This window comes from bacterium, assembly GCA_017744355.1.
Classification (GTDB): Bacteria; Cyanobacteriota; Sericytochromatia; order S15B-MN24; family UBA4093; genus JAGIBK01.
Genome location: JAGIBK010000003.1, coordinates 284686 through 397562 on the forward strand (window position 1 = coordinate 284686; position 112877 = coordinate 397562).

Sequence of the window (112877 nt, forward strand, 5' to 3'; positions counted from 1 at the left end):
GGCCTCGACTACGCCATCCTCGACGTGGGGGGCGTGGGCTACCAGGTCTTCTTGAGCGCCCGGGTGCTCTCGCGGCTGCCGGCCATCGGGCAGCCCTTCACCTGCTTCACCCACCTGGTCCACCGCGAGGACGCCATGCTCCTCTACGGCTTCGCCTCGCTCGAAGAGCGCGAGCTGTTCCTCATGCTGACCTCGGTCAGCGGGGTGGGGACCAAGACCGGGCTGGGGATCCTCTCGGCCATGGACGCGCCCGAGGTGGTCTCGGCGATCGCGATGGGCGACGCCAAGCGGCTCGCCAAGGCGCCCGGGGTCGGCAAGAAGACCGCCGAGCGCATCATCCTCGACCTCAAGGAGAAGCTGACCGCCAAGCGCTCGGCCTACCGGGACATGGCCCCGCTGCCCGGGGGGGCCTCCTACGCGCCGGTCGCCGACGCGTTCGCCGAAGCGGAGCTTGCGCTCTTGAGCCTCGGCTTCGACCCCGACGAGATCGCAGGCACCCTCTCGCGGATCCCCGCGGGCACCTCGGTCGAAGAGGCCATCCGGCAGGCCATCCAGGCCCTCTCCGGTCCCTAGCCGCCTACGACGCCTGGCGGCGCCGGCGCATGACCGTCATGACCAGCCCGATGACCAGCAAGGTGGTCGCCGGGACGAAGGGGTCGCGGTAATAACCCAGACGGTAGAGGATCGCGTAGGCGATCGCGGGCAAAAGCAGCCAGCTCGCCGTATCGAGCAGGGGCCGGCTCTCGAGCCGGGCGAAAAAGGCAGCGTTCCGGCGCATCACCAGGGCGCGCAGCAGCGCCGTCAAGCCGACTGCCGTCAGCAGAACCCCCATCCGCACCAGCGACTCGCTCACCCTCTCCTCCGCTCTTATCACCTGACGACCCTACACCCAGCCATCCTACCATCCGGCGGGTGATGGGGCCGCCAAGGCGCCCGGGGGGCCATTCTCCCGGGAGGATGATACAATTGTTCGAGTAGCATCCCGCCAGGAGGTTCCCGTGGCCATCGTTCCATCTCTCGGCTCCAAAGGCCTTCCCGATCGGCCCAAGCCCGACGCCATCGAGCGCGCCGTCCTCGACCCGGCCCCCGCCGTCGAAGAGACCCCGCTCGAGACCTCGCTGCGCCCCCAGTCCCTCGAGGACTACACGGGGCAGGCGGGCCTCAAGGAGAGCCTGCGGATCGCCATCGACGCGGCCAAGCACCGCAGCGAGCCCCTCGACCACCTCTTGTTCTATGGGCCGCCCGGCCTGGGCAAGACCTCCATCAGCCTGATCATCGCCAAGGAAATGGGGGTCAACATCCGGATCACCTCGGCGCCCGCCCTTGAGCGCCCCCGCGACATCGCGGGCCTCTTGGTCAGCCTCCAACCGGGCGATATCCTGTTCATCGACGAGATCCACCGCCTCAACCGCTTGGCCGAAGAGATCCTCTACCCGGCCATGGAGGACTTCAGCCTCGACATCACCATCGGCAAGGGCCAGACGGCGCGCATCAAGCGCTTGCCCCTCAAGCGCTTCACCCTGATCGGGGCGACCACCCGCGCAGGGGCGCTCAGCGCTCCCTTGCGCGATCGCTTCGGCCTGATCCAGCGCCTCGAGTTCTACCGCCCCGACGAGCTCGCCGGCATCCTCAGCCGCGCGGCCGCCATCCTCAAGGTCGATCTGACCCCCGAAGGCTCCGAGGTCATCGCCCGGCGCAGCCGCGGCACCCCGCGCATCGCCAACCGGCTGCTCAAGCGGGTGCGCGACTACGCCCAGGTCAAGGCGGGCGGCACCGTGAGCGGCCAGATCGCCGCCGAGGCCCTCGACAAGCTTCGGATCGATCCCCTGGGGCTCGATCCCACCGACCGGCACCTGCTCGAACTCATCATCACCGGGTTCAATGGCGGCCCGGTCGGCATCGAGACGCTCGCGACCGCCATCAGCGAGGACGCCACCACCATCGAGGACGTCTACGAGCCCTACCTCCTGCAATCCGGCCTCTTGAGCCGCACCCCCCGCGGCCGCATGGCCACCCCGCTCGCATACAAGCATCTGGGCCTCAAGGCGCCCCGCGAGTCGCAGGGCCTGTTCGCCGATCTGGGGGATTAGCGCCCGTGAGTTTTGCACGATGCCTCCGATCGGCACCAGCAGCGGCCCCAGCCTCCGATCGCGCGCTCGAAAGCGTGGTATCCTTAGTCTTGAGCTAACGGGCAGCCGCAACGGGGCGGGGCCCACTTCCTGAGGTCCGGCCGCGAGCCGGCTGCAGAAAGGGTAAGACAAATGGCAAAACAGCTGGCCTTCTTCAAGGGCAAGATCGTTCCCATCGAAGAAGCGAACATCAGCATCCTGACCCACGCCTTCAACTACGGCACGGGCTGCTTCGAGGGGATCCGCGGCTACTGGAACCCCGAGAAGGAGGAGATGTTCGCCCTCTTCCTCGAGGAACACTACCGCCGGATGTTCCGCTCGGCCAAGATCCTCTTCATGGAGGTCCCCTATACCCTGACCGAGCTGGTCGAGATCACGATGGACCTGATCCGTCAGTGCGACTACCGGCAGGACATCTACATCCGCCCGACCCTCTACAAGGAGGATCCGGTGATGGGGGTCCGCCTGCACAACCTCACGGACGCCCTCTGCATCTACGTGATCCCCATGGGCACCTACGTGGACGTGGACCGTGGCCTCAAGTGCGGCGTCAGCTCGTGGCGCCGGATCGACGACAACGCGATCCCCGCCCGCGCCAAGGTCGTCGGCGGCTACATCAACTCGGCCCTCGCCAAGACCGAGGCCTACCACCGCGGCTTCGACGAGGCGATCTTCCTGAACGCCGACGGTCACGTCTGCGAGGGCTCGGCTGAGAACCTGTTCATCGTCCGCGAGGGGATGCTCGTCACCCCCGGCCAGTACGACAACATCCTCGAAGGCGTGACCCGCCGCGCGATCATGGAGATCGCCGAGAAGGAGCTGGGCCTCACCACCGACTGCCGTCCCATCGACCGCACCGAGCTGATGATCGCCGACGAGATGATGCTCTGCGGCACCGGCGCCCAGGTCGCCTGGGTCGAGAGCGTGGACAACCGCTCGATCGGCGACGGCACCATGGGCCCCATCACCCACAAGATCCGCGAGATCTACTACGACGCCGTCCGCGGCAACCTGCCCGAGTACCGCCACTGGGTCAAGCCCGTCTACGGCTCCCAGGCCCCCAGCGTGGCCTCCGACAAGGCTGCGGCGAGCCGCCCGTAGTCTCCCGCCAATCCAAGCGCCCGCCGGATCGATCCGGCGGGCGCTTTTACTTGAAATATCCTGAATTCTTAACCTAAAATTAGCCATCTCCTCGCAAGATCCCGGATCCGGTTCCCGATAAGTAATTCAAGGCAATTAACACCGCGTTAATGACACGGGTCTCGAATGGGAAGGGAAAGGTGAGTCAGGTGAACGCACGCCGCTTGCTCAACATCATCACCACGCTGCTGGCCGTCTCGGCGGTCGTCGGATGCGGGCGCGTCCCCACCCAGCCCTTCGAAGGCGACGGCAGCGGCACCGGTGGCTTCGGCCAGATCTCGCAGGTCCCCACCGGCGAAATCCGCGGTCGCGTCGTCAACGCCCAGAGCAACCTCGGCATCGCCGGCGTCACCGTGACCCTGATGGGCTCGGCCATCGGCAGCAACCGCAGCACCGTCACCGACGGCGCGGGCGAGTTCACCCTCACCCAGGTGCCCGCCACCAAGCAGAAGCTCAGCCTGAGCAAGCCTGGCTACACCTACCTGGCCTCGAACGGCGACGTGATCGTCGACGTGATGGCCGGCACCAGCGTCACCGCCCCTCAGATCCTGATGAGCGAAGGGATCGACCTGCTGCCCAACGCCTTCGTCGGTGCCTTCAACGGCGTCAAGCGTCCCAAGTACCTGGCCATCGACACCACCCGCAACTTCATCTACGCCGCCAGCCTCACCAAGGAAGACCCCATCTTCGGCTGGAACACCCCCATCGAGCGTGACCAGATCCAGCGCTTCGACCTCAACGGCGGCCTGCTCAAGTCGTTCGGCACCACCTACAACTTCCTGATCAACGGCGACAAGCACATCTTCCAGCCCGAAGGGATGACCACCGACCAGGGCGGCAACCTCCTGCTCACCGACCCCAAGGGCTTCACCGGTCCCGACAACCCCGTCAAGCGCTACGACCTCAACGGCAAGATCATCGCCCCGGTCCAGGGTTCCTTCAACGACGTGGGCAAGCCCCTCGACATCGCGGTCCTCCCCAAGCGCGGCGGTTTCGCGGTGGTCAACACCCTCGGCCAGATCCTGATCTACAACTCGGCCCTCAAGCTCGAGAAGAAGATCGCCGTCGGCCCCACCCTCAAGGCCATCACCGCCGACAAGGACGACAACCTCTACGCGGTGGACGCCGGCCAGGGCTACGTCATCAAGAAGTTCGACCTCAAGTCGGCCACCCCCGAGCAGCCCGTCTTCTACACCGGCAGCATCGGCGGCCGCGGCGCCAACCAGTACAACAAGCCCAGCGACATCGCGGTCGACAACCGCAACGGCGACATCTACGTGGTCGACCAGGGCAACAACCGCGTGGTCCGACTGAGCAGCCAGGGCACCTACCTCTCGGAGTTCGGCGGGATGGGCGGCGCGGCTGACGTCAACCGCAACATCGCCCAGTTCAACGAGCCCACCGGCATCGTCGTCGACAACAACGGCTACCTCTACGTCAGCGACCACAAGAACGACCGCATCATGAAGTTCGCCCCCTCGCCCCTCCGCCAGGTCGGCCAGAGCTTCTAACCCAATCCCCAAAACCCAGGCCCCGGCCCCTCGAATCGAGGGGCCGGGGCTTTTCGTTTCCAATCTCCAGCCTGCCGAAATTACCCGACGAGTTTGCACAAAAACCCTTGACCCAACCCTCGTTCGATCGTATAGTGGACCCACAAAGTTAAGAGAAGGTTGTGAAGCGTTGAAGCGTCTTAACCAAAAACCAACCTCTTAACCTACTTCCCTCGGGGCCCCGCCCCCTCTTAGGAGAAACGCTGCGTGAAGACCAAAGCCTTTGCCTGGTTGTCGTCCACCGTCGTCCTCGCCGGCATCCTCGCCGGTTGCGGCATCAACTCGGGCGTCGGGATCAACAGTGGCGCGACCGTCAGCAAGACCACCAAGATCTTCGCGGACGGCAACGGCGTGGCCCGTCGCTTCGGCTACAAGTTCGTCGGCGGCCACCTGGGCATGCCCGGCATCGGCCTTCCCAACCGCGCGCTTCTCCCCGCGAGCGTCGACCTCCGCACCACCGGCAAGGTGAGCCCCGTGTACGACCAGGGCCAGCTCGGCGCCTGCACCGCGTTCGCGATGGGCAAGGGCCTCCGCGAGACCCTGACCAACATGTCCGGCGCCCCCTCGCAGTCCCTCAGCGCGATGTACCTGTACTACAAGGAGCGCGAGCGGATGGGCACCATCAACGAGGACTCCGGCGCGATGATGGTCGACGGCATGGAGGTCCTCAAGGCCAACGGCAACGCCCTCGACAGCACCATGCCCTACGTCGTCTCCAAGTTCAAGGAGGCGCCCAGCGCCAAGGCTGAGGCCGAAGCCGCCGCCTTCAAGATCGAGGACTTCACCCTCCTCAACGGCCTCGACCAGCTCAAGGCCGAGCTCGCTAAGGGCAACCCGGGCGTCTTCGGTTACACCGTCTACAAGAGCTTCATGACCCCCGCTGTGGCCAAGACCGGCATGATGCCGATGCCCAAGCCCGGCGAGCAGATCCTCGGCGGCCACGCGGTCTTCATCGTCGGCTACGACGACGCCAAGCAGGTTCTCATCATCAAGAACAGCTGGGGCGGCGGCTGGGGCGACAAGGGCTACTTCTACATGCCCTACGCCTACGTGACGGCCGACAAGGTCGACGAGATCTACGTCGCCAAGGCCAGCAACCGCTAAGCCTTCCCCTTCCGAAACGCGCCCCCCGGACGATGGTCCGGGGGGCGCGTCCCTTTACGGGTGGATGAGAGGCTCGGTAGGGCACGGATGCCCTCTCAAAGGCAGCGCTAGCGCAGGGCCGGAAGCGCGGGCAATGGGCGCAGGATGGCGGCGGGGGCGAGCCCCTCTTTCAAGGCGAGCAAGGCGCCGGCCGCCTCTAGATACGAGCCGACCTCAAGGACTCCCGAGAGGCCCAGGGCGACGGGATCCGCCTGGGAGGCGACGCGGTTGTCGCGCACGGCAACGATCGGCAGGCCGAGGCGATGGGCCGCGAGCACCGGGATGCCGCCGCAGGCCCCCCACGGCGCGACCACGGCGTCCACCTGGGCGAACAGGAGATCCGTCGCCTCGCGCTCCGCAAGGGGCACCAGGCGCGGGGCGCGGCGCAGGCCCTCCAGGATGCAGGGCAGGAAGGTGAAGCCGACCGACTCGGCGGCCACCCGCGGGTCCACCCGCATGGGCCGGTCCGGCGACTCGTAAGGGGCATGAGCACACGGCACCCCCAACCCACGGGTCACCACATGCGAGAGGACGGCCTCCAGCCCCCCGATGGGGTCCGGGCCGCCGCCCGCAAGATAGGCCTCGGTCTCGGCCTCAGGAAGCTCCGGCATGCGCGTCACCAGGGCGATCGCCTCGGCGCCTTGCGCGAGCAGGGCTTTCGCCCCTTCGAGCAGTACCTGGGGGTTCTCGACCTCGCCCGAGCTCGCGCCCTGCTCGCCGAGCACGATCCGCGAGCGCACCGGCTCAGAGGTGGGCAGCCAGCCCACCATGGGCACGCCCTGGACCGCCCGGCAGGCATCCGCCGCCGTCAGCAGGTGCAGGAGCCCCTCCGGGTCCTGGTCGACGATGGTGCGATCGATCAAGAGGCCCACGCGGTTGGAGCGCACCGGCCGCAGGGCCCCCTCGCCCAGGCAGAAGCGATCGAGCATCCCGCCCTCCACGTACCAGACGTTGGGCCGGGCCGCAAAGAGGCTCGCCGCGTTGACGACGTTGGGGTGGGTGACGAGGCGATCGCAGGCCGCCGCAAGCAGGTTGGCTGCGGGCGTCGCGTCGCCGGCGTACCCGCCGACCTCGGCGCCGAGGCCGGTGGGAACGATCATCAAAGCAGTGAAAGGACGGATCATGCCTGGGCTGCGACCTCTACGAGCAGGCGCTCGGCCTCGACGGCGACAATCGCCCAGCGAAGGGGCTCGGCCCCGAGGGCCTGGGCAATTTCGCGCTCCAGGCGGTGCGGGTCGAGAAGGCCGGCAGAGCGCTCGAGCCAGAGCGCGTGGTGACGGATCATGGGGGGCTCCGATCGGGGAAAGGCTTGAGGGCTAGGACTTGGCGCGTGCGGCGCGGGCGGGCTTGGCCGGCCCCTCGATGCCCAGGTAACGATTGATGGCCGTGCGCAGGCGCAGGGCCGCCTGGGTGTGAAGCTGGCAGACGCGGGACTCGGTGACCCCCAGGACCTGGCCGATCTCCTTGAGGGTCAGGCCCTCGTGGTAATACAGGGCCAAGAGCTGCTTCTCGCGAGGGGGCAGGGCATCGATGGCCATGGCCAGCTGCTCGCGGAACTCGCGGTCCTCCAGCTGGGCGCTAGGACCCGGCCGGTCGTCCATCATGGTGTCGACCCAGCTGAGGCTCTGGCCGTCCTCGCTGACCTGGACCAGCTCGTCGAGCGACAGGAAGGGCGAGGTCGCAGCCGACATCATGCCTGCGAGCTCGTCGGTCGAGATCCCCATGGACTGGGCAATCTCGGCCTCGCTCGCATGGCGGCCGAGGGAGGCTTCCAGCTGGCTAATGGCCGCCGAGAGCTCGCGGCCGCGGGCGCGGACCGAGCGCGGCACCCAGTCCTGGCTGCGCAGTTCGTCGATGATGGCCCCCCGGACCCGGGTCATGGCGAAGGTTTCGAACTTGACGCCCCGCTCGGGCGAGAAGCGCTCGATGGCGTGGATCAGGCCGATGACGCCGTATCCGTACAGGTCGTCGTGGTCGATGGTCGCAGGCAGGGTGACGGCAAGGCGGCCCACCACGTAACGAACCAAGGGGGCGTACTGGAGGATCAGCTGCTCGCGGCTCTCTCGGTCACCCTCGGTCGTGAATTTCTTCCAGAGCTCAGCCGTGCCGGTGGCCGCCATTCAACCTCCTAAGGAACGCAGGGCATCCGCCCCATCATACCCGCGCGCGCTACTCCTCGCGCATGGTCTGCTGGACGACTCGGGCGGCCTGGGCGAAGTCCATGGGCACGAAGTTCTCGGCCTGCGGCTTGAGATCCAGGGGCTCCACGCCCCCCTTGGTCTCGGGCAAGACCACGTCGAACGCGCTACCCTTGGGGGCCTTCTGCGCCGGAACGGTCGCCGCCCCCAGATAGTTGAGGCCGTACCCGATGAAGCCGCCCACCATGCCGCCCACCAGCCCGCGGACCATCGCCGTCTCCTCGGAGACCCCCGACAGGAGGGCCACCCCGAAGATCACGAAGGCGCTGAGAACCCCGAGCACCAAGCCCCAGTTCCGATCGGTCATCGCTCCAGCCACTCGCGATCGAGGCGGGCCTTGCGGGCCATCTCACGCTGGATCGAGAAGACGTAGCGCACCAGGCGGCTGCGAAGGCCCTCGTCCAGCTTGCCGAAGTCGACCCCCATCAGGACGCGGGGACCCTTGCGGGTCTGCACGCTCGAAGCGCGGACGACGGCGCCGACCACGAGGACCTCGCCCTCCTGGGGCAGCTCGAAGGTGATGCGGAGCCGGGTGTTGCGCGGCAGATCGACCGGCATCAAGAGCGAACAGCCGCCGCCCGAGAGATCCTGAACGTAAGCGGTGACCGGCGCGCCGTAATCATCGGGCTCGATGCCCTCGGGCAACTGCTCGCGCTGGCGGGCCTTGGCCTCTTCGGTCTGCTCGGGCTCCACCGTGCACGGCAGCGAGGCCGGCACCCGGACGAACTCCCGGCGTTGCACGCGGCGCACGTCATGCTCGGGCGGCAAGCCGAGCGTCAGACCTTCCGAGTTGACCACGATCACCGGGCACTTGAGGGTGTAGACCGCATCGGGCAGGGTGAGCGAGACCGTGAGGTGATCCACCTCGACGGGAATCTTGAGACCGTGCCGCTGGGGCAGAGCCGTCTCGAAGGTACGATTGCCCATCCGCAGCACGACGGCCTGGCACGGCACGGTGCGGGCGCCGACAGGGACGAGCATCTGGAGGGTCTGACCCGGTTGAATCGGTAGCTTCATCTCACTGATCCCTTAGAGGGCAATGACGCCGAGCGAGCGCACTTCGGTTTGAGGCGGCACTACCTCATTGTAAGCGAGCACCGACAGGTTGGGGAACTTCCGCTCGATCAATCTCCTGAAAACCAGTCGCACCTTTGAGGAGCAGAGCACCACCGGCACGTGACCCTGGGCCATCAAACGCTCGACCAGCTCGCTCATGTTGCGGATGAGACGGCTCGCCGTGCCGGGCTCCAGGGCGACGAACGCCCCTTGCTCGGTGACCTGGATAGAGTTGCCCAGGAGCTGCTCGAGGTTGGGATCGAGCGTCACCACCGACAGGGCGCCGTCGTGGCCGAGGGAGGCCTTGCAGATGGAGCGCGCGAGCGCTGCGCGGGCATGCTCGGTGAGCATGTCCAGGTCCTTGGTGATGCGAGCGTTGGTGGCGAGGCTTTCGAGCACCGGCAAGAGGTCGCGGACTGACACCCGGTCCTTGAGGAGGTTCTGGAGGATCCGCTGGATGTCGCCGACGCCCAAGAGGTCGGGCACCAGCTCGGTGACCACTGCGGGCGAGTCCTGCTTGATGTTATCCAGCAGGCCCTGCACGTCCTGGCGGGTGAGGATCTCGGGGGCGTGGGCCTTGATCACCTCGGTCAGGTGGGTGGCCACCACGCTCGACGCGTCGAAGACGGTGTAGCCCGCAAGCTCCGCGCGCTCCTTGAGGTCCTCGGTGATCCAGACCGCCGGCAAACCGAAGACCGGCTCGACCGTGGGGATCCCGTCGAGCTGCTCGACGGCCATCCCGGCGTTCATGGCCATGTAGTGGTCGATCTGGATCTCGCTGCGAGCGATCTCGATGCCGCGCAGGTTGATGCGGTACTCCTTGGGCTTGAGCTGGAGGTTGTCGCGCACGCGGATGGGCGGCAGCACCAGGCCCAGCTTGATCGCCGTCTGGCGGCGGATCATGGTGATGCGATCCAGCAAATCGCCCCCCTGGGCCGCGTCCACCAAGGGGATCAGGCGGTAGCCGATCTCGAGCTCCATGGGGTCGACCTTGAGGAGGTTCATGACGTTCTCGGGGCCCTTGGGGGTCACGGCGGCCTCGGCCTCGTTCGCCTTGGCCGTCTCGGCCGCACGCTCGGCCTCCTGCTCGTTGCGCCGCAGGACGTAGGCCAACGCGCCGATCCCGCCGCCCACCATGAGGAAGGGCAGGAAGGGCAGGCCGGGGACCACCGACATGACCACCAGCATCGCCGAGACGATCATCAGGGGCTTGGGGTTGGCCAGGACCTGGTTGGCGATGTTCTGGCCCAGGTTCACGTCGGCGGCCGCGCGCGAGACCAGGATGCCCGTGCCGGTCGAGATGAGCAGGGCGGGGATCGCCGAGACCAGGCCGTCGCCGATGGTCAACAGGGTAAAGAGCTGCAGCGCCTGCATGATGTCGCGGTGCTGCTGGAAGACCCCGATCAGGATGCCGCCGACGATGTTGACGCCGGTGATGATGAGGCCCGCGATCGCATCGCCCTTGGTGAACTTGGTGGCACCGTCCATGGTCCCGTAGAAGTCGGCCTCGCGCTGGAGGGCCTTGCGGCGCTCCTTGGCCTGGTCCTCGTTGATGAGGCCGGCGTTGAGGTCGGCGTCGACCGCCATTTGCTTACCCGGCATGGCGTCCAGGGTGAAGCGGGCGGCCACTTCCGAGATGCGGCCCGAACCGTTGGTGATGACCATGAACTGGATGACGGTCAGGATCAAGAAGATGATGATCCCGACCACGTAGTTGCCCTGGACGACGAAGTTACCGAAGGCCTCGACCACGTGCCCCGCCTCGCCGTGCAGGAGGATCAGGCGCGAGGTCGAGACGTTCAGCGCGAGCCGGAAGAGCGTCAGGACCAGCAGCAGCGACGGGAAGGTGTTGAACTGGACGGGCTCCAGGACATAGAGTGAGATGAGCAGCATCAAGAGGCTGCCCGTGATGTTCAGGACCAGGAAGATGTCCAGCAGCGCGCTCGGCAGCGGGATGATGAGCATCCCCACGATCACCACCATGATGATCGCGAGCACGAGATCGCTCTGCTGGATGATTCGGTTGAGGCCGGAGGCCGGGGACTTTATCGCTGCACCGGTTGCCATGATTGCATCTTACGCGCGAGAGCGTTTCCTTAAACGCACAGGCTGCCACGCTCGCCCCCATTGTACAACCAACCGGACCGGCAGGACGGCTTTTCCGTCCGAAAGTAGGGACTAAAGTCCCAAGCATGGGACGTATGGCCCCTCCTATAGTGAAGGGGCCCATCGTTCCTTCGTTACAAGGAGAAGCCATGCGCTTTACGCTTCGCGTCCGCATCCTTTCGGGATTCCTCGTCATGATTGCTCTGATCGCGGGGCTCGGGGTGGGCTCGATCCTCTCCGTCCAGCGCGTGCAGGGCTTGCTCGCCGCGACCTACCAAAAGGACCTGACGGGCCTCAACGAGAGCGCCGAGACCCTCGCCCAGCTCCACAACCTGCGGGTAGGGGCCCACCGCTACGTCGGCGCTCCCACCCCGGAGCGCGGAGCGCGGATCGCTTCGACCCTCGACGGCGATCTCACCGACTTCAAGAAGATGCTCGTTTCGCTCGAGCAGCTGGACGCGGTCAAAGAGGGGCAGGTCTCGCTGAGCACCTTCAACACCGAGACCGAGGCCTTCATCGGCATCGTTCGGCAGGCCATGGTCCAGAAGCAGACCCGTGGCGCCGCCGAAGCCGCCTGGCTCCTGGAGCGCGACGGGCGCGATCGCTTCCTCAAAGCCGAAGAAGCCATCCAGCAGCTCCACGACCGGATCCAGGCCGATGCCAAGGCACGCTACGAGGCCTCGGTGCAGGATGCCCAGCGATCGCTCGCCCTGACCCTCGGCTTCATCGTGGTGGCCCTCGGCGCAGCACTCGCGATGGCCTGGGTGCTCGCGCGCTCCATCGTGAACCCCATCCAGCGCATGCAGATCGCCGCCCAGGCGATCGCCCGCGGCGAGCTGGACCAGGACGTGCGCGAGGCGCGCCAGGACGAGCTCGGCGACATGGCGCAGAGCTTCCAGGAAATGACCGGCTACCTCAAGGAGGTCGCCCACGTGGCGAGTGCCATGAGCGACGGGGACCTCAGCCGGAGCCTCACCCCCAAGAGCGAGCGTGACCGGCTCGGCACCGCCGTCGCCCACATGATCGAGAGCCTGCGCGACATGGTCCAGCGGGTGCGCGCCGCTTCGGACGCGGTGGAGGCCGAAGCCCACCAGATCGCAGGCTCCAGCACCGAGCTGTCGGCCTCGGTCGCCCTCCAGGCCTCGAGCGCCGAGGAGACCTCGGCGGCCATGGAGGAGATGGCCGCCAACCTCCAGTCGGTGGATGCGACCGTCCAGACCATGGACCGCAAGGTGAGCCTGGTGCGAGCCGAGTCGGACGCGCTGGGCGCCGCCGTCACCCAGACCTCGAGCTCCATCTCGGAGCTCGCCGCGAGCATCCAGCAGGTGGCGGGCAACGTTTCGAACGCCAACCGGGTGGCCGGGGAAGCCTCCGAGGCGGCGAACGCCGGTGAGACGGCGGTCTCCCAGACCGTCGCCGGCATGAAGGCGATCGCCGAGACCATGGGCGGCATCCGCAAGACCATCCAGGTGCTCGATCAACGCTCAAGCGAGATCGGTGCTATCATCGAGGTGATCGACGACATCGCCGAGCAGACCAACCTCCTGGCCCTCAACGCGGCCATCGAGGCGGCCCGTGCCGGCGAAGCGGGCCGCGGCTTCGCGGTCGTCGCCGACGAAGTCCGCAAGCTCGCCGAGCGCTCGGCCCGCGCCACCAAGGAGATCGGGGATCTCATCAAGGGGATCCAAGCCGAGACCGCCCAGGCGGTCCACGTGACCCAGGAAGGCGCCACCAAGGTCGAAGAGGGCTCTAAGCTCGCAAGCCACACCGGCGAGGCCCTCGGCCGCATCCGCACGGCAGCCGTGCAGGTCACCCAGTTGCTCGGCGAGGTCGTCGCCGCCACCGACGAGCAGGCCCGAGCCGGCAGTCAGATCGTGGCGGCCACCGAGCAGATGGCCACCATCAACGACCACGTCACCGGCGCGGTGGCCGAGATGGAGCAGCTGGCCAAGAGCGTCTCCTACGCCACCGCCGAGCAGCGCCAGGGCTCCGAGCAGGTCGTGCTCGCGGTCGACAGCCTCAACCGCAGCTCGCGCGAGGCCGCCGGCGCCACCGAGCAGGTCGCCCGCACGGCCGACGACCTCACCGAGCAGGCACGGCGCCTGCAAGAGGCCGTGGCCTTCTTCAAGCTCACCGCCTCGGCTCGCCCGACCGCACCCGGCGCCGAGCGGCCCCTGGCCCTCTCGGCCTCGCGCCCCTCACGATAAGGAGCCCCCATGACCCTTCCCTCGTCTCTTCTCCCCGGCCTCGCGATCTTCTCGGCCCTCTTCCCCGCTGCCGCTCCGGCCGCCGAGGCCAAGCCCGAGGCCTCGGTCTCGGGGGTCGTCTTCGCCGACTACAGCGCCCCCACCTCGGGGGGCCTGGCGGGCTTCAACCTGACGCGGGCCTTCCTCACGGGCAAGGTCCGCTTCGACAACGTCTGGTCGGGCGTCATCACCCTCAACCCTTACTCCGAGCCCCAGCCCAACGGCGGTGTCGCTCCCCACGACGTCCTGCTCCAGAACGCCTACCTCCAGGCGGACGGCCTCTACCCCGGCGGTAGCCTGCAGCTGGGCATGGTGACCCTGCCCTGGACCGAGTACGAGTACGCCTTCTGGGGCTACCGCATGCTGGGAACCGTCCCGCTCGCGGGCGGCATCGGCAAGGGGGCCACCTACGTCGGCACCTGGGACAAGGGGCTCAAGGCCATGGGCGAGAACGGCCCCCTCAGCTACGCCCTGGCTGTCTCCAACGGAGAGGGCTTCCGCGCCAACGAGGCGGACGGCTTCAAGGCCTGGCAGGGGCGCGTGAGCCTCACGGCCCCCATCGGCCTGGAGCTGACGGCGCTCGGCGAGCGGAGCCCGAGCGCCAGCAAGGCCGTCAGCGATCGCGCCTCGGTCCTCTTGGGCTTCAAGAGCGACACCTTCCGCTGCGCCCTCCAGGGCACCCGCCTCTGGGACCAGGTGAGCGAGACGGCCCCCTTGAGCATGGGCCACGTGCTCAGCGCCTTCGAGGTCGCCACCCTGCCCATCCCGGGGGTGCCGGGCGTCGAGCTGCTCTTGCGCGGCGACTACATCGAGCCCAGCCAGACGACTCCCGGCGACGAGCGCCTGGAGGCCATCGCGGGCCTCTCCTTCAAGCCCACCAAGGGCGTCACCCTCGCGCTCGACAACCAGAATATCACCCGCTACGGCGCGACGACCACCAACACCAACGTGGTCGCCCTGCACACCAGTCTGACGTTCTAGCCCTTCACGCGCGAAGCCCCGGCGACCGAAAGATCGCCGGGGCTTCGCGCGTGAAAGGGACTAGGAAGAGCCCACCAAGGTGGTCAGGGCCGTCGGGATGGAGCCGAGGGGCAGGACCCGGTCCACCACCCCGGCCTCGAAGACGGTACGGGGCATGCCGTAGACCACGCTGGTCGCCTCGTCCTGGGACCAGATCTCGCCGCCGCGCCCCTTGATGGCGGTCGCGCCCGCGGTGCCGTCGTTGCCCATGCCGGTCATGATGACCGCGAGGGCCTTGGGGCCGACCACCTGCGCGATCGAGGCGAAGAGGACATCCACCGAGGGCTTGTGCCAGGTCTTGGTCGTCGAGGCGTCCATGGTGCGGCAGACCAGGTGGCTGCCCTCCCGCTTCAGGACCAGGTGGGTCCCCGCCGGAGCGATCAGAGCCTTCTTGGGCTCGACCACCTCACCGTCCATCGCCTCGCGGATGGTCATCGGGCAGATGCGGTTGAGGCGCTCGGCCAGGGGCTTGGTGAAGCCGGGGGGCATGTGCTGCACCACCACGATCCCCACCGGAAAGTCCCCGGGCAGGGCGCTGAACAGGGACTGAAGGGCGGGCGGGCCACCCGTCGAGATCCCGATCCCGATCACCTCGGGCACCCGGGAGCCCGCCGGGCGCACCGACGGAGTGGGAGCCACGGGGGCCTGCGGCTTGGCGGCAGCCGGTGCCGGGGCCTGGTGACCGAGCGTGGCCGCATGGACGGAAGCCGTCCCGTGGAGGCCCGTCAGGCGCCGCTTGGAGCGGCGCGAGTGCGCCGCCGCGCGGACCTTCTCGCGCAGCTCGCGCTCCACCCCCAGCACGTCGATCATGGACGACTCGGGCTTGGGCACGAAGTCGAAGGCCCCCAGCGAGAGGGCCGTCAGGGTGGCCGTCGCCCCGTTCTGGGTCAGGGTGCTCATCATGATGACGGGCAGCGGGGTCTCATCCATGATCTTCTTGAGGGCGGTCAGGCCGTCCATGACCGGCATCTCGATGTCCATGGTCACGACGTCCGGCTGCAGCGTCCGGATCGCCTCCAGGCCCTGGGCGCCGTCCCCCACGCTACCCACAATCTCGATCTCGGGATCGGCGGTGAGCATGCGGGCGATCGCCCGGCGCATGAAGGCCGAGTCGTCGACGATCAAAACGCGGATGGAATCGGTCATAGCGCTGCTTTCTGCACCTCGGACGCCGGCTTGTAGTAAACCATGGCGCGATGGACGGGATCGGGCAAGAACGAGGTCCCGAGGGTCAACAGCGACTCGGAGTGGCCCAAGAGCAGGTACCCGCCGGGATTGAGGGCCTGGAAGAACAGATCCACCAGGCGGCGCTGAGTCGGCTGGTCAAAGTAGATCAGCAGGTTGCGGCACAGGATCACGTCAAAGCCCTTGTAACCAGGCCACTTGGCCATCTCCAGCAGGTTCCCCTGCCGGAAGGCCACCGACTTGCGCAGCCGTTCTTGGATCCGGTAGCGATCGCCTTCCTGCTTGAACCAGCGCTCGAGCTGAGCCTGGTCGGTGGCCCGGAAGGCCGCCTTGGGGTAGAGGCCTTCCTTGGCCTGCTCCACCACCGGCCCATCGATGTCCACCCCGTGGATCTCGACGTTCCAGCCCACCAGATTGGCGGGCCCCTGCTCCAGGAGCATGGCGAGGGTGTAGGGCTCGGCTCCGGTCGAGCAGGGCGCGCTCAAGAGCTTGAGGTGACGCCGGGTGGCGTTGCGCCGCTGCAACTCGGGGATCAGGTGGTTGCGCAGGATCTCGAGCTGGTGCATCTCGCGGAAGAAGTAGGTCTCGTTGATCGTCACCAGCGGGATCACCGCCGTCCAGGCCTTGCCCGCCCCGAAGGCCATCTCACGCATGAGCTGGTCGCCGAGCGCCGAGAGGCTGGGACAGTTGATCTCGCGCATCACCCCTTCGAGCTTGGGGACAAGCGCCTGGAGCTTGGGTTCTTCGAGCCGCAGGCCCGCGTGCGCTTGGATCAGGTCACGCAGGCGCAGCAGATCGCCATGGGTCTTGGGGTCCAGCATGGGGTGTCCTATCCGGCGCCGAGGGTCGCGAGCTCGGCGCTCTCGCTCTCATCGATGAGGGTCGCCACGTCCAGAATCAGGGCCACGCGCCCGTCGCCCAGGATGGTCGCACCGGCGACCCCGCGGATATCGCCCAGGTAGTTGCCCATGCTCTTGACCACGATGTCCTGCTCGCCTTCGAGCCGATCGACGATCAGGCCGAGCTGCTTCTTGTCGCCGCCCACCACGACCACCGGCAGGTGGCGCGCCTCCTGGGCGTCCGACCCGAAGCCGAAGGCCTCCTGCAGGCGGAAGAGCGGCAGCACCTCGTTGCGGACCTGGGTCACGGGCTTGCCGTTGATGGTCTTGATGGCCGAGGGCGCGAGGCGGATGCTCTCGCGGACGCTCTCGAGCGGGATGGCGAAGGTTTCGCCGCCCGCACGCACCAGGAGGGCCTTGGTGATGGCGAGGGTCAAGGGCAGCTTGATGATGAACTTGGAGCCTTCGCCCTTGGTCGTCACCACGTGGATCGAGCCCTTGAGCTTGCGGATGTTCTGGTTGACCACGTCCATGCCCACCCCGCGGCCCGAGACGTCGGTGACCTTCTCGGCGGTGCTGAAGCCGGGGGCGAAGATGAACTGGACGGCGTCGTGGTCGCTGTAGACCGTGTCGGGGTTCGCGAGGCCCAGGTCCCGGGCTTTTTTCAAGATTTTGGCCGGGTCGATGCCGCCGCCGTCGTCCTCCAGCACGATCACGATGTGGTTGCCCTCGTGATGAGCCGAGAGCTTGATGGTGCCCACCCGGGACTTGCCCGCCGCCTCGCGCTTCTCGGGGCTCTCGACCCCGTGGTCGATGGCGTTGCGCAGGAGGTGGACCAAGGGATCCTCCAGCTCCTCGCTGACGGTCTTGTCGATCTCGGTCTCCTGGCCGCTCATCTCGAGCTTGGCTTCCTTGCCCAGGTTGCGGGCCAGGTCTCGAATCAAGCGCGGGAAGCGCGAGAAGACGCGCTCGACCGGCACCATCCGGGTCCGGATGACCGTCATCTGCAGATCGCCCACCAGGCGCCCGAGCTGCCCGAGGCTCTCGGCCAGCTGCTGGACGGTCACGTCGCGGTCGTAGCGACCCTCGAGGATACCGCCGAGCTGCGAGAGGCGGGTGTTGCCGATGACGATCTCGCCGACCACGTTCATGAGGTCGTCCAGGCGCTCCACGTCCACGCGGATGCTCTGGCTGTGGCCGCCGGCGGCACCACCCGCCTTGGCCGCCTGACGAGCGGCAGGCTTCGGGGCCTCGCTCGCCTGGGGCACCGCAGCCGCAGCTTCTTGCGGAGCGGCCTTCGGAGCGGCAGGCTTGGCAGGAGCGGCTGCCTCGGGGGGATTGGCCGGGTCGTAGACCAGGCGTAGCTCATCCGGGCCCATGGGCACCAGGATCGAGAGGATCATGGGATCCGCCGAGGACTGGACCAGGGCGTGCCCCTTGAGAGGGAAGGGCTCGCTGCTGCCCTGGGCCGGAGGGGCCGGATCCGAGTGGAGCGCGACCACCTCGGAGATGGCGGCGAGCTTCTGGAAGATGTCGTGGTCGATGCTCTCCTCGACCCAGCGGCAACCTTCGAGATCGAGCTTCACCTCGTAGAGGTAGCGCTTCTCGCGGATGGCGCGCTTGGCGGCCTCCATCGCCTTGGCGTCGAGGGACGCCTCGAGCTCGGGGGCCAGCTGGAAGGGCAAGAGGGTCTCGGCGTCGTCGCTCGTCTGGATGTTCTCGCGGGCCTCGAGCAGGTCCTTGAGGCGCTGGATGGTGGGCGCGGTGTCGGTCCTGGTCTCACGGCTCTCGCCGCTCATCTCGACCATGAGGGTGCCGAGCACGTCCACCGCCTCGAAGAGGCCTTCGAGCAGCTCAAGGTCGGCACCGATCTTGCCTTCGCGCATGCGCCCCAGCAGGTTCTCGAGCTGGTGGGTGAGCGACTGGATGGTCTTGAGGCCGAGCATACCGGCGGCCCCCTTGACCGAGTGCGCCGCCCGGAACATCTCGTTGATCAGGGCAAGATCGAGCGGAGCCTCGAGGTTGTCCTCCAAAACCAGCAGGTTCTGCTCCAGGGTCTGGAGGTGGGCCCTCCCCTCTTCCAGGAAGAGCTTGAAATCCTCGTCGCTAAATTCGAAACTCATGGCGCTACTCCTCGCTCACCGCCCCCCTTACTTCTTGAGCGCTCCCTCGACGGCCGCGAGCACGCGATCCTTCTGGAAGGGCTTCACGATGAAGTCCTTGGCGCCGGCCTTGACCGCATCGACGATCATGTCCTGCTGACCGACGGCCGAGCACATGATGATCCGGGCGGCGGGGTGCTGGGAGACGATCTCGCGCACGGCGGTGATCCCGTCCATCTCGGGCATGGTGATGTCCATGGTCACGATATCCGGCTGGAGGGTGGCGTACTGGGTCACCGCCTCGGCACCGTTGGCGGCCTCTCCGACCACTTCCCAACCCTTCTCGTCGAAGAGCTTGGCGAGGGTCCGACGCATGAAGGGGGCGTCATCGACGATCAGAATGCGGATGCTCATTGCTTCACTACTCTCCTTGACGAATGCCGACGGTCACGAGGATCTTGCCCGAGCTGAGCTCGAGGGGAACGGCCATCGCGCGGATCCGGTGCCAGGTCGCGCTCATGTCCTTGCCGACCAGCATGGTGGGCGGGGTGATGTCCGAGGTGATCCCCAGATCGTTGAGGTGGAAGCGGGCATTGCCCGAGATCATGTTGGCGAGCTCTTGCAGCGCCGAGATCGACATCTCGTCCAGGGCCGCCACCGGCTCCATCATCATGGTGGAGGCGATGGCCAGGGCGGTGGTCATGTCCATGCCGTAGTTGACCTGGCCCTGCACGTCGCCCGTGATGCCCACGGTGACGTTGACCTCTTGCAAGCCGATAGAGGGGGCCGTCTGGAAGATCGGCGTGCCCTTGCCGGGCACCTCGCCGATCACTTCGCCCAGGACGCGCTCCGCAGCCTGGACGAACGCCCGAACGTAATCCAGGCTGGCGGGGCTCCTTTGATCGTTAACCATAGGTTCAGGCTTCCTCTCTCAGTGGCGGAAGGGTAGGGTCGGCGGAAGGGACGACGGTGGACTGGGACGCTCCGGGGCCCTGAGCCACCAGGAGCTCGAGGGCGCGCTCGAACTGATTCGCCGAGAGTCGCGCGTCCTCGAAGGTCCGGCTCATGATGGCGAAGCAGGCTTCGAGATCGCCGCTCAGGCGGACTTGGTGCAGCAGGACGCTGAACCGGCGCCAGTCGCCGTTGAAGGTGTGGACGCAGATCCCGTAGGCCTCGATCAGATCGAGGGTCGGGAAGGCTGCCTCGTGCCGCTGGACCTCCTCGAGGGTGATCCGGTGATCCAGCTGGAGGATCTCCGCGAGCGCCAGCAGGCAGGTGGTGCGATCGGGGTGGGGGGCCGCGTCGAGAAGCCAGGCGTCGAGGGTCTGGGGATCGTCGTGGAGCCAGTCGAAGGCACGCTTGAGACGGAAGTAGCGGTAGAGCAAGGGGGGTTCAGGGCAGCGCTCCCGCAGGTGCAGGATCTTGAGGCGCCCGAGCTTCTCCTCGGAGTCGCCGGCGCTCGCGAGCACCGCCTCGAGCCAGTAGATGTCGTCAGCGCTCTCGATGAACTGCTCGGCCAGGGCCTCCACGTCGCTCACGCTCAGCTTGAGCTCCTTGAAGAGGCTGACGGCGGTCTCGTAGCGCTTGAGGCGGGCACGGTCGGTCAAAGTGTTGGAAAGATGCTCCGCACGCTCGAAGGTCAGATCCCCGAGCCCCAGCCGGAACCAGAGCTCGCCAACCAGGCCCAGCACCTGGCTGCGCTCCTCGGACTCGACCCGCTTGAGCACCAGCCGATCCACGTCGTCGACGCTCAGGCCCGTGCCCTGGAACGCACGTACCGCCGTCAGGTAACGGCCCAGCGCGCCGATCTCGGGGGCCCACTCCCGCAGCTGCATGAGGGCCACGCGATCGACCGAACGACCCAACTCCGTCATGCCCTTGAGGGCGCGCTCCAGCCATTCCAGCTCGGCCTGGGAGTCGGCGAACGAGAGGTGGAAGGTATCCAGGTCGCCGACCTGGACCTCGTACTCCTCGAAGAGGCTGAGGGTCTTGGAGAGGCGACGGACGGTGATGCGATCGTGCACCCCCTCGACCAGCCCTCGGATGTCGTCATAGCGAGCAATTCGCTTGACCCTCAGCGCCACCAGGTCCAAAAGTGCCGCGGTGGCGGCCAGGGCCTCCTCATCGGTGACCCGTTCGAGCAACAGCTCGTCGAAGAAGGCATCTACCGGTCCCAGGGCGTCGTAGGCCTGCGCGCAGGCCACGAAGGCCGCGATGGCAGGGGTCCCCTCGACGCCCCCCAGGCGCTCCAGCGCCTTGAGGAGGTTGCGGATCGGCACCGGGCGGTTGAGCTGCTGGTAGGCGGCGGCGACCGTGCGCAGGGCCTCCACGTTCACCCGGCCCACGTCCTTGCCAAGCACCCCCAAGAGCGCATCGAGGTCGTCCAGGCCCTTGGGCTGGGTCAGCTCGAAGACGCCGTACAGGGTCGAGGCGGGGATCCCGAGTTCGAGCCACGCGATCAGGCGCTCAGGGTCGTAGGGAAAGCCCTCGAGCCCCAGCAGCGCGATCAGCTCGACGCAGATGTTGAAAGCGGCCTCGTCCGGAAGATGGGGTTCGAGCGGAGACACGTCGGGATCCGAGCCCGCCCGCTCGCCGAAGTTGGCGCGGATGATCGGAATCAGCGCCTTCACGCGATCGGCCGGATCGGCCTCCACGGCGAGCGTGGAGCCCTCCTTCGCAAGTCCGCCGCGCCGCCGCATGACAGCGGCGAACGAGGCGGTGATCCGATCGAACCAACCCATCATCGACATGGCAACTAGGCGGGCGTCTGCGCCAGGGCGGCGATCTCTTCCATGCTCAGCAGGCGCTGCAGGTCGAGCAGGATGATGAGGCGATCGCCCAGCTGGCCCACGCCCTTGAAGAAGGAGGCGTCGATGCCGTTGGCGACCAGTTCGGGGGTAGCCGAGACGGCCTCGGAGTCGAGGCGCAGCACCTCGCGTACCGCATCGACGATCAGGCCCACGGTCTTGCCGGCCACGTCCACGATGATGATCCGGGTCGCCTTGGTCGGCTCGGCCGAGGCCATGCCGAAGCGGCGGCGCAAGTCGATGACGGGCACGATCTTGCCGCGCAGGTTCACCACGCCCTCGACAAAGGAGGGGGCGCGGGGCACGCGGGTGATCGAGGACATCCGCACGATCTCCTGGACCGCGGAGATGTCGACCGCGTATTCTTCCTCGGCCAGACGGAAGCTGGCCAGCTGGAGCAGGGTCGAAGCTTGGCGCTCGAGAGTGGTTTCGCTCATCCTGAATCCCTCGCGATGATGGGGTGACGACACATGAACAAACTGAAGACGCGATGCTGGCTCGTCGCCGCCTCGCGCCATCTCCCGTCTGGATTCTATACCCTGGTTCGATCCACTCCATTACGCCGTTCGTCCGGCATCATGGGCGCCACCAGCGAAGAGAAGACGGGAAGACGATCCTCGGGGCGCACAAAGGCGCTTCTCTACGGTATACCTCGACCGGCTGGTTTGAATTGGGACAAAATACCTAATTTCCACAAAACCAGCCACTGACGATGAGGGTATCCGACCTTCCTGAAAGGAGCCTGAGCGATCCGCGTTCGGAAGCCCGCTGGGGGCTTCCGAACGCGGTGGGCGATCGCTAGGGCCGCGACGGCAGGGCCAGCGGCTTCGCGGCCGACGGCACCTTCACATTCAGGGCCTCGGCGTCGACCTGGAAGAAGGCCACGGCCTCCTGGAGCTGGTGGGCCTGGCGGCTCAGCTCGTCCGCGGTGCCTGCCACCTGGCTGGTGGCAGCGGAGGCCTCCTGGGCGCTGCGGTTGAGGCTCTCGACCGCGAGGACCACCTGGTCCCCACCTTGGCGCTGCTCGGCGGTGGCGTAGGTGACGGTCTTGGTGAGCTCGTCCATCTCGGCCACCGCGCCGGTCACCTGGTCGTTGATGGCGGCCATCTGCTCGGTGGCCGTCACGATCTGGGAACTGGCGCGTGCCTGCTCGCCCGTCGCCCCGGTGACCTCGCTCAGCAGGCTGCTGACCTGGCTGGCCGCCTGTTTGATCCGGGCGAGGGCCTCGCCGGTGCGCTCGGCGAGCGCGGCCCCCTCGCGGACCTTGCCCGCGCCTTCCTGGGTCACATGGACCGCTTGCGAGGTCTCGGCCTGGATGCCCTTGATGAGATCCCCGATCTCCTTGGTGGCCTTGGCCGAGCGCTCGGCGAGCTTGCGGACCTCGTCGGCGACGACCGCGAAGCCACGGCCCGCCTCGCCGGCCCTGGCCGCCTCGATGGCGGCGTTGAGGGCCAGCAGGTTGGTCTGCTCGGCGATGTCGTCGATCACCTCGATGATGGCCCCGATCTCGCCCGAGCGCTGGTCGAGCATCTGGATGGTCTCCCGGATGCCGTCCATGGTCGCGTTGATCGCCTTCATGCCGGCGATGGTCTTGCCGACGGCGGTCTCACCGGCGTTCGCCGCCTCGGAGGCCTCTCCGGCCACCCGGTTGGCGCCCTCCACGTTGCCCGCCACCTGCTGGATGCTCGCGGCGAGCTCCGAGATAGAGCTGGAGGTCTGGGTGACGGCGGCGCCCAGGGCGTCCGATTGGCCCCGCACCAGGCTCACCTTGGCCCCCAGGCGCTGGACGCTCGCATCCACCGACTTGAGGTTGGCGGCCATCTCCTCCATTGCCGCTGAGGTTTCCTCGGCGCTGCTGGCCTGCACCGAGGTGGTCTGGCTCAGCTCGGCGCTCGAGCTGCTGATCTGCACCGCGCCGGCACCCACCTCGTCGGCGGCCGACCGGACACGGCCGACCACCTCGCGGAGCTTGGCGGCCATGCGCGACAAGGCCACCCCGAGCTGGTCACGCTCGCTGCGGGCCTCGACCGCGCGGCTGAGATCCCCGTGCGCGATACGGTCCATGTGGCCCGCTACGCCCGAGAGGTAGCCGATCGCCCTGCGGAAAGCCAGGGTCATGCGCGCGAACTCGTTCTGGCCCTTCACCTCCTCGGTCTCGGGCACCAGGACGCGCACCCGGCTCAGGTCCCCCTCGGCGATCGCCTCGCAGGCCTCGGTCAGGCGCTCCATCGGCTTGACGGCCGAGCCGATCAACCACAGCAGGATCCCCGCGATCAGGCCCAGGCCAAGCGCCGCGAGCAAGCCGAGCACCCACATCATACGGTTGACGGCGGCCAGGACCTCGCCCTGCTCGACGAACATGGCAAGCAGCCACTCGCCGTTCTGGACCGGCTGGTAGAACATCCAGCCCGCCTTGCCCGAGACAGGGTCCTTGATCTGGCGCATGCCGGCCTGCTTGGTACCGAGCAGATCCTTGATGTTGGGGCCGATCTTGTCGTCCTTGGTGATGTCCTTGCCGAGCAACTCATCGGTGGGCGCCGCGACGACCCCGCCCTTGGGGCTCAAGAGCAAGAAGGCCGCCGACTGGTAGGGTTTGAGGGCCTTGAGCCGCTGCTGGATCTCGCCGAGGCCGCGATCGACCCCCGTGATGCCGACAAAGCGCCCGTCTTTGAGGAGCGGGGTCACGTACGAGGTCATCATGACGCCCCCGTAGAGGTAGGGCTCGACCACGACCGGGCGCCCGAGCTTCTTGGGGAGCTGGTAGTAGTCGTCGGTCTCCATGCCCACGAGCAAATCGAGGGCCAAGGGGCCCTTGAGCCGGTTGTAGTAGGGAATGAAGCGCCCGCTCTGGTCGGCCCCGCGCGCTCCCCGGAAGGCGCCGTCGTTGCCGTCGGCGCCAGGCTCGTAGCCCACGTAGGTGCCGAGCACGTCGGGGTTGCGCTCGGCGACGCGCCGCAGGTAGTCGGCGGTCATGGCGCGCTTGCCGAACGCGCCAGTGAGCTGGGCGTCCGCTGCAAGCTCTGCCAGCTTGAGCATCTTGGCGTTGTCGGCGCTGAGGCGATCGGCGATGTCGGCAGTGACGGCCTTGCCGTACTGCTCGCTGGCAGCGATCTGCTCTTGGCGCACCGAGACGGCAACGAAGGTGAAGAGGAGCACGAAGAGCAGGGCGATGCCTGCTCCGAGTCGAAGGGTGATCTCGTGCTTGATACTGCGCATTAGGTAACTCCTGCGGATGGGGAAGAGACGCACGGGGAGGGGCACCCTCGCTTATATCGAAGGGCGCTTGCAGGGCGAAAGGGACTTTAGTCCCGAATTAGCAAGAAAATGATTTCCATGAAGACAGATCAGACGCGTGCCTTGGCGTCCGCCCGGGTGACGGCCACCAGGATCTCGGCGACCACCGCGTACATGTCGGGGGGGATCTCGTCGCCGACCTCGACCTGACGGTAGAGGGCCTGGGCCACCGGCTTGTTCTCGACCAGGGGCACGTTGGCCTCGCGCGCCAGGTCTCGGATGCGCTTGGCCACCAGGTCCGTGCCCTTGGCGACCACCACCGGCACCTCCATCTCCTCGCGCTCGTACTTGAGGGCCACGGCGAAGTGGGTGGGGTTGGTGATGACGACCGTGGCCGTCGGCACCTCCTGCATCATGCGACGGCGCGCGGCCTGGCGCTGGCGCTTGCGGATCTCGCCCTTCACCTCGGGCGAGCCTTCCTGCTGCTTGGCCTCGTCCTTGACCTCTTGCTTGGTCATCTTGAGGTTTCGCCACCACTCCCAGCGCTGGTAGGAGTAATCCAAGAGGCCCAGCACGAAGAGGGCCAGGGCCGAGCGCCAGGCAATGGTCCAGGCGGTGTCGGCCAAGAGCGCCCCGAGCTGGGCCCTGCCGGCCTGCACCGCCGTCACGATCGCCTCGTAGCGATCGCTGATGACCGCGTAGCTCAAGGATCCCACCACCGCGATCTTGAGCAGGCCCTTGAGGGTCTCGACCACCCCACGCAGCGAGAGGATGCGCTTGAAGCCCTGGATCGGGTTGAGCTTGTTGAGCGACGGCTTGAGGGGCTCGAGGGTGTAGAGCATGCCCACCTGGGCGTAGCTCGAAAGCAGACCGACCAGGAGGATCCCGAACAGGAAGGGAGCGATCGCAAGCAAGGTCTCGCGGGTGAGGACCAGAGCCATCTCCCTGAGGGCGGGAATCGTCAGGTCCCCGTGAGGAAAGGCGCTCAGGTTCTCGACCATGCGGTTGCGCGTCAGGTCGACGATGTTCCGCCACTGCCAGTACAACAGGATCGCCGCCACCATGATCGTCACCGAGGCGTTGACGTCCATGCTGCGAGGGATGTTGCCCTTCTTGCGCGCGTCGCCGAGGCGTTTGGCTGAAGGGTCTTCGGTCTTCTGATCCTTGTCCGGACTACTCATCGGAAGAGCTCCAGAAGCCGGTGATTGAGCCTATCCACCAAAAAGTCGAAGGTGCCGCCGATCAGGGGCAGGGTCGCGGCCAGGGTGCCGAGGCCCAGGAGGACCTTGACCCCCATGCTGATCGAGAAGACGTTCATCTGGGGGATGACTTTGTTGAGGATGGCCAGCGCCAGCTCGATGACCAGGATGATGCCCGAGATGGGCAGCATGATGGTCAAGGCCGTGTCGAAGATCCCGCTGATCTCCTTGAGGACCCGCTCGATCAAGACCCCATCCGGGTTGAAGGTCGCAAGGGGCACCGTCTCGAACGAGCGCCAGATCGCGGCCAGCAGCCAGTGATGGGCATTGAGGGCGAGGAAAGCCACGGTGGCCACCTGCAACAGCAGGACCGCGATTTCGGAGGTCTGGCTGCGGGTGGTCGGGTCGAACATCATGCTCATGCCGAAGCCCATCTGGATCCCCAGCAGGTGGCCCGCGAACTGCACTGCGTAGAAGAAGGTCATGGCCACGAAGCCGATGATGAGGCCCACCGCCATCTCCCGCGCGATCGCCATGGCCAGGGCGTGGGCGTCGGGGATTTCAGGACGGGGCCCCGCTAGCGCAAGCGGCAGGATGAGGACGCTCACGAGCACCGCGAGGCCCACCCGGAAGCGCACGGGCAGGACCTGGTTGCCAAGGACCGGGGCGATGACGAACAGGGCCGAGACCCTCACCAGTACCAGGAGGGCGACCTCGAGCCCGCCGGGGGGGAGCTGCAGGAGGGACGCCAGATCCATGGCCTACCTCGCGAAGCGCGGCAGATCGATGAGCAGCTGCGCCATGAAATCGAGGATCGACTGCACCATCCACGGCCCGGCGAAGATTAGGACCGCGACGGCCGCCAGGATCTTGGGGATGAAGGTCAGGGTCGCCTCGTTGATCGAGGTCACCGCCTGGAAGATGCTGACCAAAAGGCCGACCGCGAGGCTCACGATCAAGACGGGGCCCCCGACGGTGACCGCCAGCCACAGGGCCCGCTGGCACAGCTCGTAGAAGACCGTCTGACTCATTGGAAGCTCGAGACCAGCGCCCGGCTCAGCAGGTGCCAGCCGTCCACCAGCACGAAGAGGATCAGCTTGAAGGGGAGCGAGATCATGACGGGCGGCAGCATCATCATGCCCATGCTCATCAGCAGGCTCGCCACGATCATGTCGATCACGAGGAAGGGCAGGTAGATCACGAAGCCGATCTGGAAGGCCGTCTTGATCTCGGAAATGACGAAGGCCGGCACCAGGACGTAGGTCGGGATGTCGTTCGGGTTGCGGGGGCGCTGGAGCTTGGCCATGTGCACGAAGAGGGCCAGGTCCTTCTGGCGCGTCTGCTTGAACATGAACTTGCGGATGGGCGCCTGCGCCCGGTCCAGGGCCACGGCCTGGGTGATCTGGTTGGCCATGTAGGGCTGGAGGGCCTTGGTGTTGATCTCGCCCAGGGTCGGGGCCATCACGAAGAAGGTCAGGAACATGGCCAGCCCGATGATCACCTGGTTGGGCGGCATCATCTGGGTGCCCATGGCCTGGCGGGTGAAAGAGAGGACGATGACGATCCGGGTGAAGGAGGTCATCAGGAGCAGGATCGCAGGCGCCAGGCTCAGCACCGTCAACAGGGCCAAGAGCTGGAGGTTGGCGGCCACGTCCTGCGGCGCGCCCGAGACGGGGATGCGCGGGACCGCGAGCTGTGCGAGGGCCGGCGCCTGAGCAAGGGCCCAGGCACCTAGGGCCAGGGATAGGGTGCTGAGACGCTTCACGACCAATCCCCCTTCGGGCGGCGCGTCACCTGACGCAGGCTCGACTCCAGCGCGTCCGAGAAGTCTCCCACGCTCTCGTCCTCGGCCCGCTCGACGAGCGCCTCGAAGCGCGCGGGGCCCGTGCCGGCCTCCCACTCCGTGAGCTTGACCATGGTTTCGCGGCCGTTGCTGCCGACCACCAGATAGCGATCGCCCGCCTGCACCAGGTGCAGGGACTGAGCCCCCTTGAGGGGGATGCTCTCGAGGACCTTGAGGCCCGTCCCCGTGGTGGAGAGGCCGCGCGCGGCGGTGGCGAGCTTCGGGATGATGCCCCGCTTGTAGAGCCAGGCCGTGCCGTAGATCAGGCCGATCACCAGGCCGAACTTGAAGAGGAAGCCCACGGCGTTCGCGATGGGGTTGCCCTCGTCGCGCTTGAGACCGGGATCCTCGTAGTCCTTCCAGGCGAACCCCTCGGGCGACTCCGAATCGGTGGCCGCGGGGGCGGTGGCCTCGACCCGCGGCGCTTGCCGCTTCGCATCGGCCGGCGAGTGGCCCGCAGCGCCCCAGAGGGCGAAGACGAGCAGCAGCGCGGCGAAAAGCCGCTTGAAGCCTGGAATTTTCAGAAAGCCTGGAGCCAAAACGTCCTCTTACGCCCGGAACGAAGTGAAGCGCTCCGCGGGACTCACGATGTCGGTGACGCGGATACCGAAGTTCTCGTCGATGACGACCACCTCGCCGCGCGCGATGAGCTTGCCGTTGACCAAGAGGTCCACCGGCTCGCCGGCGAGCTTGTCCAGCTCGACCACCGAGCCCTTGCCGAGCTCCAGCACGTCGCGGATCTGCATCCGGGTGCGGCCCAGCTCGACGGTGACCTTGAGGGGCACGTCCATCACCAGGTCCAGGCCCGAGGGCGGGGCCATGGTGTGGCTTGCGGCGCCGAGCGGCGCGAACTGCGCCGCCTGCGCGTTGACCGGAGCCGCCAGGGCCGCGGCGGGCGCGGCGTAGGCGGGCTGCGGAGCGTAGGTCGGCTGGGGCGCGTAGACGGGCTGCGGAGCCGGCTGGACAGGAGCCGGAGCCGGCGCTGCCTTGGGGGCCGGAGCCTGCTGCGGAGCAGGGGCCGCCTGCGGGGCCGCGGCGGGCACGGTCTTCTCGCCGGCCACCGGCGCGGCGAAGGCCTCACCCATGACGAGCACCGAATCCTCGGGCAGGAGCTGAACCAAGGTGCTGGTGACCAGCCCCTCGATCGCGAGCTGGTAGACCACCGCCGCGAGCGAGCCCTGGTAAGCGGGTGGCAGCGAGGGCTCTTCGGGGTTGTCCATCACCCCCGCCTGCGGCGGCTGGATCTCGAGCTTCTTGCCGTAGGTCGAGTTGAGGGTGTTGGCCGCCATGCCGAGCATCTGGTTGATGGCCTCGGAGATGGCCGAAAGCTGCAGGTCGTCGATCACGGACGAGGGCGGGGTGCCCTCGCCGCCCATCATCAGGTCGGTGATGATCGACGTGTCGTTCTGCGTGAGCAGGAAGGCCATGGTGATCGGCGCTCCGCTCGTGCTCGCCGGCACGTCCACGTAGACCACCGGCTCCTTCAGGACCGTGCCCAGCTCGTTGATTCCCACGATCGCCGCGCGCGGCGAGGCGATCGTGACCTGCTTGTTGAGGAGGATCGACAGCGTGGTCGCTCCCGAACCGAGCGCGAGCGCGCCGACCTCTTCAAGCGAGCGTAAGAGCTCGGGCGTCAAGGCATCGCTCATGCTTCTTCCCCTTCCGCGTTATCCACCACTTCGGTGATCTGAATGGCCATCTTGTTTCGGAGTGTCCCGGGTTTTCCCTTGAACTTGAGCTGCTCGCTCACGAGGACGGACAGGTCGTTATCGACCGAGGTGCCCAGAGGCAGCACGTCGCCGACGCCCAGCGAGACCACGTCCGAGACCGTCACTTCGGTCTCGCCGAGGACCACCTGGAAGGGGACGTAGGTCGAATGGACCCGGCCTTGCAGGTTGGCGCGATACTCGGTCGACTGGCTCTGGCGCTGGGTGGCGAACATGGCCTGGGCCGAGATCTTGCTCATGACGGGTTCGAGCACGATGTAGGGGATGCACAGGGACAAAGGCCCCGTGTTCTCGCCGAACTTAGCCTCGAAGGTGATGAGCACGACCGGATCGGTCGGCGGCACGATCTGCACGAAGCGCGGGTTCATCTCCATGGTCTCCAGCTTGGGGCTGAAGGTCAGGATGTTCTGCCAGGCCTCGCTGAGGGTGCTCAAGAGGCGCTGGGTGATACTGGAGATAAGGGTGCGCTCGATGTCGGTCAGGTCGCGCCGGATGCGCGTCACCCGGCCCGGACCGCCCAGCAGGCGGTCGATGATGGCCGAGGTGATGTCGATGTTGATCTCGAACAGGCTCGTCCCCACCAAGGGCTCCATGGTGAAGACGTTGAGGATGGTCGGCGAGGGCAGCGATCGCGAGTACTCGTCGAAGGTCAGCTGCTCGACGGAGACCACCTCGATCTGGACCAGCATCCGCAGCTGGCCCGACAGCGACGTGCTCAAGAGGCGGCTGAAGGCCTCGTGGATCATCGAGAGGGTGCGGATGTGGTCCTTGGAGAACTTGTTCTGGCGCTTGAAGTCGTAGATCTTGACCGTGCGCCGGACGTGCTCCTCTTCGGGAACGACGGCCGCAGCCGCGGCCTTCTCCGGGGTCAAGTCCCCGGAGGAGAGGGCCGACAGCAGCGCGTCGATCTCCGATTGCGAGAGAATCTCCGACATGCGAGGTCCTTACTGGATCACGAAATCCGTGAAGTAGACGCCCATGACCTTCTTGTCGGGGGCGATGCGATTGAGCGTCACCTTGAGCTCGTCCTTGATCAGGTCCCGGCCGCCGGGCGCCTTGAGGCGGGCGATCGACTGGCGCGACAGGGTCGAGATGATGGCGTCCTTGTAGAGAGGCTCATAAGCCGCCATGGCCGCCTTGATGGCCGCCGAAGGATCCTCGTTGCCCCCGCCGTGGCCACCCCCGCCCTTCTTCTCGCCCTCTGCGTGGGCCTCGCTGACCATGGCCAGCGCGACGGTGGTCTTGAGGTAGTGGCGCCCCGGATCCGACAGGTTCACGATGAACTCGCCGACCGGGTAGATCTCGGTGGCCGGCGCCTGCTTCTCTTCGTGGCCCTTGTCCTCGACGACCTTCCCCTTCTCGGTGATCACGTGCTTCTCGATAATCACCTGCTTGGGCATCGCGAAGCGGATCGCCACGAACGAGCTGAGGCTCGAGATCAGGGCGATGCCGACGGCTGCCATGATCACCTTGCCGTTCAGCGGACTATCCGACGGCGGTTTCTTCGCAGCAGCTTGCTTGGCACTGTTTGCCATGGTTCGGGTGGTGCCTCCTAGTATCGATCCGCGTCAGAGGGAGCCGCCGCAGGGGACTGCGCCGCGCGCAGCACCACGATATCGACGCGCCGATTCTGGGCACGGTGGGCTTCGGTGTCGTTGGGGACCTTGGGATAGTATTCCCCGTACCCTGCCGCTGATAACCGGCGGGGATCGTAGGAATGGCGCTCTATCAGGAACCGGACCAGGTTGGTCGCGCGCACGGCGGACAGCTCCCAGTTGGAGGGATAGCGCGCGGTCGAAATGGGCGTGTTGTCGGTATGACCCTCGATCCGCAGGGTGTGACCGGAGGTCTTGAGCATGCGCGCGATCCGATCGAGGGTCGGCACCGCCTTGGGGCGCAGGGCCGCATCCCCCGACATGAAGAAGCCCGCGTTGGAGATCGAGACCACCAGCCCTTCGGCCGTGACCGTCGCCTCCAGCTCATCGGCGAGCCCCGCCTCCGCGGCCATCTGCTCGACGTCTTTCGAGAGGCGCTCGAGCTCGAGTTGCTCGGGCATGACGATGACCTCTTCGTGGGGCAGGACGCCCTTGCCACCGTCCAAGAGGGTGTTTTCGCGGTGGCCGGCCCCCTTCATGTCGATCATGGCGCTGCTTGCGCCCATGGACTTGCTGAGGGACTCCTTGAGCTTCTCGTACTTGGCCAGATCCACCTGAGAGAGGGCGTAGAGCACGACGAAGAAGACCAGAAGCAGGGTGATCAGGTCGGCATAGGTCAGCAGCCAGCGCTCGGACGACGAGCCGCCATGGCCGCCTCCCGAGTGATTGCCGCGCCCGCGCCGCCCCGCCATCGCCCTAGACCTCCTGGGCGGCCTTCAGGCCGCGGCGCATCTCGGGCGAGAGGAAGCTCTTGAGCTTCTCCTCGACGATCTGGGGGTTGTCGCCCGCCTGGATGGCGAGGATGCCCGCGAGCATCATCTCGCGCACCAGGACCTCCTGCTCGCTGCGGCGCTTGAGCTTGGTCGCCAAGGGCAGCCACAAGAGGTTCGCGGTCCAGACGCCGTAGAGGGTCGCGGCGAAGGCCGTCGCGATCGCCCCGCCCAGACCGGCCGGGTTGCTGAGGTTGCCCAGCACGTGGATCAGGCCCATGACCGTCCCGATGATGCCCATGGTCGGCGCGTAGCCGCCCATGGCTTCCAGGATCCCGAAGGCGGCCGCATGGCGGCTCGCGATGAAGCTCAGCTCGGTCTCGAGCATGTCGCGGACGGTGTGCTGGTCGATGCCGTCGGCCACCATCTGCATCCCCTTCTCGAGGAACTCGTCACCCGCCTCGGCCACGTCCGCCTCGAGGGCGAGCAGGCCCTCCCGGCGCGCCTTCTCGGCGTAGCCGACCAGCTGCGGGATGAGGGAAACCGGGTCAAAGGGGTTCGCCTTGAAGGTCAAGGCGAGCATCCGGGGCAGGTTCAGGACGTCCTTGAGGGGGAAGGCGATCAGCGCGGCGCCGAAGGTACCCCCGAACACGATGATGAAGGCCGTGAGCTGCCAGAGGCTCGCGAGACCGTGGATGCCGCCCGACTCCATCGTGTTGGCGACGAGCATGGCCCCCCAGCCGAGGAGCAGTCCAAGAATGGTTGCGAGTTCCACTAGGCCTCCAGGGTGGCGACCGCGTCGGGCGCGGCCGCAAGAAACAGGCGAGCATCAGGATGGCACTGGCGCTTGAAGGCGGCCACCCGGGCGATAATTTCGTCGACGGGCTCCTGGACCACGTAGCGCTGGTTGGTGGTCAGCGCCACGATCGTGTCGGGGGTCGCCTCCACCGATTCGATCAGGTCACAGTTGACCACGAAGGCCACCCCGTTCAGACGGGTCAGCTTGATCACCGCTTCGCCTCTCCCTTCTCCCGATTCATCCGCTGCACGAACACCAAGACCTCCGCCACCACCGGGTAGAGCTCGGCGGGGATTGCCTCGCCCAGCTCCAGCACCGAGAGGCTCTCGACCAGGAGCGGATCGTGGTGGACCGCGACCCCGTGCGCGTCGGCCAGCTCGAGAATCTTCTCGGCCGTGAGCCCGCGGCCGCTGGCGACCACGATGGGCGCCTCGTCCTGCTCGGTCTCGTAGCGCAACGCCACCGCGCGCTTGTTGGCGTCCTCTCCTGCGGTCATGGCGGCCCCTATCCGTAGAAGTCCACGCCAGGCAAGCGTGACGGCGAATTCGCCTCACTCGTGCCGGGCGCCTTGCGGGGCGAGGCAGCCTTGCGCAGATTCAGGCTTCCGACGCGGATGCCGATCCCCTCGATGGCTTCGCGCAGCTCGGGCAAGCGCGGCTCCAGGAAAGACGCCGCCGCCGGGTCTTCCAGGGCAACTTGGCAGTTTACCTGGCGCTCGCGCAAAAGTAAATCGATGCGAACCCCGCGCAAATGAGGCGTGTCGAGGGCGATGACCACCCGCGTGGAGCCAGAAGGGCCCCCTGCCGCGTGATCGCCTTCACCTTGGCGCTCATGTACCCGGATTTCGCCGCTTCCTCTACTCCACCATAAAGGAATCGTGAAGACAAGCCCTTCGTTGCCCGCCGTGCGCATTTGCCCGAAGCGAACCTCGTCGCGCAGGGCCCGGGCGTCGGGGTCCGCCGGATGGCGATCCACCACGCGCTCCAGCACCTCGGCCAAGCGCTCGCGCGGCATGGCCGTCTGCTTGGCCTCCTCCTCGGGGGTGGACGCCTGGAGGGCCTGGGCCAGATCCGCCTCGGGCGGCGTCATGGCGGTGACCAGGCGACGCAAGGCCGCCTCGACCTGATGGCGACCGCCTTCGGGCAGAGCCAGGGCCTGGAGGCGCGCCAGGGCCTCCGCCTTCGGCGAAAGCGGCGCGGGCTGAAGGGGCACTTCCTCGGCGAGGGCCTCCTCGGGAACCCCAGCCTCGGCGGCGAAGGCTCGCAAGAGGGTGTCGAGCGCTTCCTCGAAAGCTGGCTGCTGAGCGGGGGCGAGGGCGCGATAGGTCTGGAGGATCACCTCGTGCAAGGCCGGACGGGGCAGGGCAGCGCCCTCGGGCATCGAGGCCTGCGAAGCGACCGGAGCGGCCTGGGCCGCTGCCTGAGGCGCCTCGGGAGACTCGTCGGCCTCCGGGGCGAAAGTAGTGAGCAAGTGAGACAGGGCCTCGGCCAGCGCCGGTCGGCGTTCGGGCGGCAGAGCGGCGAAGAGACGCTCCAGGCCATCGGCGAGCCGAGGCACGCGCGATGGCTGAGTATCGGAAGGCAAGGCCGATTCGTCCTCCGGGCCCCACTGCAGGGAGACCTTCTCGACCAGGAGCTTGAGGCGATCGCCCGACGTCTGGGAAGGATCCTGGCGTTCGAGGACCAGCTGGGCCGTCTCTGGGGTCACGGGCAAGCGTCGTACCACCAGAAAGGCGACCGCCGCCGCGTCGGCCTGGCGCACCGGCTCACCCGGTACCGCCAGACGCGAAAGGCCGCGCTCGACCTCCTTGAGCAGGACGGGGTCCAGGCGCCCTTGCTCGGCCACCAGGGCCCGGGCCGCCATCAGGCGGGTGGGATCGGCCGGCTCGCCGAGCTGTTCGAGGGCCTCGCCCAGATGGGCGTCGCTGAGCACGTCGCCGATGAGATCGATCGCCATGCCCTTGAGGGCTTCGAGCCGCGCGCGGACCTGATCCGCCAGGAGCGAAGCGCCCGGCTCCGGGGGAATCCCCCCCGAAGCCGGGAAGACACCGCCCTGAGTCGGGCCGACGCCATGCACTTCCACGGTTCAAGCCTTTCGATACGCCTGCCGCCAGCGTTAACGCTTGAGCGACATCAGCTCCTGGAGCACCTCGTCGGAGGTGGTGATGATCTTGGAGTTGGACTGCAGGCCGCGCTGCGCGACGATCATGTCGGCGAACGACGAGGCCAGGTCCACGTTCGAGTTCTCGAGGGAGCCCGGCGCGATGAGGCCGCGCGAGCCCGAACCCGCGACACCAACCTGGGGCTCGCCCGAGTTGGGGGTCGCCGCGAAGAGGTTGTCGCCGTTGATCAACAGACCGACGGGGTTGGTGAAGGTCGCCACCGCCACCTGGCCGAGGACGCGGGTGCGGCCGTTGGAGAAGACGCCCTGGATGGTGCCCGAGGCGTCCACCGCGACCCCGGTCAGCGAGCCGGACGAGTAACCGTCCTGGTCGACCATGACCGCCGTGCTGTTGTAGAAGTTCTTGGACTGGTCGGTCCTGGGGTCGTTGTACTGGGTCATGGCGCTCTGGTCGCCTGCGATGCCCAGGTTCAAGTTGATGTTGATCGGGTCGAAATCGCCCGCGTTGGCCGGATTGAGAACCAGCGGAGTCGTCACGTCGAATTTATCGAAGACGCCCTTGGAGTCGAAGGTCACGGTGCCGATGTCGACCGGGAAGGTCATGCCCGGGTCGAACTCGGCCGGGCTATCGGCGGTGAAGGCCACCTTCCACTCATTGGTCGCGGTCTTGGTGAACTCGATGTTGCCCTTGTGGACGTTGCCCTTGGAATCGTAGATGGTTACCGAGCTCTTGGCGCTGCTGCGCGCGATGACCGCGGGATCGGTCTCGGCCGGATCGAGCACCGGCGTCAAGGCTTCCAGGTTGGAGCCGATGCGGATGTTCTGGGTGGCCTTGGGGGTCAGGGTAACGCCCGCGGGCACCTTGAGGGGCTCAGGGGGACGGGCCGTCTCGACCTTGAAGCTGCCATCGGGCTGCTGGGCGGCATTCCAGCCCATGACCTTGAAGCCGTTCGAGATCTTGACCAGGTTGCCCTCACGGTCGAAGTCGAAGGAGCCGTCGCGGGTGTAGACCTGCTGCTTGCCGTCGCTGATGACGAAGAAACCCTCACCGCTGACGGCCATGTCGGTGGGCTTGCCGGTCGGATTCAGCGAGCCCTGCCCCATGATGAGGTCGATGGAGCCCACCGTGACGCCCAGACCCACCTGGCTGGGGTTGGTGCCGCCCAGGGCGCCGCTGGGCGCCGAGCCACCGCGCAGGGTCTGCAGGAACTGCTCCTGGAAGTTCACCCGCTGCGCCTTGTAGCCGATGGTGTTCACGTTGGCGATGTTGTTGCCGAGGACATCCAAGCGGATCTGCTGGTTGCGCAGGCCGGACACGCCGGAGTTGAGTGAACGAAGCATCTGGACTCCTCCTTATGGGGTCACATCGAAGCAATCAGGAAAGAATTCGGCCGACAGGAAGGCGCAACCTTCCGCCTTTTCTTGTATCGACCGGTCGAGCGGGAAATTTAGAGTACCTTAGGCGATTTGCTCGATCTGCTGGATCTGGACCGGTACCAAGGTGCCGTCGGTGGTGCCTTCGGGCTTGACCATGAGCTTGATCTCGCCGTCCATCCGGCGCGCCTCGACCACCTGGCCCGCGAAGTGGGTGTCCTCGGTGCGAACGGCCACCGTCTTGCCGATCAGGCTGGAGGCCTGGCTCAGCTGCCCGAGATCGGCCTGCTGAGAGAGGGTTTTGCTCAGGTTCTGCATCTCCTCGAGAGAGCTGAACTGCGCCATCTGGGCGATGAACTCCTTGTCCTCCATGGGATTCATGGGGTCCTGGAAGCGCAGCTGGGTGACCAGCAGCTTGAGGAAGTCGTTCTTGCCAAGGTCCGAGTGCTTCTTGGTGGTCGTCTGGACGGGATTGCTCCCGCCGTAGCCCGAAACGGGTCCGGTCTCTGCCATGAGGATTCGCCTCCTGAAGGGGGGATACTACGCTTGATAATCGACGGTCGCCGCGAGGTCCGCCCCCTCGGGCGTCGCCTCCGGACTTGCGTCCTCGACGAGCTCGCCCGCATCGTCGAAGCCGAAGCCGCGAGCGCGCGAGCGTGCCTGCCCGTCCTGCTGGGACTGCTGTTGGGCCTGCTGCTGCCAGCCGCCCGCCAGATCGAAGCCCTGGTCGGGGCGACGCTGGTCCTGCCCGACGTTGACCTCGAGCCGGTCGATCTTGATGCCCTGGTCGGCGAGCGTCTGACGCAGCTCGGCCATCTGGACCTGCATCATGTCGCGGGTCGCGCTGTGCTCGACGCGGATCGACGCGCTGAGCGTCCCCTGGTGCGAGACGACGCGGATCTGCATCCGGCCCAGGTGCTCGGGGCTGAGCTGCAGGCGCAGCTCGGACGGCTTGCCAGGCTCGCGTGCCGCCTGTTCGAAGGGGGTCTTGAGCGCCTCGCGCATGGGCAGGGTCTCGCTGCGCGGCGCGTCGCCCTCGATCACCCGTGCCTGCGGCTGCACGGCTTCGGCCGCCTGGATGGGGTGGTGCAGCTCCCAGGGACGCGCGGCTTCCGGGACGGCCGTCGCCTGAGCGGGGCTCGCCGTGGTGGTCACGGGCGCCTGCGCCTCGGCGGCCTTGGGCAGCGCCTCGGGGGCAGCGGCCTTGGCGTCGACGACGGGTGCCTGGGCCTCGCGCCGGAGCGCCGCTTCCAGGTGACGACGGTTCAGGGGGGCGTCGTGCCCCGTGAGGGTCATAGTCGCCTTGACGGTCTCGAGGGACTCGCTGACGTGCTGGCGCGCCACCGGCGCCACGGGCACCCGAGGCTTCTGCTCGGAGGCGGGCTGCTCCTCGGCATCGGCGGCTTCTTCGGGCAGCGCCTCGACCACGGTGGCTTCGAGCTCGGTCGCAGGCGCCACCGCCGCAGCAGCGGCCGCGTTCGCGAGCGCCGTGTCGGGAACCGGCATCTGGGCCTGCGGGATCGCAGGGGTCGGGCTCGGCGTCACCAGGTGAGCAAGCTCAGGCGTGGGGATCGCGAGCTGCGGCGCGGGCTGAACCAAGCTCGGCATCATCAGCTGAGGATCGAGCGTGGTAAGCAGCGGAAGGGCGGTCGGAACTTCGGCCTCGAGCGCGGGCTGCGCAGCCGGGGCAGCAGGGGCGACCGTCGAGGACTGGGCGCTGGCCGCTTCGGTCTTCGCAGGCTCCTGGCTCGGCTTGGCGTCGGGGGCCTTGGTGGCGGGCGCCGCCGGGCGGGGCGACTTGCGGTCGACGGGGCGGTCGGTGGGGCGCGCGGCCTCGGCGCGCCGGGCGCTGCGGTCCAGGGCGGTGGCGAAGCCGTCGCGGGGCGCGGCCTGAGGTGCGGTCTTGGAACGGGCAGGAGCGGTCTCGGCGCCCGGGAAGATCTGGATGGGTCGAGTCAACGGAGTTCCTCCTCGTCGCAGGGGCTACAGCCCCCCTTCTCCCATCTTCGGCGGCGGCGCGGGAAAGTTGAGGGCATTCGTCCGCGGAAAGCGGATCGTCGCGAGCTCGTCGATGAAACGGGCCTCCGCCTGGTCGATTTTGCGCTGATACTCAGCCTTGGCGCTCGCCTTGAGCTTCTCCAGGACCTGAACCTTCTGAGCGGCGGTCATCAGCTCGGCGCGCACTACCTCGGCCGCGCGCTCGGCCTGGGCAATCGCCCCCAGCTGGTGGTGAGCCGCATCGATCAGGCGGCCCATGTGGTCGTGGCCGAACTGCATGGCCTGCAAGTCGAGCGGGCCTGCGGCCTGCATGTCGAGCAGGTCCTGCCGCGCCCGCACCTGGGCCTCGACGAGGGCGGCGTGACGATCGCGCTCGGTGACGACCTTGGCCTGGGCTTCCGCCAGGAGCTGGGCCTTCTGGTCCTGCACCCGCACGGCGAGATCCAGGACGGTCTGGAGGCGAAACTTGAAGCCCTTGGCCATTACGACTCGAACAGGCTCTGGAGGGCCCCGACCGTCTCGTCCATGGCCATGGGCTCGTTCACCCCTTGGCGCAAGAAGAAGTTGACCGCGTCGATCCGGGCGATGGCCTGGTCGATGGCGGGGTTGGATCCCGCGGCGTAGGCGCCGATGTTGATCAGATCCCGCGCCTCGCGGTAGGTCGCAAGCGTCTCGCGCAGGCCGCCCGCGGCCCGCAGGTGCTCGGTCGGCACGATCTCGGTCATGACGCGCGAGACCGACGACAGCACGTCGATGGCCGGGTAGTGGTTCTGCGCGGCCAGATCCCGCGAGAGGATCACGTGGCCGTCCAGGATGCCTCGCACCGTGTCGGCGATGGGCTCGTTGGTGTCGTCGCCCTCGACCAGCACCGTGTAGAGGGCGGTGATGGCCCCCACGTCGGAAGTGCCCGAGCGCTCCAGAAGGCGCGGCAAAAGGGCGAAGACCGACGGGGTGTAGCCCTTGGTCGCGGGCGGCTCGCCGACGGCGAGGCCCACCTCGCGCTGGGCCATGGCAAAGCGCGTCACCGAGTCCATCATCATGATCACGTTGGCGCCCTGGTCGCGGAAGTACTCGGCGATCGCCGTGGCGACGAACGCCCCCTTGAGACGCTGCAAGGCGGGCTGGTCCGAGGTCGCGACCACCACCACCGAGCGCGCGAGCCCCTCGGGCCCCAAGTCCCGTTCCAGGAACTCGCGCACCTCGCGTCCTCGCTCGCCGATCAAGGCGATCACGTTGAGGTCCGCCTGGGCGCTTCGCGCGATCATGCCGAGCAGGGTCGACTTGCCCACACCCGAGCCCGCGAAGATGCCGATGCGCTGACCCTCGCCACAGGTCAGCAGGCCGTCCATCGCCCGCACGCCCAGGGGCAAAGGCTTGTGGATGCGCTGGCGGGTCAGGGGATTGGGGGGCGGCGCCTCCAGCGGCGCGCGGTGGGTGGCCAGAAGCGGCCCCTTGCCGTCGATGGGGTTGCCGAGGCCGTCGAGCACGCGACCCAAGAGGTGCGGACCGACCCGGACCCCGAGGGTCTCGCCGGTGGCGGCCACCGGGCTACCCGGCTTGACCCCCTCCATGGGACCGAGGGGCATCAGCAGGACCCGATCGTCCTTGAAGCCGACCACCTCGGCCATCAGCGGCGGACGGTTCGAGCCGAGCGAAATGCGGCAGAGCTCACCCAGGCTCGCCTGAGGCCCGAAGCTCTCGATCACCAGGCCAATCACCTGGGCGACCTTGCCCTCGACCCGGATGGGATCAGCCCCCTCGACCCGCGAGAGGGCCCCCGCCAAGAGGCCCTTCATCAGCGCCCGAAGCCCTGAGACGAGAAGCCGCCGCCGAAGGGGCTCCCCTTGGCACCCTTGGTGGGCGGAGCGGGGGGCGCCTTGCGAAGCTCCCCGTAAGCCCCCGAGAGGCTCGGCTCGGCCTCGGGCTCGGCGTCGAGCACCGCGCGGGCGAGCTCCTCGAACTGGGTCGCGAACGTCGCGTCGACCCGGCCGGCCCGGGTCTCGACCACACACCCGCCCGCCCCGATCGCCGGATCGCTCACGACCTCGAACCGGGGGGCGGCAGCCTGCTTGGCCGTGCCGAAGGGACTCGCCGGGGGCGGCCCCATGTGGGTCGCGTCCTGGGGATTGAGGCGCACGCGCACGACGGCATCCGCTCCGACCTTGGCCACGGCGGCATCCACCAGCCCTTTGACCAGGGCCGCGTCGCGGGGCTCCTTGAGCAGCACCTTGGAAGCGATGAGCAGGCCCAGGCGCAGCAGATCGGGCTCCAGCTCGGCGAGCTTGGCCTCACGCTCGGCGGCGAAGGCCTCGGCGGCCGCTCGCAGGGCCTCGATGCCCTGAAGCCAGGCCGCAAGCCCCTCTTGATAGCCGTCGTCACGGCCCTGGGTGAGGCCGTCCTCGTAAGCCGCGCGCGTCACTCGCTCGATCAGGTCGCTGGCCTCGGCCTCGGCCTGCGCGAGCAGGGCGTGAGCCTTGCGCTCGGCCTCGGCCAGCACCTCGGCGGGATCCGGCAGGGCGGGGGCCGCGGCCTCCTCGGCCGGGACGTTCTCGGGCGGGGGGACGTTGACGACCCACTTCCCGTCGATCCAGCGGGTCTGATCGCGCTTGATGATCTTGCCGCTCATGCCGGGGCCGCCTTAGCTCAACAGCTCGTCGCCGCCGCCGCGGGAGACGATGATCTCGCCGCGCTCCTCGAGCGCTCGGATGATCGAGACGATCTTCTGCTGGACCTCTTCCACGTCGCGCACGCGCACCGGGCCCATGAAGTCCAGCTCGTCGCGGACGATCTTGCCCATGCGCTCGGACATGTTCTTGAAGACCTTGGCGCGGACTTCCTCGTTGGAGCCCTTGAGGGCGAGCGACAGCTCCTTGGTGTCCACCTCGCGCAGGATGCGCTGGATCGAGCGGTCGTCGAGGATGACGATGTCCTCGAAGACGAACATAAGCTTCTTGATCTCCTCGGCCAGATCCGGGTTCTGCTCTTCGAGCGACTCCAGGATGGTCTTCTCGGTGCCGCGATCGACCGAGTTGAGCATGGAGACCAGGGCCTTGATACCGCCCGCGTTGGTGAAGTCCTGGCTCATGACCGCCGAGAACTTGCGCTCGAGCACCTTCTCGACCTCGCGCAGCACCGCGGGGGTGGTGCGGTCCATCTGGGCGATGCGGGTCGCCACGTCGGTCTGAAGATCGCTCGGCAACCCCGAGACGACCAGGGCCGCCTGCTCCGGCTTCATGTAGGCCAGGATCAGGGCGATGGTCTGGGGGTGCTCGTTCTGGATGAAGTTGAGGATCTGCATGGGATCCGCCTGCCGGATGAACTCGAACGGCAGGGCCGTCAGGCTCTCCGAGAGGCGGTGCAGGATCTCCTCGGCCTTCTCGGGACCGAGGGCCTTGGTCAACAGCTCACGGGCGTAGCCCACGCCGCCGGTGCTGATGTACTGGTTGGCCTGGAGGACGTGATAGAACTCCTCGAGGATGTCCTCGGTGTCCTCCGGCGGGAGCTTGCCCAGGTTCGCGACCTCGAGGGTCAGGGCCTCGATGTCCTCGTTGTTGCCCAGGTACTTGAGAATCTGGCTCGACGTCTCGGGGCCGAGCGCCACCAGGAGCGCGGCCGCCTTTTGCTTGCCCGTTAGATGCTGCTGCCGTGCCATGTCTTACTCGTCCTCGAGCATCCAAGATTTCAGCAGCTTGGCCACGTCCGAGGGCTGCTGCTTGACCACCTTGGTGATCTCCTTCTGCAGATGGGTCTTGCGGTCGTCTTCGCCGATGGTGCCGATCGAGACGGGCTGCCCGAGGCGGCCGTCCACGTCGAAGCCGTCCAGGTTGAGCGGGGTGTCGTCGAAGGTCTCGGCGCGGGCCGCCAGGCCGCGGCGCAGCAAGAAGAGCGCCACGATGCCGATCAGCACGCCGGCCAGGATCTTGAGGTAGCCCTGGACCGTCTCCTGCTGCTGGGCCTTGGCGAGGGCCTCCTCTTCGGCCTTCTGACGGGTGTCGTTGAACTTCTGGGCCGTCACGACGATCGTGTCGCCACGGGCCACGTCGCTGCCCGCCGCCGCCGAGACCATCTGCTTGAGATCCGCCAGCTGCTGGGGGTCCAGCTCGCCGTTGACCGCGACCGCGACCGACAGGCGCTTGATCTCGGCCGGGGCCTTGATCTTGCGGGTGACGTTCTTGTTGACCTCGAAGTTGCGGACCACGTCGCTCTTGTTGTAGGCGCCGGGCACCCCCGCCGACTCGGAGGCCGGGTAGGTGGGCAGGCTCGCGTTGGCCCCGCCGTTGATGTTCGAGGTCACGCCCGGCACGCCGCCGTTGGGGCCGCCCTGGCCGTTGTAGCTCTCGTGCAGCTCCTTGGTCGAGCGCAGGATGCCGGTCTGGGTGCCGTCCTGGTTGCGGACGACGGGCTGATAGGTTTCCTCGTTGGTCTCGACCTGGCTGAAGTCCAGATCCGCCGCCACGGTCACCACCGAGTTGTTGGGGCCGAGCACCCGATCGAGGGTCGCCTGGAGGTTCTTGCGCAGGCCACCCTCGACCTGCTTCTTGACCTCCATCTGGGAGAGGGTCAGCTCGGGCGACGCCAGGCTGTCCTCGCGACCGAAGCCCGCCTCGTCGGAGTAGTTCCGGCCGTCCACGTCGGTGATGACGACGTTGGCCTCCTTGAGACCCTCGACGCTCTTGGCCACCAGGTGGGTGACGGTCTTGACCTGCTCGACCTTGAGCTTGGCGCCCGACTTGAGCTTGACCACCACGGCGGCCGAAGGATCCTCGGCACTATCCGAGAAGAGGTCCTTCTCGGGGATGACCAGGTGAACTCGCGCGCTCTCGATGCCGTCCAGCGACTGGATGGTGCGCACCAGCTCCCCTTGCAGGGCGCGCTGGTAGTTGAGCTTCTGGAGGGCGTCGGTCATGCCGAACTGGCTCTTGTCGAAGAGCTCAAAGCCCACGGTGCCGCCCTGGGGCAGGCCCTTGGCGGCCATCTCCAGGCGCAGCTCGTGGACCTTGGACTTGGGGACCATGATGGCGGTGCCCGAGACCTGGTAGGGGACCTTGGCCTCCTTGAGCTTTCCGATGACCTGACCGGCGTCCTGCTCGTCCATGTTGGTGAAGAGGGGCGACCACTCGGGGGTCTGCGCCCAGAGCACGAGCATGACGATGGCCACCACGCTCGCGGCGGCGACCGCCCCGAAGATGATGCGCTGAATCCGCGTCAGGCCGGTCCAGATGCGGATGATGTCTTGCTGAAGCTGCTTGATGAAGTCGTTCATTTAAGGGCTAGACGGACATCCGCATGATTTCTTGGTAGGCGTCGAGCAGCTTGTTGCGCAGCTGCATGGTCAGAGCGACCGAAATTCCTGCTTTCTCGGTGGCGATCATGACGTCGTGGAGCTCCACGTTCCCGCCGGTCGCAAGCTCGTTCTTGAGGGCGTCCGCCTGGAGCTGCGCCGCGTTGACGCTGTCCAGGAACGCCCCCAGGGGCTTGCCGAGCTCGGCGATCGCGTTGGGTGCCGTCACCGGCGCCACGGGATGCGCGAAGAGGGACTTGGCCGGCTTGTCGGGCAGGGCCATGGGCGCTTCGGCGCGCTTGCGCTGGGCCTCGTCGAAGAGGCTGCCGAAGTTCTGGTCGGGTGCGACCTGCGGTTGACCCAGCTTGGGGAAGGGCAGGCCGAGGCCAGGCGCCCCGGGGATGGGGATGAAGGGGGGAAGCCCTGCCATGCGCCTAAATCTCCAAGGCCTTGTTGGCGGCGCCCTTGAGCGCCTGCACGACGGTGACGTTCGCTTCGTAGGAGCGGGTCGCCGAGATCATGTCGGTCATCTCGGCGACGGGGTTGATGTTCGGGAAGGCCACGTAGCCCTGGTCGTTGGCATCAGGGTGGCCCGGGTCGTAGACCAGCCGGAAGGGGGCCTGGTCCTCGACGATCCCCGCCACGCGGACCCCGGTGCCGGGAAGGCCGGGGCGGTTGCTGGGCTTGGCTTCGAAGACGACCATCTCGCGCCGGAAGGGGGTGCCCTTGTCGGTGCGGGTCGTGTTGGCGTTGGCGAGGTTGCTCGCGATGGTGTCCATCCGCAGGCGCTGGGCGGTCAAGGCGCTGCCGCTGACGTTGAGGGCGTCGAAGGTGCTCATGGGTCCTCCTTCGGAACCTAGTTGGCGCCGCGGATGATGGAGTTCAAGCCACTAAACTTGCGCTTCATCAGATCGGCCATAGCGTTGTAGGTGACGTTGGTCTGCGCCAGCCGGGTCATCTCGGCGTCGATGTCGACGTTGTTGCCGTCGTTGCGCATGGTCACCTCGCCGGAGCGCGAGACCGTGGCCTGGAACTCGTCCAGGCTCTGGGGACCGTCCAGCCGGTAGTGCCCGGGATGGGTCGCCGCCACCGGCACCGTGAAGGCGCCGGGCTGCGAAATCGACTTGGCGAGGGCGCCCTCGAAGGCGACCTCGAAACGCTTGTAGTGAGGGGTATCGGCATTGGCGACGTTCTCGGCGATCGCCTTTTGACGCATCGAGAGGCCATCCAGCGCCCTCGCCATGACCTCTGTGTTCGTGCCGTACAGCTTATCCAACACGGAGCGAACCTCCCCGGCTCAAGGCCGGTCTCCTCTGGGGACCACCGCACCCTCCCTGGCGCTGCGGCTCGAATTGACTGTAGCAAGCCAGCCTTGGCTCGCATCCGCTTGGGGCTTCATACCCGTGAGCGACCTTCCTCGAAACCAGAAACTCACGCTAGCTTCACAGATAATAGCAGAAACCGCGCGCAAAGGGCTGTGATGGAAGGCCAAAGCCCCTCCCTTCTAGAGATTAACAGGTGAGAGGGGGTCATGCGAAGGGCCAAATGGCCCAGCCGACGAAGGTTCAGAAAATAGAACGGTCCAGGACCGTTCCGGCGCGCGAGACGATGGCCGCCACCACCTCGTCGGGACTCAGGCCGTCGCTGTCGAGCAAAACGGCATCCTCGGCCGGCTTGAGGGGCGAGTGGGCGCGGCTGGAGTCGATGTCGTCGCGGCGGGCGATCTCGGCTTCGAGGGCCGCCAGGTCCACCGTGTGACCGGCGCGCTCCAGGTCCTTCGCCCGGCGGCGCGCCCGCTCGGCGGGGCTTGCGACCAGGAAGATCTTGACGGGCGCCTGGGGGAAGACCACCGTCCCGATGTCGCGCCCCTCGGCGACCACGCCGCCCGCACGGCCGATGGCCTGCTGCAGGGCGACCAGCTCCTCGCGGACACCCGCCACCTTGGCGACCTCCGAGACGCGCCGGGTCACCTCGGGGGTGCGGATCGCCTCGGTCACGTCCACCCCGTCGATCGCAACCCGATCGCCCTCGGGGCCCGGGGTGAAGGCGATCCGGCAGCGCTTGGCGAGCGCGGTGAGGGCGCTCTCGTCCCCCAGATCCAGCCCCTCGTTCAGGGCCTTCCAGGTGAGGGCGCGGTACATGGCGCCGGTGTCGAGGAAGACCAGGCCGAGGGCCTGGGCCACGCGACGCGCGACGGTACTCTTGCCGGCACCCGCAGGGCCGTCGATGGCGATTACCAAGGGATTCATCTAGCGAGTCTCCTTCGGAGCGAGCGCGACGAGCGCCGCGTCGGGGCCGTGGGGGTCGAGGATGGCGTTGTCGATCAGGCGGGTCGTGCCGACCTGGGCGGCCACCAGGGCCACAGTGCCGGGGCCGGCCACAGCGGCGGGCGCAAGCGCGTCCACGTCCACCGCTTCCAGGTACTGCACCGTCAGGCGCGGCTCGGCTTCGAGGTAGGCGCGGGCCGCCGCGAGGGCCTCGGGCAGGGGGCCTTCGGAAGCCTCGCGCAAGAGCAGGCCCAGGGCCCGAGAGAGGCGCAGGGCCGCCGCGCGGTCCTCGGCGCTGAGGTAGGTGTTGCGGCTGCTGAGAGCAAGGCCATCTTCTTCGCGCACGATGGGGCAGCGCACGATCTCGGTGGGAATGGCGAGGTCCCGGACCATCTGGGAAAGGACGCGCCACTGCTGGAAGTCCTTCTGGCCGAAGTAGGCCCGATCGGGGCGAACCAGGTTCAGGAGCCTGGCCACCACCGTGGTGACGCCGGTGAAGTGGCCCGGCCGGAACGCACCGCAGAGCTTGTCGGTCAGCGCGCTCGAGACCGCGACCTCGGTGGAAAAGCCCGGCGGATACATCTCCGAAACCGACGGCACGAAGAGCACGTCCACCCCGGCCGCCTCGCAGAGGGCGCGATCGCGCGCAAGATCCCGCGGGTAGCGCGAGAGGTCCTCTTGGGGGCCGAACTGCTTGGGGTTGACGAAGATCGAGACCACCACGACCTCGCACGCGCGCCGAGCCTCGTTCATGAGACTCCGGTGGCCCTCGTGGAGAAAGCCCATGGTGGGCACGAAACCGACGAGGCCCTTGCCCCGCGCGTCGAGCGCTGCGCGCAACGCCGCGACGGTATCGACGATGATCAAGCCGGAAATCCTTTCAGATCGCAGCAACCGACGCCGCGTTCAAAGCAGGTTCGATTCTAGCACTCCCACGGCCCAGCGACCATAAGAGCCAACTGGCGAGGGTGATGGCAGCGCCAAACCCTTTCGCCGCCCCGGCCATTTCGCGAGGGCGATCGCCCCTCGTAGGATCGGCCCTGTGCGTAGGGCCGGTGGTGCGTGGTAGGCCGGCCAAGCGGAGCTTCTGAGGAGCGACACGTCCCATGAGCGTGAGTGACTTCGATCTGCTCGGGTGCCCGGTGAGCGACTATGCCACCGGCAAGCTGCTCGGCCGCGTCAAGTGCGTGATGCGCGAGGCCCCCAGCGCGGGCATCGCCCGGATCGCGCTCGAGTGCGCAACCGAGGCCGAAGGCGCCTCGTGGGAGGAGCCGCTCGAAGTGACGGGCCAACACGAGCCGCGCTCGCAGCACGACTACATGGTCGGGCAATTCGCCACGGTCGGCCTCAGCGACGGGGAAGGCCGCCCCATCGTCGAGACGGGCGGCCTCATCACCCCGCAGGTGCTGGATCGGGCCCGCCGGGCGGGGCTGCTGCACCGCCTCGGCGCGACCTTCGCCAAGGATTGACTACGCCTTTTTGCCCAGCACGCTGTGGCGGAAGCCGTACGAGAAGTAGCAGATCAGGCCGATGGTGAGCCAGATCCCGAAGCGGATCCAGGTCTCATGGGGCAGCGAGATCATCATGTAGCCGCAGGCCCCGACCGTGCCCAGCGCGATCACCGGCAGCATGGGAGCGCGGAAGCCGCGCTTCCACTCGGGATGCTTGACGCGCAGCACCCACACCCCGATCGCCGCCATGATGAAGGCGAAGAGGGTCCCGATGTTGGCGAGCTCCGCCACCAGCGAGATGGGGGTGAAGGCCGCGAGGCAGGCGATCGCCACCCCGGTCATGATGGTGGTGACGTAGGGGGTGCCGAAGCGGGGGTGGACCTTGGTGAAGACCTTGGGCAGCAGGCCGTCGCGGGCCATGGCGAAGAAGATGCGGGGCTGGCCCATCATCAGCACGACCAGCACCGAGGTGATGCCCGTGACCGCGCCCACCGAGAGGAGGGCGGCCGCCCAGCCCTTGTTGACGTAGTCGAGGGCGAACGCGAGCGGTGCCGGGTTGTTGAGCAGTTCGGGGTAGAGCGACTGGGGCACGACGCCGGTGAAGATGGCCGCGATCACGATGTAGAACACGGTGCAGACCAGCAGCGAGGCGATAAGGCCGATCGGCAGGTCCCGCTGGGGGTTCTTGACCTCCTCGGAGACCGTCGAAACGGCGTCGAAGCCGATGTAGGCGAAGAAGATGGTCGCCGCCCCGGTCATGACCCCGCCGAAGCCCTTGGGCATGAAGGGGGTCCAGTTGCCCGGGTTGACGTGGCCGAGCATCAGGGCGATGAAGAGGATCAGGACCAGCACCTTGAGGATGACGAACAGGGTGCTGACGTTGGCGCTCTCCTTGATCCCGCGGATCAGCAGGGTCATGACCGCCAGAGCGATCACGAAGGCCGGCACGTTCATGATGGCGCCCGGGACCACGCCCGGGGCGTTCACGAAGGCACTTGGCAAGGTGATGCCGATGTTGTGGAGGATTTTGACGAAGTACCCCGACCATCCGATGGCGACAGCGGATGAGGCCACCACGTATTCCAGGATGAGAGCCCACCCGATGAGCCAGCCGAAGATCTCGCCGAAGGCCGAATAGGCGTAGGTGTAGGCGCTGCCCGAGGCCGGGATCATCGAGGCGAGCTCGGCGTAGGCGAGGGCGGCGAAGGCGCAGGCGATCCCCGCGAAGATGAAGGAGAGGATGATCCCGGGCCCGGCCCACTTGGCGGCCGCGGTGCCCGTGATGACGAAGATGCCGGTGCCGATGATCGCCCCGATGCCGAGCGCGGTCAGGTCGAGGGCGCCGAGGACCCGTTTGAGGCCCGAGTCCTGAAACTCGCCCACGGGCTTGCGAACCATCAGGCGTCTCAAGATGGAAGGGGGCATCCGGTCTTCGGTTTGGGTCACGCTCAACTTCATCTCCTCGTCGACGTGTAGCCGGCGGCCCGCGAGGCGCGCCAGCGGTCCAGGATATCACAAGCGCGCCCTTGGCGCGAAATTCCAGCCACTATAACAAAGGGGGCGAAAACGTATCAAGTCACCCCTTGCAGATGAGGGCAAATCAGCAGGCAAACATGGTCCATCCCGCCGATGGCGGCACGACCCTCGCCCCCTAGAATCGCAGCAAGCGACACTTGACAGGGGGTGCGTCATGCCGCGAAATAGCCGCTTTTCGGCCAAATTCCAGGGGTTGGCCGTACCGCTCGCAGGCCTGGCCCTGATCGGGGGCGGCCTCCCGTCCAGCGCGTGGGCAGCGCCCCCAAGCGGCTGGATCGAGCCGCCTCCGGCGGTCGTCATCAGCGCCACCCAGCGCACCCAGACCGACCTGGAGATCCTGCAGGCCGCCATCGAGGCCTATCGCGGGCAGCACTTCTTCAAGTACCCCGAGGCATCGAGCCTGCCCGAGCTGGTGCGACTGCTCTCCGCGCGGCGGCTCCTGCCCACCGGCTACAAGCCGAGCTTCACGGTGGCCGAGTTCCGGGCCGACCGCAAGGGCTACAAGATCAGCGCCCAAACGGAGGGCGAGGTGCTCACCATCGAGACGCCCGAGCGTTTCGATCCCTTCTGGTCCTTCCTGTGGTGAGGCCCCAAGGCATGAAAAGGGCCCGGTCGGTTTCGACCGGGCCCTCGACGTTTTCGAAGCGGCGTTAGAGCAGGCTCGTGATGCGGGCGCGGAGCTTGCGCATGCACTCCTGGCCCTGGTCGAAGCCGACCATCCGCGAGATCGCCATGCCCAGGCGATCCGACAGGTCGACCATCTGACCGAAGGTCACGTTCTCGAGGTCGGCGAGGCCCATCTCCCGGCAGGCCGAGTCGACCAGGTTGTTGGCGACCTCGTACCCCACGTACTCCATGACGATCAGGGCGAAGGAGTCGAAGCGGGTGCGCTGGATGGGGGCCGAGGCCAGGTCCGGGCCGTGGTCGGCGCTGTGGGCGACGGCCGCACCGGTGTAGAGGAGGCTCTTGAGGGCGCCGCAGGTCTCCAGCTCGCCGAGGCGCGACTCCGCGAAGAACTGGGCGAGGGTGAACGAGCGGGGCAGCTTGCGCATCCAGTGGGGGATCCACTCGGGCGGGTCCTGGCGGTCCCACTGGAAGGCGTCCAGGGCGTCCTGGGTGTAGGAGACCGCGGTCGTCAGGTCCGCGATGAGGCCCTTGTAGTGGTGGCACTCGTCCATGCGGCGCATGCCTTCGAGCAGGACCCAGTCCACCTGACGCGAGATGTTGTGCTCGGGGATCTCCTCGGGGGCGCACTCGACGACCTTGAAGGTGCCGACCTTCCACCAGCAGATGATCCGGAACATGGCGTCCTCGCCGCGCAGGGCGTTGACCGCCGCGTACTTGAGGTTGCCGCCCACGAAGTACATCTCGGCAGCCTGGCCGATCTCGACTCGCGACAGCTCTAGCTTGGCCGTCTTCTGCTCCAGCTTGATGAGCTGTACCAGGTTGGGGAAACTGATAGAGGCGATATTGCCTTCCAGCAACGTGAGGTTCGCCAAGAGTCGGTCCCTTTCCGCATCGGTTCTGGGGAGAGCCCAGCCGCAAGAGGGCGGGCGCACCCCTCATTATACCTCAGGTCGGCCCCTACTTAGGGCGGCTAAAAATACTGGTCCTCTTGCAGTGAGTCACAGGGACCCGTCGCCGCGAGCGCGGCTTTATCAGGGGCTCTTACTCGCGACCGCCGGGCGCCTGCGCCCGAGGGCTGCCAGCAGCGGCACGCGGAGCACGACCAAGAGGCCCGCATAGGTCCCGAGGCCAAGCGCACCCAGGATCACGAGCTGCAGGAGAGCGCCGAACTGACCTTCACCGGGCAGCCACCAGCGGGCGACGCCGGTCAGCGCGGTGGCTGCCAGGGCCGCGACGAGGGCCTTGAGGGCGGTCGGTGCGGTGGGCGAGAGGCCCAGCTTGCCAAGATCCCGGCGCAAGAGCAGGCCCAGGATGAGCATGTTCAGCACGGTCACGAGGGTCGTGGAGAGGGCGAGTCCCTTGAGGCCGTAACGCACGAAGTAGGAGTTCAGCAGGAAGTTGGTGCCGATGGAGGCGATGGTCACCATGAGCGGGACGCGGCTCTTGTTCTGGGCGTAGAAGACCCGGGTGAAGAGGTCGCGGGTGGCGTAGGCCACGATCGAGAGGGCGACGATCGCAAGCACCGTGGCGGTGGCGGCCGTGTCCTGGGCGGTGAAGGCGCCACGCTCGAAGGCCAGCCGCACCGCGCTCTCGCCGAGCACGATGAGCAGCCCCGTCATGGGCAGAGTCGTCAGCACGATGGTCTGGAGGCCCTTGTTGAGCCAGCCGTGCAGGCCGTCGCGATCGCCCGCGGCCGCCGCCTCCGTCAAGCGGGGGAACATGGGCACCAACAGGGCCGTGAGCATGATCCCAAGCGGCAGCTGGATGAGCAGGTTCGAGTAGTTGAAGACACTGATGGCCCCCGAGCCCACCTTCGAGCAGAAGGCCGTGCCAATGGCCACGTTGATCGAGCCCACCGAGCTCGACAGGGCCGCCGGGACCAGCATCCGCAGCATGTCGACGAAGCCCGGGTGGGTGAGAGGCGCCGGGCGCAGGGGCGCGCCCTGGGCGATCTCCTTCCAGTCGCGCACGACGGGCCAGGCCTGCAAGAGCAGCTGACCCACGGCGCCCGCAAGGGTGCCCCAGGCGATCGCGAGCGGCGACGAGGTCAAGAAGACCAGCCCGATGACCGCGAGGCTCGACACCATGGGCGACAGGCTCGAATTGGCGAACTTGCCCCGGACGTTGCTGACGCCGCACAGGGCCCCCACCAGGCCGCCGATCATGATGAGCGGGGCCATGATGCGCAGCTGGACGACGGCCAGGTCGTGCGCCTCGGAGGAAAGGCTCGGCCCGGTGACGGTGATGACCCACGGCGCCAGGGCGAAGACCAAAGCGGCGAACAGCCCCGTCAAAAGGGCCGTGCCCAAGAGGATGGTGAGCAGCACCCCCGGGACCTGGTCGCGCTCTCCTCGGGTCTCGAGGCGGGTCACCGCCCCCATGGTCGCCAGGTGGAAGGGGCCGTTGAGGCCGCCGAGCATGATGAGGAAGAGCGCGGGCAGGATGTAGGCGACGGTGTTGGCGTCCTTGACCAGGCCCGCCCCGTAGGCGCCGGCGACCACGCTCTCGCGCAGGAAACCCGCCCCCTTGCTCACGAGGAGCAGGGCGGCCATCACGCCGCTCGCCCGAGCGAGCTTAGACGCCACGGCGGCCCTCGAGATCGGCCAGGATCCACGTCACCGCTTCGAGCAGGGTGGGCGCCACGAAGTCGGGCTCGACCTTCCACTGGTACTCGCCCGCAAGCACCCGCTCGCCGTAGCCCGAGGTCAAGAGCACCGTCTTGCAGCCGGCGTTCTGGCCGAGCTCCACGTCGGTGGCCTTGTCGCCGACCACGTAGGAAATCGACCGGTCGATATCGTGCTTGGCGCTGGCCTCGTCGACCATCTGGGTCTCGGGCTTGCGGCACTTGCAGGCCTTGGTGTAGCGCATGTCGGTGCCGTCCGGCAGGTGCGGGCAGTAGTAGAGGTCGTCGAGGAAGGCCCCCTCTTCGAGCAAGAGGTCCGTCAAACGCTGGTGCAATACGTGGATGTGGCTCTCGGGGTAGTAGCCACGGGCAGGGCCCGACTGATTGGTGGTCAGGATCGCGAGCACGCCCGCCTCGTTGAGACGACGGATGGCCTCGCCGGCACCGGGAATGAGGTTGAGGTTGTGGGCCTCGTGGATGTAGCCGACTTCTTCGTTGATCGTGCCGTCACGATCGAGGAACACCGCAGCGCGCTTCACCTTGGGGCCGCTCCTTTGCACTAAGGGTCGCATGGACTCTCAACTTGACTGGACAGGGGCCCATTATAGCCCAGGCGGGGCGGGCGCGGGAGCCGTCGCCCCCGGCGCGGGCAAACCCATGCTAGAATGGCCCGATCTCACGCCCCTTGCCGGCCATTGCCGCCCCTTCCTGCTCTCGGAGGCCCCATGCGCACCGACCGGATCTTCGCCCTCTTCTTGATCGCAGCTTGCCTACTTGCGGCCCTCTCCGGCTGGTGGCGCGCTCCGCGCGAGCGCGCGAGCACGTCGCTCACCATGGACGGGGCGGGCAGCGCCCAGGTCGCCATCATCGACGTGTACGGCACCATCGCGGACGGCACGCCGGACGAAGGGCTGTTCGGCAGCCGTGCGGCCTCGGCCACCCGCCTGATCAAGGCGATTCGTTCCGCCGAGAAGGACCAGGTCAAGGCCATCCTCCTGCGCATCAACTCACCCGGCGGCACCGCCGCGGCCTCGCAGATGGTGTACGAGGAGCTGATGCGCCTGCGCAAGGCCGGCAAGATCAAGATCGTCACCGGCATGGGCGACGTGACGGCCTCGGGCGGCTACTACATCGCCGCGGCCTCCGACCACATCGTCGCCAACCCCGCGACCACCACGGGCTCCATCGGGGTGATCCTGCACGTGCAGAACGTCCAGAAGCTCTTCGACAAGCTCGGCATCGGCGAGACGACCATCCAGAGCGGCCCCCGCAAGGACATCCTCTCGCCCTTCCGGCCCATGCGCCCCGACGAGCGCGCCATCCTGCAGGCCCTGGTCGACGACACCTACCAGCAGTTCCTCTCCGCGGTCGTCGCGGGCCGCAAGATGCCCCTCGACAAGATCAAGCCCCTCGCGGACGGGCGGGTCTTCACCGGCAGCCAGGCGCAGAAGGTCGGCCTGGTGGATAGCCTGGGCAACTACCAAGACGCCCTCACCAAGGCCGCGAGCCTCGCCGGCATCAAGGGCGAGCCCAAGACCCGCAACTACACGAGCGGCAGCTTCTTCGAGGGGGTCTTCCCCAGGCTCGAGAGCAAGCTCCCCGGCTGGGCGTCGAGCCTGCTCGCCCACGAGCCCAAGGCAGGCTGGAACAAGATCCCCCTCACCCTGATGGAGTAGGGCCATGCTCGAATCGGTCTATCAATCGATCTTTAGGCCCCGCTCGCCCTTGCTCCCCCTCTCCATGGCGGGAGCCTGGGCGCTCTTCCTCGTGCTCAGCGTCCTCGAAGGCCTCGACCTCGCGGGCACCTTCGGCGCGGGCGGGGCGGGGGTGCTCTTCCTGACGCTCGGGCTCTTCGCCCTCAAGGTGATCGGGTGGTTCTGGCTGTCGTCGGCGGCTTCCCTCTTTGCCGAGCTGATGGGCGGCGAGGGCGACGGCGAAGCCACCATGCGCGCCCTGGCGGCCTCGGTGGCCCCGGCCATCCTGCTCGCGCCTCTGCACGCGCTCGCGCCGCGCTTCCCGCGCCTCGCGTCGCTTCTGAGCTTCGCGATCAGCCTGTGGGTGCTGGTCAACATGGTGCGCGCCATCGCCCAGGCGCATCGCTTCGGCCGCAGCCACGCCACCCTCTGCCTGATCGGCGCTCTCGGGATGGCCGGGCTGGGCTTCGCCGCCCTCCTCTTCCTGCCCATCGTGGCGATCGCCCTGCTGCTCGGGCCCTGATGACGAACGCCCCGCCTCCTTAGGAGGCGGGGCGTTCGAGCTTTTGGGCTCAGTTCCCCTGGGCCCGGTAGGCCTCGAGGGTGTTGCGGAGCAGGACCGCGATGGTCATGGGCCCCACCCCGCCGGGTACCGGCGTCAGGTAGCCCGCCACCTCTTGGACCCCTTCGAAGTCCACGTCGCCCACCAGGCGACCGTCAGGTAGGCGGTTGATGCCCACGTCGATCACGACGGCACCGGGCTTGATCATCTCGGCCGTGATGAACGCAGGCCGGCCCACCGCCGCCACCACCACGTCGGCGCGGCGCAGGACCGCGGGCAGGTCCTTGGTCCGACTGTGGCACAGGGTCACGGTGGCGTCCGCGTTGGTCAAGAGGGCCGCGACCGGCCGCCCCACGATGGTCGAGCGACCCACGACCGCCGCCTCCAGGCCTGCGATCGCAACCCCTTCGCGCTTGAGAAGCTCAAGAACCCCGGCCGCCGTGGCGGGCACCATGGTCGGGGCACCCTGCACAAGGCGTCCGGCGTTGTAGGGATGGAAGCCGTCCACGTCCTTGAGCGGGTCGATGGCTTCCAGGATCCGGCGCTCGTCGATGGCCTTGGGCAAGGGCAGCTGCACCAGGATGCCGTGGACCGCAGGGTCCGCATTGAGCTGGGCGATCTCGTCGAGCAGGGCGGCCTCGGTCGTCTCGGCGGGCAGGACCACGCTGTGCGAGGCGAAGCCCACGCGATCGCAGGCCCGGCCCTTGTTGCGGACGTAGACCGCCGAGGCGGGGTCCTCCCCCACCACCACCACCGCGAGGCAGGGCTTCATGCCGCCCTGGGCGTCGATGGCCTGGACCGTCTCCTTGACCTCGGCCTCGATGGCCGAAGCGATGCGTTTCCCGTCGATGATGCGCGCGCGTTGAGTCACTTGATCCCCTTGTGTCGTGTCGCCTGCCCCCACTGGGGGCGAAAAAATTCAGTAGCCCTTGGGCCGTTTGGCCGACATCTTGGCCATGAAGCGCTCCGCCTCGACGATGAAACGCTCATGCGTCCCTTCTGCGATCTTCTCGCGCTCGTCGTAAGCGGCCACCTTGAACTCCAGCCGGCGGCCCGAGACCTTGACCAGCACCGCCTCGGCCTGGACGTTGTGGCCGATGGGCGTCGCCGCCAGGTGGCGCAGCGAGATTCCCGTGCCGACGGTGGTCATGCCCGGCGGCAGGTAGGGAGAGACGGCATTGGCAGCCGCCTGCTCCACCAGGCCCACGATCGCGGGCGTCGCCAGGACCGGCAGCGCACCCGAACCCATGGCGACCGCCGTGTTGTCGACGCTCACCACGCTCGGCGCATGCCCCAGGGCCCCCACCAGGTGATCGAGTTCTACCATCTCTTGCTCTTGCCTCTTGCTTTTAAGAAGACGTGCGGGACGGTGAGACCGGGGAAGTTCAAGCGGTTTGAATTGTACCATGGCAGCAATCGAGAGATGGGCGCTTCGCCTCGCCACGAGCCGTGGAGGCCCTGGTTTCGTGATAACATGGGGCTGCTTGTCGTCCCGCCACGTCACAGGAGTTCGCCCCATGGACAACGTCTACCTGAACCGCGCCGATTCGCCGCTCAGCGCCAGCGATTGGGAGCGGATCGACAACACCGTCGTCGAGGTCGCGCGCCGTCAGCTGGTCGGCCGTCGCTTCCTCCACGTCTTCGGCCCCCTGGGGGCGGGCGTCCAGGACGTTGACTACGATCTGTTCACGGGCACGGGCCAGGCGCAGGTGGCCGTCTTCGGCGAAACCGAGACCAGCATGGTCCGGGCCAAGCGCCGCGTCCACGAGAACATCCCCATCATCTACAAGGACTTCATGCTCTACTGGCGCGACCTCGAGACCTCGCGTCAGCTCAACAGCCCCTTGGACGTCAGCGCCGCGGCGGCGGCCGCCTCGATCGTCGCCCAGAAGGAAGACTACCTGATCTTCAACGGCGACGAAGAGTGCGGCTACGAGGGCCTGGTCAACGCCTCGGGCCGCAATTCGATCCCCGCGCGCAACTGGGGTGAAGCGGGCAACGGCTTCCAGGACGTGGTCGACGCCCGGGCCAAGCTGCTCGAGGCGGGCTTCACCGGCCCCTACGCCGTCATCGTCAACCCGGTCTGGTACTCCCAGCTCCACCGGGTCTACGCCAACTCGGGCGTGCTCGAGATCAACCACATCCGCGAGCTCGCGACCGGTGGCGTGTTCCAGACGTCCGCCCTCAAGGACGGCCAGGGCCTCATCATCTCGACGGGCATCCAGAACTTCGACCTGGCGGTCGGCCAGGACCTCATCACCGCCTACCTGGGCGTCGAGCGGATGAACTACCCCTTCCGGGTGTTCGAGAGCCTGGTGCTGCGCATCAAGCGCCCCGGCGCCATCTGCACCTTCGAGACGGGGGCCAAGGCGTAACCGATGGTCGAAACCCGCGATCTGGCGGTCATCCGGCTCGCGCTGGTGCGCGAGCTGGAGACCATCAACCACTACCAGGACCTCCACGACCAGGCGAGCGATCCCTCGGTCAAGACCCTCATGCTCCACCTCATGGAAGAGGAGAAGGAGCACGTGGCCGAGCTGACCGCCATGCTCCGCGCCCTCGACGCGGTGCAGGACCAGTACTTCCGCGAGGGGCACGGCGCCGCCCTCGGCACCGGCGACGTGGCGGCCCTCGCCCACAAGCCCTCGCCGCAGGCCGTCCCGACTCCGGTGGCCACTCCCGCGCCGCTGCCGGTTCGTACCGGCCTCACGGTCGGCAGCCTGATCGGCCAGCCGCTCGTTTAACGCCACACGCAAAATGAAAGGGGACCCGGCTGGCGCCGGGTCCCCTTTCTCATGGCGTAGCTTAAGCGTTCGGCCCCTTGCCGGTGAAGAAGCCCTTCAGGAGGTCGATGGGCAAGGGGAAGATGATGGTCGAGTTCTTCTCGGCCGAGATCTCGGTGAGGGTCTGCAGGTAGCGCAGCTGGAGGCTGGTGGGCTCGGCGGCGATGACCTTGGCGGCCTCTGCGAGGGTCTGGGAGGCCTGCAACTCGCCCTCGGCGTGGATGATCTTGGCGCGCTTCTCGCGCTCGGCCTCGGCCTGGCGGGCCATGGCGCGCTGCATGGACTGGGGCAGCTCCACGTCCTTGATCTCGACGGCGCTGACCTTGATGCCCCAGGGCTCGGTGCCGTCATCGATGATCTGCTGGAGGCGCTGGTTGATCTTCTCGCGCTCGGCCAAGAGCTCGTCCAGGGCGAACTGGCCGAGCACGTTGCGGAGCGTCGTCTGCGCGATCTGGAGGGTGGCCGTGCCGAAGTCGTAGATCTTGGTAACCGCATCGGCGGGGGTGATGACCCGGAAGTAGACGACCGCGCCGACCTTGATGGTCACGTTGTCGCGGGTGATGACCTCCTGGGTGGGCAGATCGAGGGTCAGGGTACGCAGGTCCACCTTGACCATGCGATCGAGCACGGGGATCAAGAAGATCAGGCCCGGCCCCTTGGCGCCGACCAGGCGCCCGAGGCGGAAGACGACGCCCCGCTCGTACTCCTGGACGATCTTGATGGCCGACGAGATGAGGACGACGGCCAGGACGATGAGAAAACCAAAGCTCGAGAAGATATTAATCATTGGATGAGGCCTCCAGCGACATGGATGCGGGATTGACGGAGGTGGGAACGACGTAAAGGGTCAGGTTCTCGACGCGTCGGACCTCGACCGAGGCCCCGACGGGGACGGGGCCTTCGAGCGACACCGCACGCCACAGCTCGCCGTGCACGAAGACCTGGCCCTCGGGGGCAAGATCCGTGCGGACCTGGGCGATCGTGCCGATCATACCGGCCTTGCCGGTGGTGACCTTGCGGCGCTGGGCCTTGACGGCCATGGTCACGAGCCCGGCCATCACCAGGCCGCAGCTCAGGGCGATGACGCCGATCATGGCGCGCGAGACCTCGAAGCCCGGGGTTCCTGGAGTCACGAGCATCAGCGCCCCCAGGACGAGCGAGACGATGCCCCCGATGGCGAGCACCCCGAAGCTGGGCACGAACAGCTCGGCGATGAAGAGCAGGAAGGCGAAGGCGATGAGGGCCACCCCCGCCGCGTTGATGGGCAGGGTCCCCAGGGCGTAGAAGGCCAAAAGCAGACAGATCCCGCCAATGACCCCCGGCAGGATGAGCCCCGGATTCGACAGCTCGAAGAACAGGCCCAGCATCCCCAGGTTCAAGAGCAACAGGGCAATGCTCGGGTCGCTGACGAACTGCAAGAAGCGCTCGACGGGCCCCATCTCGAGGGGCACCTGCTGGGCGTTGCGGGTCTGAAGGACGATGAGCTCGCTGCCGACCTTCACCTTGCGGCCGTCGATCTTCGTCAGCAGGCTCGGCACATCGGGGGCCACCAGGTCCACGACCTTCAGTTTGACGGCCTCGTCGGCCTCGAGGCTCACGGATTGACGCACGGCCTTTTCGGCCCACTCGGCGTTGCGGCCCCGGGACTTGGCAATGCCCCGGATGTAGGCCGCCGCGTCGTTGGTGACCTTGGCCTTCATGGTGCCCTTGATCTCTTCGCCGCCGGCAGCCACCGGCGAGGCCGCCCCAATGGCCGTGTTGGGGGCCATGGCCGCCACGTGGGCCGCCTCGGTGATGAAGACCCCCGCCGACGCGGCGCGGGCCCCGGACGGGCTGACGTAGACGATGACGGGGATCTTCGAGGCCTCGATGGCCTGCACGATGTCGCGCATGGCCGAGTCGAGGCCGCCGGGGGTGTCGAGGCGAATCAGGGCGGCCTCATCGCCCGCCTTGGAGGCTTCGGCCAGGCCGCGCTCCACGTAAGTCGCGATCGCCGGGGTGATGGCCCCCTTGACCTCGAGCACGCGGACGCGCTCGCTGGCGGCCTGGGCCGAGAGGCCCGCAAGGGCGCTCAGGCCGAAGAGAAGCGCGACCAGCCAGCGAACGCAGACGCGCATAGCGAGCCGCTAGCGCGCCGGGTGCGCGTCGGAGGAATCGCCCCCCTGCGCCTGAGCGGCAGCGACGCGCTTGGCCTCGCGGGACTCGAGGAAGAAGATCAAGAGCAGGATCGCCACGCCCGTGTCGATGGCGATGTCGGCGACGTTGAAGATCGGGAAGAAGTTGCGGCCCTGCCACTGCGCGTCGAACATGTCGACCACGTAGCCCAGGCGCACCCGGTCGGAGAAGTTGCCGAGGGTGCCGCCGAGCAGCAACCCCAGGCTCAGCACGTGGCCGAGGGTGATCTCCTTGAGGCGGTGCATGTAGACGATGATCGCGACCGAGACCGAGCCCGCCACCAGCGCCAGCGCCCAGACCTGCCCCGAGAAGGCGCTGAAGGCCGCCCCGATGTTACGGACGTAGGTCAGGGCGAAGTAGTCCTTGACCAGCGGGATCGACTGGTAGAGGCCCATGTGGTCCACCACCCAGAGCTTGAGCCACTGGTCCAGGAAATAGACCGCGAGGGCCAGGAAGTAAAAGGCGAGACACGCGAACGACTTCTTCGACACCGATAGGGCTCCTCTGGGCATTCGCCCGAAAATAAAACCCCCTCAGTATACCGAAGCCCCCAGGGTGCGACAAGCAAGGCCTAAAAGGCCAAATACATCCCCCAAACACCGTCCGGCGTGAGCTTGCGCGCCATCCCCAAACGGAAGATCACCACCTGACGTCCCATGAAGGCCGTCTTGACGCGCAGCTCGGCCCCCGAGGTCGCATGCGGGTTGAAGGCGCTCGTGCCCCGGCTCCAGGCGTCTCCCGCCTCGACGAAGGCGCTGGCGTAGATCTTGTTGAGGTAGAGCGGCCCGAACTGGTAGTCCAGGTGCTGGTGGATCGGGAAGGTGTACTCGAGGCCCGAGTAGGCGAGGCTGTCGCCCGCGAAGGAGCCCACGTTGTAGCCGCGCAGGGGCGTGATCGGTCCGCCCCCCATCACCCCGCCGAGGAAGAGGGGCATGGCCTCGCCCACGTTCATCATCACCCGCCAGTTCCAGGTCAGGTTGTGGCGCCAGTCGGGGAAGACCGGGAAGTACCGCGAGGCCCCCGCGGCGTATTGCGAGAAGTTGAAGTCCGAGCCGAGGGCCCGATCCGAGAGGGTGTAGCTCGCCCCCACCTGGTAACCCTCCGAGGGGTTGAGATCGGCATCCGCCGTGCCCTTGACCCGCTGGTCGGCCCAGGCCAGGCTCAGGGTCTGCACCCGCCCCTCGCGCAGGCCCAGGCCCGTCCCGCCTCGGGGCGGTTCGAGGACCGAGAGGTGCGCAAGGCCCAGGGCCGCCGTCAGGGTCTGGGAGCCCGTGAGCTGGGTCTGGCCGAACAGGCTCACGCCCCGCTCGTGCGACCAGTACAGCGAGTCGTACAGGCGCGCCGGGTCGATGGTCGAGGCCATGCCCACGGTGGGGGTGTCGTAGAGGGTCGCGCCCCAGGTGGCAGCGCTCATGCGATTGAGGTACTGCGCCGAGAAGCTGAAGCGCTGGCTCATGATCCCCATCCGCACGTCCAGGCCCAGCTGCTGCTTGTTGAGGATGTCGCTGTAGATGGCGAGCACGCCGAGCTGGCTGCCGCGCTCGTCGGAGGCGAGCTGCGGCATGATGATGTCATTGGTCATGGTGGGTTCATAGGCCCGGGTGCTCCAGGCATCGGGCAACTGACGGCCGAGCGAGGGGGTCTGGAGCTGGGCGCTCGCGACCTTCACCCCGGCGGGCAGGTCCTTGGGCGCTTGGTAGGCGAGGGCTTCGCCGGGGGTGGGTGAAAAAGCCCGCACCTCGGAGCCCACCGCCCGGTAGGAAACGTAACAGAGCTTGCCGTCCGGACCGAAGGCCGGGTGGGTCGCGCCGGTGTAGACCTTGGTGAGCTGCGAGAGGGTGGGCTTGCCCGTCAGGGTGAGGCGGTAGAGGTTCTGCATGCCGTCACGATCGCTCGAGAAGACCAGGCTCTTGCCGTCCGGCGTCCAGGCGGGGTCGCGATCGCTGACCTGCGAACTGCCCTCGGTCCAGGTGCGCACGTGACCCGTCACCGGGTCGATGGTCGCGATCTTGCCGCCCTCGCCTGTGGGGTAGACCGACGCTGCGAGCAGTTCGCCGGACGGCGACCAAGCAAGGCAAGCCGGATGGCGATCGCCCAGCCCTTCGGCAGGGACCTGTTTGGTCTTGCCGGAGGCGACGTCGTGGAGCACGAGGCGAGTCTTGCCGTCGCGGGTCGTCACGTAGGCGACCTCCGAGGTACCCGGTCGCCAGGCGGGATCGGTGGCGTTGGCGTCCTCGGTGAGCTGACGCGTTTCCTTGGTCGAGAGATCGTGCAGGAAGAGGTCGAAGGTCGGTTCGCCGTCTTCGTTCGACGTCACCGCCGAGACGACCAGCTTCTTGCCGTCCGGGCTCCAGGCGTAGCCCGACACGCGCCCCTTGCCCACCGGGATCTCGCGGGCCTGGGTGCCGTCGGCGTCGGCCACGACCAGGGTCAGGAAGCCCATCACGTGACCGCGCAGGTAGAGGTAGCCGTCCTGGTTGCGGCTCGTCAGGTACGCGAGGCGCTTGCCGTCGGGGCTCAAGCGCGGCTGCACGTTCACTTCGGAGCGATCGGAAGCGATCAGGGGAGCCGAATCCGCCACCTGCTCCGAGACGCCCTCGGTCTGCTTGGCGTAATGCTTCTTCAGGTCCTCTTTCCAGGCGGCCTGCAACGCCACGAAGGACTGCCCCGTGACCTTCTCGAGGGCCCGCACGAAGGTCGACTCCTCGCCCTTGCGCAAGACGCGGAACAGCTCGGCGATCTTGTCCTTGCCGTGGGTGTCGAAGATGTAGCGGGTCAGCGAGTAGCCCTCGTTGTAACCGGCCGCACCGGCGACCACGCCCAGCAGAGGGAAGTTCTCGCGCTCGGTGTTGGTGAGCAGATGGTCCTTGAGGGTCGTCAGACGGAGCATGCGATCGTTGCTCGCGTACCAGTACTCGGCCTCGTACTGGGCGATCCCTTCCAGGAACCAGGTTGGCATGGTGCCGAGGTTGTTGAGGCGCGTGATCGGTAGATCGCTCTGCAAGGCGAGGAAGGACACCACGTGGGCGAGCTCGTGGGCGACGAAGCGCTCGGTGCCGATTACCGAGGAGGCCGCAAGCAAGGGATCGAGCATGATCCGCGTCTTCACGGGCTCGGCCGAGCCGTTGAAGAAGCTGTCGCGGCTCACGACGATGGGGATCTTCTCGGTGACCTCGACGCCGAAATCCTTGGCCAGGCGCGGCAGGGCCTCCTCGGCGGCCTGCGCCATGCGGCGGGCCGTGAACTCCTCGCCCTGGTAGTAGTGCACCGAGAAGTGCGGCGTCTCGAGCACCGTCCAGTTCCGTCCCGGATGGTTGGGACTCGCCCCCCAGGCGTTACGCGGGATCAGGCAGACGGATGCAGCGACGGCCAATGCCACCAGGCGGTGATTCACCAGCGACCTCCTGAATCGAGACAGTATGAGGATTTCGGGGATGTTAATTGGGGTGAACTCTGCATACCCACTGTGTTTGAGCCGTAACGCCAATGTTATGTAAACTTGCTTGAATGCTCGTTTCCTTTCGCGCTCGTTTTGAGATCGTTAAACTTGGCCGAGGGGGTGGTATAAGCCAGAGAGCTAGGTTGGCCGCATCCTCGATCCCGCGTGGGACGAGCAGCTCGGTCCCTCCAAGCCCGCCAATCGAACGTATGAGAAGGAGATCGCCCCTCCATGTCCGCCAAGATTCTGGTCGTCGACGACGAGCCCTCGATCGTGAAGTCGATCCAGTACTCCCTTGAGAAGGAGGGGTACCAGGTCACCACGGCGACCGATGGCCAGGCCGCGGTCGAAGCCGCCCGCCGCGAGAAGCCCAACCTGGTCATCCTCGACGTGATGCTGCCGAGCCTCGACGGCTACGAGGTCTGCCGCCAGATCCGCGCCGAGATGCCGATCCCCATCATCATGCTCACCGCCAAGGGCGAGGAGATCGACAAGGTCGTCGGCCTCGAGATCGGCGCCGACGAGTACGTCACCAAGCCCTTCAGCCTTCGCGAGCTGCTCGCCCGGATCAAGGCCCTCCTGCGCCTGGTCGCCCGCTACTCGGAGGCCAAGCAGGCCCAGCCCGACCGCATCGAGATCGGCGACCTGGTCATCGACCTGACCCGCCACGAGGTCACCCTCGGGCCCAAGGTCCTGAACCTGACCCTCAAGGAGTACGAGCTCCTCAAGCTGATGGCGCTCAACGCCAACAAGGTCCTCTCGCGCGAGTTCCTCATCGAGCAGGTGTGGGGCTACGACTTCACGGGCGAGGGCCGCACGGTGGACGTGCACGTGCACTGGCTGCGCGAGAAGATCGAGAAGGACCCCAACAACCCCATGCGCATCCAGACGGTGCGCGGGGTGGGTTACCGCTTCGAGCGCCGCGTCCGGGCCGGTGAGGCCAAGTAAGAGTTTCCAGAATCCCCTCTCGCGGCTGTCCTTAGCAGGGCAGCCGCCTTTGATCGTGACGGTGGGCGTCACCGCGCTCGCGGGGGTGACCTCGGGGCTGGTGCTGGTCCTGCTCGGCTCGCTCGGGGCCCTCTCGCCCGCCGCCTGGAGCACCGCCTTCATCGCCTGGGCGGGCGGCGTGGCCCTCACCGCCACTCTCAGCTACACCATCGGCGGCGCCATCTGGGGGCCCTACTCGTGGCTGCACCATGCCATCGACATGATCAGCATGGGCGACTTCAACTTCCCCGCCGAGCCCACCGCCCAGGAGGCCCGCCATCTGACGCGCGGCCTGCGTCGCATCGCCGAAGAGCTGCAACGCTACCGGGGCCTCGAGATCGAGGCCCTGATCCTGGAAAAGGGCGAGCTCGAGGCCGTGATCCACTCCATGACCGAGGGCCTTGCAATCTACGACCTGGCCTTCAAGCCGGTCATGGTCAACCCCGCCCTGCGCCAGCTCGCCCAGGCCGAGGGGGCCGCTGACCAGGCCGCCGTCGCCCAGTTGCGCGATCGCTGGGCCCACCCGGACCAGCTCGCGGTCATCGAAGAGGAAACCCGCCAGACGCCCGACCGTCCCCGGGTGGACATCGTCGAGCTGGAGCGGCCCAAGCAGTTCCTCAAGCGCTTTTCGAGCCCCCTCTACAACGCCGACGGGCGCCAGATCGGGCACCTGGTCATCCACCACGACATCACCCCCGAGATCGAGGCGGACCGGCTCAAGAGCGAGTTCATCTCCAACGCGAGCCACGAGCTGCGCACCCCCGTGACCTCCCTCAAGGTCCTGGTCGAGAGCCTCCTGGACGGCGCGCAGGAGGATCCCGACCTGCGCCAGTCCTTCCTGGAGGACATCCACCGGGAGCTCGAACGCCTCCACGCTTTGGTCAACGACCTCCTGGACCTGGCCGCCCTCGAAGCCAAGAGCAACCTCAAGCTCCAGCATATCGACGCGACCAAGGTGATCGACGAGGCGATCGCGACCGTGCACCCGCAGGCCACCCAGCGCGACATCCGGCTCGAACGGCTGGTCCCGCGGGCAGGCCTCTCGCTCGCGGCCGATCGGGTCCGCCTGCGCCAGATCCTGGTGAACCTCTTGGCCAACGCCATCAAGTTCACCCCCAACGGCGGCAAGGTCACCCTGAGCGCCCTCGACCAGGGCCTCGACGCCCGCTTCCAGATCGCCGACACGGGCATCGGGATCCCCGCCAAGGACCTGCCCCACCTCTTCGATCGCTTCTACCGCGTCACCCGTGGTCGATCCCGCCTTCAGGGGGGCAGCGGCCTCGGCCTCACCATCGTCAAGCAGGCCGTGGATGCCCATCAGGGGCAGATCACCGTCGAGAGCACCGAGGGGCAGGGCACGACCATCTCCTTCACCATCCCCAAGGGCCTCACCCCCGACGCACCGTCCGAAACCTGAGCTTAACGAAAGCTTAGCGCTCTCCTTACCGAATCCGGAACGGCTCCCCCGATAACGATCCCAGAGCGTTTCCGTTGCGTCAGGAGGTCCGATATGCGCATTGGTGGTACTGTTGCCCAAGCCCCCGTCGTTCGCCGCCAGAGCGTCGCCGCCGGTGGTGGCGAGACCCCGGCGCCGACCATGGCCGCCGACTCCTTTAAGGCCACGGCCGCCCAGAGCGCGCCCGTCAGCGCCCAGTCCGCCCCCGCCGGCGAGAAGAAGGGCCTCGATCTCCAGGCCATGACCGTCCGGGCCCAGAGCTTCTTGAGCAACATCTGGGACTCCGTCATCGCCCCCTTCTTCAAGGGCCTGCTCGGAATGGTCGGCATCAACCTCTAAGCGCTAAACCGCGCTTCACGCCCCTTTCAAACACCCGCTTCGATCCTGGTGGATCGAAGCGGGTGTTTTGTGATATACATACGAAATATCCCTATAAAATCACATTGCATCGGCGCGCCTCTTCGCTTGGTTCCCCCCTCGCATGAAAGGAACGTGCCATGACCCACCAGAAATTGAGGCAGGCCCTCTTCCTGGGCGCCATCTTGCTCGCTGGCGGCTGCGACGCCCGGAGCGGGGCCTTCTACCAATCCCTGGGCGCCATGAACGGCGGCGCGGCCCCCTCGAACGTCGCCAAGGTACGCGTTGACACCGACGCGACCAACGACTCGCAGGTCAGCGACCACACGAACGTGGTAGTCGCCACGCCGGATCAGCCTGGTGGCTTCACCGTCACCATGACGAGCGAGACGGGGACCTTGCCGAGCCTCCCGGCGGAGACCGCGTTCGTACGCCTCACCGTGAGCGCACCGGACCTCTCGACCCCGCTGGTGAAGATCCTGACCCACTCAGCGACCGAGAATGCGGCCGTCGCCTCGTTCTCGGTGCCCCTCGGCAGCAACCGGACCCTGAGCATCGCGGCCAAGGACGAAACCGGCAAGATCCTCGCCCGGGGCAGCCGTCAGGGGCTCCAGGTGGAGTCGGGACGCTTCGCCCCGCTCACGATGGCGCTCTCAAGGCAACTCGGCAACCTCTACGGCCAGGTCCTGAACGAGATGACCTTCACCCCCGAGCAAGGGGTCGTCGTCACCATGGGCGACACCAGCTCGATCACCGACCAGCACGGGGTGTACCGGCTCGAAGGGCTCGCCCCGGGGGCGCAGGTCATCTCCTTCGAAAAGGCGCTCTTCGCGAGTGCCACGCGCTCGATAGAGGTGCGGGTGGGCGATCAGACGGATCCCGCGACCCAGCTCCTCAGCCCGCAGTGAGGCTCAAGGCAGGCGGCGCTTGGCGGCCTCGTACTCGGCGACCATGCGCTGCACGATCTCGGCCGCCGGGGGGATGTCGCGGATCAGGGCGCTCACCTGGCCGACCTCGATCTCGCCTTCTTCCAGGTTGCCCTCGTGCATGGCGAGGCGCGCGCGCCCCGAGCCGAGGAGCTCGGCGAGCTCTTCCTTGGTGGCGCCGCGGGCCTCGGCCGCCTGGACCTGCTGGCTGAAGGCGTTCTTGAGCAGGCGCACCGGGACCAACTGCTTCAAGAGCAGCTTGGTCTCGCCCTCCTGGGCCCCCACGATGGCCTGCTTGAAGGCAGAGTGGCCCGAGGACTCGACGGTGGCCGCGAAGCGCGTCCCCACCTGGACCCCCTCGGCGCCCAGGGCGAAGGCCGCGGCCATGGCCCGGCCGTCGCCGATCCCGCCGGCGGCGATCACCGGGATCCGCACGGCGTCCGCCACCTGCGGCACCAGGACCATGGTGGTCGTCTCCTCGGGGCTGTTGTGGCCGCCCGCCTCGAAGCCCTCGGCGACCACCGCGTCACAGCCGGCCGCCTCGGACTTGATCGCATGCTTGGCCGTACCGACCACCTGGACCACCTTGCAGCCCCGCTCCTTGAGCATGGGCGTGTACTTGGCGGGACTCCCGCCGGACATGAAGAAGATCTTCACGCCCTCCTCGAGGGCGATCGCGACCCAGTCCTCGGAGTACTTGTAGAAGAGGGGCATGTTGACGCCGAAGGGCTTGTCCGTCAGGGCCTTGGCCTTGCGGACCTGCTCGCGGAAGGTGTCCGGGCGCATGGAGCCTGCCCCCACCAGGCCGAGGCCGCCGGCGTTGGAGACGGCCGCGGCGAGCGAGCCGCCCGAGACCCAGATCATGCCGGCCTGGACGATGGGGTAGGAGATGCCGAACAGCTCGGTGATGCGGGTCGGCAGGGCGGCATCGCGGGTCATATCAACCTCCGTGGGGTGGGTACGCAATCGCCGGCGACCCGAAGGCCGCCGGCGAGGCTGAGAGCGTGAAATTCTTGGCGAAGTTGAGGCGAAGTTGAAGTGCTGCTTGCTCTCAGAGGGGGTGAGGGCCGTGCCCTCGGGCAATGTTGCGGTGCTTCGGTACGGAGATGATAGCCGAGCAAGCAGGGTTTGTTGTTTAAGGCGAGGTTAAATTAATATGAATTGATGAGTCCCCATCCTTCTCAGGCCATGCTCGTGGCGCGCCAGCGATCGCCCTCGGCCTTGCTCGAGACGAACTCCAGCAGGTCCGAAGCGAGCGGGTGGAGGTCGTAGAGGCGCAGGGGGTAGAAGGTGCGCCGTCCCTTGAGGAGCAGGTCGAGCGTCAGGTCGTCCACCCGCTGCCCGCGCAGGTTCGAGCCGTACAGCACGATCATGAGGCTCTCGAGGTAGTCCACCGCCCGCAGGGCCTCCTCGCTCGGCCGTTGGCTGGTGAGCAGGCGATCCAGGGCGAGGGTCAGCTCCTCGAAGGTGACCATGCGGCTCATGGGATAGCCCACGATGCCCTCGATGTAGGTCCGTACCTCGGCGGTCTTGCTGCCCCAGAGGGTTTCGAGGACCCGCTGCTGCACCATCTCGCCGCCGATGCGGCCGAGGGCGTGCGCTGCGTAGCGCCGGATCTCGGGGTCCGAGTCGAGCAGGGCCTCGCACAGCGGCTCGACCACGTCCAGGTCGCGGCACGAGGCCACCAGCGCGTCCAGCGAGGTCGCGGCGACGCGGCGCAGGCGCACGTCGTCGCTGCCCAAAAGGGCGCAGAGGGGCGCGACGAGCAACGGGTCTTCGAGGCGAGGGGCCACGTCCATGATCCCCTCGCGGGCGGGGAAGGTCGGATCCTCCAGGTAGGGCAGCAGGAAGGCGGCAGTCCCCGGAACGCCGAGACCGGCGAAGGCCGCGAGCAGCGCCTTGAGCACCAGCGGATCCGTGGTCACGGCAAAGGCTTGCTTGAGCGGCTCGAAGGCCCCGTCGCGATCGATCTCGAGCATGGGCTTGATCAGGCGCTTGGCCCCGTTCTGGGCGCTGGGCAAGAGCGCGGCCAGGTGCGGGACGGAAGGCGGGCCGTACTCCAGGAGGACGGCGATCGCGCCGTTGGCGATTTGCTCGTCCACATCCAGCACCAGGCGCGCGATGGCGCTCAGGGCGGCCGGGTCCTTGGCCTCCTTGAAGACCCTGAGGCAGGCGAGCTTGGCCCGAGCGTCACCGGACGAGAGGACCCCCGCGAGGGCGGCGCAGACCTCGGGGGTCGGCATGGCCCCCAGGGCCTCGATGGCCTTGAGCTGGACCGCCAGGTGCGGCGAGTTCACGAGCGGGATCAGGGCCTCCGCGACGGTGGGGTCCGAGAACTGGCCCAAAGCCTCGATGGCCGCCACCCGGATCGGCACCTCGCCGTCGTGGAGGGCCTGGACCAAGAGGCGCATGGCGAAGCCGTCGGCGCGCGAGACGAGGTCCTTGACGGCCTCTTGCCTGACGAGCGGGCTGGGATCGCGCAAGCGGCGGGCGTAGTAGTAGGCGGTGCCGGGGATGCCTCCGCTGACGACGAAGTAGGCCAGCTGCAGCACTCCCAGGAGCAGGACCGCGAACAGGACCATGCCGAACCCCGACAAGAACCAATTAGTCGCACCAGCAGTCATCATTCGTTCAGGCCTCCGAGCTAGCCTTGTACCCACGGGCTCCCGAGCTTAACCCGCGCGGCCTCAAACAGCCAAGAATGGCGTATAATGGGGAATGTCCCCCCGCCTCTCGCCCGCGACGCGAGAGCAGCCAAGAGAATCGACCATGAAGCACGACTCAACTCCCACCACCCTGCTCATCGGGCTGGCCTGCGGCTGCGAAGCGACCCTTCACCGGAACATCGCCGACGGCCTGGACATGGTGGAATTCCGCCGCGACGCGGCCTGCAAGCGCCACTTCGCCGCTCCGACCCTGCCGGCGCCGGTCATCGGCTTCGGCCCCCTGTGGACCTGGGACGCCAACCTCGCGGACCGCCGCGCCCTTCCCGCCACCTCGGTCTCGCGCTTCGAGCGCGAGCACGTCTACAAGCTGCTCGAAGGCTACTGCTACCTCGACCAGCCCGGCAACCCCGGCTACGGCCCCCTGGCCAAGGTCCGCTGGGCCGAGCCGGCCGCGCACCACTAAAAGACGTTCAAAAAGAGGGCGGGGACTCGCGCGAGTCCCCGCCCTCTTTTTTGGCTAGCGATACAGGAGGTACGGGGCGCGATCGCGCTCGAAGGCCCTGGTCTGGTCCTGCCAGGCCGCCGTGATCGCCGCGGGGGCCTCGCCGGCGAGCAGCTTCTCGCGGATCCAGCTCGCGCCGGTCATACGATCGAAGCCCTTGGCCTCGATGCGCAGGCGATCCGGGTAGAGGCGGCGCACCTCGGCGATCATGACCAGGCCGGTCTTGACGGCCTGGAAGGCCTCACGGTCGGTCACCTTGACCTCGACCCCCGAGACCGTCCCCTCGCGGAAGGGGGCGAATTTCACCCCGGGCAGGGCGTGGGCGGAAAGGGCGCGGGCATAAGCCGCCCCGTCGATCCAGGAGGCCCCGACCTTCTCGAAGGGGCGATCGCCCACCCGGCAATCGACGTTGGTCGCCTCGAAGAGGCAGATCCCCGGGTAGAGGGTCGCCGTGAGCGGCGTCTTCATGGCGGGCGACGGGTTGACCCAGGGCAGGGCCGTCTGGTCGAACCACATGCCACGCTCCCAGTTGCGCAGGGGCACCACCGAGAGCGAGGCGCCGATCCCGAAGGCCTCGTTGTAGAGCTTCGCGAGCTCGCCCATGGTCATGCCGTGCCGGACGGGGATCGGGTAGTAGCCGACGAAAGAAGCGAGCTTGGGGTCCAGGACGGCCCCCTCGACGGCCTTCCCGTTGATGGGGTTCGGCCGATCCAGCACCACGAAGGGAATCCCCACCTCCTTGGCGGTCTGCATAGCGAGGGCCATGGTCGAGTGGTAGGTGTAGAAGCGCGCCCCCACGTCCTGGATGTCGAAGACCAGGGCATCGAGCCCTTCGAGCATGGCCCGGGTCGGCTTCTTGAGCGAGCCGTACAGGCTCATGACGGCAAGGCCCGTGACCGTGTCCTTGCCGTCCACGATATCCCCCTGGCGATCGGCTCTGAGGCCGTGCTCCGGGGCGAAGAGGCGGACCAGCTTGAAGCGCTTGTCGGCGTAGAGCCGGTCGATGTCGCTGACGCCCTTCGCATCCACCGCGCTGCGGTTGGTGATGAGCCCGATACGCTTGCCGACCAGCGCCTGCGGCGGGTCGGCGAGCAATACGTCGATGCCGCTCAGGACCGGTTCCTGGGCGTGGGCGGGCAGGGGAGCAGCGACAAGCAGCACCGCCAGGACGAGCGCACGCCAGCGCGGGGGGTTAAAAGCCATGGAGCCTCCTCCGGGCCGCTCATGGCGGCCGAACGCAAGACGAGCCGTGCGTTTTATGCCCGTCTCGAGCCCAATGTCACCGCTCGATCAAGGGTTGCTGGGGCGCCTGGTCCTGCAAAGGCAAAAGGAACCAGGCGGCGAGGTAGAGGGGGATGGCCACCCCGCAGGCGATGAGCAAGAGGGCCATGCCCAGGCGCACGAGCGTCGGGTCCAGGTGATAGGTCTCGGCGAGGCCCCCGCAGACGCCTGCGATCATGCGCTCGCGATTCGAGCGGTGCAGGCGGTTCGGCGACAGGTCGCTCGGCTGCGGGTTCGAGGGGATGACGAGCCAGGCAATCAGGTAGAAGAAGATGGGCGCCCCCATCCCGAGCAGCACCGAAAGCACCAGCACGAGCCGCACCCAGGCCACGTCGACGCGCATGTAGTCGGCAAGGCCACCGCACAGGCCCGCCACGATGCGGTCGTTGGTGGAGCGGTAGAGGCGGCGGGGCCGATCGACGTCGCGGGACATGGGGAACCTCCTCGAAAAGGGGCGGACCCTCTTATTCTACCCGCGAGAGGCCCGCACGCAGCGCCTCCAGGTAACGCTGCCCTTCCTCGGTACCCTCGGCGGGGGCCCAGGGGGCGTAGTCCTTGTGGCTTGCGGGCTGGTAGGCCCCCTCGATGACCTCGTACAGCACCGTCCCCGCTTCGAGGGAAATCAGGCTGTGCCAGGTGCCGGGGGGGATCTCGACGCCCCAGCAGGGACCGCCCGCCGCGATCTCGAGGGTCGATTGCAGGGTTCCCTCGTCGTCGAAGGTCAGGACCACTGCGCGGCCGGTGAGGACCACGAAGACCTCGACCTTGGCCGGGTCGGCGTGGCGGTGGGGACGCACGTACGAGGCGGGCTCCACCGCGTTGAGCATGCGCTGCACCGCCTCGTGATGGTCGTGGTAGCGCGCGATCGCGCGGTGTCGCGGCGAGGCCTCGACCCGGGCCTGGGCGAAAGAGGCGGCCGTGCGATCGATCGGGCGCAAGGGGCCGGTGAACGTCAGTTTCTCGGACAACGGCAGCTCCTTTGTTTACATTTCGACACCATGTCGATAGGTTGGGGGCTCATTCGACGATGCGCTCCATGGTAACAGCAAAGGAAGCCTCGGCATGAGCAGGACGCGACGGGGAACTTGGGCAGTCGGCGGCGGGCTTGCGCTCGTGTTGGTGGCAGGCTGCGGCTCCCCCGCCCCCGCCCTGCGAGCGGTCGCTGCGCGCGAGGCCCCCCTCGTTTCCCCGACCCTCGCCGATCGCGAGGTGATCGCCCCCATCTGGTACCGCAACCCACGCTATCCCTTCCACTCCGAGCGCTTCGCCTTCAAGAGCGGCCGCTTCTTCCCCATCGACGACGGCATGGGCCCGAGCGGCGACGCCTCGTTCTTCTACAACGGCAGCGACTTCTACGTGGCGGTCAACGCGGGGGGCGGCAGCCCCCGGACCATGGCTGCGGCCCGCCCGAACGCGGCCCCCGAGGCCCTCGACTTCGGAACGGGCCCCCTGCAAGCCAAGGTCGGCGACACCTTCGCCTTCAGAACCCCCGACGGCACCGCCACCCTCACGGTCACGGGCCTCGCGTCGGGCAGCATGCACTTTGCAAAAAGCGAGGGGAGCGGCACCGGCACGGTACGCTTCCGCTACCACCTCATGCCAGCGGCCGCCCTTCAGACCGAGACGGCCTCGATCGAGAGCGGATTGGCGAGGGCTGCGATCGCCGCGCGCCCGTCCTCGACCCCGCGCTCCAGGTAGACGCGCTTGAGCTCGGGATAGTACAGGGCCGAGAACATGCCGCCCGGCAACGGGGTGGTGGGCCCGATGGGCACCAGGCGCACGTAGCGCTTCTTGAGGAAGCTCTCCAGGTCGTTGAAGCCCGCCGCCTGGCACAAGCGCTCGTTATGCTCCGAGCGCCTGATCTCGCCCTTGGCGTTGCGCTCCAGCACCTGGCGCATGGCCAGGATCCGCTCGTTCATGCGGCGCACGTCGTGGAAGTTCTGGATCAAGTAACGCCCGGCGATGATCGAGAAGACCCGGCCGATCATCTGGACGAAGGTCGCAGGCTCGCGCGACGGCTCGCCGACCACCGTCGCCGCCATCACCACGAAGACCGTGTCCACCTCGGCATCCAGCTCGATGGCCTGGGTGATGGGGCTGTTCTCGACCATCCCGCCGTCCAGGTAGAGGCCGGGGCGCTCCTGGCCCGTCAGGTGCATCTTGGTGGCGGGAAAGACCGTCGGCACGCTGCACGAGGCCATGATCACCGAGCGCATCCAGGCGTACTGCTCGCTGGTCGCCTCGGGCGAGAGGGGCTCGGCCAGCTTGAAGGTCTCGTAGTGGCAGTGGCGGGCGGCGATCTGGTCCTTCTCGAGGTGGGTGGTGCCCAGGAGGTCCGAAACGGCGATCGAGAAGGTGACGGGATGGACCAGCCGCTCGGGCGGCACGAGGTAGTCCTCGAGCATCTGCTTGATGAAGCCGTGGGAGCAGATGGAGGTGAAGCGGCCGAACGCGAGCTCGCGCAGGGCCAAGAGCGAGTCCAGGCCCACCTTGATCCATGAGAGCTTCTTGAAGGGGTCGATGCCGATCCGGTGGAAGATGCGCTGGACCGACGCCTCGCCCAAGCTGCCCGGGGCGAACTGGCCCTCGGCGGTGTAGAAGAAGTCCTCGAGGGTCGCGCGGGTCGCCCACAGCTGGACCAAGAATTCATCTAGCCGCTGGGGCGTGAAGGCGCCCTCGGCGACCATGTTGGCGACGTAAGCGCCGTTGAGGGCCCCCGCCGAGATGCCCACGATCACGTCCGGGACGATCCCGGCCTCGGCGAGCGTCCTGAGGACCCCGGCCTCGTAGGCCCCCTTGAGCCCACCGCCGCTCAGGACCAGCGCTGTCTTCCCCATGCCACCCCTCCCTCGATGCTGCGTGCGCCTGGGCGCGCCTCATGCTAGGAAGGGGAAGAGCGTTCGGCCTTGGCCAGTTTGGCCAAAGAGTCAGAGGCGATCTGCCTTAGGAAGCGGAGTGCGCCTCCTCGCGAGAAGTCCGGTAGGCATGCAGCAGCATGATGCCCACCCCCGCGAGCACGGCCACGTCCGCCACGTTGAAGATGGGCCAGACGTTCTGGCCCTGCCAGCGCAGATCGACCATGTCGCGCACGTAGCCGAAGGCGAGGCGATCGACGAAGTTGCCGAGGGCTCCGCCGAGCAGCAACCCCAGGCTGCACACCACCATGGGCGCGCTCGGCTTGGTCCGCCACTGGTAGGCGACCACCCCGAGGGCGATCGCACCGGCCACGACGCTCAGGAAGGGGGTGTGGCCCCAGAACAGGCTGAAGGCGGCCCCGAAGTTGCGGACGTAGGTCAGGTGCAGGAAGCCATCGACCAGGGGGTGCGACTGGCCGAGGGCGAGGGCCGCCACGATGCCGAACTTGGCGAACTGGTCCAAGAGCAGGGTCGAAAACGCCAGAAGATAGAAGGTGAAGGTTTCGTAGGGGGTCTTTCGATCGCGGGGGGCTTGCATGAGCATCCTCCAAAAACGGTCGAGCCACATGGGGCATCCTACCCGGCCCGCGCGAAGCTCGAAACGATCGAGCGGCCAAAGGCGTTCGGCCGTTTCCTCGACACAAGCCGGAGCGAGCGGCTAAAATGGTCATTTAGAGCCCGTTCCCTCAAGGAGCCCCCATGCGCTGCCCCATGTGCAACTCGCCCGACAGTCGGGTCCTCGAGAGCCGCCTGATCGAGGAAGACACCACCCTGCGGCGCCGCCGGGAATGCGCCGGCTGCCTCAAACGCTTCACCACCTACGAGCGGGTCGAATCCGCCCCGCTGATGATCGTCAAGCGTGACGGCAAGCGCGAGCCCTTCGATCCGCGCAAGCTCGCCACCGGCCTGATGCGGGCCTGCGGCAAGTCCGTCGTCTCGGTCGAAGCCATCGAGCGGCTGGTCGCCGAGATCGAGTCCGAGCTGCACAAGCGCCACACCCGCGAGGTGCCCTCCCAGGAGATCGGCGAGATGACGCTTTCGCGCCTGCGCGACGTGGACGAGGTCGCCTACGTTCGCTTCGCCTCGGTCTACCGCCACTTCACCGGCATCGAGGACTTCATCTACGAGCTCAAGACGCTCCAGGCCGCTGCCCTGTCGCGCTAGCCCTTCGCACTTCGTTCAAAGGATCCAAAAGCCCATGACCGCTTCGACCGCCCCGGAACAGATCAGGAAGCGCGACGGCCGGGTCGTCGCCTTCGACCGCGAGAAGATCGTCGCGGCGATCCTCAAGGCCACCAGCGCCGTCCACGGGGGCGAGCGTCCCGAGGCCGAAACGCTCGCAGACCGGGTGGTGTCGAGCCTCGAACTGGCCTCGAAGCGCGAGCTGCCCACCGTCGAGCAGATCCAGGACGCCATCGAGAAGGTCCTGCTCGAAGAGGGCCAGTCGCGCAGCGCCCGGGCCTTCATCCTCTACCGGTCCCGCCGCAGCCGCATCCGCGAGGCCAAGACCGAGCTGATGGACGCGGTCGAGGAGATCCTCGCCGAGGTCGAGAAGGGCGAGACGGTTGTCGCATGCTCGCCCAGCGAGAAGATGCTCAAGATCGGCGCCACCGCGAGCAAGGAGTTCTACCTCAAGCGCTTGTTGCCCGAGGAGATGGCCGACGCCCACCTCAGGGGCGATCTGCACATCCAGGACCTCGAGCATTACGCCAAGGCCCCGAACTCCTTCGTGATCCCCCTGTCTCGCTTGATGACCGAGGGCTACCGCACCCCCCAAGGGATGGTCCGCGCCCCCAAGCGCGCCCACTCGGCCGCGTCGCTCGCGGCGATCGCCCTGCAGGCCGCCCAGAGCGACTGCTTCGGCGGCCAGGTCTTCGATCGCTTCGACACGGCCCTCGCGGGCGCCCTGCCCTCCGAGACCACCGACCACGAGCTCTCGCAGGCCATGGAGGGGCTGGTCTACAACCTCAACATGCTCCACAGCCGCAACGGCGGCCAGGTGCCCTACTCGACCCTCACCTTCGGCGCGGACCCTTCGCCCATGGCCCGCCGCATCGCCCTTGCCCTGCTCGATGCCTACGAGGCTGGTCTCGGGCGCGGCGAACCCGCGGTCTACCCCAACCTGGTCTTCCTGCACCAGGCTGGCGTCAACGCCAAGGCCGGTGATCCCAACTTCGACCTCTTGCGCCGGGCCCTCGACGTGGCCGGCAAGCGCATGCAGCCGACCTTCGCCTTCCTCGACGCGCCCTTCAACCAGGACGACGCGACCTCCGTCACCTACCTGAGCGGCTGCGCCCGGATCGGGCGCGATCGCTTCGGCCACCCGACCACCGCGGGCCGCGGGGCGATCGCGACCGTCACCCTCAACCTGGTACGGGCGGCCCTGCGCGCCAAGCGCGACGGCCTGGACTTCAACGCCCTGCTCGAACGGCAGGCTCGGCTCGCCATCCGCACCCTGCACCACCGCTTCGAGGTGCTCTCGACCCTCAAGTCCCACGAATTGCCCTTCTTGATGGGCGAGGGGCTCTACGCCGAGTCCGAAGGCCTCGACGCTCAGGAGGCGATCGCCCAGGCCCTGCGGCACGGGCACCTGGCCCTGGGCTTCATCGGCCTGGCCGAGGCTCTCAAGGTACTCACGGGCGCCCACCAGGGCGAATCGGAAGCAGCGCAGGAGCGCGGGCTCGCCATCGTCTCCATGCTGCGCAAGCTGACAGACGAAGCCAGCGAAACCCTCGATCTCAACGTCGTGCTCTACGCCCAGCAGGCAGACAAGAGCGCCGGGCGCTTCCCCATGCTCGATCAATGGGACTTCGGCGCCGTGGCGGGCGTGACGGACAAGGGCTACTACACCAGCGCCTTCTCACTGCCCGCCGAGTATTCCGTGAGCGCGAGCCGCAAGATCGAGCTCGAAGCGCCCTACCATGCCCTGTGCAACGGCGGGCACCTGACCGCCATGACCTTCCCCGCGCCGGTTTCCGACGCCGACACCCTGGGCGCGCTCGTCGAGCGGATGGCCGACGCGGGCCTCGGCCACGGGGCCTTCAGCTTCCCCGTGGACCACTGCGCCGCCTGCGGCCACTCGGGGGTCATCCCCGCCGACTGCCCCACGTGCATGGCCGCCTCGGGTACGATCCGACGGGTACGGCGCGTGGCGGGCTACCTGGAGGCGCTGGATCGGGTCGATCCCGGCAAGCGCGCCGAGCTCGAAGCCGTCGCCGCACATTGTGACGGATCCCTTTGATCTACGAGCGAGCCTTCGCTATACTCGATCCGCAAACTCGGCGCCCCATCCCCCGTTCTCAGGAGATCCGCGTGGCCAGGAGACAAAGGATAGCCCCTCCGGCCGATCCCGGCGCGAGCCGCTCGACGCAGCTGATCCTTTGGGCGGTGGTCGTCTACGCAAGTATCAACCTGGCGCACCTCATCCTCCAGGAGTATCGCCTGCTTTACCAGGGGCACATCCTGAGCCAGGAGCGGGTCATCACCGCGGAGAAGGGCCGCAAGCTCAAGGAGGCCATCGAGTTTGCCCGCACCCCCGAGGGGGTCGAGCGTCTGGCCCGCAAGAACCTCGGCATGGCCAGGCCGGGTGAGCAACCGGTCCGCTTCGTCAGTCCGCAAGGGGCCGAGCCGAAAATCTAGTTTTTCCGGGGGCGTGGCGAAATGGCATACGCAAGCGACTTAAAATCGCTCGCCGCAAGGCATGCGGGTTCAAGTCCCGCCGCCCCCACTTCAAGACCACCAGGGTGTTGCGCCCTGGTGGTCTTTTGCTATCCAGGCAAGGCGCCTTTCTTGAGGTTTTGTGAAGAGACGCCCAGGCGTGGTACGATAATAGACAGGTAGTGGATCACCAGAGGACCGACTTAGAGAGTTACGTGCAGCGTATCGACAGCCTCTTCAAATGGCTAAAGACCTATCGCCACGCGATGCAGATGCTCGCGGTGGTACTGGCCTTCGCCGTCACGGCGCTGTTCTCGATCGTGCCCTTCAAGGTCCCTCGCGTCTACTTCTTCCCGCCTGACCTCCAGGCCAAAGCTCAGCAAGCACCCACCTTCAAGACGATCCAGGCCCCGGCTCCCGAGAGCCTCGACGGCACCATCAACGGCGCCGCCCAGAAGCGCATGGACATGGATCCCCACGCGGACGTGCTGCTGCCCATCGCCCTGCTCTTCGCGGGCCTGCGCGGCCTCGCGAGCCTTTCGAGCTGGAAGGCCCGCCGCGTTTCGCTGCCGCACCGCGTCCGGTTCCGACACCGCGCTCCGCCGCTCGCGGCCTGAGGCGATCCCCCGCATCTCCATCGCACACGCCAAGCCCTTGCCCTTCGCCCTGCGCGAAGCGGCCCGGCCCCTGCGTGAATAGACGCCGTCTTCTTGATGGACGCCAACGATGCCGTGCGCGGATCGCCCTGCCGCGACCCTCTCCTCTCAATTCAAGGAGCTGCGCATGGAACTCTTTCCCTTGCTGAAGGACCTGGCGGCGGTCCTGACGGCCGCCCTCGTCATGGGCTTCATCTTCTTCCGCCTCAAACAGCCCGTCATCATCGGCTACCTCATCGCGGGCCTGATCGTCGGCCCCTACGGCCTCAAGTTCGTCTCGGACCTCCATACCATCGAGACCTTCGCCGAACTGGGGGTCATGCTCCTCATGTTCGCCCTGGGCGTCGAGTTCTCGTTCTCCGAGCTCAAGCCCGTCAAGAAGCTCGCCATCCTGGGCGGCAGCGCCCAGATCCTGCTGACCGTCGGGCTCACGGTGCTCGCCACCGGCTGGTTCGGGCTCGCGCTCGGGACCGGTATCCTGCTCGGCTGCATGATCGCCCTGTCGAGCACCATCATCGTCCTCAAGGTCCTCATGGAGCGCGGCGAGATCGACTCGGCGCACGGCCGGGCGATCCTCGGCATCCTCATCGTCCAGGACCTCTCGGTCGTCATCATCATGACGATGATGCCCAACCTGGGCGACCCCGCGAAGATCCTGGGGATGCCCATGCTCATCGCGCTCGCCCAGGCGGCCGCCTTCCTCGGGGTGGTGGTGCTGCTCGGTACCAAGCTCTTCCCCGTCCTCATGAAGAAGGTCGCGAGCACCGGGAACAAGGAGCTCTTCCTGCTCTCGGCCGTGATCCTCTGCTTCGGCACCGCCGCGGCCTCGTACCTGATCGGCCTCTCGCTCGCGCTGGGAGCCTTCATCGCGGGGATCGTCGTCAGCGAGTCGGACCACAGCCACCAGATCCTCGCCGACGTGCTGCCCCTGCGCGACCTGTTCGCGACCCTCTTCTTCGTCTCGGTCGGCATGCTCATCAACCCGGCCTTCCTGGTGGCGAATCTGCCCGCGGTGGCGGGCCTGACGGTCGCGATCGTGATCGGCAAGACGCTGATCGTCTTTGCGATCGCGCGCTTCTTCGGCTACTCGGGCCGCACCTCGCTCGCCATGGGGCTGGGGCTCGCCCAGATCGGCGAGTTCACCTTCATCCTCGCCAAGCTCGGTCAGCAGCAGGGCCTCATCACCCAGGACCTCTTCTCGCTGATCCTCACGGGCGCGCTCGTCACCATCCTCTTGACCCCCTTCATGATGCAGGCGGCCACCCCCCTGTACCTGGCCTTCGCCAAGCTGCCTTGGGCTCGGCGCGCGCAGCCGAAGGGCTCGAAGACCCCCCTGGCCACCAGCGAGCTCACCGGCCTGGTCGATCACGTGGTGATCTGCGGCTTCGGGCGCGTGGGCGCCAACCTGGGCGAGGTCCTGATCCGGCACGGCTACCCGCTACTCATCATCGAGAGCGACCAGAACGTCATCCAGGACCTGCGCGAACGCGGCATCGCGTGCATGTACGGCGATTCCTCCAACATCGAGGTGCTCAAGCACGCCCAGCTCCCGCTCGCCAAGCTCTTCATCGCGGCCCTGCCCGATGCGACCAGCTGCCGACTGGCGGTCAAGAACGCCCGCCAGCTCAACCCCCAGCTGGACGTCCTGGCCCGCGCTCACCGCACCGTGGACATCGACGAGCTGTACGGCCTGGGGGCCGACGAGGTCGTGCAGCCCGAGTTCGAGGCGAGCATCGAAGTCATCCGCTACACCCTCGCCAAGCTGGGCTACACCAACCGCGAGATCTACCGCTACAGCCACCAGATCCGCAAACAGCGCTACCGCCAGTTCGAGGACGCCTTCGACCCCTCGACGATCCTGGGCCTCGAAGAGGCGCTGGGGGCGGCGGACTTCGTCTGGCTCGAAGTCAAGCCCGACACGCCCATGAGCGGGCAGAGCCTGCGGAGCCTCGATCTACGCAACCTGCTGGGCCTGAGCGCCATCGCCCTGCGGCGCGAAGGGGAGGTCGTCCCCAACCCGGACCCTGACGACACCCTCTTCCCGGGCGACGCCCTGCTTGTCATGGGGCCCCAGACCCAGCTGGACAAGCTGAACTCGTTCATGTTCCCGAAGCCGCTCTAAAGCGCAGATTTGGAATGCTCCTCTGTTGTCAGCACCCCAGGGCCGCAGTAGAGTCTCCCCATCCTCCAGAAAGGATCTCGGTTCCGAGCCCGGCTTCGGTCGGATACCAGGATCGGGATTCGGCGGAACTCTCGCCACCAGGACGAAAGTCTTGAACGGGAGACCCACCCTCCGTAATAGGAGATAATGGACTTTCAATCGCCCGGAGACGTCGCCGTCTCCGGGCGATTTACATGCAGGAGCGTCGCCATGGCAGAACGGGTCCTCATCGCAGGGGCTGGGCCGGTGGGCCTCTCGCTCGCGCTTGGCCTCTCGCACCACGGCATCCCCTCGATCGTCCTCGAAGAGGACGAAGGGCTCAGCACCCAGTCCAAGGCCCTGGGGTGCCACGCCCGCACCCTCGAGATCTTCCGGGCCTGGGGGGTACGCGATCGCTTCCTGACGGCCGGCATCTTCCTCAGCCGGATCGCGATCTGGACACCCGATAGCCCCGAACCCCAAGCGACGCTCGATCTCTCCTCGCTTTCGGCCCTCACGGCCGATCCGGGCATCCTCATCCTGCCCCAGGACCGGACCGAAGCCCTGCTGCTCGCGCGCCTCAAGGAGCTGGGCCTCGCCGAGGTGCGCTTCGGCGCGAAGCTGACGGCCTTCACCCAGGACGCCTCAGGGGTGATTGCGACCGTCGTGCCGAAAGAAGGCACCTCCTACGATCTGACGGGCGACTACTTGCTCGGCTGTGACGGGCCCCATAGCACGGTCCGCGAGCGACTTGGATGGCACCTGGTGGGCAAGACCTATCCGAGCCGGCTGATGCTCGCGGACTTTCACTTGCCGGATGCCCGAAACGATCAGCCATGGCCGCGCTTCGCGGCCCTCGACGGCGGCCTGGGCGCAGCCATCCACTTCGAGCCGGGGCGCTGGCGCCTCATCGGCATTCTTGCGCCCGATGAAACCGAAGAAGAAGCGATCTCCAAAGCGGGGGTCCAGCGACGGATCGAGGCCCTCTTCGGCCCGGGCGAGGTCGAGGTGGTCTGGGCGAGCGCCTTCCACATCCACTGCCGCACCAGCCCCCACTTCCGGCTGGGGCGGGTGCTGCTCGCGGGGGATGCGGCCCACATCAACAGCCCTGCCGGTGGCCAGGGCATGAACAGCGGCATCATGGACGCCCACAACCTCGCATGGAAGCTCGCGCGGGCCCTACACGGCGGTGATACCGAGGCCCTGCTCACCTCCTACGAAGCCGAGCGGCGCCAAGAGGTCCTCTCGGTGGTGGATCGCTACACCGACCGTCTGACCCGGTTACTGCTGCTGCCCGGCGCCGCCACCCGCGCGCGGATCGCCCGTGCCCTGCGCGTGCTCATTGGGATGCCCTCGATTGTGCGCCGTCTCGCCCCCAAGGCCGCCATGCTCGATGTGCGCTACGAGGCCTCGCCCTTGATCAGCGGCGAGGGCCCATGGCTCGGCGCCCGCGCCCCCGACGGCGAACTGATCGATCGCCAGGGTCAATCAATACGGCTGCTCGATCTGGTGTCGCGCGAAGCGACGCTCTTGCTCTTCGAGGATGGGCGCTTGCCGAGCTGGGACCGCACGGCCATCGCGAGCCTGTGCGCCGACGTCCCGGGCCTCAAGGTGGTGCGGATCGTCGCGGGCACCTGCGAGGCCGCTCCCGGCGACTACCGGGACGCCACCGGCACCCTGTTCCGCGCATGGCGCGCCACGGGCGGCGATGCAGCGCTGGTGCGGCCCGACGGCCATGTAGGCTGGCGCGAGCGCCACCCGACCCCCACGGGGCTTGCCGCCGGCGTGCGGCGCGCCCTCGGCGCACCGGGCCCAAGTGGCCTGACGGTGCAGTTCGCGCCCCGCGAGACGGGCACCCCGCGCCTGTGGTGATCAACTAAGCTTCATCGAAGCTTAAGACAAGCTCTCCCCGATCTTTCCGATAACCCTCTTAACAGCCGTTGTAACCCTGTCGTTGTCTGAATCGGAGGATACGCCTTGAAGCTTCGCACCACCCGTCTCGCCCTGGCCCTCGGCGCGCTTGCCTCCGTCGTTCTCGCCGGTTGCAGCATGCCCGACACCGTTGGCAGCGCCATCCGCAACGATGGTCAGACCATCCCCATGAGCAACGTCTACTCGGTGGGCGGCCAGGCTCAGCTCATCGTCAAGCGCAAGACCGAGAACGCCGCCCCCCTCAAGATCGCCGGTATCAAGCGCGTGCGCCTTACCCAGATGCCCGGCGTCGAGGTCAACGCGGTCACCGACGGCAACGTGCAGCGCGCCATCGACCGCGTCGAGGCCGACCCCTCGGTCGAGTACGTCGAGCCCAACCTCCGCATGATCATCCCCAAGACCCTCGAGGATGCCGCCGAGGCCTCGCGCAACCGCAGCCAGGATCCCAACTTCCAGGGCTCCTACGGTCCCAAGCTCATCAAGGCGCTTGACGCCCACTCCAAGACCACCGGCGAAGGCCAGGTCATCGCCGTGGTGGACACCGGTCTCGACCTGACCCACCCCGACTTCGCGGGCAAGCTGGTCCCCGGCATCAACACCGCCGAGCCCGGCAAGAGCGCCGCGGACGACCAGGGTCACGGCACCAACTGCGCGGGCATCGCCGGCAGCAAGAAGAACGACCAGCAGGGCTACATCGGCGTGGCTCCTGGCGCTAAGCTGATGCCCATCAAGGTTCTGGGCGCTGACGGCTCGGGCTCCGACGCCTCGGTCGCCGAAGGCATCCGCTGGGCCGCCGATCACGGCGCCACGGTCATCAGCCTGAGCCTGGGCGGTCCCGCCGCGACCAAGACCGGCGCCGAAGCCGTCAAGTACGCCCTGAGCAAGGGCGCGGTGCTCGTCGCCGCCATGGGCAACAACGGCAGCGGCCAGGAAAGCTACCCCGCCGCCTACCCCGGCGTCATCTCGGTCGGCGCCACCGACATCAACGACAAGGTCACCAGCTTCTCGCAGTACGGCAAGTGGATCTCGGTGACCGCCCCCGGCTACAGCATCCTCAGCAGCTTCCCCAGCTACCGCGTCTCGGGCCTGACCCAGTACGAGAAGAACAAGGCCGGCATGGAGAAGTACGGGATGAAGATGGCGCTCGGTTACTGCTACATGACCGGCACCTCGCAGGCCACTCCCCACGTCGCGGGTCTCGCCGCCCTGGTCCGCGCCAGCAACCCCAGCCTCAACGCCGCCCAGGTCAAGGCCAAGATCGAAGGGGCCGCGGTCCGCACCGCCGGCATGTCGGGCGCCTTCGACACCCACTACGGCTACGGCCGCGTCGACGCCCTCAAGTCGCTCTAAACCTAGACAAAAGAAGGGGGGAAGCCGAAATGGCTTCCCCCCTTCCTCATTCTCAGGGAGCAACGGCTGCGGTGGCCTGCTCCGTTCCTGCCTCGCGGCCGAAGGTGATGGCGATGCGGTTCCAGCTGTTGATGGTCGCGATGGCGAAGGTGAGGTTGACCAGCTCCTCGTCGGTAAAATGACGGCGCGCCCGCTCAAACAGCTCGTCCGGAACATGGTTGTCCGTGATCCGTGTGACCGCCTCCGTGAGCTCCAGCGCAGCCCTTTCGCGCGGCGTGTAGAATGAGGCCTCGCGCCAGGCCGATAGCAAGTAGAGCCGCTGCTCGCTCTCGCCCGCCGCCCGCGCGTCCTTGGTATGCATGTCGAGGCAGGCGGCGCAGCCGTTGAGCTGAGAGGCTCGAATTTTGACGAGCTCGATCAAGGACTTCTCCAGCCCACACGCGCTAATGTAACGCTCCAAGCCGTACATCGCCTCCATCGCTTTAGGGGCGAGCTGCGGGTAGTTCAATCGCATGGTCATACCTCTCTCTCTTTTCCGGTTGCCAGGGATAGGACCTTCGCGCTGGACAGTTCAGCACGAAGGTCCGGTTCATAATCGAAGATAAATTTTATCGTGGATATTGTCAATCCATATTAATGCCAATCGATTGAGTCTCCCGGAGATCCCTGCTATGGTGCTGCTATGCGGATGAGCGATGGGGTGGAATGGGGCTTGCATAGCGTCTGGCTGCTATCACAGCTGCCGGAGGGCGCAGTGCTGGCGGGTAAGACGCTCGCGGAATTCCATGGCGTCTCGGAGAGCTACCTACTCAAGCACCTGAAGGCCTTGGTGGCGGCCAGGATCCTGGGCTCGGTTCCAGGCCCTCGGGGCGGCTATCGATTGGCACGCCCCACCACAGAGGTGAGCTTCCTCGACGTAGCCCGAGCCATAGAAGGGCCGGAGCCAGCCTTCCGCTGCACCGAGATCCGCCAGCGTGGGCCGATCGGTGCGCCCCCGGAGGCATGCCGGCTGCCGTGCTCCATCCACCGCACCATGAGCGAGGCGGAAGCCGCATGGATGAACGTGCTGAAGCGCCGGACGATCGCCGACCTCACCGCGGAGCTCCTTCAGACCCTCCCACCGGAACGGCAGCAGAGCATCGCCGCCTGGCTGGAGCAGCACATCCGGGAAGGTGACGGCAAACGTCGTGGCGCGAACGGCAGTACGTGAACCCAGACCTACTGGTGCTCGCCCCCGGTCAAGTAGGTTCACCGCGCCGTCATGAGCGAGGGCAGCGAGCGCTCAAGCCGCCTGCGGCGGCCATATCCAGACCCTCGCTTGGTTTTGCTAGATGTTCTAAAAGTAGCGCAGGGCCTTGAAGAGGATGGTCAGCCCCAGGGCGATCGCGATCATCAGGCCCAGGGCGAACTCGTAGCCCCACTTCCAGCTCAGTTCGGGCATGTGCTGAAAGTTCATGCCGTAGATGCCCGCCACCAGGGTGACGCTCATCAGGACCGCCGAGATGGAGGTCAGGCGCTTCATGGTGTCGTTGGTCCGGTTGGCGGTGACCGACAGGTAAGCGTCGACCGCCCCCGAGACCAGGTCGCGGTAGGTGTCGATCGAGTCGGTCACGCGGATCAGGTGGTCGTAGACGTCCTGCAAGTAGACCGCGGTCCCTGGGGCGATCAAGTGGCTCTCACGCCGCAAGAGCAAGAGGCACACGTCCCGCGTCGGCGCCACGACCTTGCGCATGAGCAGGAGATCCTTCTTGAGGGTGAAGATCCGGGTGATGACCGACTGCTCGAAACGCTCGAAGAGCATCTCCTCGAGGACCTCCAGCTGCTCTTCCATCTGGTCCACGACCGGGAAGTAGTCGTCGACGACCGTATCCAGCAGGATGTAGAGCAGGTAGCTCGCACCGCCGGTCTTCGATTCGGCGGCCGTCTCCCAGCGCCGGCGAACCTCGTCCAGGACCGGCATGGGCGCCTTATGGGCCGTCACCAGGTAGCCCTCGCCGAGGAAGAGGTCGATCTCCTCGGTCGTCAGGCGTGACCGCTCGGCATCGAAGGCCGCCGCGTAGAAGTCGAGGAAGGCGTAGCCGTCGTAGTGGTCGAGCTTGGGACGCTGGCCGCTCTTGAGGCAGTCCTCGAGCGCGAGGGGATGAAAGCCGAAGCAGCCCTTCAGCCACTCCACATCGGCGCGGTCCGTCCCTTCCAGGTCGATCCACATGACTCCCTTGGGCCGGGGGCAGACCTCGCCGCGGGGCACGTCCTGGACCCTGCCGGTCTCTGGGTCCAGGTACAGGGCGTGCTTGAGCATGAATCCCCTACTGGCCCAGGAGCTCGATCTCGTAGCCGTCCGGATCCTCGATGAAGGCCATCCAGCCGGAGCTGGTCTGGTGCGGCTCCTCGGTGATCTTGACCCCGCGCTGGCGCATGGCCTCGACCGTGTCGCGGACCGAGTCGACCCCGAAGGCGATGTGGAAGATGTCCTCGTCGAGCTTGAAGTCCGGGTCCCAGGGCAGGTAGGCGAGCTCCAGCTCGGTGCCGCCGCCCGGCAGTTGCATGTGGGCGAGCTGGGAGCCACGGCCCGAGGTGTGGCGCGTCCGGACCTTGAAGCCGAAGTTGGTCTCGTAGAAGGCGATGGCGCGCTCCAGGTCGCGCACCTTGAGGCGGGTGTGCAGGAACTTCATACGAACCTCCAATCGTTTTCCCGCCCCACCGGGGGCGGGGGGACTCAAAAGCAAAGGCCCCTCTTGCGAGGGGCCTCTAGAGCGGATGAAGAGATTCGAACTCTCGACCCCCTCCTTGGCAAGGAGGTGTTCTACCACTGAACTACATCCGCAGGGTAAATTATAAAATTGAGAGCGGATGAAGAGATTCGAACTCTCGACCCCCTCCTTGGCAAGGAGGTGTTCTACCACTGAACTACATCCGCTTGGAACAAGGTTTACTATATCGCTTTCGCCGGTCCGGGTCAATCCCTTGGTGACGAAAAATTTGGCCTGATCTTAAGTTCCCCTTCGAAATCCCCGCCGCAACCGCTCGCCAGGGGGCTTACGGGCTCCCGAGGGGGCGGCGCGATGCTATAATCAAGAGATTGAACGCGACGTAAGGTGAGGCACATGCTCGAAAAGATTCAGATCGATAAGCTCCACGAAGTGGAGCGCACCTACCACGACCTCGGCGATCGCCTGAGCGACCCCGCGGTGCTCTCCGACCAGGACCAGCTGCGCAAGTACGCCAAGGCCCGCTCCGACATGGAGGTCACGGTCGAGTTCTTCCACGCCTGGCAAGCAGCCACCAAGCAGCTCGCCGACGCGCAGGCCATGCGCAAGGGCGAATCGGACCCCGAGCTGCGCGAGCTGATCGAGGCCGAAATCGAGGAGCTCGGGCCCCGCATCGAGGATCTCGAGCAAAAGCTCACCCTCCAGCTCCTGCCCAAGGACCCCAACGACGACAAGAACATCATCATCGAGCTGCGCGGCGGCGCCGGCGGCGACGAGGCCAACCTCTTCGCGGGCGACCTGTTGCGCATGTACACCCGCTACGCCGAAGGCCGCGGCTGGAAGGTCGAGGTCATGGACCTGCAGGAGCAGGACCTGGGCGGCATCAAGGAAGCCTCCATCCTGGTCAAGGGTGACGGCGTCTACTCGCGCATGAAGTGGGAATCGGGCGTCCACCGCGTCCAGCGCGTGCCCGCCACCGAGTCCCAGGGCCGCATCCACACCTCGACCGCGACGGTGGCCGTGCTGCCCGAGGCCGAAGACGTGGACATCGAGATCAACCAGGCCGACCTGCGCTGGGACACCTTCCGCTCGGGCGGCGCCGGCGGTCAGAACGTCAACAAGGTCGAATCGGGCGTCCGCGTCACCCACATCCCCACCGGCGTGGCCGTCGCCTGTACCGTCGAGCGCTCCCAGCTCCAGAACAAGGCCCGCGCCCTCGAGCTGCTGCGCACCCGCCTGCTGGACGCCAAGGTCCAGGCCGCCGAGTCGGCCTACGCCTCCGAGCGCAAGAGCCAGGTCGGCACCGGCGATCGCTCCGAGCGCATCCGCACTTACAACTTCCCCGAGAACCGCGTGAGCGATCACCGCATCAAGCTGACCCTCAACAAGCTCGATCGCATCCTCAACGGCGACCTGGACGAAGTGATCGACGCCCTCATCTCGGCCGACCAATCCGAGAAGCTCGCGCAGCTCACCGCCCAGACGGTCTAAATCCTTCAAAGCCACACCCCTCGCGACGAATGCCCGGAGAGTCTCCGGGCATTCGTCGCTCCTTTCTTTGCGCCAGGACGGGGCTACGCTACCCTCGGGATCGCGCAGGCTCTGGGCGAGCAGCCCGGACCATTCGAAAGGGGGCTCTTGCATGAAAGGTTTGATCGGCATCGCCCTGGCACTCTCGGTGGCGCTCATCGGATGCCAACGACACAACGCGCAGCAAGGCGGCGGAGGCGGCGGGACGGAAAAGCGCGCGCCCACGACGACCACCGCCCCCGCGCAGAGCGGCGGGACGAGCACGACCACCACGCAGACCGGCGCCACCCTCATCCAGCAGGCCTCGAAGAAGGCGGACGACGCCAACATCCTGCTCTCGCACAAGGACTACACGGGCGCTGCCCGCGACGTCCAGCAGAGCCGGACGCTCATCGAACAGGCCAAGGGCAAGGCCCCTTCCAACATGCAGACCCAGATCAACAATCTGGACAAGATGGCGGCCAAGGCCGAGACGAGCATCAACAAGAAGTCGCCTGATGCCGTCAAGGATACCCAGGCCCTTTCCAAGGGCCTCAAGGACCTGGTCGCGAGCGAAAACAAGGTCATGGGCGGCGGCGGCCAGCCCGCACACCAGCCCGCGCACAAGTAACGCAGCAACGAAAAGCCCCCGGGAGAAACGTTCTCCCGGGGGCTTTGTCTTGGCCGCTTAGAAGTTGAAGCCGGCGCCGAGCTTGAGGCCGTAGACCAGCTCGGAGACGCCGCCGAGGTTGTAGGCCCGGGCCGTCCCCTCGCCGATCAGGGTCGCCATGCCGACCTTGTAGCCGGCACCGATCGAGCCGATGGTCTCGGTGCCGCTCAAACCGGCGATCGCCATGTTCGAGGTGGTGGTGTTGCCCTCGTTAGACTGGGTGGTCTTGGCGCCGTTGACCGGGGTGGTCGTCGTCAAGATCTTGGAGGTGTTGGTGTTGGTGGTGTTGGTGGTGGTCGAGCCGATCAGCACCGGCGCGTAGCCGACCTTGGTGTAGAGGGTGAGGGTGGGATTGACGTTGTAGGACGCACTGAGGCCGATGATCGGGCCCATGGCCAGGAACGAGGAGTCCGCCACGGAGTTGTCCTTGGCGGTCGTCTCGGTCACGATCTCGGTGGTCTTGGTGCCCGTCGCGTCGAACTGGGTCTCGGTCTGCTTGGCAGCGCCCTCGGCCTTGTCCCCCTTCACCGTCTTGGCAGTGGTTTCCTGCTTGGCTGCGCCGATGGGCATGGTCACGCCGCCGAAGAAGGACACGGTGCCCATGGGCCCGTCGGCCAGCACGTAGTCCCCGTGGAAGGTGAGGTCGTTGACCATGAAGCTGCGCGCCACCGAGTACGCCATGCCGCCCTCGGCGGCATAGGTCGACTTGGGGGTGTTGGCCGCGGTGCTCGAATCACCCTGCCGCAGGGTCAGGATGTTGCCGCCGTTGCGGGTGTAGCTCGTGGTGAAGACGGTGTTCGCAGCGTTGGCCGCAGGGGCGGTGATCGTCGCGCCGTAGTTCGCAAACGGCGTCGAGATCGTCATGGTGTCGCTGACCGAGCGGGTGTCGGTGGTGTTGTTCGAGGTGGTCGAGGTGCCCTTGAGCGCATCGGTCGACTGGCCGAAGAGGTGCATCGCCTCGGTGGAGGTGGTGCCCCACACGTTGGCGCCGAACAGGCCCGCGCCGAGGCCGAAGCGGCTACCGCCCCACCAGGTGGCGTCCAGGCCGTACATGACCCCGAGGCCGTTCTCGCGGGTGGCCGGCTTGTCGGTGGGCTTGACGGTCGTGCTGTTCACCGCGTCGTTGCCGGTGACGACCCTGCTCTCGGTCACGGTCGTCGTCCGATCGACCATCAGGGCGCGGTTGCCGAGCTCGAAGGCAGGCCCGATGAAGACGCTGAGCGAAACGTTGGGGCGCGCCGCCGAGACCGAAGGCGCGGGGGCCGCCGCAACGGGCGTGGAAGCCGAGCCACGCATCTGGGCGTGGGCGGGAAGGGCGGCGAGCATCGAAAGGCTGAGCGCGAGGGCGTAAGTCCGTTTGTTCAAGTCTAAAAACCTCATTGAAACATCGTACGAACACTAGTCATGATGCCAAACAAATTATTTTATAGACGAAAGTTTATCACAAATAGACGCTTCAAGGCTCACCCCCCGACGGAAACCGCCGGGGGGTGAGCCTTGGAAACGATCAGCAAGAAGTTTAGCCGCCCCTGCGAAGGCGAGCGCGTGGCACGACCGAGTACCGCCGCTCTGCCTCGATCCCCGTCGGAGGCACCTCGAAGTTCATGCCCACGACCATGGGGGGGGCGGACGCGACGCGCTCGGCGACGGACTGGTAGATCTGGCCGTAGTTGTCGAACACGGTCTTGCACGGCATGCAGATCCAGAAGCCCGCGCGGGCTCCGACCCCGGGGGTGGTCCGGTTCTTGCACAAGGGACAACGACCGCCGTGGGTCACCATGGGCCTACGACCTCCTCAAACGCCTAAACGACGGCTCCATCATCCCTTGCCGCCGGATGCGGCGTCGGTGGGATGCGTCACGCCGCGCGAGCAGGAGCGTCAGACCGGTCAGGGGCGCATCGGATCCTTCTTTGCGCCACTTTGGCCAAAAGCCAGGCCCCACGCGGACAAAATCGGTCACAAGCTGGGTATGCAATGAACATGCCGACAATTCTGGTCGCCGACAGCTCTCGGCTCATGCAACGCAACCTCACCATGACCCTTCAACAGGCGGGATACGACCTGCTCCTGGCAAACGACGGCATGGAGGCCTTGACCCTCTGTACCAAGCAACCGCCGGATCTGCTGATCGTCGACGTGGCCCTGCCCGGCAAGAGCGGCCTCGAGCTGTGCCAGCTCCTGCGCGGCAATGAGGCGACCCAGCACCTGCCGGTGCTCCTGCTCTCCACCGATGAGCGCCACAAGCGTTACTCGCCCGCCTACGGGGCCCAAGGGGCCCTCCTGAAGCCGATCGAGACCAAGGATCTGCTGAGCATGGCCAACAGCCTGCTTGCCCCCCTGCCTTCTTCGGGTAAGCTGCTCCAGCTCCAGCTCGGCGACGGCCCCCTCGAGACCGAGGTGGCAACCGTCCATGCGCCGAAGCAGATCACCGTGCTGGTCCCGCCCGGCACCATCTTCAAGTCCAAGCAGAGCTTCAAGGTCCAGTACGACGGCGAGGGCGGGGCGCGAATCATTCGCTCGGCCGCCGTGGCCGTGATCGGCGACGACAGCGTCACCCTCGCGCTCGGCCAGGACGTCGTGATCGAGCAGCGCCGGCGGCACTTCCGCAAGCAGGTCGAGATCCCGGTTCGCTACAAGTTGCCCGGCGACTTCTACCGGCTGGGCCGCACCCTGGACATCAGCGGGGGCGGCATGCGCTTCGCGGCCACGGGCTGCCAGCCGCCCGTCGGGCTCGAGATCGACTTCCAGCTGGTGCTGGACCCGTCCATCTTCATCACCGTCACCGGGGCGGTGCGCCGCCTCGTCCCCGCCGAGAACGGGGTCTTCGAGATCGGCGTCGAGTTCCTGGCCATCGACCCCAGCGTTCAGCAAGAGCTGACCATGTTCCTGTTCGCCAGCGCCGAGCTGGGGGCCAAGTCCTAGAAACGAGAGACGCCATGCTCCACGACGTACTCGCCTACATCCACGCCCACCAGGGGGCCCCCGTGACCGAGATCAAGCGCCACTTCGGCCTCTCCTCGGACATGGCGGCCAACCTCCTGATCCAGCTCGAAGACGCGGGTTACCTGCACGAACAGCAGCTCGAGGCCTGCCACCACATGGACGCCCAGGGCAACTTCAAGGAGACGGGTGGTGGCTGCGGCTCGGGGGGCTGCGGCAGCGGCGGCTGCAGCTCGGGCGGCGGCGCCTGCGCGGTCGGCGAGGCCTTCGAGCGCGGCTGCTGCGGCATGAACAGCCCCTACCGGGTCACGGCTCGGGGCGAGGCCTTCCTGACGCGCATGCGTGCGATCGCAGGCTAACCTCTCTAGAAGGCGTAGTAGACGCTTCCCACGTTGAGCAAGCCCCCCGCGTAGGGGGCCCCCGACAAGTCGGACCGGTTCCAGTTGCGCTCGGCGCTCACCTTGAGGTAGAGGCCCGGGTAGAGCTGCCAGGTGGCGAACGCCGAGAGGGCCTGGCTCGCGTCGGTGCCACCGGCCTGGTAGTCGCGGCGCAAGAGGCTGTAGGCCACCGTCAGGCTCAACGGCCCGAACCGACGGCGCAAGGAAAGCTCCCCCCAGCCGCCGGTATGCTCGCTCTCCGCAAGGCCCAGGTAGCGGTAGGCGCCGGCGGCGATCCCGCCGATGACCCCCGCCCACCCTTGGCGCTCGAGGCCGAGGCTCAGACCTCCGGTCCGACCGTTGGCGAAGTCGCCCCCCGCATTCAGCCCCCAGAAGGCATCCCAATCCCAGAACAGGTCGTAGGTAGCCAGTTCGAGCGATAGGCTGCCCCAAACCCGCGAGAACTCGGGGTACAGGGCGTAGCGCGCGCCCCTGAGCCCTCCCGACAGGGTGAGAAGGTAATCCTGCCCGAGGGCGAGTTCGTGCCCGAGGCCCAGGCTCAGCCCGCCGCTCGCATCGGCATTGCCCCTGGCGAAGCGCTGTGGATCGGGCGCCGCCTGGCCCGAGACGTGGTCATCGACGCCCACGTCCCAGCCGATCCGCGCGTAGGGACTGCCGAGCTCCCAGGCCCCTGCCGGTGATGCGAATAGCAGGCAAAGGGCGGTGATGGCGAGCGTATACTTTCTCAGCGTCCCGGCCCCCGCAACTTCTCGAGCAACTTCTCGGCACGCCGCTCCCGGCGCTCCTCTTGGTCCTGGCGAACGCGCTGCGCGGCGTCTTCGAGACGACGCTCGACCTTGTCCATGCGCTGCTGCCTCAGCTCTTGACGCTCCTGGCGGCCGAAGCGGCGCAGTTCGCGCTGGACGCCGGTGATCTGCCGCTCCTCGCGCATGGCGCGACCGCCCCGGCCCGTCACCATCGCACGCTCGACGCCGCGTGACTCGGCGCGTTCCAGCCCGCGACGCAGGCGGAAGGTCCTGCCTTCGTCCAGCTCACGATTTTCGGCCCGCTCCAGCCGCTGCAAGCGGCCCATGCGGTCCACGTCGACCCGGAAGCCCCCCGCCACGTCCTGGCTCCGCTCCTCGCGATCGCGGACCTCGACCAGCCCCTCGTAGACCGTCACCCGCGAGCGCTCCTCCTCGTAATCGACCCCCAGGGTGGTGCCGCGGATGAGCGCGGTCGCGTGGGGGGTGCGGATGAAGAAGGGAGCCCCCAGGGCCTTGGTGAAGTGGCTCCAGACGCGACCCGCCTGAAGCAGGAAGCCCCGCTCGTCTTCGACGACCAGCTGAGCGAAGGGCAAGAGAGCCACGGTGGTGCCGTCGTGCCGCGCGACCGTGACCTCGGAGCGCGTGCCGGTCTTGACCGCATCCCCCGCCGACAGCTCCTCGGCCTCGCGGGCCGGGTGCCAGTCGGCGTCTCCTTGGGTCAGGACCGAGACCTCCCCTTTGAGCTCGATGAGCCGGGCGAGACTCGCCGCAAAGGCCGCCGACGAGACCGAGAGCCACACGACCAGGCCCATGATGATCAGGCGTCCGAGTTTCATGACCGCGTCTCCTCCAGCGTGAGCCAGCCCTCCTGGAGGGCCTTGAGGACGGCCCCCGTGCGCGAGCCCACCCCCAGCTTGCCGAAGATATTGCTCAGGTGCTGCTGGACCGTGCGCTCGCTGATGCCGAGGCGAGTGGCGATCTGCTTGTTGCCCAGATCCTTGGCGACCTCACGCACGATCTCGCGCTCGCGCTCCGAGAGGCTCTCGTGAGCCGGGGCCGGCGTGCCGCGCATGGAGCCCATGACCGCCCGGGTGACCTCGGGCTGCAAGAGGGCCGGCTTCCCGGCGGCCACTAGGCGCACCGCTTCGTAGAGCTGCTCCTCGTCGGCCGTCTTGAGCAGGTAACCGTTGGCCCCCGCCTGCAGGGCCCGCAGCACGACGTCCTCTTCGCCGTGGGCCGAGAGGATGACGATGCCGAGGCCCGGACGGGTCCCCTTGAGCCGGCGGGTCGCCTCCACCCCGTCCATGACGGGCATGCTCAGGTCCATGACGAGCACGTCCGGCGAGAGGCGCTCCACCTGGGCGATCGCCTCCTCGCCGTTTCCGGCCTCGCCCACCACCTCGAGGTCCTCGGCCTCCGCGAGCAGTTCACAGGTGCCCCGCCGCACGATCGGGTGATCATCGGCCACCAGCACGCGCCACGTCTTCATCTCGCACCTCCTGTCTGAGGAAACCGCATCTCGATCCGCGTCCCCTTCCCCGGCGCCGACGCCACCGCCAGGTGACCTCGCAGGGCCTGCACCCGCACCCACATGCGGTGCAGGCCACTGTGCTCTGGCCCCTCCGGGGCATGCTCCAGCTCCGGCACCACGAAGCCCTTGCCGTCGTCTTCAACGGTCACGACCGCCTCTTGGCCCTCGTTGCGGAGCGCCAAGCGAATATGAGAGGCTGCGGCGTGCTTGAGGGCATTGTTGAGCGCCTCCTTGACCAACCAGTACAGCTCGGCCTCGCGCCCCGGCTCCAGGGGACGCCAGGAACCAATCTCGGCCTCGACCGCAAGCCCCCTGCTGCGGGCCGCATAGTCGGCGACCATCTCCTCGACGGCCACCCGCAGGCCCGAGCGCGCCAGGGTGTGCGGGACCAGGGCCTTGCGCACCCGCATGACCTCTTCGAGGATGCGCTTGGCGAGCCCCTCGGCCCCATCGAGCCGCTCGCCGGCCGCTGCGGCGTCGTTCGACAGGAGCTTGCGGACCCGGCGCAGGTCGCGGGTCAGGGCGATGAGCAATTGCTGGGTCTCGTCGTGCAGCTCGCCATCGATCCGCTCGCGCTCGCGCCGGGCCTCGCGCGCCAGGTCCGCCGCGTACCACTCCAGCATCCGGTTGCGATCGCGCAGGAGGCGCGCCTGCTGAGCGGCCAGGCCCGCCACGAAGCAGGTGATGACGACCCCGGCGGCGGGCACCAGATCCAGCCACCAGCCTCGAAGCAGGGCCCCCTGCGCCGCTCCGGTGAGCAATATCAAGAGGGCGATGAGCACGAGCACCCGGCGCCCAGACGGGGCCGGGTGCTCAGAGGCCAGGTAGGCCCCGGGCCCGAGGCCGAGGACCAAGAGAACGATCAGGGTCAGGGGAAGGGGCTGGCGCCGCAGGGGGCCCGTGGCGCTCAGGTTGGCGAGCGCGGTGGCGTGCAGCTCGATGCCGCTCATGCGGCCGCGCTCCATGAAGGGGCCCATGAAGCCCGTGTCCGGCAAGCCCTGGGCCGTGGCCCCCACCATGACGATCTTGTCGCGGAACGCGCCCGGCGGTGCCTGGAGAGCCTCGTGGAAGCTGGTGCGCGGGAAGTGGCCCGCCGGCCCCATGGGGTTGAGGTAGCCCTCCGCGCTCGACGCGACGCTCAAGCCTGCCGCCCGGGCCACCGCGAGGCCGAAGGTCGGCAGCATCGTGTCGCCTTCGCGGCGCATGGGATCGAGCTCGTGGATCTCGTCGGCGGTGGTGAATTGGGCCAGCCCCAGGGCCGCAGCGGCGGCCTGGAGAGAGGGGAGGGGCTCGAAGAGGACGGTACGGCCCTCGGCCCCGCCTGCGAGGCTGTAGGCGGGCAGCACCACCCGGCCCATCTTCGCGATCGCCTGGGCCAGGGCCACGTCCTCGGCCGGCTCGCGCGCCGCCTCGTTGAAGGCCACGTCGATCCCCACCGCCTTCGCCCCGTCCGCGTGCAGGCGGTCCAGGAGGGCCGCGAAGCGTCGGCGGTCCCAGGGCATCTGGCCGTAGCGCACGAGCGACGCCTCGTCGATGGCGATGATCGCCACGTCGGGCGGCGGCGCGAGGGGGCCGCGCAGGCGCAGGCGTCCCACCAGAGAGGCACGCTCAGGCGCATCCAGCATGCCGGCGGCGGTCGCCCCCGCAAAGGCGAGGACGACGCAGGCGGCGGCGATGAATGGCTGAAGACGGCGAATCAATGGCGGATCCTCGCGCCCTCTCTTATACCCGCCTCGCCGCCCCCTCATCAAGGGAGCGAGCCGGACGGGCCAAGGATAGCGCAGCGCGCGCGAGGCGGCCTGCGGGGATTCGCGCACGCAGCGCTAGGCAATCTTGCTAAGCGCAAAAGCCGCAGGCGCTTGGCGAGCCATGGAAAAGGCCGGGTAGGTTTTGACCCACCCGGCCTTTCCCGTGTAAAGTGACGCCAGAACCTTTAGACGGCGCGGTGAACCTTGCCAGCCTTCAAGCAGGAGGTGCAGACGCGAAGCTTACGGACGGTGCCGTTCACGTTCGCACGAACGCTCTGAAGGTTCGGGAGCCAACGACGCTTGGTATGCCGGTTCGAGTGGCTGACGTTAAAACCCGTCGAAGGGCCCTTCTCGCAGACGGCGCAGACTTTCGGCACGGTTGGTTCCTCCAGGAAATGTCGGGATGTAGGTGGAAACTCTTTTCCACGCTGGTACGGGAATGATCACAATACCAAACTTCGCTTATGATTTCAAGAACCCACGTATGCTGGTCGTCAGCATCGGCAACACCAACGCCCGTTTCGGCTGGTTCGACGGGGCCGATCTGGTCGAGAGCGAGGCGATCTCCACCGCGTCGCTCAAGAAGGCCCCACCCCGGCTGGAGGACGGCTGGGGCGCCACCATCGTCTCGGTGGTGCCCGAGGCGACCGAGGCGCTCGCCAGGGCCTGGGGAGATCGTCCCCTGCGGATCCTGAACGCCGACAGCGCGGGAATTCCCGTCGATTACCACCCGCGCCAGGCGATCGGCGCCGATCGGCTCGCCAACGCGATCGCCCTTTTGGATCGCGGCCTTGCGCCCGGAATCGCGGTGGATTGCGGCACCGCCACCACCTTCACCGTGGTGGACGCGCGCGGTCACGTGGTGGGCGGCGCGATCGCCCCGGGCCTCGGCACCGCCGCCCGCGCCCTGGTCGGCAAGACGGCCCAGCTGCGCCACGTGCCGTACGTGCGCAAGCCGGAGCCCTGGGGTCAGGACACCATCACGAACTTGCAGCTGGGGATGGTCGAGGGCCACGTCGGTATGATTGCGCACTTGGTGGCGCGCATGCGCGAGGGCCTCGGATCCGAGGCCCCGGCCTTGCTGTGCGGCGGCTGGGCCGAGACCCTCCAAGCGGGTCTGCCCGGCTTCATGTGCGTCCCCTTCCTCACGCTGGAAGGGGCAAGGCTCTTCGGCTCGAAGGGCTAGCGGGGCACCCAGAGGCGAGTGCCGGGCTTGATCCAGTGGGGGTTCTTGATGCGCGAGCGGTTTGAGCGGTAGATCGCCTGCCACTGGTCGCCGCGCCCGTAGGCGCGCTCGGCCATGCGCCAGAGCGAATCGCCCGGGCGCACCGTGACCCAGCCCGCCGAGGGACGCTCGGTCAGGACCGGGATTTGCAGCACCATGCCGGGCTGCAACAAATCAGCACGCCTGATCGGCGGCTGGTTCCGCTCGAACAGCACCTTCCAGCGCGTGGCGTCCCCGAGTTGATGCTTGGCGATCGACCACAGCGAGTCGCCCCGGCGCACCACGTAGGTCCGATGGGCCCTGGGGGCCGCGGGCGTCGCCACCGGCGAGGGTGCGGCGCTGGCGGTCGCCTGCGGCTTCTCGGTGGCCACGGGCGTCGGCTGGGCTGCCGGTGACGGGGTCGCCTTGGCAGTCGGCTGGACCGTGGGCTTCACCGTCGGCTTGAGGGTCGGTTTGGGCGTCGGCTTAGGCGTCACCACGGGCTTGGGCGTCGCGGTAGGGACAGGCTTGGCCGTCGCCTTGGGCTTCGGGGTCGGGGTAGGCTTGAGCGTCGCCTTGGGCTTGGGCGTCTCGCTCGGGGCGGCCTTCGGGGTCGCCGTCGCCTGGGCGAGCGGCGTGGCACCGGGGACCGGCAGCATGGCGATCAGGTTGCTGTCGCGCAGCTGGGTCCGCACGATGGTGAAAGAGCGATAGCCCGGCTTCTCGATGACGAAGCGATCGGTGGCCCCCTCCGGCACCACCAGGATGAGGCGGCCATCGGGACCGGTCACCCCCACCTGCTCGCCGTGCTCACCCACGATCCGGGCCCCCGCGAGCGGCTTGCCGGTGCGCGCGTCGATCACGCTCAGGCCAACTTTTAGTTGCGCCTCGGCCCAGGCGGGCATGGTGGCGAGCGGCGCCGCGGAGATCATCCCCGCGAGGGCGGCCGCCTTCCAGGAGCTTGCGACCCGGCGCGGCCGCGCCACGACCTCAGGCGTCTCCCACAGCGCGAAAGCGCGCAGCGCCTCGGCATAGCGTCTCGGCAGGGCCTCGCGCCGCCAGAGCGGGCTGTGCGGCGCCACCAACTGCTTGAGGATCAGAACCTCGAAGGTGATGTCGTCGGAAGCGGAACCGGGACGGGAAGAAGCGGACATCCGGACCTCGAAACGCGAGAAGCGGGCAACATAACAAAAGTACACGACCGTACGAGCGTGGCGCAAGGGCTCACGCACGCGACGGGCGCGCCGCATGCGGCGCGCCCGTCAGAGGAGGGGAAGGTTTAGAGCAGGCTGCCGTAGGTGTGCAGACCCTGCGCGAGGTAGTTGACCCCCAGGTAGGTGATCAGCACCGAAACGAAGCCGACCACCGACATCCAGGCCGCCCGGTGATCGCGCCAATCGCGGGTCAGGCGGGCGTGGAGGTAGCCGGCGTAGACCAGCCAGGTGATGAGGGCCCAGGTCTCCTTGGGGTCCCAGCTCCAGTAGGTGCCCCAGGCGTGGTTGGCCCACATGCCACCGGTGATGATGCCGATGGCGAGCACGGGGAAGCCCACCAGGGTGAGGCGGTAGGCCAGGTCATCCAGGAAGAGCATCTGCGCGGAGAGCTTGCCGCCCACGGCGGGGCCGCCTTCGAGGGCGAGCATGCCGCCGCCCGAGGTGCCGCCACCCTGGCCTTCCTTCTTGGCCTTGGTGTAGTGCAGGAAGAGGTAGATCACCGCCGCCGCGAACGCGAGCAAGAAGGCCGCGTACGAGATCAGCATCAGGCTCACGTGGATCTTGAGCCAGTAGCTCTGGAGGGCGGGCATCAAGGGGTGGGCGTCCTTGATGCGGGCGGGCAGGACCGAGGCGAAGCCGATCAGCAAGAAGGTCAAGGGCGCCGCCACCACCCCGAAGACCTTGGGCTTGAGGGTGAAGTGCACGACCAGGAAGATCGCGAGCATGCCGAAGATGAGGAAGACCAGGGATTCGAACAGGTTCGAGAGGGGGGCGTAGCCCGCGTAGACGTAGCGCAGGACCATCGAGGCGGTGGAGCAGACCAGCCCCACCCCCATGCCCGCGACGCCGACCCACCGGGCCCAGGCCTGCTTGGCGACGTGCTCGAGCATGAAGAAGACGGAGCTTGCGAGCACGGCCCAGAAGAGAATCGTGATGAAGAGCTCCTCGAGCTGCATGAGGTTGTTCATAGTGCGTGGCTCCTATGCCTTGGCCTCGGCCTTGGCACCGAGTTTGAGGGCGATACGGACGAGCTCCTGACTGAAGACGTAGTGGCCGCGATTGGCCTTGCCCGAGAGCAGATAGCCCCCGTCCTTGGGATTGACCCAGACCTGACGCAGGCTGAAGAAGGCGAGCGCCGTGCCGATGGTGACGATGATGAAGCCGGTGTAGACGAGCGGGATGCCGGGGTCCGACTTGGTCTGGAGGCCGCTGTAGAGGCGCGGCGCCTCATAGCGCAGGGTCATGCCGGCGACCTTCTGCTCGCTGCCCATGGGGATCGACGCCACCGGCTCGGGGCGCGCGCCGCCCGCCTGGAAGCGCATGAGCATGAGCGGGGCCTTCTCCGAGCGCAGGTAGAAGAAGTACTGGTCGCCGCCGATGGGCACCAGCTTCGAGAGCGACCCGTCCAGGCCGATGCTCTGGCCGTTCTGCATCTCGATGGTGGTGGGCTTGCCGTTGAGGACGATGTTGGCGCCGCCGACGCCCCAGAAGGACTGGTAGAACCAGACCCCGTCGTAGATGAAGGGCTCGTTGACCCAGATCCGCTTGGTCTGGACGACCGCGCCGTTCTTGATGACGGACAGCTCGCTGTAGAACTGCTTGACGCGCGTCTCGTCGTAGTAGTCCATCCAGAACTTGTCGAGGCGCACGCTCCAGTCGTGGTTGGCGCGCGCCAGGGGCCCGCGCACCGTCGAGAGGTGCTCGACGATCTGGGCGGCGGGGACGACCTCGCCGGGGAAGAGCGGGACCTGACCCTTGAAGACGCCCACGCCACTCACGAGGCCGCCGATTAGGATGGTGAAGAGGCCGATGTGCGTCACCAGGGGCGCGAAGCGCGACCAGCGGCCCTTGTGGCCGACGAGACCGCCGCTCTTGCTGGGGTAGACGCGGTAACCGTGGGCTTTGAAGGTCCTCGCCAGGTCCTCGATGGGCTGCGCGGGCAAGAGGACCTTGTTCTCGTGGTGGCGCTCCTGGGCGGCGAGCGCCACCTCGGGGGGCTTGCGCAGCCCCACCTTGAGCCGGGGGATGACGACCGTCAGGGTCGAGATCCACAGGTTCAGGAAGAACAGGGCCAGGAGGGTGAGGAACCAGCCGGAGTAATAGACGTTGTGGGCCCCGACGGCGCGCAGCACGGCCTTGGCGCCGTCGCTCATCTTGAGGGCGTCGATGGAGGCGATGTCCCCCTGCGGCACGATGGTGCCGATGATGGCGCCCAAGGCGATCGCAAGAATCAGGACGATGCCCAGCTTCACCGATCCCCAGAACTTGATGAACGAGGGCCAGAAGGGCTTGGCGGTCGATGCGGGGGTCTCGTTGGAGGAAGGGGCTGTCGTCGACATGGGGATCCTTAAAGCAAGCCGGTCACACGGCATGCGTGCGTCAGGCAGGGTGCTCCGAGTCAATTCTACGCCGCGGGTTCGCCAAGCCGCAAGGCAAGGCAACGACGGCCGGGGATCTGCCCTCACAGGGTACCGCGCCCCGGCAGCCGGCGGGTATAAGGGTAAACTACCGATTCACAGGCGCACCAAGGGGCGTATTATCAAGATAGATGCCCTTTAAGGTCAAGAAATCTTTACCGAATCGTTCCGCCACGATGGCGCGGCCCCGCATCAGGTCGGTTATAATTCTTCCTAAGCCGATTCTTTTGTAGATGCGATGCCCCGAGACGGCCGATCGGCTTGAGGAGTTCCAGCACACGATGCACGTCATGATGCTCGGCCTGAGCCACCACGCCACCCCAGTCGAAGTCCGGGAGCGCGCGGCCATGTCGGGGAGCAAGCTTCCCCAAACTTTCGCAAACCTGCTCGCGCACCCCGAAGTCCTCGAGTCGGTCATCCTCTCCACCTGCAACCGCGCCGAGATCTACACGGTCGTCGAATCGCTCGAAGAAGGGCGCGAGGCCCTGCTCGCCTTCATGGCCGATGAGACCGGCCTCTCGCGGGGGGTGCTCGAAGCTTACGCCGAGTTCCTCACCGACTCCGACGCCATCACCCACCTCTTCCGAGTGGCCGCGGGCCTCGAGAGCCTGGTGCTCGGCGAGGGCCAGATCCTCAGCCAGGTCAAGGACGCTTACGCCACCTCCCTCGAGCACGGCGGGGCCGGGGTCATCCTCGATCGCCTCTTCCGCGCGGCGGTCACCGCCGGCAAGCGCGCCCGGACCGAGACCGACATCGCCCGCGGCGCCGTCTCGGTGTCGAGCGCGGCCGTCGAGCTTGCGCGCCACACCCTGGGCGACCTCAAGGGCGCCACGGTGCTGCTCTTGGGCGCGGGCAAGATGAGCGAGCTCGCCGCCAAGCTCCTCGGCGGCTACGGCATCGGCCGGGTGGTCGTCGCCAACCGCTCGTTCGAGTCGGCCGAGCAGCTCGCCGCCAAGGTCAACGGCGAGGCGATCCCCTGGATCGACATGGCCCCCACCCTCTCGGACGCCGACGTGGTGATCTGCTGCACCGGCGCGCCGCACTACATCCTCTCGGCCTCGGACGTGGCGGGCCGCCTGAGCCAGCGCGCATCCGAGCGTCCCATCGTGTTCATCGACATCTCGGTGCCCCGGAACCTCGACCCCGAACTCAAGCGCGTGCCGGGCGTCGAGCTGTTCGACATCGACGACCTGCACTCGGTCGCCAGCCGCAACCGCGCCGAGCGCGCCGGCATCGTCGACGAGGTCGTCGCCATCCTCGACCACGAGATCACCGAGTTCCAGACCTGGGTCAAGAACTTCCGGCTCACCCCCATGATCACCTCGCTGCGCACCCGGATCGGCTCGCTGCGCGAGACCGAGCTTTCGCGCTTCTGGGGCAAGCATGCCGAGGCCTTCACGCCCGAGCAGCAGGCCATGATCGAGGAGATGACCCAGGCCCTGGTCAACAAGATCCTTCACCAGCCGACCGCCGAGCTCAAGCGCATGAGCCTGCCCCAGCAGCAGCGGCACGCCTCGGCCCTCAAGGCCCTGTTCGACCTCAAGGTCGAGAACCTCGCGGACCACTACCGCCGCAAGATCGACGAGCGCCGCAGCCGCACCGCCCCCTTGATCCTCTAAACGCGAACAGGGCAAACGCAAATGAGCCGGTCGGCGAGACGCCGACCGGCTCATTTGCGTTTGCCCTCAAGGATCGTCGGTCAGGCGGTCCATGACCGGCACGTACAGGTTCTGGATCAAGACGAGGAGCATGGCGGTCACGGGCACGGCAACGATCGCCCCCACCAGCCCCAACAGCTGGCTACCGATGAGGACCGCGTAGATCACGAGCAGCGGCGAGATCTCGACCGTCCGGGCCATGATGAACGGCCCCAGCACGTTGGCCTGGATGAAGTTGGAGATGGCGTAAACCACCCACGCCAGGAGCATGACCTTCCAGGAGACGGTGAGCCCCACCAGAGTCGCCAAGGTGACGCCGGTGAAGAAGCCCAGATAGGGCACGATCTCGAGCACTCCCGAGAGCAGCGCGATGAGCCACGCGTACGGCAAGCCGATCAGCGACAGGCCAATGGCGAGCATGGTCGCCAGCGCGGACATGCTCATCAGCTGCCCGCGCACGTAGGCCCCCAGGCGATCGATCACCGGCCGGAACTGGGCGGCGATCAGCTCGCGGTGCCGCGCGGGGAAGAGCGACACGAAGCCCCGCCCGAGCTCCGGACCCTGGAGCAGCAGGAAGAAGGCGCTCAAGAGCACCATCATCAGGCCGGCAAGAGCGCTTGCGACCTGCAAGGTGAAGGACAGCCCTGCCTGGAGCCAGCCGCCCAGCCGCTGGGAGAGCCACGCGCTCACCTCGACGACGACCCGCGAGATCTCGGGAGACTGCCCCGCCCGAGCCGCGTAGAAGCGGGTGAGGCGCGATAGCCAGTCCTGAACGGCAACCACGGTGCCGGGGAGATTGGCGACCAGCGCGCGGGCCTGCTCGAGCACCACCGGCAGCACCAAGAGGACCAAGAGGGCGCCCACGGCGAAGAGGCTAAGGAAGATCACCCCGATGGCGGCGGGCCGGGGCCAGCGGTGCGCGACCAAAAAGCGTACCGGGGGCTCCAGGGCCGAAGCCACCACCAGCGACACCAGCACGAGCCCGACGATGAGGGGAAAGGTTTTGAGGGCGAGAAGCAGCAGAAAGAGGGCGATCGCAATAACGATCGAGCGAGGGGCGATCGCAACCGTCAAGGTCGGCTTACCCATGAAAAGAGCTTGGCATGCGCCCCACCATGAGCGCATGCCAAGCCCGACGATTCTTGTTGTCCGGACCGCCTTAGCAGGATGGCCGCAGGCGCTAGGTCCCCTGAGGGACCTGCTGGACCAAGACCATCCGCTCGCACTGCGGGCACTCGAGAAGCGAGGTGACCGAGCCCGAGGGATACCGAATGTCCTTGATCCAGGCGGCCTCGAGGCAGCCACACTCGGGACAGATGTTCAAACGCACCTCCAAAGCCGGAAAAAAGCCGCGCCCCGAGAGGAGCGCGGCCATTTTTGTACCCGGCTCGCAGGGCGCAAAACCGTGCGAGGAAGGGTTTTCGGGCTACTTGGTCTCGCCGGTCGTAGGGGGCACGAGGCGATCGCCGATGGTCTGCTTGGGAGCCGCAGCGCCCTCGGTCGCACCCTCGACGGCGTCGTAGGGGCTCACGTCCTTGACGCGCTTGAGGGCGTCGATCAAAAGGACCATCATCTCGTTGGCGATCTCGCGCTGGCGGCTGATGCTGCCGGTGTAGCGCCACTCGTCGCGCAGACGCTCGTAGCGAACGCTGGCGCGGTCGGCGATGTCGTAGATGCGGCGCGAATCGGCGCCGGAGGCTCCCGACTGGGCCGAGACGGCACGGCGCACGTCGCTGATCCCACCCGCGAGGGCCGAGATCATGCGGTCCTCGATGCGATCCTTCTCGCGATCGCTGTAGGCGCGCATCCACTCGTCACGCAGGTCGTCGTAGCGGCGCAGGGCGGTGGTGGCGACGCGCTGGGCGTCGCGGACCGAGTAGTAGTCCTTGGCCTGGAGGGTGTCGCTGGAGGTGCCCTGCAGGCTCGCCAGGGACATGCCACCGGCGCCGCAGCCGGCAAGGGTGGAGGCCAGGGCGAGGGCAGCCAGAAGGGTCGCGGGCTTCAGGGCCATTTGAAAGATTCCTCCTCTATTTCGATTGCGTCGCAAAGGTGAAGGGAAAGCGCGGCTACCGGGTATTGACCGCGTCGTTCAGCAGGAAAGGCAGCTGCTGGGAGACCCGGCGGATGGCGTCGACGTTGTAATCGACGTCTTCCTGGGTGTCGGGGTAGCGCAGGCCGGGGACGGGGTTGGTGCCGAGGTAGCTGCCGTAGTCACCCATGTACTCGGCGTTCCAGCCGAGGCGCGCGATCTTCTGGGTGACGACCGAGTTGGCCATGCGGTTGAACTCGGCGGTGCTCATTTCCGGGCTGTCGTGCCACTTCTCGGCGATCTCGCGCTTGGTGCCGGGCTGGTTGTAGATGTTCATCGCGGTGATCAGGTTGCGGTTGAAGGAGCGGCCGCCCTCGGTGACCATGTAGTTGGTCAAGGACAGACGGTTGGTGTCGTAGACCGAGTTGAAGGCCGGCAGGTTGTTGATGCGGCGGTTGACGTCCTCGTTGACCCAAGCATCCACCCGGCCCTGGTAGGCGCGGTTCTCGGAGGTCTGCATGTCCTGCTGCTTTTGGGCGCGGACCGAGGGCAGCAAGGGCTTGAGTTCGTCCTCGCTCTTGACGGGTTTGTAGGCGTCCTTGCTGAAGGGGTGGGCGCCGTCGTCCTTGGCCAGGAAGATGGTCTTGCCGCTCGAAAGCGCGAGCTTGGCCTCACCCGCATCCAGCTTGGGGTAGGTCTTGCCGACGAGGCGCTTCTTCTCTTCGCGCAGGCGGCCATAACCGGCGAGCAGGTCCACGGGGTCGTTGGAGACCTCGCTCAGATCGACCTTGCGGGCAGGGACGGGCGCCGGGGGCAGGGCGATCTTGGGCACGGGCTTGGGGTCGCTCGGCAGGATGACGGGGAAGGTCGGCTGCCAGTAGTAGCGGGGCTCGTGGACCGGCGGGGGCGTGGGGCGATCCGAGTAGCCGTCGTCCCGGCCGGAGGGCGGCGTGGGGCGCGTGCTGCCACCGGTCGAAGGGGGAGTCGGACGGCTGCTACCGCCGGTCGAAGGAGGGGTGGGGCGGCTGCTGCCACCGGTCGAGGGCGGAGTGGGGCGATAGTCGCCGTCGTTGGCCGCAGGCGGGGTCGGGCGGCCGCTGCTGCCGGTCGAAGGCGGCGAGGGGCGGTTCGCATCCGACTTGTAGCTGTCCTTGCTGGAAGGAGGCAGCGGGCGGGCGTCGTTGGCGGCAGGAGGCGCAGGACGGGTCGACGTGGTGGAGCCGACCGAAGGGGGCACCGTACGCTGGCTAACCGAGTTGCTGCTGCTCATGGGAAGAAGCCTCCTTGGCGACGACACGACGGACGTTCAACTTGCGTTAAGAACGTTATCCGCGCCGAGAAGGCGATCTTTCTTAAATCAATCCCAAGACAAGGTAAAGGAACGGTTAATTATCCCGCTGGACGCTCCAGGAGGGCGACGGTCTCGACGTGGGCGGTCTGGGGGAACATGTCCACCGGCCGGGCACGCACGAGGCGATACCCGCCCTGCTCGGCGAGGATCTTGAGGTCGCGCGCGAGGGTCGCGGGGTTGCACGAGACGTAGACCAGGCGGGGAACCTCGGTCTTGGCGATCGCCGCGAGCACCTCGGGCTCGCAGCCCTTGCGGGGCGGATCGAGCACTACCCCGTCCAGGGGGCCCATGGTCGCAAGCAGCCTCGGCAGGCGTTCCTCGACCTTGCCGGTTTCGAAGCGCACGTTGGTGATGCCGTTGCGCGCGGCGTTGGCCTGCGCGTCGCGAGTCGCCTCGGGGATGGCCTCGATGCCCACCACCTCGCCGGCACCGCGCGAGGCCAGGTAGAGGGCGATGGTGCCGGTGCCCGAGTAGAGGTCGGCCGCCCGGCCCTCGGGGCGCAGGGCGAGGTAGTCGGCGGCGAGCGCGTAGAGCTGCTCGACCTGCTCCGAGTTGACCTGGAAGAAGCTGCGGGCCGAGATGGCGAACTTCAGGGGCCCGATCTGCTCGGTCAGGTGGTCCTTGCCCCAGAGCACCCTGGTCTCGTCGCCCATGAGGGTGTTGCCGGGCTTGGCGTGGACGTTCTGCACGATCGAGACCACGTGCGGGAAGCGCTCGCGGACGGCCTCGACCCACGCCTCGGCCTGGGGGAAGGCCGCGCGGGTCGTGACCAGCCCGATCATCAGCTCGCCGGTCTGGTGGCCGGCCTTGGCGAAGGCCGAGCGGAGCCAGCCCCGCTGGGTCTTCTCGTCGTAGACCTCGAAGCCGAAGCGCGGCAGGGTCTCGTGCAGGAAGGCCAGGACCTCGTTGTTGAGCGGATGCTGGATGTGGCAGTGGTTCACGTCCACCACCCGGTGGCTGCGCGGCTCGTACATGCCGATCCGGTAGGTGGGGCCTTCCTTGGCGATCGCCCAGTGGACCTTGTTGCGGTAATCCCAAGGGTCGCCCATGCCGAGGGTGGGCTCCAGCCAGTCCCCCACCTCGAAGCCGCCGATCCGGCGCAGGGCGTCGGCCACCTGCTCGCGCTTCCAGTGGAGCTGGCGCTCGTAGTCGAGCTCCTGCCACTGGCAGCCGCCGCAGGTCCCGAAGAGCGGGCATCGCGCCGCGACGCGCTCGGGGCCCTCGGTGATGACCGCGTCGACCACTGCGCGGGCGTAGCCCGGCTTGGTGGAGACGATCTTGGCCCGGACGCGATCGCCCGGGACGCCGAGGGGCACGAAGATGGGGAAGCCGTCGAGACGGGCGATCGCCTCGCCGCCACCGACCAGGGCTTCCAGCTTCAGATCGAGGGTATCACCGACGCGAACGGGAACTGCTTGCTTAGCCATGAGGTGCAGTATAGCACGGTTTGCGGGGTGAGCTGCCCGCGACGCCGGGCGTCCGACTTACGGCAGCTGCGCCCAGGCCTCGCGCAAAGGGATCGCGGGCAGATCGTTCACCAGGATCCCGATGCCGCGCGCATGCAGGCGCTGGGCGTCACGGTCCATCGAGACGGCGCCAGAAAGACCGAAGGCCTGCACCTTGAGAAAGCGTGCGACCAGGTCATCGGCCTCCCCGTGGCTCGCCGCGTGGGTCTGGACCCCATGAGCGGCGGCGAAGCCCACCGACTCGACCAGGTGCTTGGTCATGGCGAAGTGGCTGTCCGCCTTCTTTTCGAGCTGCTCGACCCGATCCAGCAAGGAAACGCTGAGGGCAGCCACCTGCTTGAAGTCCCGGCGCTTGATCGCAACCTGGGTGGCGTCCTGGTAGTCGTCGAGCCATCCTTTGAGCAGGCGCACATCCGCATCGCTGGCTTGCTTGCGATGGCGCGGCGGGGTCTCTGGCGGCAAGACGCCGCTCATCGAGACGAAGTCGCCCTTCACGACGGGAATGCCGCGCTTGTTGAAGTCGGCCGCGGCCCGGTCGAACCAAGCAGCCAAAGGCAGCACGAGGAACTCGAGGGAGATGAGCTTCTGCGAGAGCGGCAGCGACGCACCCTTCGAGGCCTTCGCGTAGACCTCCCGGCGCTCGCGGTTGGAATGGATGGCTTCGCGGACGTGCTGGTAGAAGCCCGTGGTGCTCTGCGCCGGCACGTAGCTGCTCTGTGCGGCGAGGCGCGGGGGTTCGGGGCGCTTCGCGGGCGCGCCGGCCTTCTGGTCGCCACCAGCAGCGAGCGTGGCGAGACGCGGATCCGGTCTGATGGTCGCTCGCGGATCGAGCCAGTTCTCGGGCATGCATTCCCCCCTAGGCAACGGGTTGTCTCTTCGAAGAGTTATAGTGACACCCGGCTCCTTAGTTGCCTGAATTTAAGGCACATTTAAGGTCACCCTCGAACCGAGTCCCCCGACAAGATCCATGTTAGCGTGGCGTCGAAAATTCCCCGCGAGGAGGACCCAACCCATGACCCAGCTCAAGGACGCCATCGACGGCTCGCTCTTCTCGGGCCTCAAGCGCATCGGCCAAAAGCCCGCGCACCGCCCCGTGATCGACGCGGTCAAGGACTACACCTCCAAGAACCAAGGCCCCATCCCCGCCGACCGCGTCCACGAAATCGCCGTCCGCGTGGCGCGCGACGAGCTCATCCTCGAAGGCAAGAAGCAACCGACCACCGAGCAGATCAACGCCAGGGCTTACCTGGGGGCCGCGATCGCGGGCGTCGAGCAGCCCTTCACCATCGCCGAGGACACCCGCGCTCCGGCCAAGGCCGAGCACTACTTCCTGAGCGGCGCCATCAGCAGCCGGGTCGCCTCCTGGCTCCCTTTCCTGCCCGAGAAGGCCCGCCACTGGGTCGGCTTCCAGACCTCGCACGCCATCGGCGTGGTCAAGGAGGTGGCCGACGCCATCAAGGGCACCGGCTACAAGAAGGAAGACATCAAGACCGACGATGCTGGATCCCGCCGCGCCTTGAAACCCTAGCCCATCCCCCGTTCGGGGCCCGCGCAAGCGGGCCTTTTTCTTTGCCGACAAGGGTATAAGGGAACCACCTAAACCTCATGATGTCCGAATCGCGCCCAAGAAAGGAAGCAGTCAACCTCCATGGCATCCGTCAGTTTCTCGGTCGGCGAAGCGCTCGGCTTCGGCTGGAAGACCTTCAAGGCGCACTCCTGGCTCCTCCTCGCGGCGGTGATCGGCCTCTTCGGCCTCACCTTCGCCCTGCAATGGGGCCTCGATGCGCTGTTGGGCGAGAAGAGCCTCCTGGGCTCCTTGCTCGGAATGCTCGCCGGCACACTCTCTACGTGCTGCTTCATCGGCTTCTACCTGGATCTGCTCGAGACCGGCACCCCGGACTTCCAGGCGCTCTTCAGCCGCCTCAGCCCCAAGAAGGTCATCAACTTCGTGCTCTTCTCAATGGCCTACGCCTTCATCTGCATGGTCGGCTTCTTCATGCTCATCGTGCCGGGATTCGTGTTCATCGCCATGTTCAGCCAGGGTGGTTACCTCATCATCGACCGGGACCTGAACTTCCTCCAGGCCCTCCAAGAGAGCGCGAAGATGACCAAGGGAGCCAAGGTGGACCTCTTCCTGTTCGGGCTCGCCGGCTTCGGCCTCTGCCTGTTGGGCCTGATCGCGCTGGTCGTCGGTATCCTGGTGGTCGCCATCGTCTACGGGGTCGCCCAGACCTACATCTATCGCCAGTTGCTTCCTAAGCTGGATACCCCCGACGGGCTCGAACTCGCCCACTCCTGATTCCCCTACGTCAAGAAGGGCCGCCCCGGAATCGGGGCGGCCCTTCATTCCTATCTTTTTCTCGAAACGCGAAGAGCGGCCCAGGACTCCCCGGGCCGCTCTTCGTTAACTGGCCTACGCCGTCGCGCCGGCCTTCTCGCCCTGCTGACGCAGGAGGTTGAGGGCCGAACCCGCGCGGAACCAGGTGATCTGCTCCGCGTTGAGGGTGTGCTTGAGGGCGACCTTGTCGGTCGAGCCATCGGCGTGAAGCAAGACCGCGAAGACCTGCGAGCCGGGCGCGAGCTGCTCAAGGCCCTCGAGGGTGATCTTGTCCATCTCCTGGACCTTCTCGTAGTCCGCGCTGTCGGCGAAGGTGAAGGGCAGGACGCCCTGCTTCTTGAGGTTGGACTCGTGGATACGGGCGAAGGAGCGGGTGATCACCGCGCCGCCGTTGAGGAAGCGGGGCGACATGGCGGCGTGCTCGCGGCTCGAGCCCTCGCCGTAGTTCTCGTCGCCGACCACGACCCACTTGAGGCCCTGGGCCTTGTAGGCGCGAGCGACGGCGGGGATGTCTAGGCCCTTCTCGCCGGTCAGCTGGTTCAGGGTCTTGCCGGCCTCGCCCGTGAAGGCGTTGTTGGCGCCGGTGAACATGTTGTCCGAGATCTTGTCCAGGTGACCGCGGAAGCGCAGCCAGGGACCCGCGGGCGAGATGTGGTCGGTCGTGGTCTTGCCCTTGGTCTTGACCAGCAGCGGCATCTGGTTGAAGTCCTCGGCCTTGTGGGGCGCGAAGGGCGAGAGCAGCTGCAGGCGGTTGCTGTCAGGAGCGACCTCGACCTTGACGTTCGAACCGTCCTTGGCAGGGGCCAAGTAGCCGTCGAACGCGGTCTTGAAGCCCTCGGCCGGGATCTCGGGGGCCTTGGCGGGAGCCTGGAGCTTCCACTTCTTGCCGTCCTCGGTCGTCAGCTCGTCCTTGAGGGGGTTGATGTCGAGGGTGCCCGCCAGACCGAAGGCCATGACGATCTCGGGGCTCGAGATGAAGGCGAAGGTCTCGGGGTTGGAGTCGTTGCGGGCACGGAAGTTGCGGTTGAACGACGTGATGATCGAGTTCTTGACGCCCTTCTCGATGTCCGTGCGCTTCCACTGGCCGATGCAGGGCCCGCAGGCGTTGGACATGACGACGGCGCCCACCGCCTCGAGGTCGGCCATCTGGCCGTCGCGCTTGATGGTCTCGAAGATCTGGTCCGAGCCGGGCGAGATGAGCAGCGGGGTCTTCATCTTGGAGCCGGCGGCCACGGCCTGGCGGGCGATGTCCGCAGCGCGGCCGATGTCCTCGTAGCTGGAGTTGGTGCAGCTGCCGATCAGGCTGCTGGTCAGGTTGAGGGGGTAGCCGTTCTCACGGGCTTCCTTGGCCAGCTCGCTGACGGGGCGGGCCAGGTCAGGCGTGTGGGGCCCGACGATGTGGGGCTCGAGCGCCGACAGGTCGATCTCGATGACCTCGTCGTAGTAGGCGCCGGGGTTGGCCTCGACCTCGGGGTCGGCCGCGAGCATGGCGGCGTAGTCCTTGGCGATCGTGGCGAGGGCCGCGCGGCCGGTGGCACCCTGGTAGACTTCCATCCGCTCGTCGAAGGGGAAGACCGAGCAGGTGGCGCCGAGCTCGGCGCCCATGTTGCAGATGGTGGCCTTGCCGGTGGCGCTGATGGTGCGGGCGCCGGGGCCGAAGTACTCGATGATGCGGTTGGTGCCGCCCTTGACCGTCAGCTTGCCGAGGATGTAGAGGATGATGTCCTTGGGGGCAGTCCAGCCGTTCATCTCGCCTTTCAGCTTGACGCCGACGACCTTGGGCTGGAGCACTTCCCAGGGGAAGCCCGCCATCACGTCCACCGCGTCGGCGCCGCCGACGCCGCAGGCCGCCATGCCGAGACCGCCCGCGTTGGGGGTGTGGCTGTCGGTGCCGATCATCAGGCCGCCGGGGAAGGCGTAGTTCTCGAGGACGACCTGGTGGATGATGCCCGAGCCCGGCTTCCAGAAGCCGGCGCCGTACTTGGCGCAGACCGAGCTCAGGAAGTCGTAGACCTCTCGGTTCTCGTTGATCGCGGCCTCGGTGTCGGCAGCAGCGCCCGTGCGAGCCTGGATCAGGTGGTCGCAGTGGACGGTGGTCGGGACGGCCACCTCGGGCTTGCCGGCCTGCATGAACTGCAGCAGGGCCATCTGGGCGGTGGCATCCTGCAGGGCGACACGGTCCGGACGCAGCAGCAGATAGGCCTTACCCGCCTCGATCTCCTGGTTGTGGGGATCGTCGAGGTGCGAGAAGAGGATCTTCTCGGCGAGCGTCAAAGGACGCTTGAGGCGATCGCGCACGATCGAGAGGTTGCTCTCCATCCGCGCGTAAATGCCAGTCAAGAGGTCGGGGGTGGTTTCGATGGTGGGCACGGGTTTCCTCCATTTGATCGAAGGAGCGACGCGTGCGCGAGCGAGGCGCCGCCTACGATTAAAGAGTTTACCAGAAGTTGCCCCCTGGCGGCTCGGCTGCATGGGCCTTGCGCGCCCCTTCTCAGATCGACTGTTCGTGTGCTACGGTGGCTGATCTCGTACCGTTCGATGAAACCTAGCGGAGGGATACTGAGTGAGCGTGCAGAACGCGACGTTGCCGGCCGGGGCGGCCGAACTGATCGAGATCCCCGGCCTGTGCCCCGACGACGCGGAGACGACTCTCAGCATCGTCATCATCATGCACAACGCGGTCGAGTACAGCGCCAAGTGCCTGGAGAGCATCCGCAAGTTCACCACGGTGGACTACCGGATCCACATGCTGGACAACGGCTCCAGCGACGGCACCCGCGAGTGGCTTGAAAGCCTCCCCGAGGGGCTGGTGGATCGCCACTACAGCGACAAGAACCTGGGCGCTCCGGGCGGCCGTAACTACCTCCTGCGCCGGGCGCCGGTCGGCAAGTACGTGATCTTCCTCGACAACGACTGCGAAGTCTTCGAGGGCTGGGACAAGGTGCTGGTCGACGCTTTCGAGTCGGACCCCGCCATCGGGGCCGTGGGGCATGCGGGCTGGTTCCTGCACGTGATGCCCAAGAACCGGGTGGTCATTCCCCCGAGCGACTCCCAAGGCCTTTCCGAGATCGACGTGCTGACGGGCTACTGCATGGCCATGAAGCGCGAGGCGGTGCGCGCCTGCGGCCTCTTGGACGAGGGCTACGGCCTCTACCTCTTCGAGGACGACGACTACTGCCTGCGCATCAAGCTCGCCGGCTACAAGGTCATGGGCCTGCCCACCATCCCGGTGGTCCACCACATGCACCGCTCCAGCTCGACGGTGCCGCAGATCCTCAAGCTGCTCTACAGCCTGGAGAAGCAGGCCTACTTCGGCAACAAGTGGTACGGCAAGGCCAAGCTCGCGAAGAACTACTCGTTCTTCGAGGCGGCGCCCTTCTACGTGCGCGAGGGGGTCATCGGGGCCAAGGACGTCATCCGCGCCCAGCTCGTCACCTGGCGTAACACCCTGACGGGCTCCAACAAGGTCCGGACCATGGAGAAGACCGTGCCCCAGGCAGCCGCC

General features: G+C 67.2%; 114 protein-coding genes and 3 tRNA genes (2 of these 117 only partly in view). 37 read left to right on the top strand and 80 right to left on the bottom strand.

The annotated features are described in order from the left end of the window. A protein-coding gene (gene ruvA, locus J7643_10170) for a Holliday junction branch migration protein RuvA (protein MBO9540943.1) crosses the window boundary here: on the top strand, positions 1–573 show its 3' portion. Its footprint begins 36 nt before the window's first position; only the last 573 of its 609 coding nucleotides appear in the window; its start codon lies off the left edge, out of view; its stop codon occupies positions 571–573. 4 nt (positions 574–577) lie between these two features. Here ruvA and J7643_10175 read toward each other — a convergent pair whose 3' ends face one another. Beyond that, the gene (locus tag J7643_10175; GenBank protein MBO9540944.1) at positions 578–853 is read right to left on the bottom strand and encodes a hypothetical protein; all 276 of its coding nucleotides are present in this window, start codon (positions 851–853) and stop codon (positions 578–580) included. A gap of 205 nt (positions 854–1058) precedes the next feature. On the opposite strand from J7643_10175, the gene ruvB reads away from it, so the two are divergent. From ruvB to J7643_10195, 4 genes are all read left to right on the top strand, one after another. Further along, positions 1059–2090, top strand: a complete 1032-nt coding sequence (ruvB, locus tag J7643_10180) for a Holliday junction branch migration DNA helicase RuvB (protein MBO9540945.1) — start codon at positions 1059–1061, stop codon at positions 2088–2090. A 171-nt stretch (positions 2091–2261) separates the two neighbouring features. Then, positions 2262–3230, top strand: a complete 969-nt coding sequence (locus tag J7643_10185) for a branched-chain amino acid transaminase (protein MBO9540946.1) — start codon at positions 2262–2264, stop codon at positions 3228–3230. A gap of 188 nt (positions 3231–3418) precedes the next feature. After that, a complete protein-coding gene (locus J7643_10190) occupies positions 3419–4780 on the top strand; it encodes a carboxypeptidase regulatory-like domain-containing protein (GenBank protein ID MBO9540947.1) in 1362 nt (453 codons plus the stop codon). Positions 4781–5026: 246 nt separating this feature from the next. Next, positions 5027–5923, top strand: coding sequence for a C1 family peptidase (locus J7643_10195; GenBank protein ID MBO9540948.1), 897 nt, complete (start codon positions 5027–5029; stop codon positions 5921–5923). A gap of 107 nt (positions 5924–6030) precedes the next feature. On the opposite strand, the gene J7643_10200 is transcribed toward J7643_10195, so the two are convergent. From J7643_10200 to flhA, 6 genes are read right to left on the bottom strand one after another with little or no spacing between them, the layout of a single operon-like run. After that, complete coding sequence (locus J7643_10200; protein MBO9540949.1) at positions 6031–7086, bottom strand: DUF3326 domain-containing protein; 1056 nt, start codon at positions 7084–7086, stop codon at positions 6031–6033. Then, positions 7083–7247 (bottom strand): hypothetical protein, encoded by a 165-nt coding sequence (locus J7643_10205; GenBank protein ID MBO9540950.1) that lies wholly within the window; start codon positions 7245–7247, stop codon positions 7083–7085. The genes J7643_10200 and J7643_10205 overlap by 4 nt, the downstream gene beginning before the upstream one ends. Positions 7248–7278: 31 nt before the next feature. Then, a complete protein-coding gene (locus J7643_10210) occupies positions 7279–8082 on the bottom strand; it encodes a FliA/WhiG family RNA polymerase sigma factor (protein ID MBO9540951.1) in 804 nt (267 codons plus the stop codon). Between the two features lie 49 nt (positions 8083–8131). Then, positions 8132–8467: a hypothetical protein gene (locus tag J7643_10215; protein MBO9540952.1), complete on the bottom strand. Its 336-nt coding sequence runs from the start codon at positions 8465–8467 to the stop codon at positions 8132–8134. Further along, a complete protein-coding gene (locus J7643_10220) occupies positions 8464–9177 on the bottom strand; it encodes a PilZ domain-containing protein (protein ID MBO9540953.1) in 714 nt (237 codons plus the stop codon). The genes J7643_10215 and J7643_10220 overlap by 4 nt, the downstream gene beginning before the upstream one ends. Before the next feature lie 12 nt (positions 9178–9189). Beyond that, positions 9190–11283 carry a flagellar biosynthesis protein FlhA gene (flhA, locus tag J7643_10225; GenBank protein MBO9540954.1) on the bottom strand — a complete coding sequence of 698 codons (2094 nt, stop codon included), beginning with the start codon at positions 11281–11283 and terminating at the stop codon, positions 9190–9192. Positions 11284–11471: 188 nt separating this feature from the next. Between flhA and J7643_10230 the strand changes: the two genes are divergently transcribed. Together J7643_10230 and J7643_10235 are read left to right on the top strand one after the other, a co-directional pair. Further along, positions 11472–13529, top strand: a complete 2058-nt coding sequence (locus J7643_10230; protein MBO9540955.1) for a HAMP domain-containing protein — start codon at positions 11472–11474, stop codon at positions 13527–13529. 9 nt (positions 13530–13538) lie between these two features. Continuing rightward, positions 13539–14549 carry a hypothetical protein gene (locus J7643_10235; GenBank protein MBO9540956.1) on the top strand — a complete coding sequence of 337 codons (1011 nt, stop codon included), beginning with the start codon at positions 13539–13541 and terminating at the stop codon, positions 14547–14549. A 60-nt stretch (positions 14550–14609) separates the two neighbouring features. Here J7643_10235 and J7643_10240 read toward each other — a convergent pair whose 3' ends face one another. The 34 genes from J7643_10240 to J7643_10405 form a co-directional block, all read right to left on the bottom strand. Beyond that, a complete protein-coding gene (locus J7643_10240; GenBank protein ID MBO9540957.1) occupies positions 14610–15734 on the bottom strand; it encodes a chemotaxis response regulator protein-glutamate methylesterase in 1125 nt (374 codons plus the stop codon). Beyond that, entirely contained in the window at positions 15731–16594 is an 864-nt protein-coding gene (locus tag J7643_10245; GenBank protein ID MBO9540958.1) for a protein-glutamate O-methyltransferase CheR, read from the bottom strand. The genes J7643_10240 and J7643_10245 overlap by 4 nt, the downstream gene beginning before the upstream one ends. 8 nt (positions 16595–16602) lie before the next feature. After that, positions 16603–18735 (bottom strand): chemotaxis protein CheA, encoded by a 2133-nt coding sequence (locus tag J7643_10250; protein MBO9540959.1) that lies wholly within the window; start codon positions 18733–18735, stop codon positions 16603–16605. A gap of 27 nt (positions 18736–18762) precedes the next feature. After that, on the bottom strand, positions 18763–19128 hold the full coding sequence (locus tag J7643_10255; GenBank protein MBO9540960.1) for a response regulator: 366 nt from the start codon (positions 19126–19128) through the stop codon (positions 18763–18765). Between the two features lie 7 nt (positions 19129–19135). Further along, entirely contained in the window at positions 19136–19627 is a 492-nt protein-coding gene (locus J7643_10260) for a chemotaxis protein CheX (GenBank protein ID MBO9540961.1), read from the bottom strand. Positions 19628–19631: 4 nt separating this feature from the next. Next, positions 19632–21464, bottom strand: coding sequence for a hypothetical protein (locus tag J7643_10265; GenBank protein MBO9540962.1), 1833 nt, complete (start codon positions 21462–21464; stop codon positions 19632–19634). A gap of 5 nt (positions 21465–21469) precedes the next feature. Next, positions 21470–21958: a chemotaxis protein CheW gene (locus tag J7643_10270; GenBank protein ID MBO9540963.1), complete on the bottom strand. Its 489-nt coding sequence runs from the start codon at positions 21956–21958 to the stop codon at positions 21470–21472. Positions 21959–22319: 361 nt separating this feature from the next. Continuing rightward, positions 22320–24737, bottom strand: coding sequence for a HAMP domain-containing protein (locus J7643_10275; protein ID MBO9540964.1), 2418 nt, complete (start codon positions 24735–24737; stop codon positions 22320–22322). Between the two features lie 128 nt (positions 24738–24865). Then, positions 24866–25936 (bottom strand): flagellar biosynthesis protein FlhB, encoded by a 1071-nt coding sequence (gene flhB, locus J7643_10280; protein MBO9540965.1) that lies wholly within the window; start codon positions 25934–25936, stop codon positions 24866–24868. Continuing rightward, positions 25933–26712 (bottom strand): flagellar biosynthetic protein FliR, encoded by a 780-nt coding sequence (gene fliR, locus J7643_10285; protein MBO9540966.1) that lies wholly within the window; start codon positions 26710–26712, stop codon positions 25933–25935. Before fliR ends, flhB begins: the two co-directional genes overlap by 4 nt. A gap of 3 nt (positions 26713–26715) precedes the next feature. After that, the gene (fliQ, locus tag J7643_10290; protein MBO9540967.1) at positions 26716–26985 is read right to left on the bottom strand and encodes a flagellar biosynthesis protein FliQ; all 270 of its coding nucleotides are present in this window, start codon (positions 26983–26985) and stop codon (positions 26716–26718) included. Then, positions 26982–27719: a flagellar type III secretion system pore protein FliP gene (gene fliP / locus J7643_10295; GenBank protein ID MBO9540968.1), complete on the bottom strand. Its 738-nt coding sequence runs from the start codon at positions 27717–27719 to the stop codon at positions 26982–26984. Before fliP ends, fliQ begins: the two co-directional genes overlap by 4 nt. Beyond that, positions 27716–28336 carry a FliO/MopB family protein gene (locus J7643_10300; protein ID MBO9540969.1) on the bottom strand — a complete coding sequence of 207 codons (621 nt, stop codon included), beginning with the start codon at positions 28334–28336 and terminating at the stop codon, positions 27716–27718. Before J7643_10300 ends, fliP begins: the two co-directional genes overlap by 4 nt. Before the next feature lie 9 nt (positions 28337–28345). Then, positions 28346–29446 carry a flagellar motor switch phosphatase FliY gene (gene fliY, locus J7643_10305; protein MBO9540970.1) on the bottom strand — a complete coding sequence of 367 codons (1101 nt, stop codon included), beginning with the start codon at positions 29444–29446 and terminating at the stop codon, positions 28346–28348. Beyond that, the gene (fliM, locus tag J7643_10310) at positions 29443–30459 is read right to left on the bottom strand and encodes a flagellar motor switch protein FliM (GenBank protein MBO9540971.1); all 1017 of its coding nucleotides are present in this window, start codon (positions 30457–30459) and stop codon (positions 29443–29445) included. The genes fliY and fliM overlap by 4 nt, the downstream gene beginning before the upstream one ends. Before the next feature lie 9 nt (positions 30460–30468). Next, entirely contained in the window at positions 30469–31059 is a 591-nt protein-coding gene (locus J7643_10315) for a flagellar basal body-associated FliL family protein (protein MBO9540972.1), read from the bottom strand. A 17-nt stretch (positions 31060–31076) separates the two neighbouring features. After that, positions 31077–31871: a flagellar motor protein MotB gene (locus J7643_10320; protein ID MBO9540973.1), complete on the bottom strand. Its 795-nt coding sequence runs from the start codon at positions 31869–31871 to the stop codon at positions 31077–31079. Between the two features lie 4 nt (positions 31872–31875). Beyond that, positions 31876–32664 carry a flagellar motor protein gene (locus tag J7643_10325; GenBank protein ID MBO9540974.1) on the bottom strand — a complete coding sequence of 263 codons (789 nt, stop codon included), beginning with the start codon at positions 32662–32664 and terminating at the stop codon, positions 31876–31878. Then, complete coding sequence (locus J7643_10330) at positions 32664–32900, bottom strand: flagellar FlbD family protein (GenBank protein MBO9540975.1); 237 nt, start codon at positions 32898–32900, stop codon at positions 32664–32666. The genes J7643_10325 and J7643_10330 overlap by 1 nt, the downstream gene beginning before the upstream one ends. Continuing rightward, a complete protein-coding gene (locus tag J7643_10335; GenBank protein MBO9540976.1) occupies positions 32897–33184 on the bottom strand; it encodes an EscU/YscU/HrcU family type III secretion system export apparatus switch protein in 288 nt (95 codons plus the stop codon). Before J7643_10335 ends, J7643_10330 begins: the two co-directional genes overlap by 4 nt. Positions 33185–33192: 8 nt before the next feature. Continuing rightward, the gene (locus J7643_10340; protein ID MBO9540977.1) at positions 33193–34770 is read right to left on the bottom strand and encodes a flagellar hook-length control protein FliK; all 1578 of its coding nucleotides are present in this window, start codon (positions 34768–34770) and stop codon (positions 33193–33195) included. A 33-nt stretch (positions 34771–34803) separates the two neighbouring features. Further along, positions 34804–36150, bottom strand: a complete 1347-nt coding sequence (locus J7643_10345; protein ID MBO9540978.1) for a flagellar hook protein FlgE — start codon at positions 36148–36150, stop codon at positions 34804–34806. A gap of 117 nt (positions 36151–36267) precedes the next feature. Continuing rightward, complete coding sequence (locus J7643_10350) at positions 36268–36696, bottom strand: hypothetical protein (protein ID MBO9540979.1); 429 nt, start codon at positions 36694–36696, stop codon at positions 36268–36270. A 27-nt stretch (positions 36697–36723) separates the two neighbouring features. Further along, entirely contained in the window at positions 36724–38142 is a 1419-nt protein-coding gene (locus J7643_10355; protein ID MBO9540980.1) for a flagellar hook-length control protein FliK, read from the bottom strand. 24 nt (positions 38143–38166) lie between these two features. After that, the gene (gene fliJ, locus J7643_10360; protein ID MBO9540981.1) at positions 38167–38664 is read right to left on the bottom strand and encodes a flagellar export protein FliJ; all 498 of its coding nucleotides are present in this window, start codon (positions 38662–38664) and stop codon (positions 38167–38169) included. Then, positions 38664–39977, bottom strand: a complete 1314-nt coding sequence (gene fliI / locus J7643_10365; GenBank protein MBO9540982.1) for a flagellar protein export ATPase FliI — start codon at positions 39975–39977, stop codon at positions 38664–38666. Before fliI ends, fliJ begins: the two co-directional genes overlap by 1 nt. Continuing rightward, complete coding sequence (locus J7643_10370) at positions 39977–40807, bottom strand: hypothetical protein (GenBank protein ID MBO9540983.1); 831 nt, start codon at positions 40805–40807, stop codon at positions 39977–39979. The genes fliI and J7643_10370 overlap by 1 nt, the downstream gene beginning before the upstream one ends. Positions 40808–40819: 12 nt before the next feature. Continuing rightward, the gene (fliG, locus tag J7643_10375) at positions 40820–41833 is read right to left on the bottom strand and encodes a flagellar motor switch protein FliG (GenBank protein MBO9540984.1); all 1014 of its coding nucleotides are present in this window, start codon (positions 41831–41833) and stop codon (positions 40820–40822) included. A gap of 3 nt (positions 41834–41836) precedes the next feature. Further along, on the bottom strand, positions 41837–43444 hold the full coding sequence (gene fliF / locus J7643_10380) for a flagellar M-ring protein FliF (protein ID MBO9540985.1): 1608 nt from the start codon (positions 43442–43444) through the stop codon (positions 41837–41839). Between the two features lie 7 nt (positions 43445–43451). Then, entirely contained in the window at positions 43452–43892 is a 441-nt protein-coding gene (gene fliE, locus J7643_10385; protein ID MBO9540986.1) for a flagellar hook-basal body complex protein FliE, read from the bottom strand. Between the two features lie 4 nt (positions 43893–43896). Continuing rightward, a complete protein-coding gene (flgC, locus tag J7643_10390; GenBank protein ID MBO9540987.1) occupies positions 43897–44301 on the bottom strand; it encodes a flagellar basal body rod protein FlgC in 405 nt (134 codons plus the stop codon). A gap of 17 nt (positions 44302–44318) precedes the next feature. After that, on the bottom strand, positions 44319–44738 hold the full coding sequence (flgB, locus tag J7643_10395) for a flagellar basal body rod protein FlgB (protein ID MBO9540988.1): 420 nt from the start codon (positions 44736–44738) through the stop codon (positions 44319–44321). A 289-nt stretch (positions 44739–45027) separates the two neighbouring features. Continuing rightward, positions 45028–45711: a (d)CMP kinase gene (locus J7643_10400; protein ID MBO9540989.1), complete on the bottom strand. Its 684-nt coding sequence runs from the start codon at positions 45709–45711 to the stop codon at positions 45028–45030. Further along, positions 45712–46596 (bottom strand): pantoate--beta-alanine ligase, encoded by an 885-nt coding sequence (locus J7643_10405; GenBank protein MBO9540990.1) that lies wholly within the window; start codon positions 46594–46596, stop codon positions 45712–45714. 239 nt (positions 46597–46835) lie between these two features. Between J7643_10405 and J7643_10410 the strand changes: the two genes are divergently transcribed. Further along, positions 46836–47198: a hypothetical protein gene (locus J7643_10410; protein MBO9540991.1), complete on the top strand. Its 363-nt coding sequence runs from the start codon at positions 46836–46838 to the stop codon at positions 47196–47198. On the opposite strand, the gene J7643_10415 is transcribed toward J7643_10410, so the two are convergent. Continuing rightward, positions 47199–48578 (bottom strand): amino acid permease, encoded by a 1380-nt coding sequence (locus J7643_10415; GenBank protein MBO9540992.1) that lies wholly within the window; start codon positions 48576–48578, stop codon positions 47199–47201. 292 nt (positions 48579–48870) lie between these two features. Between J7643_10415 and J7643_10420 the strand changes: the two genes are divergently transcribed. Next, entirely contained in the window at positions 48871–49302 is a 432-nt protein-coding gene (locus tag J7643_10420; GenBank protein ID MBO9540993.1) for a hypothetical protein, read from the top strand. Between the two features lie 64 nt (positions 49303–49366). On the opposite strand, the gene J7643_10425 is transcribed toward J7643_10420, so the two are convergent. The 3 genes from J7643_10425 to J7643_10435 all read right to left on the bottom strand — a co-directional run bounded on the left by J7643_10425 (position 49367) and on the right by J7643_10435 (position 52505). Further along, positions 49367–50215, bottom strand: coding sequence for a DUF4388 domain-containing protein (locus J7643_10425; protein MBO9540994.1), 849 nt, complete (start codon positions 50213–50215; stop codon positions 49367–49369). Between the two features lie 159 nt (positions 50216–50374). After that, a complete protein-coding gene (murJ, locus tag J7643_10430) occupies positions 50375–51928 on the bottom strand; it encodes a murein biosynthesis integral membrane protein MurJ (protein ID MBO9540995.1) in 1554 nt (517 codons plus the stop codon). Further along, the gene (locus J7643_10435; protein MBO9540996.1) at positions 51918–52505 is read right to left on the bottom strand and encodes an HAD family hydrolase; all 588 of its coding nucleotides are present in this window, start codon (positions 52503–52505) and stop codon (positions 51918–51920) included. The genes murJ and J7643_10435 overlap by 11 nt, the downstream gene beginning before the upstream one ends. Before the next feature lie 186 nt (positions 52506–52691). Between J7643_10435 and sppA the strand changes: the two genes are divergently transcribed. Next, positions 52692–53642 carry a signal peptide peptidase SppA gene (gene sppA, locus J7643_10440; GenBank protein ID MBO9540997.1) on the top strand — a complete coding sequence of 317 codons (951 nt, stop codon included), beginning with the start codon at positions 52692–52694 and terminating at the stop codon, positions 53640–53642. A gap of 4 nt (positions 53643–53646) precedes the next feature. Continuing rightward, positions 53647–54183 (top strand): hypothetical protein, encoded by a 537-nt coding sequence (locus J7643_10445; GenBank protein ID MBO9540998.1) that lies wholly within the window; start codon positions 53647–53649, stop codon positions 54181–54183. A gap of 49 nt (positions 54184–54232) precedes the next feature. Here the strand turns inward: J7643_10445 and folD are convergent, their stop codons facing one another. Both folD and J7643_10455 read right to left on the bottom strand, forming a co-directional pair. Then, a complete protein-coding gene (folD, locus tag J7643_10450; protein ID MBO9540999.1) occupies positions 54233–55093 on the bottom strand; it encodes a bifunctional methylenetetrahydrofolate dehydrogenase/methenyltetrahydrofolate cyclohydrolase FolD in 861 nt (286 codons plus the stop codon). 48 nt (positions 55094–55141) lie between these two features. Then, entirely contained in the window at positions 55142–55549 is a 408-nt protein-coding gene (locus tag J7643_10455) for a thioesterase family protein (GenBank protein ID MBO9541000.1), read from the bottom strand. Between the two features lie 190 nt (positions 55550–55739). Here J7643_10455 and J7643_10460 point away from each other — a divergent pair, with 190 nt between their 5' ends. Continuing rightward, positions 55740–56597 (top strand): bacteriocin family protein, encoded by an 858-nt coding sequence (locus tag J7643_10460; GenBank protein MBO9541001.1) that lies wholly within the window; start codon positions 55740–55742, stop codon positions 56595–56597. A 3-nt stretch (positions 56598–56600) separates the two neighbouring features. Beyond that, positions 56601–56966 carry a hypothetical protein gene (locus J7643_10465; protein ID MBO9541002.1) on the top strand — a complete coding sequence of 122 codons (366 nt, stop codon included), beginning with the start codon at positions 56601–56603 and terminating at the stop codon, positions 56964–56966. Between the two features lie 61 nt (positions 56967–57027). On the opposite strand, the gene J7643_10470 is transcribed toward J7643_10465, so the two are convergent. The 4 genes from J7643_10470 to J7643_10485 form a co-directional block, all read right to left on the bottom strand. Next, positions 57028–57792, bottom strand: a complete 765-nt coding sequence (locus J7643_10470; protein MBO9541003.1) for a slipin family protein — start codon at positions 57790–57792, stop codon at positions 57028–57030. Continuing rightward, entirely contained in the window at positions 57785–59122 is a 1338-nt protein-coding gene (locus J7643_10475) for a nodulation protein NfeD (GenBank protein ID MBO9541004.1), read from the bottom strand. Before J7643_10475 ends, J7643_10470 begins: the two co-directional genes overlap by 8 nt. 9 nt (positions 59123–59131) lie before the next feature. Next, a complete protein-coding gene (gene lspA, locus J7643_10480) occupies positions 59132–59671 on the bottom strand; it encodes a signal peptidase II (GenBank protein ID MBO9541005.1) in 540 nt (179 codons plus the stop codon). Positions 59672–59751: 80 nt separating this feature from the next. Next, positions 59752–62574: a PD40 domain-containing protein gene (locus J7643_10485; protein ID MBO9541006.1), complete on the bottom strand. Its 2823-nt coding sequence runs from the start codon at positions 62572–62574 to the stop codon at positions 59752–59754. Positions 62575–62850: 276 nt separating this feature from the next. On the opposite strand from J7643_10485, the gene J7643_10490 reads away from it, so the two are divergent. The 4 genes from J7643_10490 (at position 62851) to J7643_10505 (ending at position 66327) form a co-directional block, all read left to right on the top strand. Next, the gene (locus tag J7643_10490) at positions 62851–63567 is read left to right on the top strand and encodes a response regulator transcription factor (GenBank protein ID MBO9541007.1); all 717 of its coding nucleotides are present in this window, start codon (positions 62851–62853) and stop codon (positions 63565–63567) included. Between the two features lie 49 nt (positions 63568–63616). Further along, on the top strand, positions 63617–65023 hold the full coding sequence (locus J7643_10495; GenBank protein ID MBO9541008.1) for a hypothetical protein: 1407 nt from the start codon (positions 63617–63619) through the stop codon (positions 65021–65023). Between the two features lie 93 nt (positions 65024–65116). Further along, positions 65117–65401 (top strand): hypothetical protein, encoded by a 285-nt coding sequence (locus tag J7643_10500; GenBank protein ID MBO9541009.1) that lies wholly within the window; start codon positions 65117–65119, stop codon positions 65399–65401. Positions 65402–65559: 158 nt separating this feature from the next. Next, a complete protein-coding gene (locus tag J7643_10505; GenBank protein ID MBO9541010.1) occupies positions 65560–66327 on the top strand; it encodes a carboxypeptidase regulatory-like domain-containing protein in 768 nt (255 codons plus the stop codon). Between the two features lie 3 nt (positions 66328–66330). On the opposite strand, the gene J7643_10510 is transcribed toward J7643_10505, so the two are convergent. Beyond that, positions 66331–67284: a nitronate monooxygenase gene (locus J7643_10510; GenBank protein ID MBO9541011.1), complete on the bottom strand. Its 954-nt coding sequence runs from the start codon at positions 67282–67284 to the stop codon at positions 66331–66333. A gap of 242 nt (positions 67285–67526) precedes the next feature. Continuing rightward, a complete protein-coding gene (locus J7643_10515) occupies positions 67527–68972 on the bottom strand; it encodes a HEAT repeat domain-containing protein (GenBank protein MBO9541012.1) in 1446 nt (481 codons plus the stop codon). 142 nt (positions 68973–69114) lie between these two features. Between J7643_10515 and J7643_10520 the strand changes: the two genes are divergently transcribed. Beyond that, on the top strand, positions 69115–69474 hold the full coding sequence (locus J7643_10520) for a hypothetical protein (protein MBO9541013.1): 360 nt from the start codon (positions 69115–69117) through the stop codon (positions 69472–69474). A gap of 54 nt (positions 69475–69528) precedes the next feature. On the opposite strand, the gene J7643_10525 is transcribed toward J7643_10520, so the two are convergent. From J7643_10525 to J7643_10535, 3 genes are all read right to left on the bottom strand, one after another. Then, positions 69529–70716, bottom strand: a complete 1188-nt coding sequence (locus J7643_10525) for a DUF1343 domain-containing protein (protein MBO9541014.1) — start codon at positions 70714–70716, stop codon at positions 69529–69531. 76 nt (positions 70717–70792) lie between these two features. Continuing rightward, positions 70793–71227 carry a PspC domain-containing protein gene (locus J7643_10530; GenBank protein ID MBO9541015.1) on the bottom strand — a complete coding sequence of 145 codons (435 nt, stop codon included), beginning with the start codon at positions 71225–71227 and terminating at the stop codon, positions 70793–70795. A gap of 31 nt (positions 71228–71258) precedes the next feature. Further along, a complete protein-coding gene (locus J7643_10535) occupies positions 71259–71762 on the bottom strand; it encodes a WbuC family cupin fold metalloprotein (protein ID MBO9541016.1) in 504 nt (167 codons plus the stop codon). Positions 71763–71856: 94 nt separating this feature from the next. Between J7643_10535 and J7643_10540 the strand changes: the two genes are divergently transcribed. Further along, positions 71857–72492 carry a hypothetical protein gene (locus J7643_10540; protein MBO9541017.1) on the top strand — a complete coding sequence of 212 codons (636 nt, stop codon included), beginning with the start codon at positions 71857–71859 and terminating at the stop codon, positions 72490–72492. Here J7643_10540 and J7643_10545 read toward each other — a convergent pair. Together J7643_10545 and lspA (J7643_10550) are read right to left on the bottom strand one after the other, a co-directional pair. Beyond that, the gene (locus J7643_10545) at positions 72408–73631 is read right to left on the bottom strand and encodes a patatin-like phospholipase family protein (protein ID MBO9541018.1); all 1224 of its coding nucleotides are present in this window, start codon (positions 73629–73631) and stop codon (positions 72408–72410) included. The genes J7643_10540 and J7643_10545 overlap by 85 nt on opposite strands. A gap of 106 nt (positions 73632–73737) precedes the next feature. Then, positions 73738–74247, bottom strand: coding sequence for a signal peptidase II (gene lspA, locus J7643_10550; protein ID MBO9541019.1), 510 nt, complete (start codon positions 74245–74247; stop codon positions 73738–73740). Between the two features lie 161 nt (positions 74248–74408). Between lspA (J7643_10550) and nrdR the strand changes: the two genes are divergently transcribed. The 8 genes from nrdR to J7643_10590 all read left to right on the top strand — a co-directional run bounded on the left by nrdR (position 74409) and on the right by J7643_10590 (position 83444). Beyond that, positions 74409–74873, top strand: coding sequence for a transcriptional repressor NrdR (gene nrdR / locus J7643_10555; protein ID MBO9541020.1), 465 nt, complete (start codon positions 74409–74411; stop codon positions 74871–74873). 34 nt (positions 74874–74907) lie between these two features. Next, the gene (locus J7643_10560) at positions 74908–76950 is read left to right on the top strand and encodes an anaerobic ribonucleoside triphosphate reductase (GenBank protein ID MBO9541021.1); all 2043 of its coding nucleotides are present in this window, start codon (positions 74908–74910) and stop codon (positions 76948–76950) included. Positions 76951–77021: 71 nt separating this feature from the next. After that, complete coding sequence (locus J7643_10565) at positions 77022–77348, top strand: cell division protein FtsL (GenBank protein ID MBO9541022.1); 327 nt, start codon at positions 77022–77024, stop codon at positions 77346–77348. A 7-nt stretch (positions 77349–77355) separates the two neighbouring features. Then, positions 77356–77436, top strand: a tRNA-Leu gene (locus J7643_10570). 145 nt (positions 77437–77581) lie between these two features. Next, positions 77582–77983 (top strand): hypothetical protein, encoded by a 402-nt coding sequence (locus tag J7643_10575; GenBank protein MBO9541023.1) that lies wholly within the window; start codon positions 77582–77584, stop codon positions 77981–77983. A 166-nt stretch (positions 77984–78149) separates the two neighbouring features. After that, positions 78150–80144, top strand: coding sequence for a cation:proton antiporter (locus J7643_10580; GenBank protein MBO9541024.1), 1995 nt, complete (start codon positions 78150–78152; stop codon positions 80142–80144). A gap of 249 nt (positions 80145–80393) precedes the next feature. Further along, entirely contained in the window at positions 80394–82034 is a 1641-nt protein-coding gene (locus tag J7643_10585; protein MBO9541025.1) for an FAD-dependent monooxygenase, read from the top strand. Positions 82035–82139: 105 nt separating this feature from the next. Beyond that, positions 82140–83444 (top strand): S8 family serine peptidase, encoded by a 1305-nt coding sequence (locus tag J7643_10590; GenBank protein MBO9541026.1) that lies wholly within the window; start codon positions 82140–82142, stop codon positions 83442–83444. Positions 83445–83496: 52 nt separating this feature from the next. Here the strand turns inward: J7643_10590 and J7643_10595 are convergent, their stop codons facing one another. Continuing rightward, positions 83497–83964 (bottom strand): carboxymuconolactone decarboxylase family protein, encoded by a 468-nt coding sequence (locus J7643_10595; protein MBO9541027.1) that lies wholly within the window; start codon positions 83962–83964, stop codon positions 83497–83499. Between the two features lie 162 nt (positions 83965–84126). Here J7643_10595 and J7643_10600 point away from each other — a divergent pair, with 162 nt between their 5' ends. Next, entirely contained in the window at positions 84127–84654 is a 528-nt protein-coding gene (locus J7643_10600; protein MBO9541028.1) for an Rrf2 family transcriptional regulator, read from the top strand. A 126-nt stretch (positions 84655–84780) separates the two neighbouring features. Here J7643_10600 and corA read toward each other — a convergent pair whose 3' ends face one another. The 4 genes from corA to J7643_10620 form a co-directional block, all read right to left on the bottom strand. Continuing rightward, the gene (gene corA / locus J7643_10605; protein MBO9541029.1) at positions 84781–85743 is read right to left on the bottom strand and encodes a magnesium/cobalt transporter CorA; all 963 of its coding nucleotides are present in this window, start codon (positions 85741–85743) and stop codon (positions 84781–84783) included. A 7-nt stretch (positions 85744–85750) separates the two neighbouring features. Next, positions 85751–86116 carry a VOC family protein gene (locus J7643_10610; protein MBO9541030.1) on the bottom strand — a complete coding sequence of 122 codons (366 nt, stop codon included), beginning with the start codon at positions 86114–86116 and terminating at the stop codon, positions 85751–85753. 80 nt (positions 86117–86196) lie between these two features. After that, positions 86197–86268 (bottom strand) — tRNA-Gly (locus tag J7643_10615). 21 nt (positions 86269–86289) lie between these two features. Further along, positions 86290–86361 (bottom strand) — tRNA-Gly (locus tag J7643_10620). Positions 86362–86560: 199 nt separating this feature from the next. Here J7643_10620 and prfA point away from each other — a divergent pair. Both prfA and J7643_10630 read left to right on the top strand, forming a co-directional pair. Beyond that, positions 86561–87643 (top strand): peptide chain release factor 1, encoded by a 1083-nt coding sequence (gene prfA, locus J7643_10625; protein MBO9541031.1) that lies wholly within the window; start codon positions 86561–86563, stop codon positions 87641–87643. Between the two features lie 151 nt (positions 87644–87794). Further along, positions 87795–88292, top strand: coding sequence for a hypothetical protein (locus J7643_10630; GenBank protein ID MBO9541032.1), 498 nt, complete (start codon positions 87795–87797; stop codon positions 88290–88292). Between the two features lie 57 nt (positions 88293–88349). Here the strand turns inward: J7643_10630 and J7643_10635 are convergent, their stop codons facing one another. Together J7643_10635 and J7643_10640 are read right to left on the bottom strand one after the other, a co-directional pair. Further along, positions 88350–89696, bottom strand: a complete 1347-nt coding sequence (locus J7643_10635) for a hypothetical protein (protein ID MBO9541033.1) — start codon at positions 89694–89696, stop codon at positions 88350–88352. A gap of 154 nt (positions 89697–89850) precedes the next feature. Next, on the bottom strand, positions 89851–90111 hold the full coding sequence (locus J7643_10640; protein MBO9541034.1) for a hypothetical protein: 261 nt from the start codon (positions 90109–90111) through the stop codon (positions 89851–89853). 201 nt (positions 90112–90312) lie between these two features. Here J7643_10640 and J7643_10645 point away from each other — a divergent pair, with 201 nt between their 5' ends. Continuing rightward, positions 90313–91254, top strand: coding sequence for a response regulator (locus tag J7643_10645; protein ID MBO9541035.1), 942 nt, complete (start codon positions 90313–90315; stop codon positions 91252–91254). A gap of 14 nt (positions 91255–91268) precedes the next feature. Continuing rightward, positions 91269–91631 carry a hypothetical protein gene (locus J7643_10650; protein MBO9541036.1) on the top strand — a complete coding sequence of 121 codons (363 nt, stop codon included), beginning with the start codon at positions 91269–91271 and terminating at the stop codon, positions 91629–91631. 5 nt (positions 91632–91636) lie between these two features. Here the strand turns inward: J7643_10650 and J7643_10655 are convergent, their stop codons facing one another. The 5 genes from J7643_10655 to J7643_10675 form a co-directional block, all read right to left on the bottom strand. Further along, the gene (locus J7643_10655; protein ID MBO9541037.1) at positions 91637–92296 is read right to left on the bottom strand and encodes a hypothetical protein; all 660 of its coding nucleotides are present in this window, start codon (positions 92294–92296) and stop codon (positions 91637–91639) included. A 98-nt stretch (positions 92297–92394) separates the two neighbouring features. Next, entirely contained in the window at positions 92395–93252 is an 858-nt protein-coding gene (locus tag J7643_10660) for a FecR domain-containing protein (GenBank protein ID MBO9541038.1), read from the bottom strand. Continuing rightward, positions 93249–93905 carry a response regulator transcription factor gene (locus J7643_10665; protein ID MBO9541039.1) on the bottom strand — a complete coding sequence of 219 codons (657 nt, stop codon included), beginning with the start codon at positions 93903–93905 and terminating at the stop codon, positions 93249–93251. The genes J7643_10660 and J7643_10665 overlap by 4 nt, the downstream gene beginning before the upstream one ends. Next, positions 93902–95647: a CHASE2 domain-containing protein gene (locus tag J7643_10670; GenBank protein MBO9541040.1), complete on the bottom strand. Its 1746-nt coding sequence runs from the start codon at positions 95645–95647 to the stop codon at positions 93902–93904. The genes J7643_10665 and J7643_10670 overlap by 4 nt, the downstream gene beginning before the upstream one ends. Before the next feature lie 233 nt (positions 95648–95880). Beyond that, a complete protein-coding gene (locus J7643_10675) occupies positions 95881–96072 on the bottom strand; it encodes a 50S ribosomal protein L28 (protein ID MBO9541041.1) in 192 nt (63 codons plus the stop codon). A 107-nt stretch (positions 96073–96179) separates the two neighbouring features. Here J7643_10675 and J7643_10680 point away from each other — a divergent pair, with 107 nt between their 5' ends. Further along, positions 96180–96881 carry a type III pantothenate kinase gene (locus J7643_10680; protein ID MBO9541042.1) on the top strand — a complete coding sequence of 234 codons (702 nt, stop codon included), beginning with the start codon at positions 96180–96182 and terminating at the stop codon, positions 96879–96881. On the opposite strand, the gene J7643_10685 is transcribed toward J7643_10680, so the two are convergent. The 3 genes from J7643_10685 to J7643_10695 all read right to left on the bottom strand — a co-directional run bounded on the left by J7643_10685 (position 96878) and on the right by J7643_10695 (position 100452). Beyond that, positions 96878–98053, bottom strand: coding sequence for a LysM peptidoglycan-binding domain-containing protein (locus tag J7643_10685; GenBank protein ID MBO9541043.1), 1176 nt, complete (start codon positions 98051–98053; stop codon positions 96878–96880). The genes J7643_10680 and J7643_10685 overlap by 4 nt on opposite strands. A 125-nt stretch (positions 98054–98178) precedes the next feature. Then, positions 98179–99081 (bottom strand): c-type cytochrome biogenesis protein CcsB, encoded by a 903-nt coding sequence (gene ccsB, locus J7643_10690; protein ID MBO9541044.1) that lies wholly within the window; start codon positions 99079–99081, stop codon positions 98179–98181. A 12-nt stretch (positions 99082–99093) separates the two neighbouring features. Next, positions 99094–100452, bottom strand: coding sequence for a cytochrome c biogenesis protein ResB (locus tag J7643_10695; protein MBO9541045.1), 1359 nt, complete (start codon positions 100450–100452; stop codon positions 99094–99096). Between the two features lie 359 nt (positions 100453–100811). On the opposite strand from J7643_10695, the gene J7643_10700 reads away from it, so the two are divergent. Then, positions 100812–102149 carry a glutamyl-tRNA reductase gene (locus tag J7643_10700; GenBank protein ID MBO9541046.1) on the top strand — a complete coding sequence of 446 codons (1338 nt, stop codon included), beginning with the start codon at positions 100812–100814 and terminating at the stop codon, positions 102147–102149. A gap of 66 nt (positions 102150–102215) precedes the next feature. On the opposite strand, the gene J7643_10705 is transcribed toward J7643_10700, so the two are convergent. The 6 genes from J7643_10705 to J7643_10730 all read right to left on the bottom strand — a co-directional run bounded on the left by J7643_10705 (position 102216) and on the right by J7643_10730 (position 107880). Further along, positions 102216–103277: an AI-2E family transporter gene (locus J7643_10705; GenBank protein ID MBO9541047.1), complete on the bottom strand. Its 1062-nt coding sequence runs from the start codon at positions 103275–103277 to the stop codon at positions 102216–102218. Between the two features lie 91 nt (positions 103278–103368). After that, on the bottom strand, positions 103369–103512 hold the full coding sequence (locus J7643_10710) for a hypothetical protein (protein MBO9541048.1): 144 nt from the start codon (positions 103510–103512) through the stop codon (positions 103369–103371). 102 nt (positions 103513–103614) lie between these two features. Continuing rightward, complete coding sequence (locus J7643_10715; protein MBO9541049.1) at positions 103615–104199, bottom strand: hypothetical protein; 585 nt, start codon at positions 104197–104199, stop codon at positions 103615–103617. 55 nt (positions 104200–104254) lie between these two features. Next, positions 104255–105487, bottom strand: a complete 1233-nt coding sequence (locus tag J7643_10720) for a hypothetical protein (GenBank protein MBO9541050.1) — start codon at positions 105485–105487, stop codon at positions 104255–104257. 119 nt (positions 105488–105606) lie between these two features. Then, positions 105607–106995, bottom strand: coding sequence for a 23S rRNA (uracil(1939)-C(5))-methyltransferase RlmD (gene rlmD, locus J7643_10725; GenBank protein ID MBO9541051.1), 1389 nt, complete (start codon positions 106993–106995; stop codon positions 105607–105609). A 57-nt stretch (positions 106996–107052) separates the two neighbouring features. Continuing rightward, complete coding sequence (locus J7643_10730) at positions 107053–107880, bottom strand: hypothetical protein (GenBank protein ID MBO9541052.1); 828 nt, start codon at positions 107878–107880, stop codon at positions 107053–107055. Positions 107881–108046: 166 nt separating this feature from the next. On the opposite strand from J7643_10730, the gene J7643_10735 reads away from it, so the two are divergent. After that, a complete protein-coding gene (locus J7643_10735; protein ID MBO9541053.1) occupies positions 108047–108562 on the top strand; it encodes a hypothetical protein in 516 nt (171 codons plus the stop codon). 120 nt (positions 108563–108682) lie between these two features. Next, on the top strand, positions 108683–109333 hold the full coding sequence (locus J7643_10740; protein ID MBO9541054.1) for a hypothetical protein: 651 nt from the start codon (positions 108683–108685) through the stop codon (positions 109331–109333). A gap of 114 nt (positions 109334–109447) precedes the next feature. Here the strand turns inward: J7643_10740 and J7643_10745 are convergent, their stop codons facing one another. Beyond that, entirely contained in the window at positions 109448–111844 is a 2397-nt protein-coding gene (locus J7643_10745; protein MBO9541055.1) for an aconitate hydratase, read from the bottom strand. Between the two features lie 91 nt (positions 111845–111935). Between J7643_10745 and J7643_10750 the strand changes: the two genes are divergently transcribed. Continuing rightward, positions 111936–112877, top strand: the 5' portion of a protein-coding gene (locus tag J7643_10750) for a glycosyltransferase family 2 protein (protein MBO9541056.1). The gene runs 24 nt beyond the window's last position; only the first 942 of its 966 coding nucleotides appear in the window; its start codon is at positions 111936–111938; its stop codon lies beyond the right edge, outside the window.

What these genes read in the sequence shown, in the direction of transcription:
- J7643_10185 (MBO9540946.1), top strand. Translation starts at nt 2,262, where the DNA reads ATGGCAAAACAGCTGGCCTTCTTCAAGGGCAAGATCGTTCCCATCGAA.
- J7643_10200 (MBO9540949.1), bottom strand. Translation starts at nt 7,086, where the DNA reads ATGATCCGTCCTTTCACTGCTTTGATGATCGTTCCCACCGGCCTCGGC.
- J7643_10205 (MBO9540950.1), bottom strand. Translation starts at nt 7,247, where the DNA reads ATGATCCGTCACCACGCGCTCTGGCTCGAGCGCTCTGCCGGCCTTCTC.
- J7643_10210 (MBO9540951.1), bottom strand. Translation starts at nt 8,082, where the DNA reads ATGGCGGCCACCGGCACGGCTGAGCTCTGGAAGAAATTCACGACCGAG.
- J7643_10215 (MBO9540952.1), bottom strand. Translation starts at nt 8,467, where the DNA reads ATGACCGATCGGAACTGGGGCTTGGTGCTCGGGGTTCTCAGCGCCTTC.
- J7643_10220 (MBO9540953.1), bottom strand. Translation starts at nt 9,177, where the DNA reads ATGAAGCTACCGATTCAACCGGGTCAGACCCTCCAGATGCTCGTCCCT.
- flhA (MBO9540954.1), bottom strand. Translation starts at nt 11,283, where the DNA reads ATGGCAACCGGTGCAGCGATAAAGTCCCCGGCCTCCGGCCTCAACCGA.
- J7643_10230 (MBO9540955.1), top strand. Translation starts at nt 11,472, where the DNA reads ATGCGCTTTACGCTTCGCGTCCGCATCCTTTCGGGATTCCTCGTCATG.
- J7643_10235 (MBO9540956.1), top strand. Translation starts at nt 13,539, where the DNA reads ATGACCCTTCCCTCGTCTCTTCTCCCCGGCCTCGCGATCTTCTCGGCC.
- J7643_10240 (MBO9540957.1), bottom strand. Translation starts at nt 15,734, where the DNA reads ATGACCGATTCCATCCGCGTTTTGATCGTCGACGACTCGGCCTTCATG.
- J7643_10245 (MBO9540958.1), bottom strand. Translation starts at nt 16,594, where the DNA reads ATGCTGGACCCCAAGACCCATGGCGATCTGCTGCGCCTGCGTGACCTG.
- J7643_10250 (MBO9540959.1), bottom strand. Translation starts at nt 18,735, where the DNA reads ATGAGTTTCGAATTTAGCGACGAGGATTTCAAGCTCTTCCTGGAAGAG.
- J7643_10255 (MBO9540960.1), bottom strand. Translation starts at nt 19,128, where the DNA reads ATGAGCATCCGCATTCTGATCGTCGATGACGCCCCCTTCATGCGTCGG.
- J7643_10260 (MBO9540961.1), bottom strand. Translation starts at nt 19,627, where the DNA reads ATGGTTAACGATCAAAGGAGCCCCGCCAGCCTGGATTACGTTCGGGCG.
- J7643_10265 (MBO9540962.1), bottom strand. Translation starts at nt 21,464, where the DNA reads ATGTCGATGATGGGTTGGTTCGATCGGATCACCGCCTCGTTCGCCGCT.
- J7643_10270 (MBO9540963.1), bottom strand. Translation starts at nt 21,958, where the DNA reads ATGAGCGAAACCACTCTCGAGCGCCAAGCTTCGACCCTGCTCCAGCTG.
- J7643_10275 (MBO9540964.1), bottom strand. Translation starts at nt 24,737, where the DNA reads ATGCGCAGTATCAAGCACGAGATCACCCTTCGACTCGGAGCAGGCATC.
- flhB (MBO9540965.1), bottom strand. Translation starts at nt 25,936, where the DNA reads ATGAGTAGTCCGGACAAGGATCAGAAGACCGAAGACCCTTCAGCCAAA.
- fliR (MBO9540966.1), bottom strand. Translation starts at nt 26,712, where the DNA reads ATGGATCTGGCGTCCCTCCTGCAGCTCCCCCCCGGCGGGCTCGAGGTC.
- fliQ (MBO9540967.1), bottom strand. Translation starts at nt 26,985, where the DNA reads ATGAGTCAGACGGTCTTCTACGAGCTGTGCCAGCGGGCCCTGTGGCTG.
- fliY (MBO9540970.1), bottom strand. Translation starts at nt 29,446, where the DNA reads ATGAGCGATGCCTTGACGCCCGAGCTCTTACGCTCGCTTGAAGAGGTC.
- fliM (MBO9540971.1), bottom strand. Translation starts at nt 30,459, where the DNA reads ATGTCGGAGATTCTCTCGCAATCGGAGATCGACGCGCTGCTGTCGGCC.
- J7643_10315 (MBO9540972.1), bottom strand. Translation starts at nt 31,059, where the DNA reads ATGGCAAACAGTGCCAAGCAAGCTGCTGCGAAGAAACCGCCGTCGGAT.
- J7643_10320 (MBO9540973.1), bottom strand. Translation starts at nt 31,871, where the DNA reads ATGGCGGGGCGGCGCGGGCGCGGCAATCACTCGGGAGGCGGCCATGGC.
- J7643_10335 (MBO9540976.1), bottom strand. Translation starts at nt 33,184, where the DNA reads ATGACCGCAGGAGAGGACGCCAACAAGCGCGCGGTGGCGTTGCGCTAC.
- J7643_10345 (MBO9540978.1), bottom strand. Translation starts at nt 36,150, where the DNA reads ATGCTTCGTTCACTCAACTCCGGCGTGTCCGGCCTGCGCAACCAGCAG.
- J7643_10350 (MBO9540979.1), bottom strand. Translation starts at nt 36,696, where the DNA reads ATGGCAGAGACCGGACCCGTTTCGGGCTACGGCGGGAGCAATCCCGTC.
- fliJ (MBO9540981.1), bottom strand. Translation starts at nt 38,664, where the DNA reads ATGGCCAAGGGCTTCAAGTTTCGCCTCCAGACCGTCCTGGATCTCGCC.
- fliI (MBO9540982.1), bottom strand. Translation starts at nt 39,977, where the DNA reads ATGAAGGGCCTCTTGGCGGGGGCCCTCTCGCGGGTCGAGGGGGCTGAT.
- J7643_10370 (MBO9540983.1), bottom strand. Translation starts at nt 40,807, where the DNA reads ATGAGCGGCAAGATCATCAAGCGCGATCAGACCCGCTGGATCGACGGG.
- fliG (MBO9540984.1), bottom strand. Translation starts at nt 41,833, where the DNA reads ATGGCACGGCAGCAGCATCTAACGGGCAAGCAAAAGGCGGCCGCGCTC.
- fliF (MBO9540985.1), bottom strand. Translation starts at nt 43,444, where the DNA reads ATGAACGACTTCATCAAGCAGCTTCAGCAAGACATCATCCGCATCTGG.
- fliE (MBO9540986.1), bottom strand. Translation starts at nt 43,892, where the DNA reads ATGGCAGGGCTTCCCCCCTTCATCCCCATCCCCGGGGCGCCTGGCCTC.
- flgC (MBO9540987.1), bottom strand. Translation starts at nt 44,301, where the DNA reads ATGAGCACCTTCGACGCCCTCAACGTCAGCGGCAGCGCCTTGACCGCC.
- J7643_10400 (MBO9540989.1), bottom strand. Translation starts at nt 45,711, where the DNA reads ATGAATCCCTTGGTAATCGCCATCGACGGCCCTGCGGGTGCCGGCAAG.
- J7643_10410 (MBO9540991.1), top strand. Translation starts at nt 46,836, where the DNA reads ATGAGCGTGAGTGACTTCGATCTGCTCGGGTGCCCGGTGAGCGACTAT.
- J7643_10415 (MBO9540992.1), bottom strand. Translation starts at nt 48,578, where the DNA reads ATGGTTCGCAAGCCCGTGGGCGAGTTTCAGGACTCGGGCCTCAAACGG.
- J7643_10420 (MBO9540993.1), top strand. Translation starts at nt 48,871, where the DNA reads ATGCCGCGAAATAGCCGCTTTTCGGCCAAATTCCAGGGGTTGGCCGTA.
- sppA (MBO9540997.1), top strand. Translation starts at nt 52,692, where the DNA reads ATGCGCACCGACCGGATCTTCGCCCTCTTCTTGATCGCAGCTTGCCTA.
- J7643_10445 (MBO9540998.1), top strand. Translation starts at nt 53,647, where the DNA reads ATGCTCGAATCGGTCTATCAATCGATCTTTAGGCCCCGCTCGCCCTTG.
- J7643_10455 (MBO9541000.1), bottom strand. Translation starts at nt 55,549, where the DNA reads ATGGTAGAACTCGATCACCTGGTGGGGGCCCTGGGGCATGCGCCGAGC.
- J7643_10460 (MBO9541001.1), top strand. Translation starts at nt 55,740, where the DNA reads ATGGACAACGTCTACCTGAACCGCGCCGATTCGCCGCTCAGCGCCAGC.
- J7643_10465 (MBO9541002.1), top strand. Translation starts at nt 56,601, where the DNA reads ATGGTCGAAACCCGCGATCTGGCGGTCATCCGGCTCGCGCTGGTGCGC.
- J7643_10470 (MBO9541003.1), bottom strand. Translation starts at nt 57,792, where the DNA reads ATGATTAATATCTTCTCGAGCTTTGGTTTTCTCATCGTCCTGGCCGTC.
- J7643_10475 (MBO9541004.1), bottom strand. Translation starts at nt 59,122, where the DNA reads ATGCGCGTCTGCGTTCGCTGGCTGGTCGCGCTTCTCTTCGGCCTGAGC.
- J7643_10490 (MBO9541007.1), top strand. Translation starts at nt 62,851, where the DNA reads ATGTCCGCCAAGATTCTGGTCGTCGACGACGAGCCCTCGATCGTGAAG.
- J7643_10500 (MBO9541009.1), top strand. Translation starts at nt 65,117, where the DNA reads ATGCGCATTGGTGGTACTGTTGCCCAAGCCCCCGTCGTTCGCCGCCAG.
- J7643_10505 (MBO9541010.1), top strand. Translation starts at nt 65,560, where the DNA reads ATGACCCACCAGAAATTGAGGCAGGCCCTCTTCCTGGGCGCCATCTTG.
- J7643_10510 (MBO9541011.1), bottom strand. Translation starts at nt 67,284, where the DNA reads ATGACCCGCGATGCCGCCCTGCCGACCCGCATCACCGAGCTGTTCGGC.
- J7643_10515 (MBO9541012.1), bottom strand. Translation starts at nt 68,972, where the DNA reads ATGATGACTGCTGGTGCGACTAATTGGTTCTTGTCGGGGTTCGGCATG.
- J7643_10520 (MBO9541013.1), top strand. Translation starts at nt 69,115, where the DNA reads ATGAAGCACGACTCAACTCCCACCACCCTGCTCATCGGGCTGGCCTGC.
- J7643_10525 (MBO9541014.1), bottom strand. Translation starts at nt 70,716, where the DNA reads ATGGCTTTTAACCCCCCGCGCTGGCGTGCGCTCGTCCTGGCGGTGCTG.
- J7643_10530 (MBO9541015.1), bottom strand. Translation starts at nt 71,227, where the DNA reads ATGTCCCGCGACGTCGATCGGCCCCGCCGCCTCTACCGCTCCACCAAC.
- J7643_10540 (MBO9541017.1), top strand. Translation starts at nt 71,857, where the DNA reads ATGAGCAGGACGCGACGGGGAACTTGGGCAGTCGGCGGCGGGCTTGCG.
- J7643_10545 (MBO9541018.1), bottom strand. Translation starts at nt 73,631, where the DNA reads ATGGGGAAGACAGCGCTGGTCCTGAGCGGCGGTGGGCTCAAGGGGGCC.
- lspA (MBO9541019.1), bottom strand. Translation starts at nt 74,247, where the DNA reads ATGCAAGCCCCCCGCGATCGAAAGACCCCCTACGAAACCTTCACCTTC.
- nrdR (MBO9541020.1), top strand. Translation starts at nt 74,409, where the DNA reads ATGCGCTGCCCCATGTGCAACTCGCCCGACAGTCGGGTCCTCGAGAGC.
- J7643_10560 (MBO9541021.1), top strand. Translation starts at nt 74,908, where the DNA reads ATGACCGCTTCGACCGCCCCGGAACAGATCAGGAAGCGCGACGGCCGG.
- J7643_10580 (MBO9541024.1), top strand. Translation starts at nt 78,150, where the DNA reads ATGGAACTCTTTCCCTTGCTGAAGGACCTGGCGGCGGTCCTGACGGCC.
- J7643_10585 (MBO9541025.1), top strand. Translation starts at nt 80,394, where the DNA reads ATGGCAGAACGGGTCCTCATCGCAGGGGCTGGGCCGGTGGGCCTCTCG.
- J7643_10595 (MBO9541027.1), bottom strand. Translation starts at nt 83,964, where the DNA reads ATGACCATGCGATTGAACTACCCGCAGCTCGCCCCTAAAGCGATGGAG.
- J7643_10600 (MBO9541028.1), top strand. Translation starts at nt 84,127, where the DNA reads ATGCGGATGAGCGATGGGGTGGAATGGGGCTTGCATAGCGTCTGGCTG.
- corA (MBO9541029.1), bottom strand. Translation starts at nt 85,743, where the DNA reads ATGCTCAAGCACGCCCTGTACCTGGACCCAGAGACCGGCAGGGTCCAG.
- J7643_10610 (MBO9541030.1), bottom strand. Translation starts at nt 86,116, where the DNA reads ATGAAGTTCCTGCACACCCGCCTCAAGGTGCGCGACCTGGAGCGCGCC.
- J7643_10630 (MBO9541032.1), top strand. Translation starts at nt 87,795, where the DNA reads ATGAAAGGTTTGATCGGCATCGCCCTGGCACTCTCGGTGGCGCTCATC.
- J7643_10640 (MBO9541034.1), bottom strand. Translation starts at nt 90,111, where the DNA reads ATGGTGACCCACGGCGGTCGTTGTCCCTTGTGCAAGAACCGGACCACC.
- J7643_10645 (MBO9541035.1), top strand. Translation starts at nt 90,313, where the DNA reads ATGCCGACAATTCTGGTCGCCGACAGCTCTCGGCTCATGCAACGCAAC.
- J7643_10650 (MBO9541036.1), top strand. Translation starts at nt 91,269, where the DNA reads ATGCTCCACGACGTACTCGCCTACATCCACGCCCACCAGGGGGCCCCC.
- J7643_10660 (MBO9541038.1), bottom strand. Translation starts at nt 93,252, where the DNA reads ATGAAACTCGGACGCCTGATCATCATGGGCCTGGTCGTGTGGCTCTCG.
- J7643_10665 (MBO9541039.1), bottom strand. Translation starts at nt 93,905, where the DNA reads ATGAAGACGTGGCGCGTGCTGGTGGCCGATGATCACCCGATCGTGCGG.
- J7643_10680 (MBO9541042.1), top strand. Translation starts at nt 96,180, where the DNA reads ATGCTGGTCGTCAGCATCGGCAACACCAACGCCCGTTTCGGCTGGTTC.
- J7643_10685 (MBO9541043.1), bottom strand. Translation starts at nt 98,053, where the DNA reads ATGTCCGCTTCTTCCCGTCCCGGTTCCGCTTCCGACGACATCACCTTC.
- ccsB (MBO9541044.1), bottom strand. Translation starts at nt 99,081, where the DNA reads ATGAACAACCTCATGCAGCTCGAGGAGCTCTTCATCACGATTCTCTTC.
- J7643_10695 (MBO9541045.1), bottom strand. Translation starts at nt 100,452, where the DNA reads ATGTCGACGACAGCCCCTTCCTCCAACGAGACCCCCGCATCGACCGCC.
- J7643_10700 (MBO9541046.1), top strand. Translation starts at nt 100,812, where the DNA reads ATGCACGTCATGATGCTCGGCCTGAGCCACCACGCCACCCCAGTCGAA.
- J7643_10705 (MBO9541047.1), bottom strand. Translation starts at nt 103,277, where the DNA reads ATGGGTAAGCCGACCTTGACGGTTGCGATCGCCCCTCGCTCGATCGTT.
- J7643_10715 (MBO9541049.1), bottom strand. Translation starts at nt 104,199, where the DNA reads ATGGCCCTGAAGCCCGCGACCCTTCTGGCTGCCCTCGCCCTGGCCTCC.
- J7643_10720 (MBO9541050.1), bottom strand. Translation starts at nt 105,487, where the DNA reads ATGAGCAGCAGCAACTCGGTTAGCCAGCGTACGGTGCCCCCTTCGGTC.
- rlmD (MBO9541051.1), bottom strand. Translation starts at nt 106,995, where the DNA reads ATGGCTAAGCAAGCAGTTCCCGTTCGCGTCGGTGATACCCTCGATCTG.
- J7643_10730 (MBO9541052.1), bottom strand. Translation starts at nt 107,880, where the DNA reads ATGCCCGAGAACTGGCTCGATCCGCGAGCGACCATCAGACCGGATCCG.
- J7643_10735 (MBO9541053.1), top strand. Translation starts at nt 108,047, where the DNA reads ATGACCCAGCTCAAGGACGCCATCGACGGCTCGCTCTTCTCGGGCCTC.
- J7643_10740 (MBO9541054.1), top strand. Translation starts at nt 108,683, where the DNA reads ATGGCATCCGTCAGTTTCTCGGTCGGCGAAGCGCTCGGCTTCGGCTGG.
- J7643_10745 (MBO9541055.1), bottom strand. Translation starts at nt 111,844, where the DNA reads ATGCAGCCGAGCCGCCAGGGGGCAACTTCTGGTAAACTCTTTAATCGT.